General features: G+C 64.9%; 106 protein-coding genes and 3 pseudogenes (1 of these 109 only partly in view). 64 read left to right on the top strand and 45 right to left on the bottom strand.

Annotated elements, in window-relative coordinates; genetic code table 11:
- Positions 1-95: 95 nt before the first annotated feature.
- From tnpC to QX126_RS28780, 5 genes and pseudogenes are all read right to left on the bottom strand, one after another.
- Entirely contained in the window at positions 96-1478 is a 1383-nt protein-coding gene (gene tnpC / locus QX126_RS28765) for an IS66 family transposase (RefSeq protein ID WP_315785417.1), read from the bottom strand.
- Positions 1479-1547: 69 nt separating this feature from the next.
- Positions 1548-1899 (bottom strand): annotated as a pseudogene (gene tnpB / locus QX126_RS28770) (IS66 family insertion sequence element accessory protein TnpB).
- Between the two features lie 97 nt (positions 1900-1996).
- On the bottom strand, positions 1997-2479 hold the full coding sequence (locus QX126_RS28775; RefSeq protein ID WP_315785418.1) for an IS66 family insertion sequence element accessory protein TnpB: 483 nt from the start codon (positions 2477-2479) through the stop codon (positions 1997-1999).
- Entirely contained in the window at positions 2362-2787 is a 426-nt protein-coding gene (gene tnpA, locus QX126_RS33620; RefSeq protein ID WP_409999130.1) for an IS66 family insertion sequence element accessory protein TnpA, read from the bottom strand. Before tnpA ends, QX126_RS28775 begins: the two co-directional genes overlap by 118 nt.
- A 412-nt stretch (positions 2788-3199) precedes the next feature.
- Positions 3200-4108, bottom strand: a complete 909-nt coding sequence (locus tag QX126_RS28780; RefSeq protein ID WP_315785420.1) for a protein-L-isoaspartate O-methyltransferase family protein — start codon at positions 4106-4108, stop codon at positions 3200-3202.
- Between the two features lie 198 nt (positions 4109-4306).
- On the opposite strand from QX126_RS28780, the gene QX126_RS28785 reads away from it, so the two are divergent.
- The 3 genes from QX126_RS28785 to QX126_RS28795 all read left to right on the top strand — a co-directional run bounded on the left by QX126_RS28785 (position 4307) and on the right by QX126_RS28795 (position 6970).
- Positions 4307-4816 (top strand): sigma-70 family RNA polymerase sigma factor, encoded by a 510-nt coding sequence (locus QX126_RS28785; RefSeq protein ID WP_315785422.1) that lies wholly within the window; start codon positions 4307-4309, stop codon positions 4814-4816.
- A gap of 658 nt (positions 4817-5474) precedes the next feature.
- Positions 5475-5789, top strand: coding sequence for a hypothetical protein (locus tag QX126_RS28790; protein WP_315785424.1), 315 nt, complete (start codon positions 5475-5477; stop codon positions 5787-5789).
- A gap of 197 nt (positions 5790-5986) precedes the next feature.
- Positions 5987-6970, top strand: a complete 984-nt coding sequence (locus tag QX126_RS28795; protein ID WP_315785426.1) for a transporter — start codon at positions 5987-5989, stop codon at positions 6968-6970.
- 75 nt (positions 6971-7045) lie between these two features.
- Here QX126_RS28795 and QX126_RS28800 read toward each other — a convergent pair whose 3' ends face one another.
- On the bottom strand, positions 7046-7981 hold the full coding sequence (locus QX126_RS28800) for a LysR family transcriptional regulator (RefSeq protein ID WP_315785427.1): 936 nt from the start codon (positions 7979-7981) through the stop codon (positions 7046-7048).
- A 144-nt stretch (positions 7982-8125) separates the two neighbouring features.
- On the opposite strand from QX126_RS28800, the gene QX126_RS28805 reads away from it, so the two are divergent.
- From QX126_RS28805 to QX126_RS28840, 8 genes are read left to right on the top strand one after another with little or no spacing between them, the layout of a single operon-like run.
- A complete protein-coding gene (locus QX126_RS28805; protein WP_315785432.1) occupies positions 8126-9283 on the top strand; it encodes an alpha/beta hydrolase family protein in 1158 nt (385 codons plus the stop codon).
- Between the two features lie 24 nt (positions 9284-9307).
- Positions 9308-10261, top strand: coding sequence for a VOC family protein (locus QX126_RS28810; protein ID WP_315785434.1), 954 nt, complete (start codon positions 9308-9310; stop codon positions 10259-10261).
- Entirely contained in the window at positions 10245-10604 is a 360-nt protein-coding gene (locus tag QX126_RS28815; protein WP_315785436.1) for a Rieske (2Fe-2S) protein, read from the top strand. Before QX126_RS28810 ends, QX126_RS28815 begins: the two co-directional genes overlap by 17 nt.
- A 39-nt stretch (positions 10605-10643) precedes the next feature.
- Positions 10644-11774 (top strand): FAD-dependent oxidoreductase, encoded by a 1131-nt coding sequence (locus tag QX126_RS28820; RefSeq protein WP_315785438.1) that lies wholly within the window; start codon positions 10644-10646, stop codon positions 11772-11774.
- A 51-nt stretch (positions 11775-11825) separates the two neighbouring features.
- Complete coding sequence (locus QX126_RS28825; protein WP_315785598.1) at positions 11826-12983, top strand: MFS transporter; 1158 nt, start codon at positions 11826-11828, stop codon at positions 12981-12983.
- 15 nt (positions 12984-12998) lie between these two features.
- On the top strand, positions 12999-13574 hold the full coding sequence (locus tag QX126_RS28830; RefSeq protein ID WP_315785439.1) for a cupin domain-containing protein: 576 nt from the start codon (positions 12999-13001) through the stop codon (positions 13572-13574).
- Positions 13574-14575 (top strand): fumarylacetoacetate hydrolase family protein, encoded by a 1002-nt coding sequence (locus QX126_RS28835; protein WP_315785441.1) that lies wholly within the window; start codon positions 13574-13576, stop codon positions 14573-14575. The genes QX126_RS28830 and QX126_RS28835 overlap by 1 nt, the downstream gene beginning before the upstream one ends.
- Before the next feature lie 3 nt (positions 14576-14578).
- Positions 14579-15532, top strand: coding sequence for an NAD-dependent epimerase/dehydratase family protein (locus tag QX126_RS28840; RefSeq protein WP_315785443.1), 954 nt, complete (start codon positions 14579-14581; stop codon positions 15530-15532).
- 135 nt (positions 15533-15667) lie between these two features.
- Here QX126_RS28840 and QX126_RS28845 read toward each other — a convergent pair whose 3' ends face one another.
- On the bottom strand, positions 15668-16699 hold the full coding sequence (locus QX126_RS28845; RefSeq protein WP_315785445.1) for an AraC family transcriptional regulator: 1032 nt from the start codon (positions 16697-16699) through the stop codon (positions 15668-15670).
- A gap of 116 nt (positions 16700-16815) precedes the next feature.
- On the opposite strand from QX126_RS28845, the gene QX126_RS28850 reads away from it, so the two are divergent.
- The 9 genes from QX126_RS28850 (at position 16816) to QX126_RS28890 (ending at position 25994) form a co-directional block, all read left to right on the top strand.
- Complete coding sequence (locus tag QX126_RS28850) at positions 16816-18417, top strand: NAD(P)/FAD-dependent oxidoreductase (protein ID WP_315785447.1); 1602 nt, start codon at positions 16816-16818, stop codon at positions 18415-18417.
- Between the two features lie 3 nt (positions 18418-18420).
- Complete coding sequence (locus tag QX126_RS28855; protein WP_315785449.1) at positions 18421-20124, top strand: AMP-binding protein; 1704 nt, start codon at positions 18421-18423, stop codon at positions 20122-20124.
- Positions 20121-20432, top strand: a complete 312-nt coding sequence (locus QX126_RS28860) for an EthD family reductase (protein ID WP_315785451.1) — start codon at positions 20121-20123, stop codon at positions 20430-20432. Before QX126_RS28855 ends, QX126_RS28860 begins: the two co-directional genes overlap by 4 nt.
- Complete coding sequence (locus QX126_RS28865; protein ID WP_315785453.1) at positions 20429-22138, top strand: FAD-binding oxidoreductase; 1710 nt, start codon at positions 20429-20431, stop codon at positions 22136-22138. Before QX126_RS28860 ends, QX126_RS28865 begins: the two co-directional genes overlap by 4 nt.
- A 1030-nt stretch (positions 22139-23168) precedes the next feature.
- Positions 23169-23387, top strand: a complete 219-nt coding sequence (locus QX126_RS28870; protein ID WP_315785456.1) for a helix-turn-helix transcriptional regulator — start codon at positions 23169-23171, stop codon at positions 23385-23387.
- A gap of 312 nt (positions 23388-23699) precedes the next feature.
- Positions 23700-24284 (top strand): hypothetical protein, encoded by a 585-nt coding sequence (locus tag QX126_RS28875; protein ID WP_315785459.1) that lies wholly within the window; start codon positions 23700-23702, stop codon positions 24282-24284.
- Between the two features lie 569 nt (positions 24285-24853).
- The gene (locus QX126_RS28880) at positions 24854-25216 is read left to right on the top strand and encodes a hypothetical protein (protein ID WP_315785461.1); all 363 of its coding nucleotides are present in this window, start codon (positions 24854-24856) and stop codon (positions 25214-25216) included.
- Between the two features lie 42 nt (positions 25217-25258).
- Complete coding sequence (locus tag QX126_RS28885) at positions 25259-25558, top strand: hypothetical protein (RefSeq protein ID WP_315785462.1); 300 nt, start codon at positions 25259-25261, stop codon at positions 25556-25558.
- 79 nt (positions 25559-25637) lie between these two features.
- Positions 25638-25994 (top strand): hypothetical protein, encoded by a 357-nt coding sequence (locus QX126_RS28890; protein ID WP_315785464.1) that lies wholly within the window; start codon positions 25638-25640, stop codon positions 25992-25994.
- 21 nt (positions 25995-26015) lie between these two features.
- Here QX126_RS28890 and QX126_RS28895 read toward each other — a convergent pair whose 3' ends face one another.
- From QX126_RS28895 to QX126_RS28905, 3 genes are read right to left on the bottom strand one after another with little or no spacing between them, the layout of a single operon-like run.
- Positions 26016-26465: a YbhB/YbcL family Raf kinase inhibitor-like protein gene (locus QX126_RS28895; RefSeq protein ID WP_315785466.1), complete on the bottom strand. Its 450-nt coding sequence runs from the start codon at positions 26463-26465 to the stop codon at positions 26016-26018.
- 9 nt (positions 26466-26474) lie between these two features.
- Positions 26475-27140 carry a dienelactone hydrolase family protein gene (locus QX126_RS28900; RefSeq protein WP_315778082.1) on the bottom strand — a complete coding sequence of 222 codons (666 nt, stop codon included), beginning with the start codon at positions 27138-27140 and terminating at the stop codon, positions 26475-26477.
- Positions 27141-27172: 32 nt separating this feature from the next.
- Complete coding sequence (locus QX126_RS28905; protein ID WP_315733835.1) at positions 27173-27601, bottom strand: DUF2267 domain-containing protein; 429 nt, start codon at positions 27599-27601, stop codon at positions 27173-27175.
- 228 nt (positions 27602-27829) lie between these two features.
- Here QX126_RS28905 and QX126_RS28910 point away from each other — a divergent pair, with 228 nt between their 5' ends.
- Both QX126_RS28910 and QX126_RS28915 read left to right on the top strand, forming a co-directional pair.
- On the top strand, positions 27830-28396 hold the full coding sequence (locus QX126_RS28910; protein ID WP_315778083.1) for an HPF/RaiA family ribosome-associated protein: 567 nt from the start codon (positions 27830-27832) through the stop codon (positions 28394-28396).
- 82 nt (positions 28397-28478) lie between these two features.
- The gene (locus QX126_RS28915; RefSeq protein ID WP_315778084.1) at positions 28479-29456 is read left to right on the top strand and encodes a ribose-phosphate diphosphokinase; all 978 of its coding nucleotides are present in this window, start codon (positions 28479-28481) and stop codon (positions 29454-29456) included.
- 16 nt (positions 29457-29472) lie between these two features.
- Here the strand turns inward: QX126_RS28915 and QX126_RS28920 are convergent, their stop codons facing one another.
- Positions 29473-30540: a hypothetical protein gene (locus QX126_RS28920; protein WP_315785467.1), complete on the bottom strand. Its 1068-nt coding sequence runs from the start codon at positions 30538-30540 to the stop codon at positions 29473-29475.
- A gap of 101 nt (positions 30541-30641) precedes the next feature.
- Between QX126_RS28920 and QX126_RS28925 the strand changes: the two genes are divergently transcribed.
- From QX126_RS28925 to QX126_RS28935, 3 genes are all read left to right on the top strand, one after another.
- Entirely contained in the window at positions 30642-31307 is a 666-nt protein-coding gene (locus tag QX126_RS28925; protein ID WP_315733827.1) for a phosphoribosyltransferase, read from the top strand.
- Between the two features lie 14 nt (positions 31308-31321).
- The gene (locus tag QX126_RS28930) at positions 31322-32653 is read left to right on the top strand and encodes a nicotinate phosphoribosyltransferase (protein ID WP_315785469.1); all 1332 of its coding nucleotides are present in this window, start codon (positions 31322-31324) and stop codon (positions 32651-32653) included.
- Positions 32654-32730: 77 nt separating this feature from the next.
- Positions 32731-33126, top strand: coding sequence for a helix-hairpin-helix domain-containing protein (locus QX126_RS28935; RefSeq protein WP_315785470.1), 396 nt, complete (start codon positions 32731-32733; stop codon positions 33124-33126).
- A gap of 165 nt (positions 33127-33291) precedes the next feature.
- On the opposite strand, the gene QX126_RS28940 is transcribed toward QX126_RS28935, so the two are convergent.
- Entirely contained in the window at positions 33292-34629 is a 1338-nt protein-coding gene (locus tag QX126_RS28940) for an MFS transporter (RefSeq protein WP_315785472.1), read from the bottom strand.
- 444 nt (positions 34630-35073) lie between these two features.
- On the opposite strand from QX126_RS28940, the gene QX126_RS28945 reads away from it, so the two are divergent.
- Complete coding sequence (locus QX126_RS28945; protein WP_315785474.1) at positions 35074-36099, top strand: histone deacetylase family protein; 1026 nt, start codon at positions 35074-35076, stop codon at positions 36097-36099.
- 224 nt (positions 36100-36323) lie between these two features.
- Positions 36324-37757, top strand: a complete 1434-nt coding sequence (locus QX126_RS28950; protein ID WP_315785475.1) for a lysophospholipase — start codon at positions 36324-36326, stop codon at positions 37755-37757.
- A gap of 13 nt (positions 37758-37770) precedes the next feature.
- On the opposite strand, the gene ppsA is transcribed toward QX126_RS28950, so the two are convergent.
- On the bottom strand, positions 37771-40224 hold the full coding sequence (ppsA, locus tag QX126_RS28955; RefSeq protein ID WP_315785477.1) for a phosphoenolpyruvate synthase: 2454 nt from the start codon (positions 40222-40224) through the stop codon (positions 37771-37773).
- 174 nt (positions 40225-40398) lie between these two features.
- Here ppsA and QX126_RS28960 point away from each other — a divergent pair, with 174 nt between their 5' ends.
- The gene (locus tag QX126_RS28960) at positions 40399-41526 is read left to right on the top strand and encodes an SbmA/BacA-like family transporter (RefSeq protein WP_315785478.1); all 1128 of its coding nucleotides are present in this window, start codon (positions 40399-40401) and stop codon (positions 41524-41526) included.
- Here QX126_RS28960 and QX126_RS28965 read toward each other — a convergent pair.
- From QX126_RS28965 to QX126_RS28975, 3 genes are read right to left on the bottom strand one after another with little or no spacing between them, the layout of a single operon-like run.
- On the bottom strand, positions 41486-42424 hold the full coding sequence (locus tag QX126_RS28965; protein ID WP_315785479.1) for a 1-phosphofructokinase family hexose kinase: 939 nt from the start codon (positions 42422-42424) through the stop codon (positions 41486-41488). The genes QX126_RS28960 and QX126_RS28965 overlap by 41 nt on opposite strands.
- 6 nt (positions 42425-42430) lie before the next feature.
- Positions 42431-43411 (bottom strand): glucokinase, encoded by a 981-nt coding sequence (gene glk / locus QX126_RS28970; RefSeq protein WP_315778096.1) that lies wholly within the window; start codon positions 43409-43411, stop codon positions 42431-42433.
- A 3-nt stretch (positions 43412-43414) separates the two neighbouring features.
- Complete coding sequence (locus tag QX126_RS28975) at positions 43415-44758, bottom strand: GH1 family beta-glucosidase (RefSeq protein WP_315785601.1); 1344 nt, start codon at positions 44756-44758, stop codon at positions 43415-43417.
- A gap of 213 nt (positions 44759-44971) precedes the next feature.
- On the opposite strand from QX126_RS28975, the gene QX126_RS28980 reads away from it, so the two are divergent.
- Genes QX126_RS28980 through QX126_RS29000 form a run of 5 tightly spaced genes read left to right on the top strand, consistent with a single transcriptional unit; the run spans position 44972 to position 50384 of the window.
- Complete coding sequence (locus QX126_RS28980) at positions 44972-45922, top strand: ABC transporter permease (protein ID WP_315755175.1); 951 nt, start codon at positions 44972-44974, stop codon at positions 45920-45922.
- Positions 45923-45930: 8 nt separating this feature from the next.
- Positions 45931-46803, top strand: coding sequence for an ABC transporter permease (locus QX126_RS28985; protein WP_409998139.1), 873 nt, complete (start codon positions 45931-45933; stop codon positions 46801-46803).
- Positions 46800-47810 carry an ABC transporter ATP-binding protein gene (locus QX126_RS28990; RefSeq protein WP_315785481.1) on the top strand — a complete coding sequence of 337 codons (1011 nt, stop codon included), beginning with the start codon at positions 46800-46802 and terminating at the stop codon, positions 47808-47810. Before QX126_RS28985 ends, QX126_RS28990 begins: the two co-directional genes overlap by 4 nt.
- 17 nt (positions 47811-47827) lie before the next feature.
- On the top strand, positions 47828-48859 hold the full coding sequence (locus tag QX126_RS28995) for an oligopeptide/dipeptide ABC transporter ATP-binding protein (protein WP_315785603.1): 1032 nt from the start codon (positions 47828-47830) through the stop codon (positions 48857-48859).
- Between the two features lie 34 nt (positions 48860-48893).
- Positions 48894-50384 (top strand): ABC transporter substrate-binding protein, encoded by a 1491-nt coding sequence (locus QX126_RS29000; RefSeq protein ID WP_315785484.1) that lies wholly within the window; start codon positions 48894-48896, stop codon positions 50382-50384.
- Positions 50385-50530: 146 nt separating this feature from the next.
- Here the strand turns inward: QX126_RS29000 and QX126_RS29005 are convergent, their stop codons facing one another.
- The gene (locus QX126_RS29005; protein ID WP_315755179.1) at positions 50531-50725 is read right to left on the bottom strand and encodes a hypothetical protein; all 195 of its coding nucleotides are present in this window, start codon (positions 50723-50725) and stop codon (positions 50531-50533) included.
- 303 nt (positions 50726-51028) lie between these two features.
- On the opposite strand from QX126_RS29005, the gene QX126_RS29010 reads away from it, so the two are divergent.
- Both QX126_RS29010 and QX126_RS29015 read left to right on the top strand, forming a co-directional pair.
- Positions 51029-51916, top strand: a complete 888-nt coding sequence (locus tag QX126_RS29010) for an NAD(P)/FAD-dependent oxidoreductase (RefSeq protein ID WP_315785605.1) — start codon at positions 51029-51031, stop codon at positions 51914-51916.
- A 95-nt stretch (positions 51917-52011) separates the two neighbouring features.
- Positions 52012-52200, top strand: a complete 189-nt coding sequence (locus QX126_RS29015) for a hypothetical protein (protein ID WP_315785487.1) — start codon at positions 52012-52014, stop codon at positions 52198-52200.
- Between the two features lie 6 nt (positions 52201-52206).
- On the opposite strand, the gene QX126_RS29020 is transcribed toward QX126_RS29015, so the two are convergent.
- From QX126_RS29020 to QX126_RS29045, 6 genes are read right to left on the bottom strand one after another with little or no spacing between them, the layout of a single operon-like run.
- Positions 52207-53064 (bottom strand): ABC transporter permease, encoded by an 858-nt coding sequence (locus tag QX126_RS29020; protein WP_315785490.1) that lies wholly within the window; start codon positions 53062-53064, stop codon positions 52207-52209.
- Entirely contained in the window at positions 53061-53990 is a 930-nt protein-coding gene (locus QX126_RS29025) for an ABC transporter permease (RefSeq protein WP_315785493.1), read from the bottom strand. The genes QX126_RS29020 and QX126_RS29025 overlap by 4 nt, the downstream gene beginning before the upstream one ends.
- On the bottom strand, positions 53990-54982 hold the full coding sequence (locus tag QX126_RS29030) for an ABC transporter ATP-binding protein (protein WP_315785496.1): 993 nt from the start codon (positions 54980-54982) through the stop codon (positions 53990-53992). The genes QX126_RS29025 and QX126_RS29030 overlap by 1 nt, the downstream gene beginning before the upstream one ends.
- Positions 54979-55953 (bottom strand): ABC transporter ATP-binding protein, encoded by a 975-nt coding sequence (locus QX126_RS29035; RefSeq protein WP_315785499.1) that lies wholly within the window; start codon positions 55951-55953, stop codon positions 54979-54981. Before QX126_RS29035 ends, QX126_RS29030 begins: the two co-directional genes overlap by 4 nt.
- A gap of 4 nt (positions 55954-55957) precedes the next feature.
- Entirely contained in the window at positions 55958-57595 is a 1638-nt protein-coding gene (locus QX126_RS29040; RefSeq protein ID WP_315785502.1) for an ABC transporter substrate-binding protein, read from the bottom strand.
- A gap of 46 nt (positions 57596-57641) precedes the next feature.
- Positions 57642-58463 carry a sugar phosphate isomerase/epimerase family protein gene (locus QX126_RS29045; RefSeq protein WP_315785505.1) on the bottom strand — a complete coding sequence of 274 codons (822 nt, stop codon included), beginning with the start codon at positions 58461-58463 and terminating at the stop codon, positions 57642-57644.
- Between the two features lie 229 nt (positions 58464-58692).
- On the opposite strand from QX126_RS29045, the gene QX126_RS29050 reads away from it, so the two are divergent.
- Entirely contained in the window at positions 58693-59823 is a 1131-nt protein-coding gene (locus tag QX126_RS29050) for a hypothetical protein (RefSeq protein ID WP_315785508.1), read from the top strand.
- Between the two features lie 45 nt (positions 59824-59868).
- Here QX126_RS29050 and QX126_RS29055 read toward each other — a convergent pair whose 3' ends face one another.
- Positions 59869-60513, bottom strand: coding sequence for a PQQ-binding-like beta-propeller repeat protein (locus QX126_RS29055; RefSeq protein WP_315733775.1), 645 nt, complete (start codon positions 60511-60513; stop codon positions 59869-59871).
- A gap of 33 nt (positions 60514-60546) precedes the next feature.
- On the bottom strand, positions 60547-61767 hold the full coding sequence (locus QX126_RS29060) for a helix-turn-helix domain-containing protein (RefSeq protein ID WP_315785510.1): 1221 nt from the start codon (positions 61765-61767) through the stop codon (positions 60547-60549).
- Between the two features lie 86 nt (positions 61768-61853).
- Between QX126_RS29060 and QX126_RS29065 the strand changes: the two genes are divergently transcribed.
- Together QX126_RS29065 and QX126_RS29070 are read left to right on the top strand one after the other, a co-directional pair.
- Positions 61854-62615, top strand: coding sequence for a DUF899 domain-containing protein (locus QX126_RS29065; RefSeq protein WP_315785512.1), 762 nt, complete (start codon positions 61854-61856; stop codon positions 62613-62615).
- Positions 62616-62632: 17 nt separating this feature from the next.
- Entirely contained in the window at positions 62633-62935 is a 303-nt protein-coding gene (locus QX126_RS29070) for a hypothetical protein (protein WP_315785515.1), read from the top strand.
- On the opposite strand, the gene QX126_RS29075 is transcribed toward QX126_RS29070, so the two are convergent.
- Positions 62874-63731: a LysR substrate-binding domain-containing protein gene (locus QX126_RS29075; RefSeq protein WP_315785518.1), complete on the bottom strand. Its 858-nt coding sequence runs from the start codon at positions 63729-63731 to the stop codon at positions 62874-62876. The genes QX126_RS29070 and QX126_RS29075 overlap by 62 nt on opposite strands.
- 158 nt (positions 63732-63889) lie before the next feature.
- Between QX126_RS29075 and QX126_RS29080 the strand changes: the two genes are divergently transcribed.
- Both QX126_RS29080 and QX126_RS29085 read left to right on the top strand, forming a co-directional pair.
- Entirely contained in the window at positions 63890-64873 is a 984-nt protein-coding gene (locus tag QX126_RS29080) for a sodium-dependent bicarbonate transport family permease (RefSeq protein WP_315785519.1), read from the top strand.
- An 11-nt stretch (positions 64874-64884) separates the two neighbouring features.
- Positions 64885-65196: a DUF190 domain-containing protein gene (locus QX126_RS29085; protein WP_315733763.1), complete on the top strand. Its 312-nt coding sequence runs from the start codon at positions 64885-64887 to the stop codon at positions 65194-65196.
- 16 nt (positions 65197-65212) lie between these two features.
- Here the strand turns inward: QX126_RS29085 and QX126_RS29090 are convergent, their stop codons facing one another.
- From QX126_RS29090 to QX126_RS29110, 5 genes are all read right to left on the bottom strand, one after another.
- A complete protein-coding gene (locus QX126_RS29090; RefSeq protein ID WP_315785520.1) occupies positions 65213-65998 on the bottom strand; it encodes an ABC transporter ATP-binding protein in 786 nt (261 codons plus the stop codon).
- Entirely contained in the window at positions 65995-66768 is a 774-nt protein-coding gene (locus QX126_RS29095; protein ID WP_315785606.1) for an ABC transporter permease, read from the bottom strand. The genes QX126_RS29090 and QX126_RS29095 overlap by 4 nt, the downstream gene beginning before the upstream one ends.
- A 221-nt stretch (positions 66769-66989) precedes the next feature.
- Complete coding sequence (locus QX126_RS29100) at positions 66990-67934, bottom strand: ABC transporter substrate-binding protein (protein ID WP_315785522.1); 945 nt, start codon at positions 67932-67934, stop codon at positions 66990-66992.
- A gap of 127 nt (positions 67935-68061) precedes the next feature.
- On the bottom strand, positions 68062-68799 hold the full coding sequence (gene hutC / locus QX126_RS29105; RefSeq protein WP_315785525.1) for a histidine utilization repressor: 738 nt from the start codon (positions 68797-68799) through the stop codon (positions 68062-68064).
- A complete protein-coding gene (locus QX126_RS29110; RefSeq protein ID WP_315785527.1) occupies positions 68796-70154 on the bottom strand; it encodes a formimidoylglutamate deiminase in 1359 nt (452 codons plus the stop codon). The genes hutC and QX126_RS29110 overlap by 4 nt, the downstream gene beginning before the upstream one ends.
- Before the next feature lie 89 nt (positions 70155-70243).
- On the opposite strand from QX126_RS29110, the gene hutI reads away from it, so the two are divergent.
- From hutI to QX126_RS33625, 4 genes and pseudogenes are all read left to right on the top strand, one after another.
- Positions 70244-71455 carry an imidazolonepropionase gene (hutI, locus tag QX126_RS29115; protein WP_315785530.1) on the top strand — a complete coding sequence of 404 codons (1212 nt, stop codon included), beginning with the start codon at positions 70244-70246 and terminating at the stop codon, positions 71453-71455.
- Entirely contained in the window at positions 71452-72999 is a 1548-nt protein-coding gene (hutH, locus tag QX126_RS29120) for a histidine ammonia-lyase (protein WP_315785532.1), read from the top strand. Before hutI ends, hutH begins: the two co-directional genes overlap by 4 nt.
- A 9-nt stretch (positions 73000-73008) precedes the next feature.
- The gene (hutU, locus tag QX126_RS29125) at positions 73009-74679 is read left to right on the top strand and encodes a urocanate hydratase (protein ID WP_315785534.1); all 1671 of its coding nucleotides are present in this window, start codon (positions 73009-73011) and stop codon (positions 74677-74679) included.
- Between the two features lie 38 nt (positions 74680-74717).
- Positions 74718-74924, top strand: a pseudogene (locus QX126_RS33625) (magnesium chelatase ATPase subunit I); the annotation flags it as partial.
- Between the two features lie 5 nt (positions 74925-74929).
- Here QX126_RS33625 and ppsR read toward each other — a convergent pair.
- Together ppsR and QX126_RS29140 are read right to left on the bottom strand one after the other, a co-directional pair.
- On the bottom strand, positions 74930-76303 hold the full coding sequence (ppsR, locus tag QX126_RS29135) for a transcriptional regulator PpsR (RefSeq protein WP_315785537.1): 1374 nt from the start codon (positions 76301-76303) through the stop codon (positions 74930-74932).
- Positions 76304-76778: 475 nt separating this feature from the next.
- Positions 76779-77699 carry a LysR family transcriptional regulator gene (locus tag QX126_RS29140; RefSeq protein ID WP_315755203.1) on the bottom strand — a complete coding sequence of 307 codons (921 nt, stop codon included), beginning with the start codon at positions 77697-77699 and terminating at the stop codon, positions 76779-76781.
- A 136-nt stretch (positions 77700-77835) separates the two neighbouring features.
- Between QX126_RS29140 and QX126_RS29145 the strand changes: the two genes are divergently transcribed.
- The 9 genes from QX126_RS29145 to QX126_RS29185 all read left to right on the top strand — a co-directional run bounded on the left by QX126_RS29145 (position 77836) and on the right by QX126_RS29185 (position 87621).
- The gene (locus QX126_RS29145; protein WP_315785540.1) at positions 77836-78879 is read left to right on the top strand and encodes a class 1 fructose-bisphosphatase; all 1044 of its coding nucleotides are present in this window, start codon (positions 77836-77838) and stop codon (positions 78877-78879) included.
- Between the two features lie 35 nt (positions 78880-78914).
- On the top strand, positions 78915-79790 hold the full coding sequence (locus QX126_RS29150) for a phosphoribulokinase (protein ID WP_315733741.1): 876 nt from the start codon (positions 78915-78917) through the stop codon (positions 79788-79790).
- Positions 79787-81838: a transketolase gene (gene tkt / locus QX126_RS29155; protein WP_315785542.1), complete on the top strand. Its 2052-nt coding sequence runs from the start codon at positions 79787-79789 to the stop codon at positions 81836-81838. Before QX126_RS29150 ends, tkt begins: the two co-directional genes overlap by 4 nt.
- A gap of 44 nt (positions 81839-81882) precedes the next feature.
- Positions 81883-82965: a class II fructose-bisphosphate aldolase gene (gene fba / locus QX126_RS29160; protein ID WP_315733737.1), complete on the top strand. Its 1083-nt coding sequence runs from the start codon at positions 81883-81885 to the stop codon at positions 82963-82965.
- A gap of 35 nt (positions 82966-83000) precedes the next feature.
- A complete protein-coding gene (locus tag QX126_RS29165) occupies positions 83001-84461 on the top strand; it encodes a form I ribulose bisphosphate carboxylase large subunit (protein ID WP_315778468.1) in 1461 nt (486 codons plus the stop codon).
- Between the two features lie 74 nt (positions 84462-84535).
- Positions 84536-84952 (top strand): ribulose bisphosphate carboxylase small subunit, encoded by a 417-nt coding sequence (locus tag QX126_RS29170; protein ID WP_315733734.1) that lies wholly within the window; start codon positions 84536-84538, stop codon positions 84950-84952.
- A gap of 164 nt (positions 84953-85116) precedes the next feature.
- Positions 85117-86061 carry a CbbX protein gene (gene cbbX, locus QX126_RS29175; protein WP_315735640.1) on the top strand — a complete coding sequence of 315 codons (945 nt, stop codon included), beginning with the start codon at positions 85117-85119 and terminating at the stop codon, positions 86059-86061.
- Entirely contained in the window at positions 86058-86780 is a 723-nt protein-coding gene (locus QX126_RS29180) for an HAD-IA family hydrolase (RefSeq protein WP_315785545.1), read from the top strand. The genes cbbX and QX126_RS29180 overlap by 4 nt, the downstream gene beginning before the upstream one ends.
- A 148-nt stretch (positions 86781-86928) precedes the next feature.
- A complete protein-coding gene (locus QX126_RS29185) occupies positions 86929-87621 on the top strand; it encodes a TetR/AcrR family transcriptional regulator (RefSeq protein WP_315735638.1) in 693 nt (230 codons plus the stop codon).
- Positions 87622-87630: 9 nt separating this feature from the next.
- Here QX126_RS29185 and QX126_RS29190 read toward each other — a convergent pair whose 3' ends face one another.
- A complete protein-coding gene (locus QX126_RS29190) occupies positions 87631-88218 on the bottom strand; it encodes a PepSY domain-containing protein (protein ID WP_315778465.1) in 588 nt (195 codons plus the stop codon).
- Positions 88219-88326: 108 nt separating this feature from the next.
- Positions 88327-89496 (bottom strand): patatin-like phospholipase family protein, encoded by a 1170-nt coding sequence (locus QX126_RS29195; protein WP_315785548.1) that lies wholly within the window; start codon positions 89494-89496, stop codon positions 88327-88329.
- Positions 89497-89834: 338 nt separating this feature from the next.
- Here QX126_RS29195 and QX126_RS29200 point away from each other — a divergent pair, with 338 nt between their 5' ends.
- Positions 89835-90650 (top strand): lytic transglycosylase domain-containing protein, encoded by an 816-nt coding sequence (locus QX126_RS29200; RefSeq protein WP_409998861.1) that lies wholly within the window; start codon positions 89835-89837, stop codon positions 90648-90650.
- Positions 90651-90746: 96 nt separating this feature from the next.
- Here the strand turns inward: QX126_RS29200 and katG are convergent, their stop codons facing one another.
- Positions 90747-92927, bottom strand: a complete 2181-nt coding sequence (katG, locus tag QX126_RS29205; RefSeq protein WP_315785551.1) for a catalase/peroxidase HPI — start codon at positions 92925-92927, stop codon at positions 90747-90749.
- A gap of 227 nt (positions 92928-93154) precedes the next feature.
- On the opposite strand from katG, the gene QX126_RS29210 reads away from it, so the two are divergent.
- The 5 genes from QX126_RS29210 to QX126_RS29230 all read left to right on the top strand — a co-directional run bounded on the left by QX126_RS29210 (position 93155) and on the right by QX126_RS29230 (position 96210).
- Complete coding sequence (locus QX126_RS29210) at positions 93155-94084, top strand: hydrogen peroxide-inducible genes activator (RefSeq protein WP_315785554.1); 930 nt, start codon at positions 93155-93157, stop codon at positions 94082-94084.
- A 507-nt stretch (positions 94085-94591) separates the two neighbouring features.
- Positions 94592-95206 carry a hypothetical protein gene (locus QX126_RS29215; protein WP_315785557.1) on the top strand — a complete coding sequence of 205 codons (615 nt, stop codon included), beginning with the start codon at positions 94592-94594 and terminating at the stop codon, positions 95204-95206.
- Positions 95203-95436 (top strand): type II toxin-antitoxin system HicB family antitoxin, encoded by a 234-nt coding sequence (locus QX126_RS29220; protein WP_315733720.1) that lies wholly within the window; start codon positions 95203-95205, stop codon positions 95434-95436. The genes QX126_RS29215 and QX126_RS29220 overlap by 4 nt, the downstream gene beginning before the upstream one ends.
- A 43-nt stretch (positions 95437-95479) precedes the next feature.
- Positions 95480-95674: a hypothetical protein gene (locus tag QX126_RS29225; protein ID WP_315733718.1), complete on the top strand. Its 195-nt coding sequence runs from the start codon at positions 95480-95482 to the stop codon at positions 95672-95674.
- Between the two features lie 215 nt (positions 95675-95889).
- The gene (locus tag QX126_RS29230; protein ID WP_315785559.1) at positions 95890-96210 is read left to right on the top strand and encodes a hypothetical protein; all 321 of its coding nucleotides are present in this window, start codon (positions 95890-95892) and stop codon (positions 96208-96210) included.
- Between the two features lie 844 nt (positions 96211-97054).
- Here QX126_RS29230 and QX126_RS29235 read toward each other — a convergent pair.
- Complete coding sequence (locus tag QX126_RS29235) at positions 97055-97426, bottom strand: c-type cytochrome (RefSeq protein ID WP_315785562.1); 372 nt, start codon at positions 97424-97426, stop codon at positions 97055-97057.
- A 213-nt stretch (positions 97427-97639) separates the two neighbouring features.
- Between QX126_RS29235 and QX126_RS29240 the strand changes: the two genes are divergently transcribed.
- Both QX126_RS29240 and QX126_RS29245 read left to right on the top strand, forming a co-directional pair.
- On the top strand, positions 97640-98812 hold the full coding sequence (locus QX126_RS29240; RefSeq protein WP_315785564.1) for an FIST N-terminal domain-containing protein: 1173 nt from the start codon (positions 97640-97642) through the stop codon (positions 98810-98812).
- A complete protein-coding gene (locus QX126_RS29245; protein ID WP_315778457.1) occupies positions 98809-100161 on the top strand; it encodes a hybrid sensor histidine kinase/response regulator in 1353 nt (450 codons plus the stop codon). The genes QX126_RS29240 and QX126_RS29245 overlap by 4 nt, the downstream gene beginning before the upstream one ends.
- Here QX126_RS29245 and QX126_RS29250 read toward each other — a convergent pair.
- The 6 genes from QX126_RS29250 to QX126_RS29275 all read right to left on the bottom strand — a co-directional run bounded on the left by QX126_RS29250 (position 100115) and on the right by QX126_RS29275 (position 107190).
- Positions 100115-100849: a response regulator transcription factor gene (locus tag QX126_RS29250; RefSeq protein WP_315785566.1), complete on the bottom strand. Its 735-nt coding sequence runs from the start codon at positions 100847-100849 to the stop codon at positions 100115-100117. The genes QX126_RS29245 and QX126_RS29250 overlap by 47 nt on opposite strands.
- A gap of 210 nt (positions 100850-101059) precedes the next feature.
- Positions 101060-101749, bottom strand: a complete 690-nt coding sequence (locus tag QX126_RS29255) for a response regulator transcription factor (RefSeq protein WP_315785568.1) — start codon at positions 101747-101749, stop codon at positions 101060-101062.
- Positions 101750-101822: 73 nt separating this feature from the next.
- Positions 101823-103037, bottom strand: a complete 1215-nt coding sequence (locus QX126_RS29260; protein ID WP_315785571.1) for a c-type cytochrome — start codon at positions 103035-103037, stop codon at positions 101823-101825.
- Positions 103038-103184: 147 nt separating this feature from the next.
- A complete protein-coding gene (locus tag QX126_RS29265; protein WP_409999131.1) occupies positions 103185-104876 on the bottom strand; it encodes a PQQ-dependent methanol/ethanol family dehydrogenase in 1692 nt (563 codons plus the stop codon).
- Positions 104877-105245: 369 nt separating this feature from the next.
- Positions 105246-105800, bottom strand: a complete 555-nt coding sequence (locus tag QX126_RS29270) for a hypothetical protein (RefSeq protein WP_315785576.1) — start codon at positions 105798-105800, stop codon at positions 105246-105248.
- Between the two features lie 169 nt (positions 105801-105969).
- Positions 105970-107190, bottom strand: a complete 1221-nt coding sequence (locus QX126_RS29275) for a glycosyltransferase (protein ID WP_315785579.1) — start codon at positions 107188-107190, stop codon at positions 105970-105972.
- A gap of 101 nt (positions 107191-107291) precedes the next feature.
- Here QX126_RS29275 and QX126_RS29280 point away from each other — a divergent pair, with 101 nt between their 5' ends.
- The 3 genes and pseudogenes from QX126_RS29280 to QX126_RS33630 form a co-directional block, all read left to right on the top strand.
- Entirely contained in the window at positions 107292-108167 is an 876-nt protein-coding gene (locus QX126_RS29280; protein ID WP_315714183.1) for a DUF6502 family protein, read from the top strand.
- Positions 108164-109366 (top strand): hypothetical protein, encoded by a 1203-nt coding sequence (locus QX126_RS29285; RefSeq protein ID WP_315785582.1) that lies wholly within the window; start codon positions 108164-108166, stop codon positions 109364-109366. The genes QX126_RS29280 and QX126_RS29285 overlap by 4 nt, the downstream gene beginning before the upstream one ends.
- Before the next feature lie 1137 nt (positions 109367-110503).
- A pseudogene (locus QX126_RS33630) lies at positions 110504-110776 on the top strand (ATP-binding protein); the annotation flags it as partial.
- Positions 110777-112330: 1554 nt separating this feature from the next.
- Here QX126_RS33630 and rfbA read toward each other — a convergent pair.
- Together rfbA and rfbD are read right to left on the bottom strand one after the other, a co-directional pair.
- Positions 112331-113206, bottom strand: a complete 876-nt coding sequence (rfbA, locus tag QX126_RS29295) for a glucose-1-phosphate thymidylyltransferase RfbA (RefSeq protein ID WP_315778449.1) — start codon at positions 113204-113206, stop codon at positions 112331-112333.
- Positions 113207-113209: 3 nt separating this feature from the next.
- A protein-coding gene (gene rfbD, locus QX126_RS29300) for a dTDP-4-dehydrorhamnose reductase (protein ID WP_315785584.1) crosses the window boundary here: on the bottom strand, positions 113210-113883 show its 3' portion. 232 nt of this gene lie beyond the right edge of the window; 674 of the gene's 906 nt are visible here — the last part of the coding sequence; the start codon falls outside the window, past its right edge — the gene reads right to left on this strand; the stop codon is at positions 113210-113212.

The raw sequence follows: 113883 nt of genomic DNA on the forward strand, positions 1-113883 counted from the left end.
CACCGGCGCCCCCGCCGGCACGAGCCTAACCCCGGAAAATTCCAGCATCGGCTGGCCTAGTTTCGGGGAGCACTTCACCAACCGCCCGAACGAACTCAGATCTGGATAAAACTTGGGGGCAAGGTCAGACCTTCTCGACGAGAAGCAGGGCGAACGTTTCGCTGTCCATAGTCCGCTCTGATCTTGGCCTTGCCATGTTGATACTCGGAAGCGTGGCAGCTTGAGGGATGGTCTCGGCTGCAGGGGCCCCTTCCTGTTTGGAACATCCGCACGACTCCGGCTGGTAAGATCGTGCGAATATGCCGGCGCCGAGTACTGGCAGGGGGTGTCCAGCGCGCAAATCGAGGGCGCGTCGGAAGCATTGAGCGGAGTCTGTGCCTGCCGCGGGTATCCAATTCTCTCACCCGGCTATCGATGGCATAGAGCTCGCCGATCTGGCGCAGGGCTTCTGGTGTCGCGGGAGATGCGGTGGCTTCGGCGACATCGTAGAACTTGCGTCGCGAGTGGCTCCAACAAGCTGCGAGCGTGATGCCCTCTTTGTCGGCCAGCTGCTCGAAGCCAGCATATCCGTCGACATGCAGGATGCCCTTGAAGGCAGCAAGATGTGCGACCGGTCGTTCGGCTTTGCGGTCCGGCGCGAACAGATAGATGGCCGCCGGAGGCTCGGGTCCGCTCCACGGCCGTTGTTCGCGCGCGTTCACCCAGAGCCGTCCCGTCTTGGTTCGTCCGCGGCCTGGATCAAGCACCGGAATCGGCGTGTCATCGGCAAAGAGATGGTTGGAGGCGAACACATTCTTGCACAGCCGCTTGTGCAAGGCCTCGAGCCACCAGCACGCGCCGCCAATCCACTCCGCGAGCGTCGAGCGGCAGAGATCGGCGCCCTGACGGTCGAAGATCTGCGACTGCCAATAGAGTGGAAGATGGTCGCAGTATTTACTGATCAGCACGTGCGCGAGCAGCCCAGGGGTCGCCAAGCCACCGGCAATCGATCGTTCCGGTGCGCCAGCTTGCACCACGGTGTTGCAGGAGGCTTGGCAGGCGTATCTACGACAGGTCGTGCGCACCACGCGAAGCTGCGGGGTATCCAATCCAGCATCTCTGACGCTCTCGTCAATCAGATGAAGAGCACCGCCGCAGCAGCCGCAGACCCGGTCTTGTACGTCAAGCAGAACGTCTTCGCGTGGCAGATGATCGGGCAGCGGACGGCGTCGCGGCGAAGAGTTGGCTTCCGGTGTGATCTTCTGTTGCGCTTCCTCGACGCGCCCGATGTCGCTGTCGAGATCCTCCAAACCGAGTGCAAGCTGGTCGGGATCGATGCGCTCGGAGCTGCGGCCGAACTGCATTCGCTGCAGCTGTTTGATGATGGACTTGAGCCGCCGGATCTCAGTATCGCGGTGATCGACGGCGGCCGCGATGCCGCGCACCAGGCGCTGCAGAAGCTCAGGATCGGAGGGGAGATTGGTGAGATCGAGCTGCATGTCCAATGGTACTCGAACACACTGATTCGTAGAAGAATCGCAACTCAGTTCAGCACGACATTTTGCAGATCATCCCGCAATTGCAGGCTTCCACACACGCTCTGGCGCGCGCCAGTCGATGCCTTCGATCAGCATCGCGAGCTGCGCCGGCGTGAGCGTGATCGAGCCATCATAGCCCGCCGTCACCGGCCATACGAAGCCACCCTGGTCGATGTGCTTGGTGAACAGACAAAGGCCGTTTCCGTCCCAGAACAGGACCTTCAGGATCGATGCCTTCTTCGCGGAAGGCAAACAGATGACCGGAGAACGGATCCTTCTTCAGTGTGTCCTGGACCAGCATTGCGAGCCCATCCATACCTTTGCGCATGTCGGTGTAGCCGAGCGCCAGGTGCATCTTCACGCCTGCAGGGACGAACATCATGATGCTGTGTCTCCGCTTTCGATCTGCGCTCGCACCGCATCCGGATCGCTGCCGGCGGGAGCGAAGACACGCCGTCCATCATGGAGATCGACGGCCATCATTCCGGTGGACGCACGAGATCGCGCAGGGCGCGTGCTGCGGGCAGGTCGTTGGGCAGCACGACACGGGCGAGCTTGGGGCGCTTCTTTTGCGCGATGCCGAACTGCGCGCGCCAGCAGAACAGCAGCCCGGTGACGATGCCGTGCTTGCGTGCGAGGGCAGAGACCTTGCGCCTGGTAGCTCGGTTTCCCTGGCGATCCCGAGCTTTTCCTCGCCGCTGAAGAAAGCGCCGAACCGGTGCCGGCGGCGCCGCCGGATCGCCGATTTCGGCGGCTGTCAAGCGGCGTTCGGGCTGTGAGTTCCTAGCACTAGTGCTAACGGCGGGACGGGCGGAGGGATGAAGACGGGCGCGCCAGTCGATCGTCACCTCGCCCGCGGCCAGTCGGTCGCGCCATTTGCGCAGCGCATGCGGCGAAAGCTGCATCGCCGAGGCATAGGCGCGGAGCTCCATTCCGCTCCAGTTCGGCGCCTCGACATGCATCGCCCAGAACGCCTGGGACGCTCGATCGCGTACATCCGAGGTGATCGTGAACCTGCGCTGCTTCTCCTTCGGAGCGCCTTTTCCCGCTCTTCCCGGGCGCGCTGGCGGCGCAATTCCGTCTGATATTTCTCGAGCTTAAGCGCAGTCTCGTTGCCGGCCAGCCGCTTCAGCCAACGCCGCAGAGTGTTCTCGGTCAGACGTTGTTGTTGGCAGTATTTGCGGATCCCGAGACCGCTGCGACGCCACGCTTCGATGTGCAGCGACCACCATTCGCGGCGCGCTCTGTTCTCGAAATGTTTGGATCCCACCGGAGATTCTCCACAGCAGCAGAGAACTCGAAATGGAACGACAACACACGAGGGGGAAGGCGTGCAGAGACCGGACGGTTACACCCGGCCGATTAAAGCGGCAAGATAAAAGCGGCTCGCCGGTCGAACAGCAAGTCATTGACATGGCTTGCGTTCAACCGTGCCGGTCGGTCGTCGTGCGTGCCGCGATTGAGACTTTTCGCAGCGAAGTCAAAGATCATTTCGGCACTGATCGTGCTATAGCGAACTCTGGCGAAAGACTCTAATCATTCCGCGCCAAGGGCAGAATTCGCTACGCTGTTTGCGCCGGCAGATGAAGTCCTATCGCGGCCGTCGTACCTAAGAGGCTAGGCTGACGCATTCCGTCCCGGGCTGGCGCGAGATCAGCCTTAGCCGATGCCTCGACCGCGCGTTAGGCGGTGGCGTTGTCGCCGTCTTCGGCCTGCTGTGTGGTTGCATCGACTGCCGATCCTTGTCGCTCCAGCCAGAAGCCAGGTGCCTGATACCAGACCCGCTCAGCCTCCGCGAATGGTGGAATGCCACGGTGGAGTACTTGGATCGGAACATCCATCATCAGCGAGTTCTCGAGGGCGCTCTTCAGCCGGCGGCTGGCGTCCTCATCGCGGCCGTTTGCGCAAGGATAAATGCTGACCCCGCCGATCGACGAGGCCTCGAAGGAGGCGCCCCGGCGGACCACGCGCAGCAGGAAGCCGGACCAATCTTCGCTGGTCAGCGGGAGCAGCAGCCGACCGTTGTCGGCGAGGCCATCCAGCCATTGCGGAGCGGGGTGCGTGCAGCCTGCGAACACGATCACGACGTCATGTTCGTTCGCGGTGGCATGGACATTTCGGCCGTCACCCGACATCACCTGGACCTGCGGCCAGCCCTTGAGGTTCGTGTGGGCTCGAACGGCGAGAGCCGGGTCGACTTCGACCGCCGTCACCCGCCCGGAGGGCCCGACGATTTCGGCGAGCACGGCCGAATAGTAGCCGCTGCCCGCTCCGATCTGCAGCACCCGTTCACCTCGGGTGATATCGAGGTACTCAAAATTGCGCGCCCAAAAGCTCGGCATCCCATTGTTGAGCTTCCGCCTCGGGTCGATCGAGACCAGGACGTCGTGATAGAGCCAACGCGGATCGTCGTCCGGGGTGATGAACGGCTCCCGGTAGGGGTGGGGTATGATCCACCAGGGACCTTTACCGACGAACGCCTCTCGCGGGACGGCGCCGAAGGCTTCGACGATGTGTGGGTTGCGCAGAATTGGTGTCTTGCAGCGTAGGTCCTCGGCATACCAGCGGCGGGCTTTCGCGATCTGATCCACGGTTCTCTCCCTTTCAGCATGGAGAGGATGCGGATCTCGGATCGGTAGCGCGGACAACGCCGAAAATTTTTCCCGAGGCTGTCCGCAACGGATCTGCTCGGCCGCATAATAGGGGTCATGGAACGATCGATTAGCACCCCTGGAGTTGGCTCGAACGCCGGTCGCACCGTCGCCGATGCAGCGGCGGCGATCGAGGCTTTGTCTGCGACCGATCTGGTGCGGCTGAAGTCTCTGGCGCAATTATGGAGCCGCGGCCTGCCCGCAGGGATCGGCTGGACCGACGTTCTGCATGAGGCCATCCTCCGCGTTCTCGACGGATCGCGGGTCTGGCCGCTGGGCGTGCCGATCCTGGCTTTCTTGTCCGGCGTCATGCGCAGCATCTGTGACGACTATTGGCGGCGAGTGCGGAGCGAGCAACGGTTACTGGTCAGTCGCGATGATCCCGGCCAATACGGCGTTCCGAACGATCCCGTTGACGAATTGGCCGATCCCGAACGCGTGGCTGTCGCGGTCGCAGGGCTCGCCGAGGTGTTTCGTCTGTTTGCAGGAGATCCGGCCGTGTTGCAGATCATCGACGGGCTGGCCAATGGCCTCACGGCCAGGGACATCTGCCGGGCGTATGGCATTTCGGATGTCGATTACGATACCGCGCGGCGGCGAATGCGGCGCGCGCTGCTCCGCCACCAACGGAATTGGAGCACGCCATGACACGCTGGCACCCCCACCTTGAACTCGCGCGCCTGCTCGAGGCGCTCAGTGATGATATCATTGCAACGACTGACGAAGAGCTGCGGGAGATCCAGGGACGTGCCCTCGCTGGCACGGCGCGGCAGGTCAGGCGTCTCGTCAAGGCGGCGCAAGCCGCCGATGGAGCGGGAACCGCAATTGGGAGCTCCAGCGACCTAGGGCTTGGTCCAAAGGCTGTTCCGTCACATCACAACCGGCACTGATCGGGTAGGAGAAGGCCTGGAAGGGTAGGGACGGCCGGTCCCCTGAGGCTCAATCGGCCAGATGCGGAGGCTGGTTTGAGGCCGGCTCGCCGTCTATGGCCAGCCTCATACGGGCAATCTTCAACACGGTGATGCTGTTCGTGTCCCTCGGCCCCACGCGGACTTGTCCGATCGTATAGCGGCGTAGCACGGCGATATGCGAGCCCGGAGTTGCGGTGGCACAATCGACCTATGTCGCCGCACGCCCATTTCCAGAGTGAGTTGCTCACGCCGACGAATGCGACGTCCGACAAGCTCCTGAACGAGGCGAGTACTCGTGCGAGCCTCGTATGCCATCCCTCAGGGCAGGTGGGGTGCCGTCGGGCGGTTGAAGTTTGCAACGATCTCTACGGGCACACCTGCACGGTTAGCCGCCGGTGACCATCGTCCGTTGCGAGCACAAGGCGCGGTTCACCATCGTCCCGAACGCGGTCTTCGCGGATTCCCGCCTTTCCGTCGAGGCGAAGGGTGTCCTCGGCTATCTCTTGTCGAGTCCCCACGAATGCCACGTCCGCCTCGATCACGTTGGGCGGCCCCTTCAGGTCGGCCGCAAGAAGCTTCAGCGCATTTTTCGAGAGTTGATCGCCTCTGGATACGTCACTCGCGAAGCGCAACGAATGGTGGACGGGCATCGGTTGGGTGAGATCGATTATATCGTCGGTGACGTGCCCGTGGTTGCTCACTCTGCTTGAACCAAGGAGCGCGACATCAATCGACGCACGTGAGGCCGGCACATCGAATCTGTGAATATCTCGGATCAAAACGATCAATTTTACGAATGGTCGGGGATCGCTCATCAATGACGCGATCGGTCGGGCGCGGGCGCGTCGCCATGAGGTCGGTCGGGGCAAGCTCGTTTCGTAGAAAACGCGCCGCCAAGGGGGGATTTATGACGAGAGGACTGCAGCGGTCCGCTTCCGTAGCGTTGATGTTGGCGGGGATGATCCAGGGCGCGTGGGCTGCCGAGAACGGCGCCACGAATTATCCGGCGGGCTCGCCCGGCGTGTTCATCGCCACGTTCCCGCCGATCCCGGGCCTGTTTGCGATCAGCCAGACCAGCTACACCAGCGCCAACGGCCTGTATGATGGGCAGGGCAACAAGCTGCCGATCAACTTCAAGCTCTCGGCCGTATCAGAGACGATGCGGTTTCTCGCCAGCTATCCCGGCGATTTTTTCGGCGCCCATGTCTATTCGCAGCTGGTCGTTCCGTTCGTGCACCTCGAAAGCACCAATCCCGGCGGATCGTTCCAGGCCAACGGCTTTGGAAACATCACGTTCTCGCCGATCATCCTGAGCTGGGCGCTGTCGCCCGCGCAGACCTTCACGATCGGGCTCGACCTCATGCCGAACACCGGCACCTATTCGGCACGCCAGCCGCTCAATGTCGGCACGAACTACACCACGATCTCGCCAGTCCTCGCATATCGCTATGCCGATCCCAAAGGCTTCGAGTTCGCCGTCTCGCCGCGTCTGCTGCTGAACAACGCCAATACCGACTCGGTCAACGCCTTCACGCAGCAGACCCAGCAGTACCGCAGCGGCGACGCGCTGGTGGTCGACTTCAACGCGGGCTACAATTTCGGCGCCTGGAAGCTCGGCGTCGTCGGCGGCTATACGCATCAGTACCAGGACGACAAGGTCAACGGCGTCAAGGCCTTCAACATGGCCGGCATACAGGACGGCAACCGGCTGCGGTCGATCAATGCCGGACCGTCGCTGACCTATAATGCGGGCGCCTTTCAGCTCAACCTCAACTACCAGCACACGTTCTACGTCGAGAACGGCAGCCGCGGCGATACGGTCTGGGCCAATCTGGCATTCCCGATCTGGGTGCCCGCGCCGCCGGCCGGAGCCGGGCCGGCCAAGCACTGACCAGGTACTGACTTGGCGCAGCACGAACCGTTGAGCGTCAGCGAAAAACGGCCGGCGCCCTGCGCCGGCCGTTCGTCATGAGCCCTTGGCCGGAGACGGCGGCCAAGGCAGCTCGGCAACGGCCTCGCGCATCAGGTTGCGCAGCCACAGCAGGCCGGTATCGTTGGAGCGATAGCGATGCCATTGCACGCGCTGTCTTAGGAACGGCAGCGCGATCGGCAGCTCGATAATGCGGATGGGAAGGCTGCGCTGGGCGGCGACGGCGAGCCGCCGGTGCACGGTGGCAAGCCGGTTGGTCCCGGCGACGAGATGCGGGATGGCGGTGAACGCGTAGACCGACACGTCCTCACGGCGGCTGCTGTTGCGCTGCTCCAGATAATAGGTTTCGAGCGATTGCGCCGCGATCGCCGGCCGCATCACCACGTGGGAGGCCTTCGCAAAATCCTGCCGCGACAGCTTGCCCTTGCCATACTTTCCCTTGCTCCACGCGATGACGCAGAAATCGTCCTCGAAGATCACCTCGGAAGGATGCAGCTTGGAGCTGAATTCCTCCGGAATGATCAGCAGGTCGACATCGCCGCGCTCCAGCGCGCGCTCCGGCCGCTGCACCTGCTGTATGAAGTCGAAGCGAATTCCGGGGGCAAGCGCCTCGCTGCGGGCCAGCAGCCGAGGGATCAGCGTCGCCAGCGTGTAGTCCGACGCCAGGATCTTGAAGCAGCGGTCGGACCGCGCCGGATCGAACTCGGCAGACGAGGCGATGGCCCAGTCGACGCGCACCAGAAGATCCCTGATCGAGTCCTTCAGCACTTCCGCCCGCGGGGTGAGCTCCATCTTGCGGCCGATCTTCACCAGCAGCTCGTCATCGAAATAGGTTCGCAGCCGCAGCAAGGCATTGCTCATCGCTGACTGCGTCATGTTCATGCGCGCCGCCGCGCCGCTGACACTGCGCAGGTGCAACAGATGGTCGAGCGCGACCAGCAGATTGAGGTCGAACTTGTTGTTGAAACGCATCGGCGGCCCCGCTCGAGGTATTCAAGAGATCAATGTGGTTGATGTTGATAATCAATTTTTCGAAATGGTCAAACCGGGCTATGCCAGACCTCGGGACGAAACGTCGAGGGGACGCGTGGCACGATCGCGCGTCGCGAGTGCATCATGTTCAAGTATTTTCCGACCAACTATGTCTGGAATCTCTCGGTCGATCTGGCGATCGAGATGGGCGCGCGGATCGGCGAGATCGAGGAGATGTGCGCGCCGCTGCAGGACGCGGCGCGGCAGCCCGATGCCAGCGGTACCCAGGCCTTCCGCGAGACCTGGGCGCGCATGGCCGACAAGCTCTGTGCGCTTGCGGCCGAGGACGAGGCGAAAGGGCGGCTGCTGTCGGCCGGCGAGAAATATGGCCGCGCAGCAAGTTATCTGATCACCTGCGAGCGTCTGCAGGCGCATGAGGCGCCGGGACGGCTGGCGCTGTACCGCAGATGTCTCGACGCCTTCGCCAAGGGCATTGCACTGGCGCGGGAGAACTGCGAGCGCGTCGAGATCCCCTATGAAGGCACCCACATCGCCGGCCTCCTGGTCCGCGCGGAAGGGCGCGAGGGGCCGGCGCCGCTGCTGGTGCAGGTCAACGGCCTGGATTCGACCAAGGAGATGAAATACCGCGTCGGCCTGCCGGCCTGGCTCGCCCGGCGGGGCGTGTCGTCGCTGGTGATCGACCAGCCCGGATCTGGCGAGGCGCTGCGGCTGCAGGGACTCACCGCGCGCTATGACAGCGAGCACTGGGCGTCCCGTGTGGTGGACTGGCTGGAGACCCGCAGCGACGTCGATCCCAGGCGCATCGGTCTCGAGGGCGTGTCGCTCGGTGGCTACTACTGCCCGCGCGCGGTGGCGTTCGAGCCGCGCTTCGCCTGCGGCGTCGCCTGGGGCGCCAATCACGATTGGCGCGACGTACAGAAGAAGCGTCTGCAGAAGGAAGGCGATTTCCCGGTCCCGCATTACTGGGCGCATGTGCGCTGGGTCTGGGGCGCCAAGGACCAGGACGATTTCATGAGGATCGCCGAGCAGGTTCACCTCGACGGCTTTCTCGACCGCATCAAGGTGCCGTTCCTGGTCACGCATGGCGAGAAGGACTCGCAGATCCCGTTGCATTGGGCGGAGCGCACCTATGAGCAGCTGGTCAATTCGCCCAAGCGCGAGCTGAAGATCTTCACCGCGCGTGAAGGCGGCGCCCAGCATGCGAGCTTCGACAACAGCATCAATGCTGGCCACTACATCGCGGACTGGGTCGCAGAGACGTTGAACGGACATGTCGCCTGAAGCAGCAGGTGGAGAGGAAAAATCATGAAGATTGTCGGTCTGGAGAGCCTGGTATTCGCGGTCGACGATGTACGCGGCGCGGCGCGCTTCCTCATCGATTACGGGCTTGCGCCCGTCGACGTCTCCGATCGCGGCGGCCGCTTCGAGGCGATCGACGGCACCGCCGTGGTGATCGCGCGGCAGGACGATCCGACGCTGCCGCCGGGGCCCGTGCCGGGCTGCCGTCTGCGCAGGACTGTGATGGGCGTCGCCGACGAGGCGACGTTGGGGGCGATCACCGCCGAGCTGCGACGCGACCGCGAGGTGCGCCGTCTCGCCGACGGCTCGATCGAGACGATCGACGATTCCGGCTTCGTGATCGGTTTTCAGCTGACGGCGCGGCGGCCGTTCGTGCTGGCCGGCGAGATCTCGAATGCGCCGGGCGGCGTTCTGTTCCGGCCGATCAACAGCCTCGGCGTGCCGTCGCCGGGCAGCGTGATCCGACCGCGCTCGCTGTCGCACGTGGTCTATTTCGTGCCCGACGTGGTGAAGGCCGAGGCGTTCTACGTCAACCGGCTCGGTTTCCGCTGCACCGACCGCTTCACCGGGACCGGGCCGTTCCTGCAGCCAGGTGGCTCGCTCGACCATCACACCCACTTTCTGATCGGCGCGCCGCCGCACATGCACGGCGTGGAGCACTTCACGTTCCACTTCGGCGGTCCCTCGGAAATGATCACCAACGGCTATCGCTTCGTCGAGAAGGGCTATCAGGCGTTCTGGGGACCCGGCCGTCACATCCTAGGCTCGAACTGGTTCTGGTACTTCAACAGCCCGTTCGGCTGCCACATCGAGATGGATGCCGACATGGACCAGCACGATGCGAGCTGGCAGCCGCGCGAGGCCACGGCCTCCGCCGACAATTCGCAGGCCTTCCTGCTGAAGATGCGCAAGAAATGGTACCCCGGCCCCGGAATTCCCGAAAATGGCGACTACGCGTGAGGCCGGGCCGCACTGGCTCCGGCTGTGCCGCGCCGACGAGATCGGCGAGGCGCAGTCGCGCGGCTTCGACCCCGACGATGACGGGCAGGACAGCCTGTTCGTCGTGCGATGGCAGGGGCAGCTGCATGGCTGGCGCAACGCCTGTCCGCATGTCGACGGCGCGCCAATGGCTTGGCGGCGGGATGCGTATCTCAACGCCGAGGGCACGCGGATCGTCTGTCACGCGCACGGCGCCGAGTTCATGCCCGACACCGGCCTGTGCGTACAGGGGCCGTGCCGTGGCGAGCAGCTGAGCCGGATCGAGCTCGTCGTCGCCGACGACGAGCTGTTCGTCAAATCATAACACGCCCGCAAGGGCGGATTGCAGAGGGAGGAGGGCACCATGGCAGTGGTGAGCAGGGTGCTGACGGTCGGTGGCGGGTTTTCCGGCATGGCCGCGTCGATCCAGATGCGCAAGGCGGGCATCGACGTCGATCTCGTCGAGGTCGATGCCAATTGGCGGCCGGAGGGCGCCGGCATCACGGTCAGCGGGCCGACCTTGCGCGCGCTCGAAACCATCGGCGTTTTCGCGGAGTTCGCGCGGCGCGGCTACACGGCCGATGGCGTCGATCTGGTGACGCCATCGGGGCATCGGATCGGCGAGATTCCGACACCGAAGGCCGTAGGATCGGATGTGCCCGGCGGCGGCGGAATCATGCGGCCCGAACTCGGGCGCATCCTCGCCGATGCGACGCGCGCCGCCGGCGTTCACGTGCGGGTCGGATGCACCTACACGCAGATCACGCAGCACGACAGCGAGGTCGAGGTCGAGTTCGCTGACGGGACGACGGGCCGCTACGATCTCGTGGTGGCCGCCGACGGCGTGCATTCGAAGACGCGGGCGCTACTGTTTCCCGAGGTCAAGCCGCCGCAATATATCGGCCAGGTGGTCTGGCGCGCCGTGCTGCCGCGACCGGCCGACATTGTGCGTCCGCGGATGTGGCTGGGCGGCGCGGTCAAGGCCGGCGTCAACCCGGTGTCGCCGAGCCACATGTACATGTTCGTAACGGAGGCGCGCCCCGAAAAGCTCCAGGCCGAGCGCGCGTCCTGGCCGCAGCTGGTCGCGGACCTGCTGGCGCCGTTCAGCGATCCCGTGCTGGTGGCGCTGCGGGCGCATCTGTTCGCGCCCGACGCCGCGATCGACTACCGGCCGCTCTCCAACCTCTTGGTGCCGGCGCCGTGGTATCGCGGCCGCGTCATCCTGATCGGCGACACCGTGGCCGCGACCACGCCGCATCTCGCCTCCGGTGCGGGCATCGGCATCGAGAGCGCCATCGTGCTGGCCGAGGAACTTGCACGGGCGGCGACCCTGCAGGAGGCGTTCGACCGCTTCCATGCGCGCCGCTGGGAGCGCTGCCGCATGGTGATCGAGAACTCCGCGCAGCTCTGCCGCATCGAGATGGAGAATGGCGACAAAGCCGAGCACGCCAGGATCATGCGCGAGTCGATCATCGGACTGACGCAGCCGATCTGAGCCGACAACAACATCAACGACAAACATCATCAAGCGGAGGAAGCAATGACGGTGACGACGGAGACGTGGCGCGGACGCATCGCGCTGATGGTCGCGCATTGCGCCGGGATGGTTGATCTCGTCGCACTGCCGGTCTGGGTGGGCGCGCTGATCGAGCGCTACAGGTTCAGCCCGCAGCAGGCAGGACTGCTGGCCACGTTGTTCCTGCTGGGCGCCGTGCTCAGCAGCCTGTTCTTTGCACCTCGCTTCAACCGGATGAACGCCCGCCTGGCGGCGGCTGCGGGATACGCCGCGGCCGCGCTGATGTTCCTGGCCGCGAGCCGGACCTCGGAGTTCTTGCTGCTTGCGATGCTGCACGCGCTGGCCGGCGCAACGGCCGCCTGCGGGCTGAGTTTCACCCACGGTACCATTGCACGCAGCGCCAACCCGCACCGGCTGTTCGCCATCGTCGGAATGGCGCTCGGTGTGTCTGCAATTCTGTTCCTCGGGGGGACGCCCAATCTCGTGGCGAGCTTCGGCGGATCCGCGCTGTTCGTGGTGTTCGCCGGCGTGATGGCGGTCGCGGCGCTGGCGGCGGCGCTGTCCTTTCCCAAGGGCGTCGTGCGCAGCGACGAGGACCTCATCGCCGAGGTCAGCCACCTGCCGCGCGCCGTTTGGTTCGGCATTGCCGGCGTCAGCTGCATGGCGCTGACCCAGGCGATGCTGTTCAGCTTCATCGAGCGCATCGGGGCTGATCGCGGCTTCGGCGCGGAGGCGGTCACGGGCGTGCTGATCGCGCTCGGCTTCGTCAACCTGCTGCCGGCGCCGCTCGCCGCCGTTCTGGAGCGGCGGCTGCCGGCGCGCCACGTGCTGCTGGCGGGCCCGGTCTGCCAGGCGCTGATCGCCGTGATGGTCACCTTCGGCTCCGGCTTCATCGCCTATGCCGTTCCGACCGCGATGTTTGCCGCAGTGATGATCTTCACCCACACCTTTGCGTTCGGTCTGCTGTCGCGCCTCGACCCCACCGCGCGGGCGCTCGCCGGCACGCCGGCGATGCTGATGATCGGCGCCGCGATCGGCCCCATTCTCGGCGGCACCTTGGTGCAGCTGTTCGGCTATCCCGCGCTCGGGCTCGGCGCCGTCATCATCTCCTCCATCGCCGTCCTGTTGTTCTCGCGCGTGTTCGCCGCGCGCGGCGCAGCGCCGGCCGCCTCGCTCGAAATCGCCTGACCAGGAGACCGCCACATGACTCTTCCGCAGATCCGCCGCGTCGTCACCGGACATGATCAGCAGGGCGCCGCCATCATCTCGTCCGACGGGCCCTTGCCGACCGTCTCCGAGCTGGCGGCCATCCCCGGCACCTTCTTTCACGAGATCTGGAGCACGCAGGCGACGCCGGCGCTCATCGACAATAGTCCCGATCCGACGACCGGACCGCTGCGGCTGCCGCCACCGCCCAATGGCAGCCGTATCCGGTTCGTCGACATCCCGCCGGACACCGAGGATTTTCTCCGCAACGGCGCGACGCGGATGAAAGCGGCGTTCAGCCAGATCGGCGACCCGCATGCCTCGACGGTGACGACGGAATCGCCGCATCCGCTGATGCATCGCACCGAGACCATCGACTACGGCATCGTCATCTCCGGCGAGGTCACGCTGGTGCTCGACAAGGGCACCGCCGATCTCAAGGCCGGCGATGTCGTGATCCAGCGCGGCACCAATCACGCCTGGGCCAATCGCAGTGACAGACCGTGCCGGATGCTGTTCATCCTGGTCGACGGCAAATTCGGTCCCGAAGCCAATCCGACCAGGGACAGCTGATGAAGCTCGCAACCTATCAGAACGGCAGCCCCGATGGCGGCCTCGTCATCGTCTCCAGGGATCAGGCGCGTGCGGTCGACGCGAGCACCGTCGCGCCCGATCTTCTGACGGCACTGCGGAACTGGCCGCAGGCCGAGCCGGCGCTGCGGCGGCTCGCTGAGAGCCTCGACGACGGATCCGCCGCCGGCGCGGTCGAGTTCGATCCCGCGCGATGCCTCGCACCGCTGCCGCGCGCGCCGCAATGGTTGGACGGCTCGGCCTTCCTCAATCACGGACGGCTGATGGACGTTGCCTTCAACAAGCCGCCGATCCCCGATTTCGACACCATCCCGGTGATGTACCAGGGCGCCAGCGATGACTTCCTCGGGCCGCACGCAGACGTCCCATTCGTGACGGAAGCGGATGGCATCGACTTCGAGGGCGAGTTCGGCGTCGTCGTCGATGACGTCCCGATGGCCGTCTCGGCCGATGCAGCCGCACAGCGCATCCGGCTGCTGGTCCAGATCAACGATTGGAGCCTGCGCGCGGTCGGCGCGCGCGAGGTTCGTACCGGCTTCGGCTTCCTACAGGCCAAGCCCTCGACGAGCTTCGCGCCGATCGCGGTGACGCCTGACGAGGTCGGCGAGGCCTGGCGCAACGGCCGGCTCGACTTGGCCCTCCATGTCCACCGCAATGGCGAGCGGATCGGCGCGGCGTCGGGCCGCGAGATGGCGTTCTCGTTTCCCCAACTGATCGCCCACGCCGCGCGGACGCGCCGATTGACCGCCGGCACGATCATCGGCTCGGGCACGGTTTCAAACACCGATCGCGCTGCCGGATCGAGCTGCCTTGCCGAGGCCAGGGCGATTGAGATGATCGCGCACGGCGAGGCGTGGACGCCGTTCCTGCGCTTCGGTGACGAGGTGACGATGCAGGCCTGCTTCGCCGATGGCCGGCCGGGTCCGTTCGGGCGCATCGCGCAGCGCGTGGTTCGTGCGGCTGGCACCGATCGGCCGGATTGAACGATGCGTATTCTGGTCACGGGCGCCGAGGGCTTCATTGGCCGTGCGCTGCTGTGTCGGTTGCTGACCGACATGGACGGCACTGACGTCACCGGGCTCGATCTCGCCGTCGCGCCGCCTTGGGCGTCCGGTGATCGCCTCCGCTGGATCAGAGGCGGCCTCGACGATCGCGCCGTGCTGGAGCAACTCGGCGCCGCGCCGTTCGACCTCGTGTTCCATCTCGCCAGCATTCCCGGCGGCCGCGCCGAGGCCGAGCCGGCGCTCGGCCGCCGCGTCAATCTCGATGCGTCGCTGGATCTGTTGCAACTGCTGGCACAGAGCCGACATCGGCCGCGCGTGGTCTATGCCAGCAGCATCGCCGTCTACGGCGCGCTCTCCCAGGCGCCGGTCAGCGCGCAGACGGAGGCACGGCCGGCGATCACCTATGGCGCGCACAAGCGGATGGTGGAGATCGCGCTCGCCGATCATACGCGGCGCGGAGACCTGTCGGGGATCGCACTGCGGCTGCCCGGCATCGTCGCACGGCCCAGACCCGTGAGCGGCTTCGGCTCCGCCTTCATGAGCGAGCTGCTGCATGCGCTGTCCGCAGGCGAAAGCTATGTCTGCCCGGTGTCGCCGGACGCGACCGCCTGGTGGCTGTCGGCGAAGGCCGCCGTCGACAATCTCGTCCTCGCCGGGAAGCTCGATGTCTGCGGGACGTTGCAGCCTCCGGCGCTTCGCCTCTCGATCGCCGAGGTGGTGGCTAGCTCGGTACAGCTGTTCGGAACTGCGCGCTCCGCGGGCGTATCGTTCGCGCCCGACGCGCGCATCGAGGCGGTGTTCGGCCGCTATCCTGAGTTGGATGCCAGCGCCGAGTTGGCGCTGGGCTTCGCCCACGACGCATCGGTGGCGGATATGATTTCGAATGCGGTTGGCGCCAGGATTTGGCGGGATAAGAAGGCGAACTCGCCGCAATGACCGCGCGAGCCTTGTGATCAGGACGATGCTTTGGGGCGCATTTCGTTGTGCCGGAAGACGCCGCCGAACGTGCTGTGGTGACGATTGCTGACTCGCGCGCGACCGGCACATTCCGGAGATACTGTAGTTCCGTCCTTACTTGGTGATGCGACCGGAGACTGTGTTCATGCCTCTCTTACCGGCGATCTGGTCGCGCAAGGCGCGCGGTGTGGTCCCGAAGTGGGTCCGTATCGCAAACGAGAATGAGCTTGGCTCGGAATAGCCGAGGCGCCTCGAGATGTCGGAGAGCGACAAATCGCGGTCGTTCATCAGCCGCAGCGCCTCGTCCATGCGGGCTGCCTCGACCAGCTTGCGAAAGCTCGTGCTGAGTTCGGTGAGCCGGCGCTGCAGCGTCCGCGTGCTCAAGCCCATCGATCGCGCGACGTCTGCGCAACTGGCCCGGTCGAATCCCATGGCGGTGACGTCGGCGACGACATGGTCGACGAGCGTGTCGGCGCGCCCCCTTGTCTGCAGCGCAAGGTCGGCCCGGCTGACGAGCGTTCGCAGCAAGTCCTGATCCGCGCCGATCCAGGGGGCGTCCAGATCCTGCGTCCGGAAGCAGATGCAGGGCTGTCTCGCCCCCAGAATCACGCGACACTCGAAATGCTGCTCGTAGCTGTTGTGTACGCGCCCCTGCGCGCCGGGAAGCGCGATACTCTCCGGGCGCAGGTGGGGCGCCGATCGGTAGAGCAGACCGAGATAACCCGCGAACACGGAATCCATCTGCGCAGGGTGCATGGCGACCGGGCCGTCATTGATCGTGTAGCTCAGTTGCGTCGTGTGTGCTGAAACGGACAGCGAGAAGCGGCCGGAATTGCTGATCAAGCTCTGATACCTGACCGTCGCCGCGAGCGCCTTCCGCAACGAGGCGCTGTGGATGATGATCAGGCCGAGGATGTTCATCGCCTGAAGCGGCAGGGCGGCACCGACCTTGAGCCCGAGCAGCGGATCGTTGCTCACCATCATGGCGTGGCGCCAGATGCGGCGCACCATCACCTGCTGCAGCTGCCTGGTCGGCGCAGCGCGATCGACCTGGGCAAGCCATGGCGCCAGCTCCCTTGGGCTCAGCCCCTGATGCCGGAGCTCCTGCAGCATCACCGAGATCCAAGACGAAATGACGGTCTGCATGCGGCGATCCGGCGCGGGAGTTGGCGTGTCATCGATAGTGATTGGCGCGCCGTCTCATGTCCAGGTCCGGCCGCATGCGGCATCGTTCTCGACCATAAAAAATCCGGGAGGCGAACATGACGGCCGACGCGAGCTACAAGCGTCAACGCGCCAGCGGCGCGCTCGATGGCGCCTTTGATGCGATCGTGATCGGCTCGGGAGCCGGCGGCCTCACCACCGCCGCCCTTCTGGCGACCGAGGGCAAGCGGACGCTGGTGCTCGAACGGCATGCGGTAGCCGGCGGATGCACGCAGGTGTTCAAGCGCAATGGCTTCGAATGGGATGCGGGCCTCCATTACATGGGAGAGGTGCATCGGGCCTCCAGTGGTCTGGCGCGGCTGTTCGATCGTGTCACGGGAGGGCGGCTGGCCTGGGCGCCGATGCCCGATGTCTACAACCGCATCGTCATCGGCGACCGCTCCTATGACTACGTGTCCGGAACGGGGCGCTTCAGGGAGCGCATGAAGGACTATTTCCCCCGCGAGGCGGGCGCCATCGATGCCTATGTCGACCTGATCGTCGGCGCCAACCGTGCCGCCCGGACGCATTTCGCCAATCGCGCTCTGCCGGCGGACCTGATCAGTGCCGAGCGCGCGAGCGCAGGTGCCGCATTCCTCGATTATTCGAGCCGGACGGTGCTCGAGGTCTTGAAGGACCTGACCTCGGACCAGGAGCTCACCGCCGTTCTCTGCGGGCACTACGGCGATTATGCGCTGCTGCCCAGCAAGGCGTCGTTTGCGGTGCATGCTATGGTCATCAAGCACTACATCGAGGGCGCGAGCTATCCGGTCGGCGGATCCGGACGAATTGCGGAGACGATGTCGGAGACGATCCGCGACGGCGGCGGGTGCGTTCTCGTCGCGGCCGAGGTACGCAGGATCGTCGTGCGCAACGGCGGGGCGATCGGGGTGGAGATGGCTGACGGCGAGATCATCGAGGCGCCCGCCATCATCAGCGCCGCAGGCATCGACCAGACGCTCGGCATGCTCGCGGACGACGATGCACCGGGTCTCGCGGGGCTGAAGGCCAAGTCGCAGCTGCTGCGGCCGTCGCAATGCTACGTGATGCTGAACATCGGCCTTTCGGCGTCGAACGACGAGCTCGGCATGGACCCGGCGAATGTATGGGCGCATCCCGGTGCCGACCTCGTCGCGAACTGGGAGCGCTTTGCGGAAGCGCCGGCGAGCCGGCCCATGCCGCTGCACTTCATCTCGCAGCCCTCGGCAAAGGATCCGAGCTGGCCGGCGCGCTATCCGGGGCGTTCGACCATCGACATCTGCAGCCTCACCCATTGGGACCTGTTCGCGCCGTTTGCGCAGAGTGACTGGAAGCGGCGCAGCGCGGACTACGAAGAGTTGAAGGCACGGCTCAGCGCGGAGATGCTGGCCGAGATCGACCGCTTCTATCCGCAGACGCGCGGCAAGGTCGTTCATGCGGAGCTGGCGACGCCGCTGAGCTTCAACCATTTCCTCGGCCGCCGCCAGGGCGACTTCATGTCCTACGCGCAAACGCCCGAGCGGTTTGCGCAAGGCTGGATGCGCGGGCCAGGTCCGGTTCGCGGGCTCTTTTTCAGCGGACAGGATGTGGCCGGTGCCGGCGTCAGTGGCGCCATGGTCGGCGGGCTCATCGCCGCGTCAGCGGTGCTCGGCAAGGACATGTTCCAGGCGTTGCGGGGTTGAACCATGTCCGCGCCGGGTGTCAGCGATCTCGCAGGGATCGAGGCGATCGAGCAGGAGGCGCCACTCGCCGTGCGCCTGCCGCATGCCAGCATCTGGCAGGCGTTTAAGACTGCGGCACGGCGGCATGCCGACAAGGTCGCGGTCAGCTTCCTGGCGGAGGGGCGGCATGACGGCAGGGTCGATGCGTGGACCTATGACGAGCTATGGCGGCGCTCGGAAGCCGTCGCACACTGGCTGACGTCGGTCGCCAGCGGCGAACGCTCGATCGGGCTACTGTTGGCGAACGTCCCTGAATTCTACTGCGCCTATCTCGGCGGTCAGATCGCCGGGATCCCGTGCCCGATCAATCCCGCGCTGCCGCCGCATGTCGCGGCTGCGATCGTCCAGGGAGCGGGTTGTCAGGCGCTGGTCGTCGAAGGCCCCACCCGCAATCCTGCTGTGTGGCAGAACGCGTGCGGGGTGGCGGCCGAAAGCCCCGGCCTAAGGCATGTCCTGGTCATCGGCGACGGCGGCGAGGGAATGCCCGACGGGGTCACCGTGACGACCCTGGAGGATGTCGTGGCCGCGGCTGCATCGGCGGCATCCGCGCCCGGCGCGCAGCTGACACACGAAAGTCCGGCGGCGCGCTTCCACACCGGAGGCACGACCGGGGCGCCCAAGATCGCCACCCACAGCCACGGCAACCAGCTGTACGAGGCGTGGGCCGTTGCGCATCTCGTCGGCTTCAATTCCTCCGATGTCGTCCTGGTCGGCCTGCCGCTGTTTCACGTTCATGCGGTGATTCCGCTGAGTCTGGCGCCGCTGCTGCAAGGCGCGCAGCTCGTGCTCTTGGGTGCGCAAGGCTTTCGCCATCCGGACGTCATCGGCGGCTTCTGGCGTATCGTCGAGCGCTTCCGCGCCACCGCCTTCAGCGCCGTGCCCACGGTCTACGCAGCGCTGCTGGCGGTCGATCCTGCGGGCGCGGACACCAGTTCGCTCCGTTTCGCACTCTGCGGCTCGGCGCCGCTGCCGCAGCGTCTCCTGCGCGATTTCGAAACGCGGACAGGCCTGACCATCCTCGAAGGCTATGGCCTGACGGAGGGCACCTGCGTGAGCAGCCTCAACCCGGTGCGCGGTCCGCGCCGCATCGGCTCGATCGGTCTCCGCTTGCCTTACCAGCAGATGCAGGTCGCGCGGCTCGACGACGAGGGCCGACGGCTGCGCGATTGCGCCTGCGGAGAAACAGGCGAAATCCTGATCAGCGGGCCGAACGTCTTCAGGGGCTACACCGATCCTGATCTGACGCAAAAAGCGTTTGCGGCTCCGGGCTGGCTCGCCACCGGCGATCTCGGCCATGTCGACGCCGAGGGCTTCTTCTGGATTTCCGGCCGCAGCAAGGATCTCATCAAGCGCAGCGGTCACAGCGTCGATCCCAGGGCCGTCGAAGAGAGCCTGCTCGGGCATCCCGCCGTCGCCGCCGCGGCCGTGGTCGCGCGGCCCGACCCGCGCGCGGGCGAAGTGCCGTTCGCGTTCGTCACGCTGCGGGACAACGCCGCGCGCGATCAGGCGACGCTGCTGGCCCAATGCCGCCTCATCGTCAACGATCCGATTTCCGCGCCGGTCGATCTGCGGATCGTCGGCGCGCTTCCGCTGACCGCCGTAGGCAAGATCGACAAGGTGAAACTCCGAGACATGGCGGCAGCAACCCAAGAGGAGACGTCCAGATGATCCGCATCACGGTCAGCTATCCCAGCGCAGCGAATGCCCGCTTCGACCATGAGTACTACCGCGACAGGCATCGGGCGCTGCTGCTCGAGCGGCTCGCGGCGCATGGGCTGGCGTCCGTCGAGATCGACAGATGCCTGTCGGACGGCGCCGGCAAGCCGCCGCCGGTGGTGGCCGCGGCCCACATGATGTTCGAGAGCCTCGACGGCTTCCAGGCCGGAATGGCGGCGCATGGCCGGGAGATCATGGCCGACGTCGCACGCTATACCGACATTACTCCCACTGTTCTGATCAGCGAGGTCGTGCGATGACGCGGCCCGCCACTTTGTCGTCCTTGCCCGAGAAGCGCTTCTGGGGCTGGGGCTATCTCGATGACGGTCTGACCGCCGCCGAAACCGCCGCCGCGCGGCGGCTGGTCCAGGCGCTCGGCCGGCCGGGTCCCGATCTCGCGGCCCCGCGGCTCGATGAATTCGCTCTGCGGGCGCCGCGCAAGCCTGCGCCGGATGCCTTGCAGGACATCCTCTCGGCGACGCCTTACGACCGCCTGACGCATGCATATGGCAAGAGCTTTGCGGACGTTGCGCGGATGTGGATGCGGCACGTTCCGCACGCGCCCGATTGGGTCGCCTATCCCCGCAACGAAGCGGACATCGCGCGCATTCTCGATTGGGCCGCGGGCGCCAACGTCGCCGTCGTTCCGTTCGGCGGCGGAACCAGCGTCGTCGGCGGCGTGGAGCCGGATGTCGGCGCCAGCTACGACGCCACCGTGTCGCTCGACATGGAGCGCTTCGACGGCATCCTCGAGATCGACCGCACGAGCCGCGCCGCGCGCATCGGCGCAGGCATGCTCGGCCCGGCGCTGGAGGCAGCGCTGCGCCCGCACGGGCTGACGCTCAGGCATTTTCCGCAGAGCTTCCAGTTCAGCACGCTAGGCGGCTGGATTGCGACCCGGGCAGGGGGCCATTTCGCGACCCAGTACACCCATATCGATGATTTCGTGGAGAGCACCCGGGTCATCTCGCCCGCCGGTGTGTTCGAGACGCGGCGCCTGCCAGCCTCTGGCGCTGGGCCGGCGCCCGACCGGCTGGTGATCGGATCGGAAGGGATCTTCGGCGTGATCATCGAGGCCTGGATGCGCCTGCAGGACCGGCCGCGCTTCCGAGCGTCGGCGTCGGTGCGGTTCGCGACTGTCGCCAAGGCGGTGTCCTGCATCCGCGCGCTGTCGCAATCCGGATTGCAGCCGACCAACTGCCGGCTGCTCGATGCTGCGGAAGTGGCGTTTGCCAGGGTGGGAGACGGAAAGACGCCGACTCTCATTATTGGTTTTGAATCGCCCGATCATCCGCTCGACGCCTGGATCGCCAGGGCGCTTGAGCTTGCCGCCGATCATGGCGGGGCATGGGATGCGGACGAGCTCGAACGATCAGTGCGCGGCGATGACCTCGGCTCCGCGCAGCGCAAGGGCTCCGCTGGTGAATGGCGCAACGCGTTCCTGCGCATGCCGTATTGGCGTGACGAGACCACCAGGCTCGGCGCAATCCTGGACACGTTCGAGAGCGCCGTGACCTGGAGCGGTTTCGACGCGTTCTACGACGGCGTGCGCACCGACGTCGCCGATGCCATCGAACGGGTGACGGGTGTGAAGACCAGTCTGTCCTGCCGTTTCACCCATGTCTATCCCGACGGCCCAGCTCCCTATTTCACATTCATGGCGCAGGGAGATAGCGATGGAAACATCGGTAATGCGCTCGCGCGTTGGCGCGACATCAAGGCGGCCTGCAACGATGCGGTCATTCGCCATGGCGGCACCAGCACGCACCATCATGCCGTCGGCCGAGACCACCGGAGCGGCTACGAAAAGGAGGTGCCGGACCTGATGCGGCAGGCCTTCGCTGGAGCCAAGAGCGTCCTCGATCCAAGCGGCATCATGAACCCCGGCGTGCTCATCGATCCGCACGGGCGGACCGTCGGCTTCACTGGTGCGACCGGCGCCGGAATCGGCTCGTCATCCGTATGAGCGGATCGAGATCTTGCTGCTGAGTGAAACGGAACGGCTCGCTTGCATTTTGCTGACGAACGAATGCGGGCGGGGGAACCGCGTCCCGTCAAGTGGTGCAGCAAGGAGCGTTCGTTGGGCGAGCGGTGCTCCGGTTAGCCCGGCAGACCGAATTCCTGTCGCACGATCTTTACCGAACATCCGGGTTAGGCATGCTGTCGAGGCTCGACGCTCCGAGCTAGGCTGTTCTCCGGTAATATAATAGGTCTTCTGGGATCGTGGTCTTCCGACGGAGCGGGCGAGGGACTTGGACCTGCGACCAAATGAGGGGCCCTGGAAGCGTCAAATTCATCCATTCGTACCTGTACTGCCCTCTTGTGTAGGGCCGAGTTTGTTCAGTCATTTGGGGCGAGCTGCTAAAAAGCCGTGCAGAACAATGATGCCGTTTCTCCCCAAAAAGTGTTTCAGTTCTTTGATTTTGTTGGATTTTCTTGCTTCCCTAGGGAGTGGCAGCCTAGGCGTCGTTCAAACGCCGCGCTATTTTCCGACTTGTGGCTCTCGGATGCGTAAGGGCGTGCTTGCGACGTTGCATATCGCTTCGACGAGAAGACGCACCGCTCGTCCTTCCCAACCTATTTGATCGATTGGGGCTTCCCAGTACTCCGACAGAACGTAGGCCAAGTGACGGGCCTTCACACTCAAGCCCGTCATCGTATAGGCGGGGGTCCCCATTATGGCTCGTTCAACGGGATCGAGGCGGGCTAGCAGGGCCTCATCCCTTACCGTTAGGTACTCGTCGGACTGTATAAGGTTTTCACCGTCACGATCGAGTTCAGCTACCAACGCCAAGAACTGGTTTTCGAAGGCGACCAAAGGAGCGTCTGGGTCTCCGGTAGCTTGCTCGGGGCTGGTGCCTTCGGCGTGATCATGCATTTTGTTAACTCGGTAAACGGAAACCGACTATCATACACGATTAGCGTTTATATTCGCGGATGTCAACGCTTTTCGTGGCTGTTAGACGGAAACCGTGTTCCCATGAAATGGCGGTTGAATGACTCCCGATCAATCTCGGGCGGCTCGTGGTCTGCTCGACTGGTCTCAGGCTGAATTGGCTGCTCGCTCCAATTTGAGCGAGAGTACAATTCGCGACTTCGAAAAAGGCCGCCGGATCCCGTCGATCAACAATTTGGCGGCCGTCAGGCGCGCTCTGGAGGGTGCGGGCGTTCAATTCATAGACGGCGATCAGCCCGGAGTTCGCTTGGTGCGCTGACAGACAGCTCCACGCGCTACCACTCATATGCGATTTCTGGCGATGGCTTCGCCACAAACGGCAGCGTTTCCAAATAGCGCTACCGTCTAACAATAATGGTTTAGCGCTCAGGGGCAGCGACCTCAGGCGGATTTTCTTTTCCTCCGGATGATCATTGAGAGATCTGTCGGGGGAGGGGGGGACGCGTGAATCGCCCCCCGCTACCACGCGTGACCCACTATTGTAGTGGGCCTCTGGAAACACATCTGCCCCGAGCAATGCGGCCAGCTTTCCCTTGACTTCAATCTCAAAGCCCTCCCGGGGTCCCTTCGGGTGAACCGCGACGCCATGCACGAGGGCCCGGAAATCGTCGATCAGGGTGCCTTGGTCGTCGTCGGCACTGGCGTGGCCCGCCATCCTTTCCGCCAGCGCGTCGACGGTCGCGACATGGCGATCCAAGGTTGCCGGATGCAGGGCCACAGGGATGGGGGCTTCCGCAAGCGCGGCCCGTTCCGCCTCGACACGCTGTCGTCCCCCGTTCAGCTCTGCAATGCGTTGTCGGGCATCTTCCTCCGAACTGACATAGCTGATCACAAGATCGATGTTGCGCTGCCGCTCGCCCTCGATCCGATCGCGCTTCGCCTCCAGTCGCGTGCGCGTTGCGGCCGCGTCTCCGGCAAGCCGCTCTCTTTCACGATTGTAGTTGCGCACGTAGATTTCGATCAGCCGAGGATCCTTCAATCCTCGGCCATGCCGCTTAGGACCAGATTCTCGACGTCCCGAATGTACAAGATCCTGCGGTTCGAACAGCTGCCGCTTTCGCGCACGGCCGAACAACGGACCCGGGTCTTAGCAATCGCGCGATTTCCGGGTACGAACCTCCTCCGTGCGCAACAGCGCACGGACGCAACGGCGTAGCGCTCCATGCGCGGCGTCCACACGCATTGCGTTGCGTCGCGCCCAATCCTCAAGCCCAAGGATCACGCACAATGTTGCTGCGCTGATTGTGGTTCTTGATGTGCAACTCATGCATTGCGACGGTGTACGAGATAAGTGACCTGTTACTTGGAGCGCGAACAAATTCAAACTTGCCACTCACCGCAGTGCCTTCGATGGACGTTAGCACCAATCGATGTCGATCTATTCGGTAGAGCACAGGCGTAGGAGATATCGTTCGCGATCGGCGATAGTGGGCATCGTTCTCAAATTGTAAGGCTTGGCCGCGTATCTTAAATTTAGAATGAGGCATATTCGACTTGATGAAACTGATTGAGGTCAAGTCAAGCATTCAAGACCGGTAAGCGGGCGCTGTGCCATTTCGAAAGAATGCGATCAGGCACCTCGGAGGCCGTTCCTGATCGGTCGACGGGGAGGCGCTTCGCGTCGATTGGGACGAACCCGATCGAAATGAAAGCCAGTAGCACCGTTGATCCAGATCAATAGCAGTCGGCTGTAACGGCGCGATCTTTTTACAAAAGAGGTGCACCATGTCCGTGCAGTCGCCTTTGACTGACTCACCGGGACCTTCGAGCCGAGACGAACGCACTCGCCAGATCGATTCAGCAGCCTGGGCGGTGTTCTTCATCTGGGTCGGTGTCGTCATGCTCGCCGACCTGCCCTGGGCTTGGTTCCTTGTAGGAGTCGGCGTCCTCATTGTAGGCGCGCAGATCGTGCGACAGCAACGGGGCCTGAAGGTCGAGATGTTTGGTGTAATCGTGGGGCTCATCATGCTCGCGGCCGGCATCTGGGATCTTGTTGCTCTGCCCTTGCCGCTTATGCCCATTATCTTGATCGTGCTCGGCGGCTATCTGCTTTGGAAGACGCTTTCGCGAAGGGCTGAATCTTCGTAGGCGCGTGGTAGTGCGCGGCGCAGGGAGGCCGGGATGACTTGGATGACCAAATTGGTCGTGCTGGGGTTGGCCGCAGTTGGCGGCGTGGTCGCGCTCCGGTGTCTTCCGGTCGAGCCGCGGCATCGCTTGACGCGCACAGCAGGTGATTGGGTGAACAAGAAGATGCTCGCCCACATGGGGTGGATAATGGCGAGCCTTCCGGAAGGCGCCCCACCCAAGCTGGTTATGTCTGTCCTGCCCAAGCTCCAGGCGCAGAATGAAGAGATACTCGAGCTGCTACGCGTGCAGAACGAGCTTCTTCGGCGAGGGCAGAACATCAGCGAGTTAAGTTTGGACGCCTGACGCACCCTAAGCACCCGGAATGACAATAGCCGCCGGTCCCACCATTCGCGCTAACGTTTGTCGCGCAGGATTTTGGACCATGCTGGTCGTGGCCGCTGCCTTCGCCAGTGCGGCGGATGCGCGGCAGGCGCACCGGATGGCGATCTCCGGCCGGGGTGACGGCTACGACGGATATTGGAATGGTCTCATCATCACTGACGCCGGCACGTGCGATCGCACCTACAGCCTTCCCGTCCATATCGCAGGTGGACATGTGCTGTCCGGAGGAATGGCCGAGGTTGCTGGCAGTGTCCCTCGCAGCGGTGATCCCAGTCTCGCTGGTCCATCATTCGGTTCAGACGATGAGTGTCCTTTCGCCTACTTCATCTTTGGGTTCAGTCGAGAGTCCGCTAAACCCTTGTGGGCGCAAGTTCCAGGCACATTGGGCCGGTCGTGACGATCGGCGTCTCGCACGCGACTATCTATGATACAGGCCGACCAGAGTGGCCTCGGCGAGGGTGAACTTGCGCGCCTCGCGTTCGACGTCGCGGCACGAAGCATTCGCCCGTATATTCAGATGATCCGCCGAGAGCGCAAGGAGCCGGAAATGATAGTGGTGGACGCCATGTCCCGGCGGAGGACACGGTCCTCCATAGCCAATCTTCCGGAAATCGTTGGCGGCCTGCTTCAGCCCGGGCTTCTGTGCTGCGCCATCCACAAGGCCGGTTTGCGTGGGTGGGATGTCGTAGACCGCCCAATGATGCCAGGTGCCGCTTGGGGCATCGGGATCGTCACAGAGCAGGACATAACTGCGGGTTCCCTCGGGTGCGTTGGCCCACTGCAGGTGCGGGGACAGGTTTTCGCCGTCGCAGGTGAAGCGTCGCGGAATAGTCGATCGGTCGACAAAAGCGCCGGACAGGAGTTCCATGGTTCTCTCCTAGCTTGAGGTGGGGACAGGCGCTGGTGTGCGCAGATATCGCTCGAACCACTGGCTGGCATGGTCGATGACGGTGTTCATTGCGCCCGGCTCTGGAAACAGGTGCGTCGCCCCAGGAACGATTTCCAGTTCCGTTGGCCCGCCAAGCCGGGCGAGCGCCTCCTCGTTCAGCTCGATCACGCCGGAGTCGGCGCCGCCCACGATCAGCAGGGTTGGCGCATGGACATGGGACAAGGCCTCGCCAGCCAAATCCGGACGGCCGCCGCGGGAGACTACGGCGGCAATTCGATGAGGCAATTGAGCCGCGGCGACAAGGGCGGCCGCGGCGCCGGTGCTCGCGCCGAACAATCCAACCGGGAGGCCGGCAATCGCCGGTTTAAGGCCTTGAAGCCAGTCGATGGCTGCGACCAGCCGCTTTCCAAGCATTCCGGTATTGAAAACGTTCGAGCGGTCATGCTCTTCTTGCTGTGTGAGAAGATCGAATAGCAGCGTCGCAAAGCCGCGCTCATTCAGCCCCTGCGCGACCGCAATGTTCCGGATACTGAATCGGCTTGAGCCGCTGCCGTGTGCAAAGACGACCAAGCCGCGTGCATTTTCCGGCAGGGTCAGCGTTCCCGCCAGCCCGAATGGCGGAATGCGAACGTCGAACGCTTGATCGATCTTCATGACGCATCCGCTCTGGGGGCAGCCCTTCTGGGTCAGCCCTGGAGGTTTCTGAGTTGGGCCGGAAGATGGGCCATCAATTTCTCGAATTCGCCGGGATCCAGCTTTTCCCATAGCACTTCGTAGATTCCACGCGCGGCCGTGAGGGGATCGATGGGAAATTGCGGCGGAAGCTCTCGGCCAACATGCGCTACAAATTCGTCGATGTGCCGCTCCTTGGTCGGAGTCGCCGCCATATGCCAGCCCTCGTAGTAGATGCCGCGCACGATGATCGGTAGCTGCGCGCCGAGCTTGGCTGCGACCTCCGGCGGCAGACGGTCGCGCAGCGCGTGCAGGACGGCTCGCAACGCATTGTAGGCATGGTGGCGGCTTTCCAGGGCCAACTGCTCATCGATCGCTTTGAGCCAAACATTGGTTTCCTGAACCGAATGATCCAATGCAGTCACACCCGTTGTTGTGCTCATGGTCTCACTCCCAGGACAGAGACAGATAGTGAATTAGTCGCAGCCTGTCCTCGGCCTGCTTTGACCTGCCGCAAAGTTCCCCGAAGGAGGGCAACAAAATGAGCGCCGCCGGGCGTTCTGGACCGGCGGCTAGTTACCTGGTTGAGGGCGTCGGGCCGGGTTGATTTCGCGCAAGGCCGTGCGCGGGCGGCGTGCTCAGATCGGTCGCCTTTTCTGAGGAGCAAGATCATGCAAACCCCGGCTCAAATCGAATTCGAGAATCTGACGCCGTCTCCTGAGCTGCAAGCTGCGATCAGCCAGCACATTTCCGAGCTGGAAAAGCGCTTCGGTCGAGCGACCGCAGGGCGCGTCATCGTGCGAGGCCCTGGCGAGCGTCACAAGACGGGCGGTCAGTACCAGGTAAACATCCGGCTCGTTCTTCCCGACGGGCGCGAAGTCAACGTGGGCCGGACGCCCAAGGAGGATGAAAGGTATGCCGACCCGACCTTTGCAGTGGACGACGCTTTCAAGCGGGCGCGGCGGCAACTGCAGGATCAGGTGCTTGTGATGCACCGCGAGACGAAGCACCACCAAGGAGAGCCGGTTGGCACCGTGCTACGGATCGATCCTAGCGGCGAATTCGGGTTCCTCGAGGCGGACGACGGCCACGAGGTTTATTTCAATTGCAACAGTGTTCTGGAAGGCCGCGCGAACATCGCCGTCGGCGCGCGTGTCGGCTATGTCGAGGAGCTCGGAGAAAAGGGGCCTCAGGCCAGCACGGTCAGGCTCCTGAGCAAACACGGCATGCGGACGTAGGTGGTTCCTCATCTCAATTGGTGGTGTGCTCACAATGGACAGTAGCTGGACGCCTCGTACCGCACGGACGCGGAGCGATCGGTTGCGCCTTTTTGCCTTGAATGGCAGCACGGAGCTGGGCGAGCAGATTGCGTCCTCATTGGGCTGCAAGCTGGCGGCCCACGAAGAGCGCAGCTTTGAAGACGGCGAGCACAAGGTCCGGCCACTCGATACGGTTGCCGGGTGCGATGTCTTTGTCGTTCACAGTCTTCATGGAGGTCCGATTGAGAGTCCGAACGACAAGCTTTGTCGTCTGTTGTTCATGATCGGCGCACTGAAAGACGCAGGTGCCACGAGCGTGACCGCAGTCACGCCATATCTTTGCTACGCGCGAAAGGATCGCAGAACGAAAGAGAATGACCCCGTGACGATCCGTTACCTGGCGTCGTTGTTCGAGGCGGTCGGCACGGCCAGGATGGTGACGCTCGATGTGCATAACGAGGCTGCCTTCGAGAATGCATTCCGCTGTCCTTCGATTGCACTCACCACGGCGCCGCTGCTGATCGGAAGGATAAAATCAATCGCCGGCGACAGGCCGATCAGCGTCGTCTCTCCCGATCTCGGTGGTGGCAAGCGGGCCGATCTGTTGCGGGAGGCATTGCAAAAGGCCTTGCAGAGACCCATAGGCAAGGCCTTCGTCGAGAAACATCGCAGCTCCGGCCGGGTGTCCGGCGACCTCTTTGCCGGCGACGTGGCTGATGCGTTCTGCGTCGTCGTCGACGATCTCATCAGCAGTGGCGGAACCCTGGTGCGTGCGGCGAAAGCGGCGCGCGCGCACGGCGCAGGAAGTGTCATTGCGTGCGTCGCTCACGGCCTGTTCATGCCGGGGGCGGAAACGGCACTTGCGGACGCGTCTATCGATCACATTATCGCGACGGACACCGTTCCGCCGTTTCGGCTGCGCCCGGGTCCGGTTCTTGCCAAGCTTGAGGTGATCTCGGCGGCTCCGCTGCTGGCAGAAGCCATCAGACGGCTGCATCAGAACGAGTCGCTGGCTGATTTGATGATGTATCAGGCCTGACGAAGCCTTGCTCGAATCATCGGGCGAGCAGCCGTTCAAGCCGCTTTGCATCGGCTTCGGCAAGGGCGAGATAGTGGCGCGCGACGCGGGGCCATTTTTCCGGCGTGCGCGGCCGGGCATCGAGCAAATGCGCGATGGACAAGCGCGCCCGTAGCATCGCGCGACCAACTCGATAAAACAGGAATACGCCGCTGGCCGGATCATCGTGCAGCGTGCGTGCCAGCCCTTGTCGGATCGTGTCGCCGAACCATCGGCTGCCAAGCCGTTCGCATTCCAGGTGCAGAAACGCGATCTCGTCCAGTGCATCGCTGGCCCGCAAACGCGAATTGAACTCGAGACAGTCGATGATCGGATGGGCAGGCGTGAGCCAGATGTGCTCTGGTCTCAGGTCGCCGTGACCATCGACGATAAGCCTTTGCGAGACCCGATCGATGAGGATCCGGGCGTTCTGCTTGAGAAATCGTCGTTGAACGGATGCAACACGCAAGATCGTGCCGTGCGGCAGGGCGAAGCGTCGATTCAGCAGGACTTGCAAATCGAGGACGGCGGCTTCGTGCAACGAAGCCAAATAGGTCTCTGGGTCGATCAGGACCCGCGAAGCATGCGAATAGAACCCGGCGAGAACCGCTGCGAGCTGGTCGGCATCGGTCTGGCGAGCCGTGCCGTTGCGCAGCACGGCCTCGAGCGTTTCGTCCTCGTTCAGCCGGCGCATGACGACGAGCCAGTCAGCCACCGGACCGGAGCCGCCGATCGCGTACCCCGAAGCAGTCTCGGTCAGCGGAACGACGCCGAGATAGACGTCGGGCGCCAGCCGGTGGTTGAGGCTGGCTTCTGCCAGGCAGGCCGTCCTGCGGCGAGCCAGAGTCGAAAAATCGAGATAGGCAAAACGGACCGGCTTCTTGAGCTTGTAGACCCGCCCGCCATTCATGAAGACCCAGGACATGTGGGTCTCGCGCGTCTGAAGGCGGTCGGGAACGGGAGTGTAGCCCTCGGGGCGGCTCAGGAATGCGACCTTGCCGGAAAGGGCAGAAACGCTGACGTTCTCGGCACCGTCCGTCGTGAGTTCGTTCTGGCGGTCCAGCATGACAATCACTTGCCAAACGAAGACCGAGACAGTTTGACACCGATCAACGATCCCGGGCGCCGGAGCAATAATCTGGCAAAAATTCAAGCGGATCTGCCGACATGTTGTTTCAGGACCGGGAAGACGCCGGCCGTCAGCTGGCAAAAACCTTGCTGAAGTACAAGAGCCGCCATCCCGTGATTCTGGCGTTGCCTCGCGGCGGCGTTCCCGTGGCCGCTGAGGTGGCCGAACGGTTGGAAGCGCCGCTCGATCTGGTTCTGGTGCGCAAGATCGGCGCGCCCATGCAGCCGGAGCTCGCGATCGGGGCGGTGGTGGACGGAGACGATCCGATTATCGTTCGCAATCAGGACGTCATCGATCTGACCGGCGTGAGCGAGAAGACGTTCGACGCCATCTGCGCCGGTGAGCTTGCCGAGATCGACAGGCGGCGCGAACTTTATCTTGGCGGTCGCCTGCGGTCCGACGTCAAAGGGCAGGTCGCGATCATCGTCGACGACGGCATTGCGACGGGGGCGACGACGCTCGCAGCGATCCGCGCGCTGCGAAGGCGAGAGCCGAAGGAGTTGGTCCTAGCCGTCCCGGTCGCGCCGCTCGAGACCTTGCAGCGGTTGCACACGGAGGTCGATGCAGTCGTTTGCCTGGACACGCCGCGAGACTTTGGCGCGATCGGCTACTATTATCGTGACTTCGGCCAAGTCAGCGATGACGAGGTCATCGCAACCTTAAAGCGGTTCCCGGCGAAGACGACGACGACACCGGCCTCCTGATCTCGGGGTTGCTCATGAATACGTCGTCAAGCGCGCTCCTGACGGACCTGTACCAACTGAACATGGTGCAGGCGTATCTGGAAGCGGGCCAGACGCAGACCGCCGTCTTCGAATTCTTCGTCCGGAAGCTGCCGCCCCAGCGCAACTTCCTGGTGGCGGCCGGTCTGGAGCAGGCGCTCGAGTTCCTGCGAGGTCTGCGCTTTTCCGACGACGAACTGAGCTGGCTGGTACGAAGCGGCCGGTTCAGCGCGAGCCTGATCCGTTATATCGCGGATTTCCGCTTCAGCGGTGACGTCCACGCCATGCCGGAGGGCACGGTATTTTTCGCCAACGAACCTATCCTCCGCGTCACGGCGCCTCTCCCCGAGGCTCAGCTCGTCGAGACCCGCTTGATCAATCTGTTGCATTTCCAGTCGCTGATCGCGTCCAAGGCCGCCCGCATGGCGCTGCTCGCGCCGAACAAGCTGTTGGTCGATTTCGGGCTGCGCCGGGCTCATGGCGCGGAAGCCGGTCTTTTGGCAGCCCGCGCCAGCTATATCGGGGGCTTTGCCGGGACTGCGACCGTTCTCGCCGAGAAATGCTTTGGAATCCCTTCCTATGGCACGATGGCGCATTCGTTCGTCCAATCGTTCGATGACGAGACGGCAGCGTTTGAAGCTTTTGCGCGGGCAAGACCGAAGGATCTCGTGCTGTTGATCGACACCTACGACACGGAGATGGCGGCCAGAAAGGTGGTGGCCTTGGCTCCCCGGCTGCGGGCCCTTGGCATTTCCATCCGTGGAGTACGGATCGACAGCGGTGACCTGGTGGCGCTCTCGAGAAGCGTCCGGCGGATCCTTGATGAGGGCGATCTCGAGGACGTGACCATTTTCGTCAGCGGCGGCATCGACGAAGAAGCACTGTCTTCCTTTGAAGCCGCCCCCATCGACGGTGTCGGGATCGGCACCAGCCTGGCGACATCCTCCGATGCCCCCGCCCTCGACTGCGCCTATAAGCTACAAGAGTATGCAGGCACGCCGCGACGAAAGCGTTCGACCGGAAAGGCGACTTGGCCGGGCCGCAAGCAGGTGTGGCGTCGTTATGATCCCGACGGCCGCATGGTATCCGACGTGCTCTCGACGGATGATGATGTCCGAGAGGGAGAGGCCCTGATCGTCTCTGTCCTGCAACAAGGGCGTCCGGTCACGCATCAGCCCTCGCTCCAGGATATCCGCGCCTACGCCCGGACTCAATTGGGGCGACTGCCGAGAGCTCTTGAGGGACTCCAGGTCGGCTCGTCCTATCCGGTCCATGTGGCGGCACGGCTCCGAGAATTGGCCGCTGCTGTCGACTTGAAGACGAAGTAGGTTGCTGCGGCTAATTCTCGTCATCTGTATCAAGAGCGGAACGCCCGGTGTGCGCCTAGAAGGCGTGGAGAGCGCCTATGCCGGTTCAGAATGCCGAAATTGCCAAGATGTTCGACCAGGCCGCGGAGCTCCTGGAGATCAAGGGCCGTTCTCGCGCGTATCGTAACGCAGCCCGCCTGATCGAGTGCCTGCCCAAGAGCATCACCGGCCTGCTGAAGGCAGGCGAGGATCTCTCCGAGCTACCTGGGATCGGCAAGGACCTCGCGGGCAAGATCGAGACCATCGTAGCGGCTTTGCCGTGTTTCCTTTGGTGCTGCTCTGGTTCGGAGGTCCGATCGTCTGGACCGCCCTGCGAACTGGGCGGCTGCTTGGTCGTGGCGCCGTCTACGATCGTGACGTGCAACCCAAGATGTACTTTTTTGGCTTGGCGTTCTGGCTTTGCATATTTCTCGTTGTGGCAGGGAATAGCGTAATAGTGCTCATGCATGTCGACGATTGGCTGTTCAATTGAACGCCACCTGCGCCATTCCACCGCGCTATCGCGCGTCGCCCTGGAATGGCAGCGAGGCGCCGACAAAGAAAACGGCGGCCGGGGGGCCGCCGTTGGAGTCGAGACCACGCGAAGCGCGGCGTGGTGCTCAGGAGGTTCGGAGCTGGACGCGCTGGATCTTGCCGACGATCAGCAAGTAGGCACACGCCGCGACCAGGGCGTTGAGGCCGACGAACACCAGCGCGCCGTTGAACGAGCCGGTGGCCGACAGGATGTAGCCGATCACGATCGGGGTGGTGATGCTGGAGAGGTTGCCGAAGGTGTTGAACAGGCCGCCGGAGACGCCGCCGGCTTCCTTCGGCGAGGTGTCGGAGACGACCGCCCAGCCGAGCGCGCCGATGCCCTTGCCGAAGAAGGCCAGCGCCATCAGGCCGACCACCAGCGCCTGGCCGTCGACATAGTTGCAGCCGATGATCGCCATCGACAGCAGCATGCCGCCGACGATCGGGATCTTGCGGGCGAGCGTCAGCGATCCCGTCTTGCGCAGGATGGCGTCGGAGATGAAACCGCCGAGCACGCCGCCGATGAAGCCGCACAGCGCCGGCAGGGTGGCGACGAAGCCGGCCTGCAGGATCGACAGGCCGCGCTCCTTGACCAGATAGACCGGGAACCAGGTCAGGAAGAAATAGGTCAGCGTGTTGATGCAGTACTGGCCGATATAGACGCCGAGCATCATGCGGTTCGACAGCAACTGTCCGATGTGCGACCAGGTCGGACCACCGGAGGCGGCCTTGGCGTCTTTCGCGCCCTCCATGTCGACCAGCGCGCCGCCGTCTTTGATGTAGTCGAGCTCGGCCTGGTTGACGCTCGCGTGCTCCTTCGGTCCGTACACGGTCCTGATCCAGATCAGGCCCATGAGGATGCCGAGCGCGCCCATCACGGTGAAGACGTGGCGCCAGCCGAACGCGTGCGCGATCCAGCCCATCAGCGGCGCGAAGATCACGGTCGCGAAGTACTGCCCCGAATTGAAGAAGGCCGACGCCGTGCCGCGTTCGCTGCTCGGAAACCAGGCGGCGACGATGCGGGCATTGGCCGGGAAGCTCGGTGCCTCGGCGAGACCGACCATGAAGCGCAGCGTGAACAGCGCGGTGACGGCGGCGGCGCCGGAGAAGAAGCCGATCCAGCCCTGCATCATGGTGAAGATCGACCAGATCACGATGCTGCAGGCATAGACCCAGCGCGAACCGAAGCGGTCGAGCAGCCAGCCGCCCGGCACCTGCGCGAGCACATAGGACCAGCCGAAGGCGGAGAACACATAGCCCATCGCCACGGGATCGAGATGCAGCTCCTTGGACAGCGAAGGTCCTGCGATCGACAAGGTCGCGCGGTCGGCATAGTTCACGGTCGTGACCAGGAACAGCATGGTCACGATAAGCAGCCGCACGCGCGATCGGCGCAGTTCGGCCGTGGTTACGATTGCGCTCATGCGCGCCACCTCTCTTGTCACGTTCCTCGAGAACTGTCCTAGAGGAGAGGGAGGGCCGCGGTCCAAACCGAAGCCTGTATCGATCGATCCAAATTTTGGATCAATCCCGGGGTCTCCATGCCGGGCAAAGGCTTCTCTCCTGACCATACGCGCAGGAGCCGATCAGGATTGCCCGTCGAGTTTTTCAGATTTCGTGGCGCATTCCGACGGCCGTCGCGGCAACCGCCAGCATGGCGGAGCGGATCTCTCCTCACATCCACCGCGCCTCACGCGCCGGATCGCCTGGATCCCGGCAAATTCGCTGCCGACAAGATGCGAAGCGCAGCGGTCCGTTCCGCCGGTTGGAAGCCGCCCACGGACCAATGGACGTGCGAACCATCTGTGCTTGTATCGGCTGCTACTGCGTGCACAATCGTCGGTGCAAGCGAACAGGAGCCATTGCGCGTGAAGGCCGTCTACACCGAGCTGCATCGCAGCCATGATCCGCAATTCTATCTGGTGCGCGGCGTCGTCAAGCGCACCACCGAGCAGCCCGAGCGGGCGGATCGTCTGCTTGCGGGATTGAAGGCCGGCCATCACGAGTTGGTCGCGCCGATTCATTTCGGCCAGGAAGCTCGCGCGCGCGTGCACAGTCCGGAATACCTCAGTTTCCTGGAAGAGGCGTGGGACGCGTGGGCCGCGCTCGGCGATGCCGGTGCGGAGATGATTCCGAACATCCATCCCGTTCGCAATGCTGCCACCTATCCGACGCACATCGTCGGGCGGCTGGGCTGGCACACGACCGACACCTCGGCGCCGATCGGGCCGGGGACGTGGGAAGGCGCCTGCGCCGCGACCGACGTGGCTGCGACTGCGGCGCAACTGCTGCTCGATGGCGAGGATGCGGCGTATGCGCTGTGCCGGCCGCCGGGCCACCATGCCTATCGGGACATGGCCTCGGGCTTCTGCTTCATGAACAACTCCGCCATTGCAGCCGCGCATCTGCGTCAGCGCCACGAGCGGGTCGCCATCCTCGACGTCGACGTCCACCACGGCAACGGCACGCAGGGCATCTTCTACGAGCGGCCCGACGTGCTCACCATCTCGATCCACGCCGACCCCACGCATTACTACCCGTTCGTCTGGGGCTATGCGCATGAGCGCGGCGCAGGCGCGGGCCTTGGCGCCAACCTCAACATTCCGCTGCCGCTGAAGAGCGGCGACGACACCTATCTCAAGGCGTTCGAGACCGCGGCCAAGACGATCCATGCGTTCGCGCCCGGCGCGCTCGTGGTCGCGCTCGGTCTCGATGCCTCCGAGCACGATCCGCTCAAGGGGCTCTCCGTGACGACGCCGGGTTTCCGCCGCATCGGCGGCGCGATCGCGCGGCTCGGCCTGCCCACGGTGTTCGTGCAGGAGGGGGGCTACCTCTCGGACATTCTCGGCCAGAACCTGACCGCAGTGCTCGGAGGTTTCGAAGCGGCGCGGTAAGCCTTCATCTCCTCCTCGTGATCTCTTCCTGGTGTGCGCCGAGAACGGCATCGCAAATCATTCACATGGCTACGCTTGACGTGCGGAGGCGGGCCGCGACGCGGCCGCTTCAGGCTCGACAGTGCGGGCGACTGTTCGAAACATTCAGGTCCGATTGCTGCACCATTTAACAAGTGCTAGGCTTTGCGAACTACCCTCGGCTGTAGTCGGCTCGGAGGGACGTGATGAAGCGGCGAATGATCGGCCTGGATACCCTGGTCGCGGGATCCGAAGAGGCGTTGGCCCAGCCGATGGCCAAACTGACCGGGCCGGAGCTCGGCTCTGCAGCCTTGGCCGGCCGGCCATCCCGCCGAAGGCTGCTGGCCTCAGCCGGCCTCGGCCTCGGCGCTGCGGCCGTATCGTTCTCAGCCGGCCCGGTTATCGCGCAACCACGTGACGGCGCAAGCCTCGGCCGGCCGGTGCGCGTCAGCAAGGACCGGCTCGATGCGCTCGCAGCGAAGCTCCACGCCGTCTTCAATGAGCACAATATCTTGCCGCCATTCTCGGCCGAGAAGCACGGGGCGCGGGTCGACGTCGAACTGCGCCGGCTGACGACCTACACGCGCGTCCCCGAGACCGGTGAGCGCGTCAAGGTCAGCGGCCTGCTCGCGCTGCCCGCCGATCACAAGGGCGCACTGCCGGTCGTGTCGTGGCAGCACGGCACCATCCTGTCGTTCGATCAGGTCCCGTCCAATCTCGTCAGACTGGCCGATCCGAACTACGAACCGCGCGACAATGTCGATTCGATCGAGACGTTGTTCAACGTCCAGCGCCTGGTCGGCAACGGCTTTGCATTGATCGCGGCCGACTATCTCGGCAAGGGACCGTATCGCCAGGGGCGAGGCGAGGCCTATGCGGTGAAGGACGCGACCGTGCAGTGCTGCCTGGACATGCTGAACGCGGGCCTGCTCGCGCTCGATCATCTCGGCCTGCGAAAGACCGGGCTGTTCCTGAACGGCTGGTCGCAGGGTGCCTTGAACACGCAATGGCTGGGCCAGGAGCTGCAGCGGCGGCGCGTCGCGGTGGCGGCGAGCGCAACGCAAAGTCCGTTCAATAATCTTGCGGATTCGATGCGCTATTGGGTGTCGGCCGAACCGGGCAGCGCGTCGACCGACAGCACCTATCCGAAGCAGCCGATTTGGATCACGCCGTGCGTCATCGTCCTCCTGGGCAGCTATCGCCAGTATTACCGGCTCGGCGACCTGTTCAAGACCGCGATCAAGCCGCAACACCTCGCGCTGGCCGAGAAATACTGGGCCGACTACAGCATGGACGAGATGTTCAGCAAGTCGGTGCCGCAGCCCTCGGACCTGCTGGTCGACGGCTTCTTCGAGCGCTTCACCCACGAGACCAACAGCCGCTTCCTCCGCCGCCTGGCCGGCAACAGCTCGACCTATTGGGATTATGACGCCCCGATGCGGTTCTACTACGGCCTTCTCGACGAGGCGCTGCCGCCGAGCCTGGTCAAGATGCCGCTGGCGGCCGACGGCCGCTTTGAGCAAGGCACAGCGGTCACCGGCGCCAGCCATCGCGGCACGTTCCTGGCAAGCCTCTATGGCGGCGGCGACGTCATGGGCGGCGCTTCGACCGTGCTGGACTTCTTCAAGACCAGCTCTTGAGCTTCGGCCATGATCAGCTCGCCAGCGCCTGCGGCGTGCGCGAGGCAACCTCCCGCTCCGCGGTGCGGACGATCTCCATGGTGCGCACGACGCTCGCCGGATTGACGCTGATCGAATCGATGCCGAGTTCGGCCAGATAGCGCGCCACTTCGGGATAGTTGGCCGGCGCCTCGCCGCAGATGCCGACATGGCGACGGTTGCGATGCGCGCCTTCGACCGCCATCCTCAGCATCGCCAGCATGCCGGGATCGCGCTCGTCGAAATCGAACGCGACGATGTCGGAATCGCGGTCGACGCCGAGCGTGAGCTGGGTGAGATCATTGGAGCCGATCGAGAAGCCGTCGAAATGTTTGGCGAACTCGTCGATCAGGATCACGTTGTTCGGGATCTCGCACATCATGTAGATCTCGAGCCCGTTCTCGCCACGCACCAAGTCGTGCCCGGCCATCGCCGCGATCACCTTGCGCGCCTCCTCGACGCGGCGGCAGAACGGGATCATGATCTTCAGATTGGCGAGCCCCATCGTGTCGCGCACGCGCTTCAACGCCGCGCATTCCAGCGCGAAGCCGGCGGCGTAGGCGGGATGCGCATAGCGCGAGGCGCCGCGGAAGCCGAGCATGGGGTTCTCTTCCTTCGGCTCGAAATCGGAGCCACCGATCAGGCTGGCATATTCGTTGGTCTTGAAGTCTGAGAGGCGTACGATCACCGGTCGTGGGTAGAACGCCGCGGCGATGGTGCCGACGCCTTCCGACAGCCGCTCGACGAAGAAGTCGGCGGGCTTCTTGTAGCGCGCAGTCAGGCGCTTGATCGTCGCGCGGTCCTTTGCCGCGGTCACCTTTGCGGGCGTCGCCAGCGCCATCGGGTGGATGCCGATCGCCTGGTTGATGATGAACTCCATGCGGGCGAGGCCGACGCCATCGTTCGGCAGCAGCGCGGTCTTGAAGGCCAGTTCGGGATTGCCGAGATTGACCATGATCTCCGTGCGCGGCTTCTCCAGGCTGTCGATCGCCAGGCGCTCGACATCGAACGGCAGTGCGCCGTCGTAGACATGGCCGGCATCGCCCTCCGCACAGCAGACGGTGACGGTCGTTCCGGTCTTCGCGTGCTTGCTGAAATCCTCCGTGCCGACCACGGCCGGCACGCCGAGCTCGCGGGCGATGATCGCGGCATGGCAGGTGCGGCCGCCATGATCGGTGACGATCGCCGCCGCGGTCTTCATCACCGGCTCCCAGTCCGGACTGGTCGATGCGGCGACCAGCACCTCGCCGGGGCGGAACGCGTTCAGATCCTTGGGAGTGCGGATCAGGCGGATCTTGCCGGTGGCGATCCTTTCGCCCACGGCGCGGCCGGTTGCCAGCGCCTTGCCGGTCTTCTTCAGAACGTAGGTCTCGATCGCCTCGGGCCGCCGCTGCGAGGCCACCGTCTCCGGCCGCGCCTGGATGATGTAGAGCGCGCCGTCGCGGCCGTCCTTGGCCCATTCGACGTCCATCGGTGTCGGCCTGCCGGCCTTCTGCGAGTAGTGCTCCTCGACGACGATGGTGGCCTGCGCGAGCTCCAGCACGTCGGCATCGCTGATGCAGAATTTCGCCCTGTCAGCCGGCGGCGTCGCCTCGGTGCGCGTCGTGGGGCCACGACTGCGCGCGCCGGGCTTTGCGCCGGCTTTGGCATAGACCATCCGTTTGTCCTTGGCGCCGAGCCGGCGCGACAGCACGCTGCGGAAGCCGGCCGCGAAGGTCGGCTTGTGGACGTAGAATTCGTCCGGATCGACCGTGCCCTGCACGATGGTCTCGCCGAGGCCGTAGACCCCGGTGATGAAGGCGACATCGCGAAAGCCGCTTTCGGTGTCGAGTGAGAACATCACGCCGCTCGCGGCGCGGTCCGAGCGCACCATCTTCATCACGGCGACCGACAACGCGACCTTGTCGTGGTCGAAGCCGTTGTCGATGCGGTAGGAGATCGCGCGGTCCGTATAGAGCGAGGCGAAACAGCGGCGGCACGCCTCGAACAGATCCTTCGCGCCGCGAATGTTGAGAAAGCTCTCGTGCTGGCCTGCGAAGCTCGCATTCGGCAGGTCCTCGGCGGTGGCCGAGCTGCGCACGGCAACCGCGACGCCGCGGCCATACTCCTGCTCCAACTGCTTGTAGGCCTCTGCGACCTCGTGGCGCAGGTCGTCACGGTCGGTCGCCGCGAACACGATCGCGCGGGCCTTCGCCGCGCGCTTGGCGAGATCGGCAATGCGGCGCTTGTCGAGGCCGGCGAGCAGCTTCCGTAGCTCGTCGTCGGCTCCGGCCGCGCTCAGCGCATCGCGATAGGCGGCCGCCGTCAGTGCGAAGCCGTTGGGCACGCGCACGCCGTGCGACGCCAGCGCCGAATACAGCTCGCCGAGCGACGCCGTCTTGCCGCCGACGCCGGGCACGTCCTCGATGCGGAGATCCTTGAACCAGCGGATGTAGCTAGGTGCCGTCATCGGTCATCTCCCGCATCGCAGCGCGAACCTCAGTTTGTCGCGGCGGGCGGCGGCTGCCTTGCGCAAGATCAAGCAGGGCGCTCCGCGAGCTCCTTAAATCGCGGGATGACAACGGTTCCACCATAGGCGAGGATGTTTGCTAAAACCCATCGATCACCTCCATCCGGATCACCGATGATCTCCGACGACCAGAACGAGGACGGTAATCGCGAATGGTCGCGATTCTGGCTCACGGCGCGGCAATTCTGGCTCGGATCGACGGCATGGCGGGTCTGGCTGCTTTGCGTCGCCCTGGTCGTCCTCGTGGTGCTCCAGCTCTACGTGCAGTTCCGATTCAATTACTGGAACAGGGATTTCTTCGACGCGCTGGAGGGCCGCGATCCGACGCGGCTGCGGCAGCAGGCCGCTCTGCTCATTCCGCTTTGTCTGGCGAGCGTCGTGCTGGCGATCGTCTCGGTGTGGGGCCGCATGGTGATGCAACGCAGCTGGCGGCAATGGTTGAGCGCCAAGGTGATCAATTACTGGGTCGAGAACGACCGCTATGCGCGGCTCGCGACGGTGCAGGGCGATCTGAAGATTCCGGAGTATCGCATTGCCGAGGACGTCCGCATCGCCACCGATGCGCCGATCGACTTCGTGGTCAGTGTGATCTCCTCGCTGCTGACGGCGGTCGTGTTCGTCCAGGTGCTGTGGCAGGTCGGCGGATCCATCGGCTTCGTCGTGGCCGGGCAGCAGTTGTGGATTCCAGGCTACCTGGTGGTCAGCGTCGTCATCTATTCCGGGCTGGTGACCGGGGCCATGCTGTGGGTCGGTTCGCCGCTCACGCGCGTCATCCAGACCAAGAACCAGGCCGAGTCGGAGCTGATCACCGCGGCCCATCACTTGCGCGACATCGGCGAAGGCATCGCGCCCAAGCAGGAGGAACGCAGCGTCATTGCCGGGCTGTGGATGGCGCTCGACCGCACGATCCAGCAATGGAAGCGGCTGTGCTGGCAGCTGATGCGCAACACCCTGGTGTCTCATCTGAATACGCTGCTCGCGCCGATCATCGGCCTCGTGCTGTGCGCGCCGAAATTCCTCGGCGATCAGATGACCCTGGGCGAACTCACCCAGGCTGCCGCTGCGTTCACGCTGGTGCAGGGGTCGTTCAATTGGATGGTGGACAATTTCAACCGCCTCGCCGAGTGGATGTCGTCGCTGGAGCGCGTCGGCGGGTTGCTGCTCTCGCTCGATCGGCTCAACGGTGATGCGGCGAGCGATGTCACGCCGTCTCAAGCCGCACGTCAGCCTGCAGACGGCTGACGTCGGCGGGATCGCACAGCGCGGTGCCGGTGCGCAGCAGCGCCGCGGCACCTGCGGCGACTGCAAAGCGAAACGCGTCGTCCAGCAACTCGCCAGCGGCGAGCTTCGCGACCAGCGCGCCGAGAAAGCTGTCACCGGCGCCGACCGCGTTGACCGGCACCATCGTCAGCGGCTGAGCGCGCAGCACGCGGTCGCGGGTGACCAGCAGGGCGCCGAGATGACCCATGGTCAGCGCGACGGTGCCGGCCTTGCCGCTCGCGACCAGCGCGTGGGCGGCTTTCTCCCACGCCGCTGCATCGGGCAGCGTGCCGCCGGCCAGTTCTTGCATCTCGTGCAGCGACGGCTTCATCAGGTCGATGCCGCCGGCAACCGCCGCGGCCAAAGCTGGACCCGAGGTGTCGAGCACGAATTGCGCGCCGCGTGATCGTGCAAGCGTCGCAGCGCGCGCGTAGAAGTCGGTCGGGACGCCGCGCGGCAGGCTGCCGCTGCCGATGACGAACCGGGGGAACGGATCCTGGGCTGCGAGCAAGGCAAGGCCGGCCTGCCATTCGGCCTCGGTCAGCGTCGGGCCCGGCAGGATGAAGCGATAGGGCTGGCCGCTGACGCGCTCCTGGACGAAGAAGTCCTCACGCGTGTCCTCGGCCGTCGCCCAGGTGCGGCTGGCGACGCCTTCCTTCTCGACGAGCTGCTTCAGCAGCAGGCCGGTCGGACCGCCGACCGGATAGAGCGCGGTGACGTCGCCGCCGAGGCGGGCGATGACACGGGCGACGTTGATGCCGCCACCACCGGGATCTCGCTGTTGCGTCGTGCCGCGCAGCTTGGCCACCGGCACGATTTTCTCGACGGTCGTCGAGACGTCGACGGCCGGGTTCGGCGTGATCGTGACGATGTCGCTCATTCGATCTCAGTGCGTCGGGGAGCCGCCGCTCGCGGTGATGCCGGCCTCGAAGAACGATTTGAGACCGAGGAAGCTGATGTCGGGCTTGGTGACGATGTGCACCGGGATCGGCCGCAGATAGCTGTCATAGCGTCCCTTGCTCTCGAACTGCCGGCGAAAATCGGATCGTGCAAAGTAGTCGGGAAACCGCGGCGGGATGCCGCCGGCGATGTAGACGCCGCCGCGGGCACAGAAGGTGAGCGTCAGGTTGCCGGCGACGGCGCCGAGCCAGGCGCAGAACATGTCGAGCGTGGCGCGGCTGGTGGCGCAGCCGCCGTCGAGCGCGGCGCTGGTGATGGCGGCGGCGTCGCGCTTCGGCACCGAGGCTCCGTCGACGGCCGCGATGGCATGATAGACGTTTTCGAGACCCCTGCCGGACAGCGCGCGCTCGATCGAGACATGGCCGAAGTGCTCGCGCATCTTGGCCAGCACTGCGGCCTCGCGCGCGGTGGTGGCCGGCAAGGTGGCGTGACCCGCCTCGGTGACGGCAACCGTGGGACGGCCGCCGCCCGGCAGATAGCAGGCCGCGCCAAACCCGGTGCCCGGGCCGATCACCAGCATCGGCGCGCCGGCGACCGCCGCGCTGCCGCCGAGCGGATACAGATCATCCGGCCGGAGCGCCGGCAGCGACCAGCCGACGGCCTCGAAATCGTTCAGCAGCTTCGCCGAGCGGAGATTGAATTGCGCGGCCAGCTCGGCGCCGTCGATGGCCCAGGTGCTGTTGGTCAGCATGCCGCGATTGCGCTCGATCGGCCCGGCGATATCGAGCACGGCCGCGGAGGGCGCTCCGCCTTCTGCGTGCCGCGACAGGAACGCGGTGATCGCATCGGCAATGGTGGCGAAGTCCGCGACCTTCAGGTGTTCGACCTCGCCGACCACGCCATCGTCGAGCAGCGCGAAGCGCGCATTTGTGCCGCCGATATCGCCCAGAAGAACGCGATCGCTCATGCCTCAGTCTTCCGCCCGGTTGTACGGCCCGTCGGAGGTCCGGTGGGCCGCGATCATGTCCGCATACCATCGCGCAGACGCCTTGGGAATGCGACGCTGCGTGGTGTGGTCGACATAGACAATGCCGAAACGCTGCGAATAGCCCGCCCCCCATTCAAAATTATCCAGCAGCGACCACACGAAATAGCCGCGGACGTCGGCGCCTTCTTTCATCGCCTGTTCCATGGCGGCAGTGTAGGCCTTGAGATAGGCGATCCGGTCCACGTCATGAACCTGGCCATCATTGCCGAGGACGTCGGCAGCTGCGGTGCCGTTTTCAAGCACGTAGATCGGAAGCTGGAACCGCTGGTGGATATCCAGGAGCGTGTCGTGGAACGCACCGGGCACGACCGGCCAGCCGATCGCGCTGCGCGGCACGGTGTCGGGCGCCGGCCCGAAGCTCGCCCCGATCAGGTTGGTGTCAGCCCTCACGTAATGCGGCGAGTAGTGGTTGAGCCCGAACCAGTCGACGGGCCGTGCGATCTGCGCCATGTCGCCGGGCGCGACATATGGCGCGACGGCCTCCGCCAGCTCCGGCGGGTAGCTGGCAAACGCTTGCGGGAACGGGAAAGCGTCGTTCCAATAGGCTGCGAGCCGCAGCGCCGCTGCAGCGTCCGCCGGCTTGCTGGTGCAGGGATAGCAGGGCTGGCGGTTGTGGATCGCGCCGATCGAGGCGCCGGCAACGTCTTTGCGCAGCACGTCGACGGCGCGGCCATGGCTGAGATTGACGTGATGGATCGCCTTGTGCAGCGCCGTCTTGTCGGCCAAGCCAGGGGCATGCCAGCCGAGGCCGTAGCCGAACAGCGTGAACACGCAGGGCTCGTTGAAGGTGGCGAAGCGCTTGACCCGGTCGCCATAGCGCCGCGCGACCAGCGCGGTATAGTCGGCGAACCAGCCGGCGATGTCGCGGTTCTGCCAGCCGCCGAGCGCCTCCAGCGCCTGCGGCAGGTCCCAGTGGTAGAGACAGAGCCACGGCTCTATCTCTGCGGCAAGCAGGGCGTCGATCAGGCGGTCGTAGAAGGCGAGGCCGGCTTCGTTGGCCGCGCCGCGGCCTTGCGGCAGCACCCGCGGCCAGGAGATCGAGAAGCGATAGGCGTTGAGGCCGAGCTCTTGCATCAACGCCACGTCGCCGGCGTAGCGATGATAATGGTCGCATGCGGTCTCGGCCGTGTCGTTGGTCTTGGTGCGGCCCGGCGCGCGCAGAAAGACATCCCAGATGCTGTCGGCGCGGCCGTCGAGATGGGCTGCGCCCTCGATCTGGAAGGCCGAGGTCGAGGCACCCCAGAGAAAGCTCGGACGGATGGTCATGATCGAGAGGGGCCCTTGCGTTGTTGCGATCAGCCGCATGATGGCGGTCGCCGGCGCTCCGCCGTTGACCGGGATCAAGCCGACGATACCGTGGCCGGTGTGGCCTGCGAAGATGTCCTGCGCCGGGCAATGGCAATCATGCAGGCAACAGGCTTGCATCGGAGCCGAAAGCTGTGGAACGTGCGGCCGCCGAAAACTGGAGTCCCGGCGCGAATGAGCGTTTTTCTGCTGCGGCGCTGCCTGACCTTGCTGGCGACCCTCGTCGGCGCGTCGCTGATCATATTCCTGGTGCTCGACGCGCTCCCGGGCAACGCCGCCCAGATGCTGATGGGCGCGGATGCCTCGCCCGACGCGGTCAGGGCGCTGACGGTCAAGCTCGGGCTGGATCAGCCGCTGGCCTGGCGCTACCTGCACTGGATCGGCGGCATGCTGAGCGGCAATCTCGGCAACAGCTATGCCTATGGCACGCCGGTGGCCGAACTGATCCGCGAGCGGCTGGCGATGACGATTCCGCTCGCGATCCTGGCCATGGGACTCACGACCGTGCTGGCGCTCGCGGCCGGCATCTACACGGCCGCCAATCACAACCGCCTCGGCGATGTCGGCGTGATGTCCCTGACCCAGATCGGCATCGCCTTGCCGAACTTCTGGTTCGCGATCCTCCTGATCCTCCTGTTTGCGGTGAAGCTGCAATGGCTGTCGGCCGGCGGCTTCCCCGGCTGGGAGGACGGCATCTGGCCGGGGCTGCGCGCGCTGCTGTTGCCGGCTGTGGCGCTGGCGGTGGTGCAGGCCGCGATCCTGGCGCGGGTGACGCGCTCTGCGGTGCTCGACGTTCTGCGCGAGGATTTCGTCCGGACCGCGCGCGCCAAGGGTCTGACGAAGCGCGAGGTGCTGTGGCAGCACGTCTTGCGCAACGCGATGATCCCGGTGCTCACCGTGATGGGCCTGCAATTCGCAAACCTGCTGGCCGGCACCATCGTGATCGAGAACGTGTTCTATCTGCCGGGCCTGGGGCGTCTCATCTTCCAGTCGATCGCCAATCGCGATCTCATCGTCGTGCGCAATTGCGTCATGCTGCTGGCGGCGATGGTGATCGTCGTCAACTTCGTGGTCGACGTGCTGTATGCGGTGATCGATCCGCGCATCAAGGTGCACGAGCTGTGAGTTCGTCCGTGATCGTTCAAGCCGCAGCCGGCACGGCCCCCGCGCCGAGCGCGTTCTGGCGCCGCGCGCTGCGCCATCGCAGCTTCATCGTCGGCGCGCTGCTGTGTCTGCTGGTGCTCGGCGCTGCGCTGCTGTCGCTGGTGTGGACGCCGTGGTCGGCCTATGAGATCGACGTCGCCTCGAAGCTGCGGCCGCCGTCATCAGCGCATTGGCTCGGCACCGACGTGCTCGGCCGCGATATCGTCTCGCTGCTCTTGGTCGGCGCGCGAGCGACCATTCTGGTCGGCATCATCGCCGTCGGCATCGGTCTCACCTGCGGCGTCTGCCTCGGCCTGATCGCAGCCGCGCAGCGCGGCTGGACCGAGGAGCTGATCATGCGCTTCAGCGATTTCACCTTCGCCTTTCCGGCGGTGTTGTCGGCGATCATGCTGGCGGCTGTGATCGGCCCGGGCATGGTGACCTCGATCACCGCGATCGGCATCTTCCAGATCCCGGTGTTCGTGCGCGTCACCCGCGGCCAGGCCGGTGCTGTCTGGGCGCGCGAGTTCATCCTGGCGGCACGCGCTGCCGGCAAGGGCCGCTTCCGCATCACCATCGAGCACGTGCTGCCGAACATCCTGTCGATCCTGATCGTGCAGGCGACGATCCAGTTTGCGCTGGCGATCCTGGCGGAGGCGGCGCTGTCTTATCTCGGCTTGGGCACCCAGCCGCCGCAGCCGTCCTGGGGGCGCATGCTGAACGATGCGCAGACCTTGCTGTTCCAGTCGCCGAGCCTCGCCGTGTACCCCGGCGCCGCCATCGCGCTCGCGGTGCTCGGCCTCAACCTGCTCGGCGACGGCCTGCGTGATCTGCTCGACCCTCGGCTGGCGAGGCAGCGATGATGGCGAGCGATCAACCTCTGCTCGATGTCAGCGGTCTCGGCATCCGGCTCAACACCAGCCGCGGCCCGGCGCAAGCGGTGCGCGAGGTGTCGTTCGCGCTCCGGCGCGGCGAGACCTTGGGCATCGTCGGCGAGTCCGGCTGCGGCAAGTCGATCACGGCGCTCGCTCTGCTCGGGCTTCTGCCCGACAGCGCTGTCGTCAGCGGCAGCATCAAGCTCGATGGCCGCGAGCTGGTCGGATTGCCCGATGCCGATTACTGCAAGCTGCGCGGCAACCGCATCAGCATGATCTTTCAGGAGCCGATGACCGCGCTCAACCCGATGCATACGATCGGCCACCAAGTGGCCGAGCCGCTGCTGCGACATACCGGCTGCTCGGCGGCTGAAGCGAAACGCCAGGCGATCGCGCTGCTCGACCGCGTCGGTCTGCCGGACCCCGCGCGACGCTACGACGCCTATCCGCACCAGTTTTCCGGCGGCCAGCGCCAGCGCGTCACCATCGCGATGGCGCTGGCCTGCAAGCCCGACGTGCTCATCGCCGACGAGCCGACCACCGCGCTCGACGTCACCATCCAGCGCCAGATCCTCGACCTCATCGCCGATCTCGTGGCCGAGCAGGGCATGGCGATGATCCTGATCTCGCATGACCTTGGCGTCATCGCCGAGAACGTCCAGCGCATGATCGTGATGTATGGCGGCACGGTGGTCGAGAGCGGCACGACGGATGCGGTGTTCTCGCGCATGGGCCATCCCTACACGCAGGGCCTGTTCCGGGCGCGGCCGCGGCTCGGGGCCCGCAAGGGCACGCGGCTCGCGACCATCGCCGGCACCGTGCCGGAGCTCGCCGATCTGCCGGCCGGCTGTCCGTTCGCAGATCGCTGCGGGCTGGTGATCGACGCCTGTCGCACGGCGCTGCCGCCGTCGATCGAGATCGGCGCCGGGCACGGCGTCCGGTGCATCCGGACCGGCGTCGCGCTCGCATGTGATCCGGCGGGAGTGGTCGCTTGAGCACCGCCGCGCAAGGAATTGCAGAGACGCCGCTGCTCGAGGTCAGGGAGCTCGTGCAGCGCTACGCGCTGCCGCGCGAGAGCCTGCTGCGGCCGCCGGGCCAGGTGCTCGCGCTCAACGGCGTGTCGCTGACGTTGATGCCGGGTAAGAGCCTCGGCATCGTCGGCGAGTCCGGCTCCGGCAAGTCGACCTTGGCGCGGCTGATCATGGCATTGGAGCGGCCGTCATCGGGATCGGTGCTGATGTCCGGGCGCGATCTCAACCGCCTCTCGGTGGATGAGCTGCGGCGGGCCCGTCGCGATTTCCAGATGGTGTTTCAGGACCCATATGGATCGCTCGATCCGCGCCAGATCATCGCGCGCATCGTCGCCGAGCCGCTGACCGCCTTGGAAAGCCCGGATCGCAACAGCCTGCGCACGCGCGTGGCAACGGTGCTGCGGCAGGTCGGATTGCGCGACGCCGACATGGACAAGTATCCGCACGAGTTCTCCGGCGGCCAGCGTCAGCGCATCGCGATCGCGCGGGCGCTGATCACGCAGCCGAAGCTGATCGTCGCCGACGAGCCTGTCAGCGCGCTCGACGTCTCGGTGCAGGCGCAGGTGCTCAATTTGATGCAGGACCTGCAGGAGCAATTCGGCCTCAGCTATGTGCTGATCAGTCATGATCTGGCAGTCGTCGACTATCTCTGCGACGAGGTCGCGGTGATGTATCTCGGGCGCATCGTCGAGCGCGGACGGCCCGAGAATCTGTTCGGCCAGTGCGCGCACCCGTACACCCGGGCGCTGCTCGACGCCGTGCCGCGGGCGCAGGCCGGCGCGATCCGGCGCCGGCGCGAGAGCGTCGCGATCGCGTCGCAATCCCTCGGCGCGGCCGGATGCGCCTACGCGCCGCGCTGTCCACTCGCTGATGCCCAGTGCCGGGCGACGGCACCCTCCCTGCGGGCGCTCACGGGGCTGCATTCCGCTGCCTGCCACAAGGCGGAAAGCGTGATGGCGCTGCCGGCGCTCGTCGCCGCAGAACACCAGCCTCTTGTCTCGAAGCCGCTTTGACGCGTAACTTGGTTCCGTCCGGGAGAAACGAACAATGTTGAAAAGACTATCCATCGTCGCATTGGCCGCGCTCGTCGCGGCCACCGCTGTGCCGGCCTCGGCACAAAGCAAGAAGGACAGCGTCGTCGTCGGCATGACCTTGGAGCCGCCGGGGCTCGATCCGACCAGCGCGGCCGCCGCGGCCATCGCCGAGGTCACGCTCTACAACGTCTATGAGACGCTGACCAAGATCAACGAGGACGGCTCGGTGTCGCCGCTGCTGGCCTCGAGCTGGCAGGCCTCGTCGGATCTGAAGAGCTACACTTTCAAGCTCGTCAAGGGCGTGAAATTCCAGAACGGCGAGGCATTCGATTCCGCCGCCGTGAAGTTCTCGTTCGAGCGCGCCGGCGCCGCGAACAGCACCAACAAGGACAAGGCGCTGTTCCAGGCGATGGAGGCGGTCAACGCGCCCGATGCCGAGACGATCCAGGTCAAGCTCAAATATTCCGAGCCCAACCTGCCGTTCCTGCTCGGACAGGCCACAGCCGCGATCGTCGAGCCGAAGAGCGCGCCGACCAACGCGACGCAGCCGGTCGGTACTGGGCCGTACACGCTGGGTAGCTGGGCCAAGGGCTCGTCCCTGAGCTTGAACAAATGGCCGGACTATCGCAACGCCGCAGCCGTGAAGCTGTCCAAGGTGACGATCCGCTTCATCTCCGATCCGGCGGCGCAGGTCGCGGCGCTGCTGTCGGGCGACGTTGACGCCTTTCCGCGCGGCACCACGGCGCGCACCATCGCGCAGTTCAAGTCCGACCCGCGCTTCACCGTGCTGATCGGCGGCTCAAAGGCGAAGACCATCGTCACCATCAACAACAAGAAGAAGCCGCTCGACGACGTCCGCGTCCGCCGCGCGATCCTTGCCGCGATCGATCGCAAGGCGATGATCGAAGGCGCCGTCGACGGCCTGGGTACGCCGATCGGAAGCTTCTACGTGCCGGGCTCGCTCGGCTATGTCGACACCACCGACATCAATCCCTACGACCCGGAGAAGGCCAAGAAGCTGCTGGCGGAAGCCGGCATCGCCACGCCGCTGCAACTGTCGCTGCGGCTGCCGCCGCCGGCCTATGCGCGCCAGGGCGGCGAGGTGCTCGCGGCTCAATTGGCCAAGGTCGGCATCGTCGCCAAGATCGAGAATCTCGAATGGGCGGCGTGGCTGTCACAGGTGTTCAACGGACCGCATGATTTCGACCTGACCATCGTCTCGCATGTCGAGCCGTTCGATCTCGTGAAGTTCACCGATAAGAACTACTACTTCGGCTATCAGTCCGAGGCCTTCGACAAGCTGTATCAGAAGATCGTCGACACGCCGAACGAGGCGGAGCGCACCAAGCTGCTCGGCGACGCCCAGCGCATGCTGGCAACGGATGCGGCCGCCGGCTTCCTGTTCCAGCCGCAGTGGATCACGGTGATCAACAAGAAGCTGAAGGGCGTCTGGAAGGACGTGCCTCAGTTCGAGAACGATTTCGCGAGCTGGTCGTGGGAATGATCGTGAGCCCGTTTTGCTTGGCTGCGAAATAATTCCTGCGCAATGCGGTGCCCTCTCCCCTTGTGGAAGAGGGCATCGCCGGTCCATCCATATGTGCGGTCGCGTGACGGGTATCTCTCCACGAACGACACCATTGATTCTACAGATCAGTTCGGCCATTCGATGGGCGTAAAGCGCATCTGCCGTCGTCGCATTTCAGCCTGAAGCTCCTGGGCGTATTGCTTGGCCCGGTCTCCGATGAGCCGATAGGGTCCCCCGATCCGACTATCAGCGGCAACTTGCTTTCGGACACTCTCATAATAGGCCAACAGACTTTCGTCGGTTGAATTCTCAAATCGCATCGATGCTCCCCGAAACGCAACCTTAGGTATCAAATTTTGCCACTATCGCCGCGGCATGGCAGTGACATAGGTTAAGTTCCGTTGCCCAAAAAAGTTCCTTGTGTGTTCCGGATTATGGCCGAGCGAATTTCGCTCCGGAGCCCGGGGGGGGGGGAACTTAGGACCGCTGGCTGCGTAGAATTTGGGGTGTCGGCGTCGACCGAGCGCTCAGGAACCTGCGGTTCGGCAGCGGTCGCGCGCATGGGACGAACAACGGTTTCGCGGCAGACGCGGCCGAGCTGTCAAGAAGGGCGAGGGGCTGCGATGCGCACCGAAGTTCTCGTCGTCGGCGGCGGGCCGGCCGGCCTGATGGCCGCGATCTATCTGGCGCGGTTCCGACGGGACGTCGTGATCATCGACAGCGGCGCATCTCGGGCAGCCCTGATTCCCCGCAGTCATAATCTACCTGGCTTTCCTGACGGCATTTCGGGACATGAGCTGCTCGCGCGGATGGAGCATCAGGTGGAGGACCTCCGCGTCCCGATCATCCGCGGCACGGTGACATCGCTCGACAGGACCGGCGCGGACGTCGTCGCGACATATGCTGACGGTGCAATCGCCGCGCAGCGGGTGATTCTGGCGACGGGGATCGTCGACAGGCAGTTTCCTCTTCCCGACTGGATCGAGGCGGTTCGCCAGGGTGAGCTGCGCTACTGCCCTGTCTGCGATGGCTACGAGGCAGCCGACCGCAAGATCGCGATCGTCGGTGCACTCGGTCATGCTGCAGGCAAGGCGCTGTTCATGCGTGTCTACAGCGCCGACATCACGTTGATCCCGAGCGATGACGCGCAGAACGACGCAGCGCGGGAGGAGCTGGCCGCGGCCGGGGTTCGCGTGATGCCGCCTCTCCGGTCGCTTCAGCGCCGGAGCGGTGCCATCGAGGCGGTGTTCGCAGATGGCGCCAGCGAACGCTTCGAGGTCATCTATCCCGCGCTGGGGGCTGAGGTCCGCTCGGAGCTCGCCATCCGGATGGGCGCGCGACACACGGCCGAGGATTTTCTGGAGGTGGACGCCAAGCAGCGCTGCGGCGTCGACGGGCTTTATGGTATCGGCGACGTCGTCACCGACCTACACCAGATCTCGGTCGCGTTCGGCCATGCCGCGGTGGCCGCCTGCCACGCACATCATTCGCTGCCGATGCGCTATGTGTAACCTTCCGGCAGGACAATCATGCGAAGTCGATCACAACCTCAGATCGCGCTATCCTGTGTTAACGCGTTTGGTGTTGATCTGTCGGACCTTGGCGCATGGACAGGAAATCGGCATGTTTGGCGGCGGCGTCAAGCTGCCATGAGGAAGCCGCACGCGATCCGGCACGCCGCGACCTTTGGCTGCAGGAAGCATCGAAATGGACGGCGCTGGCGGGCGAGCCGGCTGGCAACGCGGTGATCGTCTGCGAACAGGGCGCCTCTGCGACCAAGGAAGCCCGCGGCTGAGTGCAGCTATTGCAGCGTCGGGTCGAGCCGGTCGCGCAGCCAGTCGCCGATCACGGACACCGCAAGCGTGGTCACGACGATGATGATCGCCGGCGCCAGCATGATCCACGGCGCGCGCGTGAGATATTCGCGGCCATAGCCGACCATGTTGCCGAGGCTCGTCATCGGCGGCTGCACGCCGAGCCCGAGGAACGAGAGGCCGGACTCCAGCAGGATGACTTCCGGAAACACCAGCGTCATCGACACGATCAGGGTCGAGGCGATGTTCGGCAGGATGTGCTTGAGATACACGCGCTGCGGCGTCGCGCCGAGCTGGCGCACGGCGGCGGCGTAGCCTTGCGCATTGGCGGAGATCGCGAGCCCGCGCGCGATGCGCGCATAGCGCTCCCAGCCGAACAGGCCCATCAGCCCGATCAGGAGCGGCAGCGAGTTGCCGAAGAAGGCGAGCACGGCGAGCGCGAGGATGAGGAACGGCATGCTGGCTTGGAAGTCCGCCAGCATCAGCACGAACTGCTCGACCAGTCCGCGAAAATGCGCGGCGAGAAAGCCGAGCGTGGTGCCGGCGATGGCGGAGATCGCGGTTGCGCCGAACGCGATCAGGAGCGAGATCCGGATCGAGACGATCAGGCGCGACAGCACGTCGCGGCCGAGTTCGTCGGTGCCGAGCCAATGCGCGGCGTTGCCGGGCAGTGCCAGGCGATTGCGCAGGTCGAACTTGGTGAAGCCATAAGGTGCGAACTGGTCGGCGAAGACGGCGAGCAGCAGCATTGCCGCGATCCAGCACGCGGCGATCGTGACGGAGACGGGAACGTCGGGCCAGCGCAGCCGCCGCGCGGCAGGTGCCTTCATCGCAACGTCGGTCATGCCTCCGCTCCCTTGCTGCGCAGCCGCGGATCGAGCAGGCCGTAGAGGAAATCGACGATCAGGTTCGACGTGACCATCGTCATCGCCACCAGCAGCAGGATGCATTGCACGACGGCGAGGTCACGATTGGCGACGGCGACGACGAGCAGGCGGCCGACGCCCGGCCACGAGAACACGCTTTCCACCACGACCGCGCCGGCGATCAGGCTGCCGACCATGAAGCCGAGGATGGTGACGGTCGGGATCGCGGCGTTCGGCAGCGCATGGTCGGTGATGACCCGGCGCCAGGGCACGCCCTTGGCTGATGCGGTCCGTATATAGGGCTGGCCGAGGATCTCGAGCATCGCGCTACGCGTGAACCGCGCCAGCACCGCAGCGCCGCCGAAGCCGAGCGTCACGATCGGCAGGATGGCATGACGCCAGGAGTCCTGCCCGCCCGACGGCAGCCAGCCGAGCTGGACGGCGAAGATCAGCACCAGAATCAGCGCCAGCACGAAGCTCGGCACCGTGAAGCCGGCCACCGCCGTGATCATCACGGCGCGGTCGATGGCCGAACCGCGGTGAAGCGCTGCATAGATGCCGGCGGGAATGCCGAGCAACACCTTCACCAGGAACGCCGGGATGGTCAGCGCCAGGGTCGCCGGGATGCGCTCGATGACGAGCTGGATCGCCGGCCGGCCGTCGCGCATCGAGCGTCCGAGCTCGCCCTGGCCGATTGCCTTGAAGTAGTCGAGATATTGCATCCAGATCGGATGATCGAGGCCCCACGCCTTGCGAAACGCGGCGATGACCTCGGGCGGCGCTTCCGGCCCCATGATCATCAGCGCGGGATCGCCCGACAGCCTGAGCACGATGAAGGCGAAGGTGACGACGAGTGCGATCGTCAGCAGCGCGCGCGATAGGCGGATCGCGAAATAGCGCAGCATCACGCGGCATCCTGGGTCTGTGACTGTGGCCCCGTCACGAGATGGCAGGCCACCTGGCGCTGCTGATCCAGCGCGGTGAGCGCGGGCACCTCGTTGGCGCAGCGGGCGGTCGCGCGGCTGCAGCGCGGATGGAAGGCGCAACCGGAAGGACGCGCGGCCGGATTCGGCGGGTCGCCCGTCAGCACGATGCGATTCGAGCTGCGGCGGCCGGGGGCAGGGGAGGCCGAGACCAGCGCCTGCGTATAGGGATGCTGGGGCCGCGCGAACAGATCGTCGGCATCGCCATATTCGACGATGCGGCCAAGATACATCACCGCCACCTTGCTGCTGATCTGCCGGACGACGCGCAGATCATGGCTGATGAACAGCATGGTCAGCCCTAGCCGCGCCTGGAGTTCGATGAGCAGGTTGACCACCTGGGCCTGGATCGAGACGTCGAGCGCGCTGACCGGCTCGTCGCACACCAGGAAGTCGGGCTTGGTCGCGAGCGCGCGCGCGAGCACGATACGCTGGCGCTGGCCGCCAGACAGAGCGCCCGGATAGCGGCGGCCATGGCTGTCGTTGAGATCGACGGATTGCAGCAGCTCGTGCACGCGAGCGTCGCGCTCGGATGTCGTTCCGATACCGTGGATCTCGAGCGGCTCGCGAATCTGCGCGGCAACAGGGAGCCTGCGATCGAGCGCGCCGAGCGGATCCTGGAAGATCATCTGCATGCGCGCGCGCTGCGCGCGCCAGGCCGCCGAGCCTGGTGCTGCGATCGGCGCACCGCCGAAGCGCACGCTGCCCTGGTCGGGCGGCTCGAGCCCGAGCACCATGCGCCCGGTGGTGGATTTGCCGGAGCCGGATTCGCCGACGATGCCGAGCGTCTCGCCCTTCGCAATCGCAAAGCTCAAGCAGTCAACGGCGTGGACCGATGCAGGACGCCCGAACAGGCCGGACCTCATCCGGTAGGTGCGCGAGATCCCGTGGACCTCGACCAGCGGCGCGGTCATTCGGCGGCGAGCTCCACCGGCAGACGCTGCGGCCGCAGGCAGGCCACCGCGCGGTCCGGCTCGATCGGCGCCAGCGGCGGCACGCCGGCATGGCAGCCGTCGCCGGCAAAGGTACAGCGCGGTGCGAAGGCGCAGCCGCTCGGCAGCGCGCGCGGATCGGGCACCGTGCCGGGAATGGCCTGCAGCCGCCGCCTGATGCCATCGAGCGGCGGCAGCGCGCCGATCAGGCCCTGCGCGTAGGGGTGCCAGGGATCATCGAACAGCCTCGTCGCCGGGGCGCGCTCGACGATGCGGCCCGCATACATCACGCAGACGCGGTCGCAATTCTCGGCGACGACGCCGAGGTCGTGGCTGATCAGGACCATCGCCATGTTGAACTCGCGCCGGATGGCCGACAACAGATCGAGGATCTGCGCCTGGATCGTGGCGTCGAGCGCGGTGGTCGGCTCGTCGGCGATCAGGAGGTCGGGCTGGCCGGCGAGCGCCATCGCGATCATGATGCGCTGGACTTGGCCGCCGGAGAACTCGTGCGGATAAGCCGACAGCCGCCGCGCCGCATCGGGAATGCCGACGAGACTGAGCAGCCTGAGCGCCTCGGCCCGCGCGGCCTCGCCGCGCAGCCCGCGATGCAGCGCGAGGCTTTCGCACAACTGGCGGCGGATCGTGAGCACCGGATTGAGCGCGCTCGCCGGATCCTGGAAGATCATCGCGATGCGCCGGCCACGCACCTGGTCGAGCACCCCGCCATCAGCACCCAGCAGCTCGCGGCCTTCGAGCTTGGCTGATCCGGACACTTTCGCCTTGACCGGCAACAGGCCGAGCGCCGCGAGCCACGTCACCGACTTGCCGGATCCGGACTCGCCGACGAGGCCGACGGCCTCGCCCTTGCGGATGTCGAGATCGATGCCATGCAGCACGGGCGTGCCGTCGAAGGCGACCCTGAGGCCGGAGATGCTGACCAGCGGCGCCACGGCATCACGCTCCGTAGTTGCCGGTGCGGAAGTCCATCGCGAAGGCCGGCGAGGCCTTCCACTTGATCGACTTCGGCTTGGCGGTGAAGGTCGCGTTCTGGTGCAGCACCGTGTAGGCCGGGTCCTCGCGCTCGGCGATCTCCAGCATCCGGCGGAACGCCTTCTTGCGGGCCTCGCGATCGGTCGAGGTTTCCAGGAACTCCGACAGCCGGTTGAGCTCGTCGTTGCTCCATTCGCCGACCTGCTGCTGCTGGCCGTTCGGACCGTGCTGGGCGACGAGCGACGACACCGGATCGTTGAACGCGGCCGAGTTCGACCAGTCGCGCACGGCGCGGGTGGGCGCGCGCTCCAGGATCTGCGACCAGTTCTCCTTGGTCTCGATCTGCACGTTCAGGCCGACCGCCTGCCACATCTCGACCAGCACCTGCGCGGTCGCGACCTGGTTGGTGTAGTAGTTGTTCAGCAGGCGATAGGGGATCGGGTCGCCCTTGTAGCCGGCCTGCTTCAGCAGGTCCTGCGCCAGCTTGGGATCGAATGCTGGCACGCTCCAATCGGCGACGAACATGTCGCCGTAGAACTCCCACTGCAGGCCCTTCGGCACGCGGGTGCGGCCGGCCCACAGGCTGTCGACGATGGCCTGGCGGTCGATCGCGTGGGTGAAGGCGCGCCGCACCAGCGGATTGGCGAGCTGCGGATGATTCTTGTCGAACACGGTGAGGCGGTGGTTAAGGATGGTGCCGCCCTGGACCTCGAACGCCGCGTTCTTCTCGATGCCGGCGATCTGGTCCGGCGGGATGTCGCAGGCGAACTGATATTCGCCGGAGAGAAGCCCATTGATGCGGCTCGCGACCTCCGGCACTTCGAGGAAGCGGATGCGCTTCAGCGGCGGGCGGCCGCCCCAATATTCGTCGTGGGCCTCGAGCGTCAGCGACACGTCGGGCTTGAACTCGACGATCTTGTAGGGACCCGTCGTGATCGGCTTGCGCGCCCAGTCGAGGTAGCTCGCCGCCTCCTCCCAGCCGCGCCGGCTCATGATATCGGAGCCGTAGCGCATCAGGCGGCCTTCGATGGTCACGTCAGGCGTCGCGTTGACGAAGCGCACGGTGTATTTGTCGACCGCATCGACGCGGACCAGATCCGGCCACATCCGGCGGGCGACGCCAATCACGTCCGGCGGCAGCTCCTTGCCCGGGCGCGGCGCCGGGATCTTCTCGAACGCCTTGATCGTGCTGCGGCTCTTGGCCTCGCTGTCGCCGAACATGCGCTCGCGGCTGAACGAGAATACGACGTCCTCGGACGTCATCTCGTCGCCATTGTGGAACTTGACGCCCTGGCGCAGCTTGAGCTCGACGGTCTGGTCGTCGATGCGCTTCCACTCGGTGGCAAGGCCGGGAACGGCTTCGAGATTGCCGCGGAAGTTCTTCGAGATCAGGCTTTCCCACAGCGACGAGTAGAACACGCGCTCGCCGACATTGGACTGCTCGCGCAGCACGTCGAGCACGTTCGAGTTGGTCACCTTCTGCACGGCGATGGTGACCGAGGGACGGTTGTCGGCTTGCGCGATCGAGACGCGTGGCAGGATGAAGCTGCCGCCGATCGCGGCGCCGGCGCCGAGCAGGCCGCGGCGGGTGAGCTTGGTCATGGCAATCTCTCGTTTGTCAGCGTGTCTGGATTGGAAACGGATCGGCCTAGACGGCCAGGCCGAGCGAAGCGAGATGCGCAGCGCCGTCCCTGACCTGATCGTGGTTGCGCAGTTCGAGGATCAGGCGCGGGTTGGAATTGAGTCGGGCGAGCGCGCGGAACACGGCGACCCAGCGGATATTGCCTTCGCCCGGCGCCCAGTGGCGGTCGGCGTAGCCATCGGTGTCCTGCAGATGGACATGGGTCAGCATGTCGCCGGCAGAATCGACGTAGTAGTCGACGGGTGGCGCGCCGGTCGAATGGTGCGCGTAGTTGGCATGGCCGGTGTCGAGCGAGACCCGCACCTTGCTGCTGCCCAGCGCCTTCGCCAGTCCAACGCGATCCTGCGGGTTCTTGTCCTCGATGTTCTCGATCACGATCTCGCAGTTGGCCTGCTCGGCAGAGGCAATGACGTCGGTCAAGGTCGCCCGCACGCGCTCGATCAGCGCCTCGCGATTGTCCGGCAGCATGTCGATGTTGTTGGCATCCCAGGTCGTGTACGGCGAGTGGATCACCATCTGGGTGGCGCCGAGAAATTCGGCGAACTCGAGCCCCTGCAGCAGGCGTTTGGTCACGGCGCGGCGGATCATCGGGTCGTGACTGTCGATCTTGAAGCCCCAGAACGGGCCGTGGATGCCCAGCCGACCCGAGTGACCCGACAGCATCGACTTGATCTCCTTGGCGGTGCTGCGCCAGTCGCTGTCGAGAAGGTCCGCTCGGAAGAAGTCCTGGATCTCGAGATCGCGTTGACGTTCGAGCAGCCAGTCGCGATGAGCCGGAATGGACTTGACGGAGAGGGCGGCGCCGAGCACCGGCAGCGTGGTGGTCATGTCGAGGAAACCCTTTCGAGGAAGCCCTTGGCCTGCGTGAGACCCGGCAAGCGCTAGCGGAGTTCGATGACGCTCCCATGAAGGGCTGTGGAGGACGTCCGCGACATGTTGTGCCTTCGTGGGCACGAGGCCGGTCGGCCTCGCAATCCCTGGGGTAGTCGCACGTTCTTCGCTGCTACTTGACGTAGCCGCGGGAATTGCAACAATGCGGCGAAAACGGGGAATTGGGATGACGGTGCGGCGTACGATCGTTGGAACGATGCTTTCGCTCCTGGCGCTGGCGACAGCTGCGTTGAATGAGCCTGCGCATGCGAAGGGGCCTTACGGCTCCATCTCCGTCGCGGGCTGGTCGGGCGGCGCCTACACCGACGACAACACCGGAAAATTCTCGAGCTGCATCGCTTCCGCCAGCTACAAGAGCGGCATCAATTTCGGTGTTCTGGCGCTGCCGACCTTCAACTGGGCTCTCGCCTTCATCCATCCCGGCTGGTCGCTCTCGCAGGGGCAGAAGTTTCCCATCGTGCTCAGCTTCGACGGGCGCAATTCCTACAATGTCGAGGGCTCGGTATGGTCGGCCAACATGGTCGTCGTGCCGATGCCGAACGACTCCAGCCTGATCAAGGCGTTCAGGGCGGCACGGACGATGTCGGCCTTCGCGCAGGGCAATCTGTTCCAGTTCGATCTGAACGGCACGTCCGTGCTGCTGCCGTCGCTGGCGAATTGCGTGCGCATGATCAATGCCGGCGGAATGGCGGCCGCGACGAATTTCACCGTGCAGCACGGCGCTCCCTCGGCGCAGCGTCAGGGAGCGCCGCCCGCCGCCACCGCGACGGCGAGCACGCAGCCGGCGCGGGCGTCGGAGGACTCTCCCGAGTTGCAATTGGAAGCGATGCAGATCGCCTCCAACTTCATTCTCAAAGCCGCGCTGTCGCATCCGGCCATTCTGGGCGGGGGCGAACGGCCAGTGTGGTTGACATCGGGCGGGGTCGCCTGGAAGGCCGACAACGCCACCGGGTTCGTTCGGATCGTGCCGCCGCAGCGGAATGTCGACGGCCTCGAAGTCGCCGCCACGATCATCGGCAACGACGCGCGCGACTGCAAGGGCAAGTTCATCTCGGCGCGCAACAGCGAACTGGTCGACAGCGCCGTCGTGTTCCGCGGCATGTCCTCCTGCGAGGACAGCGAGAAGTCGGACATCGCCGAATACTTCATCTTCCCGCGCAAGGCCGGCGGCTTCGTCCTGTTCTCGGTGGTCACGCCGACCAAGCCGGCCGGTGGCGGCGGTGGCCAGCAGCTGCAGACCCGCGAGGAAGCCAACGCCAACTTCCGCAAGGCGGCCTATACGTCGATCGGGAAATAGGGCTGCCTTCCCTTCGCTACGCCGTCCGCGGGTCGATTTGCCGGCTCACCCTCGCGACCGCTTCGGCCGCCTGACGGCGCGGACCTTGCCGCTGCCGCCGCCGCCGCAATACAGCGTCTCGCCGCCGTCGGATTCCATGCCGGAGACGCCGGTGCCAGCAGGCATGTCGAGCTGGTCGAGCACCTCGCCGGTCGCGGGATCGATGCGCCTGATGTCGCTGACGTCGTCTTCCCAGGTGCCATGCCAAAGCTCGCCATCGACCCAGGTGACGCCGGTGACGAAACGCGTGCACGGGATGCTGCGCAGGATTTGCCCGGTCGCGGGATCGATCTGGTGGATCTTGCGATCGCGATAGGCGCCGACCCAGAGCGATCCCTCGGCCCAGGCGAGCCCCGAGTCCCCGCCTCCCGACGGCGCCGGGATCGTCGCGAGCACGCGGCCATTATCGGGATCGACCTTGTGAATGCGATCTTCGGCAATCTGATAGAGGTGCCGGCCATCGAACGCCGTGCCGGCATGCGAGGGGATATCCAATGACTTCCGTACCGCGCCGTCGGCCGGATCGAACGCCTTGATGCTGTTGCCGGTCGCGATCCACACCTGCCGGCCGTCATAGCTGACGCCGTTGACGCGCTCGGCGTCGTCGAACGGGCCGTACTCGCGAATGATCTCTGCGGTTGCTCGTGTCATGTCTGCCATCCCACTTTTTCCGATGGACCCACGCTAGTCGAGCGACGACCACGCCGGGAGTAACAACGCGGTCGCGAATTCCGGCACGACGGGGCAGGTCCAGCGTTGCGCGCGGCCCCGACCGAACGACTGGACCCTGCCGGACGATGCCAGTCCATCGAGGGCACGCTGCACCGTCCGCTGGCTCGCGCCCAGCGCCAGCGCAAGGCCGGAGCTCGACCATGCCTCACCGTCGGCGAGGCAAGCAAGCACGGTGGCATTGTCGTCCTCGATCGGCTGTGCGAGGACGACGACGTCGTGATCGCGACACGGCACCAGGGCAAAGCCGTCGCGCGTGGCATTGATATCGGCCAGGCCATGGAGGAGCTGGCGCAACCGTCCGATCTCGACGCGCAGGCGGGCGCGGTGCGACTCGTCGGCTTCCTTGCCGCGGAATGCATGCGCGATCAGTGCGGCCCGCGGCACATCATCGGGGACCCCCTCGGCCAGCCGCCGGGCGAGTGCAAACAGCACCGGGCGCCGCGCCAGCGACACGATCTGGCTCGCCCGGCGTACCGCCAATCGGCAGGCATCGATGATCAGCACATCCGACCGGAATAGCGATTCGACGTCGTCGAGCTGCAGCAGGCGTTCCTCGCCGCGCAGGATCATCCGCGCGGCCGGCGCCGACAGCGCCGACGAGGCCCGCTCGATCTCCGCCTGGAGCTCCGGAATGCGGGCCTGCCGCGCCGACCGCGTCGCGCGCTCGAGCGCCGATCGCGCGGTCTTCGTCTGTAGACGGCGCAAGGCCAGTCCGGCGACGATGAGCTCGTAGATCGTGCGCGCGGCCGGCAGAAGCGGCGAGGGATCGAGCTCGGCGAGGCTGCGCTCGGCGTCATCGAGGTGCCCGATCAGAATCATGCGCCTGATCTCTAGGCTGCGCGCATAGGCGGCATTGGCGCGGTCGCCCTGCTGCTCCAGGGTCTCACGCGCCGCTGCGAGCGACTTGGTCGGCCAGCCGAGATCGCGCGCTGCGAGTGCGATCTCGGCCTCTGCGACGGTGCAGCGGGCGCGGGCCAGAACTGCCTTGGGGCCAAAGCTTCGCGCGGCCTGCCGCAGCAGCGCCTTCGCGCGCCCGAAATCGCCAAGCCGCGCCATCGCGATGCCGCGCAGCGCCAGCGCCGGGGGATCATCGCGCAACGCAACCCGGTTCAATGCGCCGAGCGGATCGCCCGCAGCGAGTGCCTGCGCCGCCGCTGAGATCAGCGAGTCCATGCAAATCCCGCCATACTTGTCACTCCCGGCCCCTCCCGTACCGATCCTAGTCTGAGCTGCGGTCAACACGCAAAAGGATGACGATCATGACCATGCATATCACCGGGACGCGCGAAGATTGGTTGAAGGCCCGGCTCGACCTGCTGCAAGCCGAGAAGGAACTCACCCGCCGCAGCGACGAGTTGGCGGAGCGCCGCCAGGCCCTGCCATGGGTGCGCGTCGACAAGGCCTATCGCTTCGACACCGAGGACGGACCCGCCGCGCTGCCCGACCTGTTCAGGGGGCGCTCGCAGCTGCTCGTCTATCACTTCATGTTCGGACCCGACTTCCAGGCCGGCTGCCCGTCCTGCTCGATGATTGCCGACGGCTTCAACGGCTTCCAGGTCCATCTCGCCAATCACGACGTGATGCTGTGGGCGGTGTCACGCGCGCCGCTGGCGAAGCTGAAGGCGTACAAGGCGCGGATGGGCTGGACCTTCCCGTGGGCGTCATCGGCGAGCAGCGACTTCAACTTCGACTTCAACGTCGCGATCACCGAGGAGCAGCAGCGCCGGGGCGGCACCGACTACAACTACCGCACCAGTCCTCCGCTCGGGGCTGGCGACGTGCCGGCGATGGTGGCGGAGATCGCCGCCGGCACCGGCACGGATGGCGCGACCTTCATGCGTGATCGCCCGGGCATGAGCGCCTTCATCATCGAGGATGGTGCCGTCTATCACACCTATTCGGCCTATGCGCGCGGCCTCGATGGGCTGTGGGGCGCCTATCAATGGCTCGATCGCGCACCGAAGGGCCGCAACGAGCAGGGCGTGTGGTGGCGCCGCCGCGACGAATACGGCAAGCGCTGACACGCAGGAGCAAAGCCATGGCGTTCTTCCACTCCAGGATGCGCGCGATGCCCGACATCGCCAATGGTCTCCGCTTCGCTGCGGCGCCGACCTTCGCGCTGATGGCCGTGCTGAACGCCATGGCGCGTGACGGCCGGTCGGACGTGATCTGCACGGCCATGCCGGCGGGCGCGCCGCTCGGCGACATGACGGTGATGTATTTGCTGATGAGCGCGTTCCACCTCGTGCCATGGTTGAAGCGCATCGGCCGCTACGTTGCTATTCGAGCGAGCGGACGATGTGCTGCTTCAGCCGTTGCGCCGGCAGCGACAGACCCTTGACCTCGAGCAGCGCGATCTCGGTGTCCTTGAGATCCGGCAGGTCATGGCCGTCGAGCACGTGCAGGCCTGCCGGCACCATGTCCTTCGGCAGCACCGCGAGCCCGAGCCCGGCCTTGACCGCGGCATGCGCGCCGGACAAGGCGGCGCAGGTGTAGGAGATGCGCCACGGCTTCCCCGCTCTGTCGAGGGCCGTGGTGGCGCGCTTGCGGTAGACGCAGGGCGGCGGCGACACCACCAGCGGCACCTTCGCGCCGTGATGCAGGAAGTCGCGGCTGCCGGACACCCACACCAGCGGCTCGCGCCAGACGCGCAGGCCCTTGGCGCGCACCGACGGCTCCTGCTTGACCAGCACCAGATCGAAATCGCCGGCGCGGAAGCGGTCGACCAGGTTGAGCGTCAGGTCGCAGGTGACTTCGAGCGCGACAGACGGATAGGCCTGCGCGAATCGCGCGAGCACCTCGGGCAGATGGCGGGTCGCGAAATCCTCCGGCGTCCCCAGCCGCACCACGCCGGTCATCATCGGCTCGCCGAACCGCGCCACCGCCTCGTCGTTCAGGTCGAGCAGCTTCTGCGCGTAGTCCAGGAACAGCTTGCCCTCGGTGGTCAGTGCCACCGCGCGCGGCGAGCGCTCCAGCAGCTTGGCGTTGACCGCGCTTTCGAGCCGCCCGATCTGCAGCGAGATCGTCGATTGCTGGCGTCCGAGCCGCTCGGCGGCCTGGGTGAAGCTGCCGAGCCGCGCGATGGTCGCGAAGGTGCGCACGAGGTCGATGTCGAGATTGGTCAACGTCTTCGGCATGGGCGGTCATGATTGAGAAACACAATGGTAAAGGTTTCAATAATCAATTTTACAAATTATCGCCATTTGCTGCAAGTGCGGCCGGCGCCCATTGGTGGCGCCCTTGGAGGGCGGAGGCCGGCACCAGAGGCCGTCCGCCCGATGCGGAGTAGGGCTTCATGGGGCTGACCGAACTTGCGTTTCAGAATCTGCTGTCGCCGATGGTGTTGTTCTTCGTGGTCGGCCTCGCCGCCGCGCTGGCGAAGTCCGATCTCACCGTGCCTGAGGCGGTGGCGAAGCTGCTGTCGCTCTATCTCCTGATGTCGATCGGCTTCCGCGGCGGTGTCGAGGTCGCGCATCACGGCATGAGCTGGGATCTGGTCGCCGCGATCTGCGCCGGCGTCCTGCTGTCATATTTCACGCCGATTCTGGCCTATCTGCTGCTGACGCGAATGAGCCGGCTGTCGCCGGTCGACGCCGCGGCCGTGGCCGGACACTACGGCTCGATCTCGGCGGTGACATTTGCCGCCGTCACCGGCGCGCTCAATCTCGTGTCGTTGCCGTTCGCGGGCTACATGGTCGCGGTCGCGGCTGCGATGGAGACGCCCGCGATCGTGTCAGCACTGCAGCTCGCGCGTCCGCATCGCAAGACTGAAACGGGGGACGGGCATTCGATGTGGCGCGAGGTGATGCTGAACGGCTCGGTGGTCACTCTGCTCGGCGCCTTCCTGGTCGGCATGATCACCGGCCCCAGGGGGCTCGCGACGGTGAAGCCGTTCCTGGTCGATCTGTTCCCAGGCTTCCTCTGCGTGTTCCTGCTCGACATGGGCTTGATCGCAGGCCGCGGCCTGCAGCACGGCCGCAAATATCTCAGCGTGCCGCTGTGCAGCTTCGCCGTGCTGATGCCGCTGATCGGCGCGACGCTGGGCGCTCTGCTCGCGAGCGCCATCGGGCTATCGGCCGGCTCGGCCGCCGTGCTGATGACGCTCGCGGCCTCCGCGTCCTACATCGCCGTGCCCGCGGCGCTGCGGCTGGCGCTGCCGGAGGCCAATGCGGCGATCCCGCTCACGCTCTCGCTCGGGATCACCTTTCCGTTCAACCTGCTGGTCGGCATTCCGCTCTATATCGGCGCTGCGACGATGCTCGCCGGCGCCGTGAAATGAGGGAGGGGACGATGAAGACATTCGCCAAGAAGCGTATCGACCTGATCATCGAGATGCCGCTGCTGCGCCGGGTCACCGAGCGCTTCGACCAGGCCGGCGTGACCGGCTACTCCGTGCTGCCGGTGATCGCCGGGCGCGGCCAGTCCGGCCCCTGGTCGGCCGGCGGTCAGGTCTCGGAGGTCGGCCAGATGGCGGCCATCATGTGCATCGTCGATGGCGGCCGCGTCGATGCCGTCCTCGACGCCGTCTTTGCCGTGGTCCAGCATCAGATCGGCCTCGTCACCGTGTCCGATGTCGAGGTGGTCAGGCCCGAGCGGTTCTGATCGGGCGCGGCGGGGATTACGCCTCCGCCGCTACCTTCAGCGCCTCGGCGCGGATCTCCTCGACCAGCCGCTCCTTGAGCGCCACGAACTCCGGCGAGGTCTTGACCTTGTAGGAGCGCGGATGCGGCAGCTCGATCTTGATGTCGGCCTTGATGCGGCCGGGCCGCGCGCTCATCACCAGCACCCGGCTGCCGAGGAAGATCGCCTCCTCGATGTCGTGGGTGACGAACAGCACCGTCTTCTGGTCGCGCTCCCAGATGCCGAGCAGCATCTCCTGCATCAGCACGCGGGTCTGGTTGTCGAGCGCGCCGAACGGCTCGTCGAGCAGGAGAATCTTCGGATCGTTGGCGAGCGCGCGGGCGATCGCGCAGCGCTGCTGCATACCGCCGGACAGCTGCTTGGGCCAGTGGTTCTCGAAGCCCTTGAGGCCGATCTGCTGGATGAAGCGGTCGGCGATGGCATTGCGCGCGGCCTCCGCCACGCCGCGCTCACGCAGGCCGAAGGCGATGTTCTCGCGCACGCTGAGCCAGGGGAACAGCGTGTAGGACTGGAACACCATGCCGCGATCGGCGCCGGGGCCGGTCACCTCGTTGCCGTCGAGCAGTACCTTGCCGCTGGTCGGATGGTCGAGGCCGGCGACGATGCGCAGCAAGGTCGACTTGCCGCAGCCGGAGGGGCCGAGAATGGTGACGAAGTCGTTGGTGCCGATCGTGAGATCGACCGGCTCCAACGCGCGTGTCGGCGCATGGCCCTGGCGGGCCGGAAAGGTGCGCGTGACGTTGTCGATGACGAGCGTGGTCATGCGAGCTTCCACGGAAACAGCCAGGCGTTGAACGCCTTGAACAGGAAGTCCGAGATCAGCCCGATCAGGCCGATGACGATGATGCCGAAGATGATCTGTCCGGTGTTGAGCAACGCCTGGCTGTCGGTGATCATGTGGCCGATGCCGGAGGACGAGCCGATCAGCTCGGCGACGATGACGTAGGTCCAGGCCCAGCCGAGCGCGAGGCGCAGGACCTCGGCGATATCAGGCGCAGCGGACGGCAGCAGCACCCGGCCGATGATGCCGCGGTCGCTGGCGCCCAGCGTATACGCAGCCTCGACGAGATCGCGCCTGGTATTGCCGACAGTCACGGTGATCATCAGGATGATCTGGAACACCGAGCCGATGAAGATGATCAGAAGCTTCTGGAGCTCGCCGATGCCGGCCCACAGGATCAACAGCGGAATGAAAGCGGAGGCGGGCAGATAGCGCGCGAAGGACACGAACGGCTCGAGGAACGCCTCGATCGGCTTGTAGGCGCCCATCAACAGGCCGAGCGGAACGGCGATGACGGAAGCGAGCACGAAGCCGCCGACGACGCGCCAGACGGTCATGCCGATATCATAGAGGAAGCCGAACTTGGTCAGCAGATCCCAGCCCTCGTGCAGCATGGTCAGGGGATCGGCGAGGAACGTCTTCGGCACATAGCCGCCGAACGTCGCCAGCGACCACGCGGCGACGAACACGACGAAGAAGCCGAGGCCGAGCGCGGTTCTCGATCTGGCGCTGACGGGGTCGAGGGGACGGATCACGGATCAGGCTTTCGCGTTGGATGCAGCCCGCGAAGGATTGCGGGCTGCGGATGGTGAGTCTGAAAGAGCTCGGAGTACCCTGCTCATTGTTGGGCAAGATGCATCAACGCCGTCACTGCGAGGAGCGAAGCGACGAAGCAATCCAGAGGTCGCACTCTGGGCCCTGGATTGCTTCGCTTCGCTCGCAATGACGGATTGTGCGGGGCGGGCTTTAACGCCTACTTGATGAAGCTCGCATCATACAGATCCTCGATTTTCGGGATCTGCTTGATGATGCCAACCTCGAGCAGGAGCTCGGCGGCCTCCTTGTTGAAGGTCTTGAACTCCGTCTCGAAGAACTTCTGGCTCGCCGCCTTGTCCTGCCAGCGCAGATACTTTGCCGAGTTGCCGAACTGCTCGCCACTCTGCTTCACATCCGCGCCCATGATCTCGTACGCCTTGGCCTGGTCCTTGGCGATCATGTCGAGCGCCTCGTAGTAGCTGTCGGCGAGCGCCTTGGCGGCCTTTGGGTTCTCAGTCAGGAACTTCGGCGTGCAGCCGAACGTATCCATCACCATTGGATAGTCCAGCGTGGTCGCGATGATCTTGCCCTTGTCGGGAGCGGCGCGCACCGTCGACAGATACGGCTCGTAGGTCATCGCCGCGTCGTTCTGACCGGCGACGAAGGCCTGCGCTGCGGCGGCCGGCTCCAAGTTCACGATGGTGACGTCCTTCACCGTGAGGCCGTTCTTCTTGAGCATCCAGGCCAACCCGAAATAGGGCGAGGTGCCGGGTGCGGACGCGGCGACGGTCTTGCCCTTCAGATCCTTGATGGAAGCGATGTCGTTGCGCACGGCCATGCCGTCGGCGCCGTAGCTCTTGTCGAGCTGGAAGATCTGCTTGGTGGCGACGCCGTTGGCGTTCCAGGAGATCCAGGTCTCGACCGTAGTTGCCGCGCACTGCACGTCGCCGGCGGCGATCGCGAGGTGGCGATCCTTCTGCGGGATCTTCTTGATGGTGACGTCGAGGCCGTTCTTCTTGAAGATGCCGGCTTCCTTCGCCAGCGTCAGCGGCGCGAAGCCGGTCCAGCCGGAAATGCCGATGCCGACCTTGACGTCATCGGCGTAGGCGGTCGTCGAAGTCAGGAGCGCGGCCGTTACTGCAAGTAGCCCGAATCTGCGCATCGTCATCGTCCTTTGCGGTGGGAGGAAACTGGTCGCGCGGCTCGCGCGCCGTCAAGGCTGCGCGGTCCGCCTGCGTCTGCAAGCGTGCTTGCAAATCTCGTGCTCAGGCCGGGCGCGCTTGATCGTTTCATTCGCTGCCCCTGAACCGCGCCACAAGCCGATGCTGCTCGCCGGGATAGACCAGCCGCACCGCTGTGAGCGGCTGGTTCTGGCGCCAGGTGTGCCGCTCGATCACGAGGCAGGGTGCGCCGATCGCGATGTCGAGCCCATCGGCGATCGCCTCGTCGGCGACGATGGCGCTGATCGCATGCTCCGCTTCGGTCCATGGCACGTGATGTAGCAGCCAGGAGCCGGGCGGATCGACCTTGAAATTGGCCTTGGCCGCGTCGGGGACGGCATCGAGGTCGATCAGGCGATCCTCGATCGCGAATGGCAAATTGTCGGCGCTGTGCCGGCAGCGGATCGCGATCACCTTGCATGGCGTCTTGACGCCGAGGCGCTCGCGATCGGCCGCGTTGGCGGTGCGGCGCGTCGATGAGATCAGCTCGTAGCCATAGGCGCGGCCGAGCGCGCCGATCTCGGCGCGGATGTCGGGGATCTTCAGCACGGCCGACAGGAATTGCGGTCGCCGCACGAAAGTGCCAGCGCGCCGCCGCCGCTCGATCAGGTCGGCCTGGGCAAGCTCCGACAGCGCCTTGTTCACGGTCATGCGCGAGCAACCATAGTGCTCCATGATCTCGTGCTCGAACGGGATGCGATGGCCCGGCGGCCATTCGCCGGTGAGGATGCGGCGCTCGATGTCCTGCCGGATCGTCTTGTAGAGCGTGCCGGTTGCCTGCTTGGCGCTGTCATCGGCGAGGCTCATGCGAGCAGCCTCCGCACGGCCCTGTTGAAGCCGCGCCGGGCCGTGTCGCGCGAACGATGGTGGCCGCCCTGGACGACCTTGGCGCCGCCGGCCCAGACGCAGTCGATCGCGTCGTTCGACGTCGCGAAGATCCAGCCGTCGAGCAGCGCATCTTGCGTCCGCCCCGCGAGCGAAGGATGCGTCAGATCGAACGTGACGATGTCGGCACGGCCGCCCACCTGCAGCCCGGCGAGAGATTGCGCCAGCGCCTGCGCGCCGCCGGCGAGCGCGGCATCGAGAAGCGTGCGGCCCGTCGACGCATCCGGACTTGACGTCAGCACGTTGCGCTCGCGATGCGTCAGCCGCTGGCCGTATTCGAGCTGGCGCAACTCATCGCTAACGCCGACCAGCACGTTCGAGTCGGTGCCTACGCCGATGCGTCCACGCGCGCGCAAGAAGTCGCGCGCCGGGAAGATGCCGTCGCCGAGGCTGGCTTCGGTGATGGGGCAAAGGCCGGCCGTCGCGCCGCTGCTCGCGAGTGCCGCCGTTTCATCCGGCGTCATGTGCGTCGCGTGGATCAGGCACCAGCGAGCATCGACGGCATGATGATCGAGCAGCCATTGCACGGGACGCTGCGCCGACCAGGCCAAGCAGTCCTCGACCTCCTTGACCTGCTCGGCGGCGTGAATGTGGACCGGGCCGCCGTCCGCAAGCGGCAACAGCGCGCTCAGCTCATCCGGCGCCACCGCGCGGAGGCTGTGCGGCGCGATGCCGAGATTGGCGCCGGGAAGAGTGCTGATAGCCCTGCGCGACGCCGCGAGCAGCTTCTCGAAGCGATCGACATCGCAGATGAAGCGCCGCTGTCCCTCATGCGGCGCGGCGCCGCCGAACCCGCCATGCGCATAGAAGCTCGGCAGCAGCGTCAGGCCGATGCCGGATGATTGCGCTGCACCGGCGATGCGCACCGCCATCTCGGCGATGTCGGCGTAAGGCGTGCCATCGCGATCATGATGCAGATAATGGAATTCGCCGACCCGCGTGAAGCCGCGCTCCAGCATCTCGACATAGAGCAGGGTCGCGACCGCCTCGACATCGTCGGGGCTCATCGCCAGCGCGAAGCGGTACATCGTCTCGCGCCAGGTCCAGAACGTATCGGTGGAAGGTCCGCTGATCTCGGCGAGCCCGGCCATGCCACGCTGGAACGCGTGGCTATGCAGGCTGGCGATGCCGGGAACCGCGAGCGCGTGGCGCTCGTCGCCGGGTGCGAATGGAACGCCTGTGGTCACGGCCGCGATCGCGCCGTTGCTGATCACGACCTGCACGTCCTCAGCCCATCCCGTGGGCAGAAGCGCGGATGCGAAGTGCAGTGACGCCATGATCGAAAGCCCGCTGGACAGAACGGCGGAAGCGAGTTTATGTATAGACATATCGCCCGTCAAGCTTTCGTGAAGGTGGAGGCAGCAGCATGGCCGAGCGCTTCGATCGGATCTGGCACAATGCGCGGCTGGCAACGCTACGCGAGAGCGAGCCCGGACTTGGTGTGATCGAGCAGGGCGTGGTGGCTGCGCGCGACGGCCGCATCGCCTTTGCCGGCCCGCAGTCCGATTTTCCAGCCAATGCGGATGCGCCCGAGCGCATCGACTGCGAGGGCCGCTGGATCACGCCGGGCCTCGTCGATTGTCACACCCATCTCGTCTACGGCGGCGACCGCGCCCATGAGTTCGAGCTGCGCCTGGCGGGCGCGAGCTATGAGGAGATCGCCCGCGCTGGCGGCGGCATCGTCTCGACCGTCGCTGCAACGCGCGCCGCCAGCGAGGAGGCGCTGGCTGCAAGCGCTCTGCCGCGGCTCGATGCACTGCTCGCCGAGGGCGTCACCACGATCGAGATCAAGTCCGGCTATGGCCTGGAGACCGCGACCGAGCTGCGGCAATTGTCCGCAGCACGCGCGCTCGGCCGGCGGCCGGTCGGCGTGCGCACCAGCTTTCTCGGCGCCCACGCGCTGCCGGTGGAGGCTGGCGGCGACAAGGACCGCTACATCGATCTCGTCTGCAATGAGATGCTGCCGGCGGTCGCAAGGTCGGGCCTCGCCGATGCCGTCGATGCGTTCATGGAAAACATCGCCTTCTCTCACGCGCAAACGTCGCGGGTATTTGCCGCGGCGAAAGCGCTCGGCCTGCCGGTCAAGCTGCATGCCGACCAGCTGTCCAATCTCGGTGGCGCTGCGCTCGCCGCCGAATTCGGCGCGCTCTCGGCCGATCATCTCGAGCACACCGACGATGCCGGCGCCGCCGCGATGGCGCGCGCCGGCACGGTCGCAGTGCTGCTGCCCGGTGCCTACTACTTCATCCGCGAGACGCAGAAGCCGTCGGTCGAGCTGTTCCGCAAACATGGCGTGAAGCTCGCGCTCGCCACCGACTGCAATCCAGGCTCGTCGCCTTTGACCTCGCTGCTGCTCACGATGAACATGGCCGCGACCTTGTTTCGCATGACCGTCGACGAGTGTCTTGCCGCAGTGACGCGCGAAGGCGCCCGCGCACTTGGTCTGTCGGCTGAGACCGGCACGCTCGACGCCGGCAAATGGTGCGATCTCGCGATCTGGGACATCAGCCGCCCGGCGGAGCTGGTTTACCGCATGGGCTTCAATCCGCTGCATCAGCGTGTCTGGAGGGGCCAATGAGCACGATCATTGCGGCGCCCGGCCGCGTCGGCCTCGACGATCTCGCGCAGATCTATGCGGGAGCTGCGGTCGTGCTCGAGCCTTCCTATTGGCCTGACGTCGAGGCGGCGGCCGCGATCGTCGCCAAGGCGGCGCAAGGCGCCGAGCCGGTCTATGGCATCAATACCGGTTTCGGCAAGCTGGCCTCGAAGCGCATCCCGCCCGATCAGACCGCGCAGCTCCAGCGCAATCTGATCCTCTCGCATTGCTGCGGCGTCGGCCCGGCGACGCCCGAGCCGGTCGTGCGGCTGATGATGGCGCTGAAGATCATTTCGCTCGGCCGCGGCGCCTCGGGCGTGCGGCGTGAGATCATCGAGCAGCTCCAGGCGATGCTGGCGCACGGCGTGTCTCCGTTCGTGCCGCAGCAGGGCTCTGTCGGCGCCTCCGGCGATCTGGCGCCGCTCGCGCACATGACGGCGGTCATGATCGGCGAGGGCCAGGCCTTCCACGATGGCCGGCTGGTGCCCGGGCGCGAGGCGCTGGCGCACGCCGGCCTGACGCCGGTCACGCTCGGGCCGAAAGAAGGCCTCGCGCTGATCAACGGCACGCAGTTCTCGACGGCCTATGCGCTCGCTGGCCTGTTGCGCGCGCATGATCTGCTCAACGCCGCGCTGGCGGCCGGCGCGCTGTCGGTCGATGCCGCGATGGCCTCGACCGCGCCGTTCCGCCCCGAGATCCAGGCGCTGCGCGGTCATCCCGGTCAGATCGAAGCTGGCCGCGTGCTGACGGAGCTGCTCGACGGCAGCGCCATCCGCCTGTCGCATCTGGAAGGTGACGAGCGCGTGCAGGATCCGTATTGCCTGCGCTGCCAGCCGCAGGTCGCAGGCGCCGCGCTCGATCTGTTGACGCAGGCGGCGCGCACACTGGTGACCGAAGCCAATGCCGTCACCGACAATCCGCTTGTGCTGGTCGGGACCGGCGAGATCATCTCCGGCGGCAACTTCCATGCCGAGCCGGTGGCGTTCGCTGCGGACCAGATCGCGCTGGCGCTGTCCGAGCTCGGCGCCATCAGCGAGCGGCGCATCGCCACGCTGGTCGATCCCGCGCTGAACTTCGGCCTTCCGCCGTTCCTCACGCCGGAGCCTGGCCTGAACTCCGGCTTCATGATCGCCGAGGTGACGGCGGCGGCTTTGTTCGCCGAGAACAAGCAGCGCGCGCTGCCATGCTCGATCGACTCCACGCCGACCAGCGCCAACCAGGAAGACCACGTCTCGATGGCCGCGCATGCGGCGCGGCGGCTGCACGACATGGCTGACAATCTCGCTGCTATCATCGGCATCGAGCTGCTCGTCGCCGCCCAAGGCATCGAGCTGCGAGCGCCGCACGGCACCAGCGCGGCGCTGTCTGCTGTCATTGCCGCGCTGCGCGCGCATGTGCCGGCGCTGGTGCACGACCGCTACATGGCCGACGATCTTGCCAAGGCGGCCGCGCTCGTCGGTGGCGGTGTGCTGGCCACGGTTGCAACGCATGCACTCGGACGCGATCCGTTTCCCAAGCTTGGATAAGAGGGACCCATGAACCGACGCCTGGACAATGAACGGGTGATCCGCGCGCCCCATGGCAGCGAGATCAGCGCCAAGAGCTGGCTCACCGAAGCGCCGTTGCGGATGCTGATGAACAATCTCGATCCCGATGTCGCGGAGAAGCCGAGCGAGCTGATCGTCTATGGCGGCATCGGCCGCGCCGCGCGCGATTGGGACAGCTTCGACCGCATCGTCGCCTCCCTGCGCAAGCTCGAAGCCGATCAGACGCTGGTCGTGCAGTCCGGCAAGCCGGTCGGTATCTTCCGCACCCATCCCGACGCGCCGCGCGTGCTGATCGCCAACTCCAACATCGTGCCGCATTGGGCGACGCTCGATCACTTCAACGCGCTCGATAAAATGGGCTTGATGATGTATGGCCAGATGACGGCCGGCTCCTGGATCTACATCGGCAGCCAGGGCATCGTGCAGGGCACCTACGAGACCTTCGTCGAGGTCGGCCGCCGTCACTACAATGGCGATCTCGCCGGCAAGTGGATCCTGACCGCGGGCCTCGGCGGCATGGGCGGCGCGCAGCCGTTGGCCGCCACGATGGCGGGCGCGTCGATGCTCGCCGTCGAATGCCAGCCGAGCCGCATCGAGATGCGGCTGCGCACCGGCTATCTCGATCGCCAGGCGGCCACGCTCGACGAGGCGCTGGCACTGATGGCCGAGGCCGCCAACACCAAGAAGGCGGTGTCCGTCGGCCTGCTTGGCAACGCCGCCGAGATCTTCCCGGAGCTCGTGCGCCGCGGCGTGCGCCCCGACATCGTCACCGACCAGACCAGCGCGCATGATCCGATCAACGGCTATCTGCCGAAGGGCTGGACGCTGGCCGAGTGGGAGGCCAAGCGCGCGTCGGAGCCGAAGGCCGTCGAGCAGGCGGCGAAGACCTCTATGGTCGGCCACGTCCAGGCGATGCTGGATTTCCACGCCATGGGCATCCCGACGCTCGACTACGGCAACAACATCCGCCAGATGGCGAAGGACATGGGCCTCGCCAACGCGTTCGATTTTCCGGGCTTCGTGCCGGCGTATATTCGCCCGTTGTTCTGCCGCGGCATCGGCCCGTTCCGCTGGGCTGCGCTGTCGGGTGATCCGCAAGACATCTACAAGACCGATGCCAAGGTGAAGGAGCTGCTGCCGGACAACAAGCACCTGCACAATTGGCTCGACATGGCGAGGCAGCGCATCAAGTTCCAGGGGCTGCCGGCGCGGATCTGCTGGGTGGGGCTCGGCGATCGTCATCGCCTCGGGCTTGCGTTCAACGAGATGGTCGCCCGTGGCGAATTGAAGGCGCCGATCGTGATCGGGCGCGACCATCTCGACTCCGGCTCGGTCGCGAGCCCGAACCGCGAGACTGAGGCGATGAAGGACGGCTCGGATGCCGTTTCGGACTGGCCGCTGCTCAACGCGCTCCTGAATTGCGCGAGCGGTGCGACCTGGGTGTCGCTGCATCATGGCGGCGGGGTTGGCATCGGCTATTCGCAGCATGCCGGCATGGTGATCGTGGCGGACGGCACACCGGACGCGGCGCGGCGGCTGGAGCGCGTGTTGTGGAACGATCCGGCCACCGGCGTGATGCGCCATGCCGATGCCGGCTACGAGGACGCGATCGCGTGCGCCGAGGCCTACGGCCTCGACCTGCCGAGCCTGGCACGCTGAGGGCGTGCATTCCTCACGGGTTGAAGTGCGGCCCCTGATTGCGATCTCATGCTGACAACGCGAAGGGAACTCGTCGCGGTGCAGGGGAAGCTCATGGGGATCGCCTTCCGTTCTCGGCCATCGTCGGCCAGGACGAGATGAAGCTGGCGCTGATGATCGCTGTCGACGATCCGAAGGTCGGCGGCGTGCTGGCCTTTGGCGATCGCGGCGCCGGCAAGTCGACCGCGGTCCGCGCGCTCGCAGCGGGCAACTAGCTCCCCTTTTCGGTTTCCTCGTCGTCGCTTTCTTCTGGTTGGCTGAGGTCATACCGATCGAGCTTGGCGTAAAGGCTTTGGCGGCTGAGACCAAGAATTTCGGCGGCCGACGTCCGATTCCCATTGGCGAGCTCGAGCGCGGCACGGACGTAATGCTGTTCAACGACCTCGACCGTGCTCTTCACCAGCTTGCGCAGCGGAGTCTTGCCGACGGATTCGTTCAGGGCGGCCAGCGCGACCCTGAGGTTGTCATGCTCCGCAGTCGGCAACAGCCGCCTGGCGACGTTGCGCAGCACCAGCGCAATCCGGGGATGGCCGTCCAGACCATAGGCCGCAGCCGAGATCTCGACCTCCGTTTCGGTGCCGAGCTCGCCTTGGATGGTCGTGGATAGCAGCCGAACGGTGCCGTGGCGCTCGACGTTGGAGATCAGGACCGAAAGGTCGGCGCCTGGGCGCGTCAACCAGCGGCTCAGCTTCTCGCCGATGACCGCCTCCGTCGACCCGATCTCGACCAGTTCCAGAAACGCGCGATTCGCGCGCTTGATGGCACCGCCGCCGTCGATGCTGATGACGGCGTCGGGGAGGCTGTCGATCAGCGCTTCGGGATTGTCCGGAACGAGGCCAGGCTGCGCAGCCTTGCCGATCGGCGCCATCTGCAGCAGGAACATCGGCCCGGTATTGCTGGTCATCAGGGATCCCCTGAGCATCCAGGGGACGGCCTCTGCGCCGAGATGGACCACGATGCCGGGCGCCTTGCCCTGGTCGCGCACGCGTCTCAGCATCTGTTCAACCAGCTCGCGGTCAGTGGCTGGAATCTCCTGCAGAAACTCGCGGCCGACCAGATTGTCCCTGCGGCGGCCGGATGCCCCCAGCGCGGAGGCCGCGGTCCGGTTGGCTTCGACGATGCGCAGATCCCGGACCTTCGTCAGCAGTACGGCCTCGTTGGAATCCTCGATCACGAGCCGGTAGCGCGTTTCGATCTCGCGCAGCTTCCAATAGTCGCGCTCGATGGTCTGCTGGGCCGAGATCAGCCGGGCCTGCAGCTCGGCCACGGCCTGCAGGTTCTTGCCGATCGCGAGCATGCCAGCCCGACCGCCGAGCAGTACAGTCGTGAATTCCATCGGAAGTTCGAGGCCGCTGGGGAAGCGCTGCGTGATCTGGCGGAATGCGGAAATGCCGGTCCGCTTGGTGTCCTGCATGATGCGTTCGATCTTCTCGCTCGCACCGTCGACGATCTCGGACCAGGGACGGCCAAGCCACACGTCGACATTTTCGGATGACATGTTGGGAGACAGCGTCGCCTCACGGATCACGCCGTCCATGTCGAGCAGTAATGTCACGTCGGCGCGTGGACCGTGAAATTCGGCCATGGTCTAGGCACCCGTTGGAGACGCTCAAGGACCACGGCCGACGCCGTCGGTGTGCATCTTGAGGCGCTAGGTCGCATCCCGCTAACGTCTTGAGAGACTCGACAGTCCATGCTGCGCCCTCAGTGTCAAGGCTTATTTACAAGCACATACTTCCAACTGTATCCCTGCGCCCGCCGCATGCTCAAACTGCGGCTTGATCGCTCGTTTTCAGCGATCATTTCATCGACACATGGCATGACAAGTATTCATTGCACTAATCACTGTAAGGAATAGCTGCGCGAGGACTCGGAAAATCGGAACAACGCAGGATGCTGAGAGCGGGTGTGGTTGCGACGGTCGTGTTGGCAATTTCGGCCGACGGCACTCTCGGCGATCTGGGCCGAGATAGGGCTGGCGCAGGCCGCGTGAGGTCTGGTGCGCGCGCACATCGACGTGCGCGCGCACGGTGCCACCACGCCGGTCCCTCACCGCGCCGTCAACGGGGCAGGAACCGTGCGCCCTCCTTGCCGAGGAAATCCAGCATGGCCTGCGCCGGCGGCAGCAGCAGCTTGTCGGCGCGCCGTACCGCATGCCATTGCCGGATCACGGGCAGTCCGGGCACCTTCAAGGTGACCAGGCGGCCCTCGGAGAGCTCGTGCGACACCGTGTGCTGCGAGATGAAGGCGATGCCGAGGCCGGCGATGACGGCCTGCTTGATGGTCTCGTTGCTGTCCATCTCCATGCTGGTCTTGAGATGCAGACCGTGCTTCTCCAGGAAGGTCTCCATCAGCATGCGGGTTCCCGAGCCGCTCTCGCGCGTGATGAACACCTCGCCCGCGAGCTCTGCGGCCGCGATCCGTTTTCGGCGCGCGAGCCGGTGCCCCGCCGGCGCGACGATGACATGCGGATGCTTGCCCATCGGCCGCATGTCGACGGGAATGTCCGCCGGCGGCCGTCCCATGATGGCGATGTCGAGATCGTATCCTCTGAGCGCTTCGCGGATGGTGTCGCGATTGCCGATCCGCAGGGTGACGTCGATCTTGGGGAACCGTCGCGAGAATTCCGCTATGGCGAAGGGAACGAAATATTTCGCCGTGCTGACCGCGCCGATCGCGACCCTGCCGCCGCTGCGCCCCGCCAAAATGTCGAGCGCCTGCTCGCAATCCTGCAGCGCCGCCTCGACGCGTTCGGCCAGCGCCAGCACGCTGCGTCCGGCTTCGGTGAGAATCATGCCGTCGGTGGTGCGCTGGATCAGCGGCAGGCCGGCGAGCTCCTGAAGGTTGCGAATTTGCAGCGTGACCGCAGGCTGCGTCAGGTGAAGACGGCCGGCCGCGGAGGTGACCGATCCGGACTCCTGCACGGCTGCGAGCGCGCGCAGCTGGCGAATGGTGAGGTCGCGTGAGAAGCGCCGGCTCATGGAACCCTCGATATAAGGAAAACTTTTGTCGATCCAAAGATAATGAAATTTCCCTAATCACGCAAACCGGGCCTTGATGGGGGTGCGGCACGACCCCTTCGTGCCGCACGCATCAAGCTCTCCAAAGAATGGGCTGATGGCAAGGGAGTGGCCCATGGATCATCATCAGACATTGCAGGCACATCTGGCGGCGCAGGGTGCCGACGCCGATTGTGCCGCGGTCATCGAGGCTCTGGCCGAGGCGGCGCGCGAGCTCGCGCGGCAGATCGCTATCGCGCCGCTGTCCGGCGTCGACGAAGGCGCCGCCACCGTGAACGCCGACGGCGACGTCCAGAAGGCGCTCGACATCGTCGCCGACAATCTGATGCGGGATGCGCTGCGCCGGGCTCCTGTCGCCGGCATCCTGTCCGAAGAGGTCGATCGGCCGGAAACGGTCAACGCTGCTGCCCCACTTTGCGTGGCGATCGACCCGCTCGACGGCTCCTCGAACCTGCAGAACAACATCTCGGTCGGCACCATCTTCTCGATCCGGCTGCGCGGCCGCGACGTGCTCTCCAGCTTCTTCGAGCCCGGCACCGCGCAGCGTGCCGCCGGCTTTTTCGTCTACGGACCGCAGACCTGCCTGGTGCTCGCGATCGACCGCCGCGTCGATCTCTACGTCCTGCATCCGACCTTGCACGAGTTCATGCTCGCCAAGTCCGGAATCCGCATCCCGCAGGATACGCCGGAGTTCGCCATCAACGCCTCGAACCGCCGGCACTGGAGCGGGACGGTGCGCAACTATGTCGACGAATGCCTGGCGGGCGCCGCGGGCCCGCGCGGCCGCGACTTCAACATGCGTTGGATCGCCTCGCTGGTCGCCGAGGCCTATCGCATCCTGATGCGCGGCGGCGTGTTCCTCTATCCGGCCGACTCCCGCCCCGGCTATCGTGAGGGCCGGCTGCGGCTGGTCTACGAGGCGCATCCGATGGCGCTGATCATGGAATGGGCCGGCGGCTCGGCCTCGAGCGGCCGTTCGCGCATTCTCGAACTGTCGGCGCGCTCGCCGCATCAGCGCGCGCCGCTGATCATGGGCGACGTTCGCCTTGTTCGTGACGTCGACCAGCTGCACGAGGGTGTCGAGCCGCTGTTCGAAACCAGCGATGCGCCCCTGTTCGCGCGGCGCGGCCTGTTCCGCTGAGCCTGCCTGCCGAACGCGCCTTCCGGAGAAAAGTCATGTCACGTCGTCATCCCATCATCTCGATCACGGGCTCGTCGGGCGCCGGCACCACGTCCGTCAAGAAGACCTTCGAGAACATCTTCCGCCGCGAGAACGTCAAGGCGGCCTACATCGAGGGCGATGCCTTCCATCGCTACAATCGCGAGGAGATGCGCCGCAAGATGGTCGAGGAGGCCGAACTCGGCAACAAGCACTTCAGCCATTTCAGCCCCGACACCAACCTGTTCGAGGAGCTCGAGAAGACCTTCCGCGATTACTCCGAGACCGGCACGGGCATGACGCGCCACTACGTCCATGACGAGGAGGAGGCGCGGCTCTACGACACAAGGCCCGGCAACTTCACCGACTGGACGCGGCTGCCGGAAGAGTCCGATCTTCTGTTCTACGAAGGCCTGCATGGCGCTGTCGTCACCGAGACGGTCAACATTGCCCAGCATGCGGACCTCAAGATCGGTGTCGTTCCGGTCATCAATCTCGAATGGATCCAGAAGCTGCACCGCGACCGTGCCTCGCGCGGCTATACCACCGAGGCGGTCACCGACACAATCCTGCGGCGCATGCCGGACTATGTGAACTACATCATTCCGCAGTTTTCCGAGACCGACATCAACTTCCAGCGTGTACCGACGGTCGACACGTCGAATCCCTTCATCGCGCGCTGGATTCCCACGCCCGACGAGTCGATGGTCGTCATCCGCCTGAAGAATCCGCGCGGCATCGACTTTCCCTATCTGCTCTCGATGATCCAGGGCAGCTTCATGTCGCGCGCGAATTCGATCGTGATCCATGGTTCCAGGCTCGATCTCGCCATGCAGCTCATTCTCACCCCCATGATCATGCAACTGATGGACCGAAAGAGGCGCACGCTATGACCGCCACCGCCGTGCAGACGCTGGCCCCCAAGACTGATAGCAAGACCGATATTAAGGCCGATCCCAGCCATGCGGAGATGGCGAATGCCATCCGCTTCCTCGCGATCGACGCCGTCGAAAAGGCGAAGTCGGGCCACCCCGGCATGCCGATGGGCATGGCCGATGTCGCCACTGTGCTGTATCAGCGCTTCCTGAAGTTCGATCCCGCCGATCCGGCCTGGCCCGATCGCGACCGTTTCGTGCTGTCGGCCGGACACGGCTCGATGCTGCTCTATGCGCTGCTGCATCTGACCGGCTATGAGACGGTCACGATCGATGAGCTGAAGAAGTTCCGGCAATGGGGCGCCAAGACGCCCGGGCATCCGGAATATGGCCACACGCCGGGCGTCGAGACCACGACCGGTCCGCTGGGGCAGGGCATCGCGACGGCGGTCGGCATGGCGCTCGCCGAGCGCCTGATGAACGCGCGCTATGGCGACGATCTGGTCGATCACTACACCTATGTGATCGCCGGCGACGGCTGCCTGATGGAGGGCATCAGTCACGAGGCGATCTCGCTCGCGGGTCATCTCAAGCTGAATCGTTTGATCGTGCTGTTCGACGACAACGGCATTTCGATTGACGGCTCGACCGGACTGGCATGCTCCGACGATCAGCTGGCGCGCTTTGCCGCCTCTGGTTGGACGACCTGCCGCATCGACGGCCATGATCCGGAAGCGATTGCTGCGGCGATCGCAGCGGCGCGGCAGAGCGATCGTCCCAGCATGATCGCGTGCCGGACGACGATCGGCTTCGGTTCACCCGGACGGCAGGGCTCGGAGAAGGCGCATGGCGCGCCGCTTGGGCCGGAGGAGGTCGAGAAGACCCGCGCGGCACTGCACTGGCCCCACCGTCCGTTCGAGGTGCCGGCCGACGTGCTGGTGAGCTGGCGCGAGATCGGCGCGCGAGGCCGCAGCGTGCGCCAGGCCTGGAAGGAGCGTGCGCGCAAGCTGTGCACCGCGGACCGGTCGCCCTGCCACGACGCGCTGAACAAGAAGCTTCCAGCCGCCTATACCGAGCGCATGGCGCAGTTCATCGCGCAGCTCACGGCCGAGCGGCCGAAGATCGCCACCCGCCAGGCCTCGCAGAACGTCATCGATGTCATCGCGACGGTGCTGCCCAATCTGCTCGGCGGCTCGGCGGATCTCACTCACTCCAACCTCACCAAGGCCAAGACGCACAAGTCGGTCACATCAGCGACCATGGACGGCAACTACATCCACTATGGCGTGCGCGAGCATGCGATGGCCGCGGCCATGAACGGCATCGCGCTGCATGGCGGCTTCATTCCCTACGGCGGCACCTTCCTCGCGTTCGCCGACTACAGCCGGCCGGCGATTCGCCTGGCCGCACTGATGGGCATCCGCGTCATCCACGTGATGACCCACGATTCCATCGGCCTCGGCGAGGACGGCCCGACGCATCAGCCGGTCGAGCATGTCGCGAGCTTGCGGGCCATTCCGAACCTTCTGGTATTCCGCCCGGCCGACGCGGTCGAGACGGCGGAAGCCTGGGATTGCGCGCTGCGTGCGGAGACCTCGCCGTCAGTGCTGTGCCTGTCGCGGCAGGCGCTGCCGGCGTTCCGCACCGAGGCATCGGATCACAACAAGGTAGCGCTCGGCGCTTACGTGGTCATCGAGCCCGAGGCCGGTCGCGACGTGACTTTGATTGCGACCGGCTCGGAGGTGGCCATCGCGCTGGAGGCGGCCAAGCTGCTGGCGGCCGAAGGCGTCCAGGCGGCGGTGGTGTCGGCGCCGTGCTTCGAATTGTTCCGCAAGCAGTCGGCAGAGTATCGCGCCGAAGTGCTCGGCCATGCGCCACGCATCGGGGTCGAAGCTGCGATCGAGGGCGACTGGGCGCGCTGGCTCGGTGATGCCGGCGAGTTCGTCGGCATGCAGGGCTTTGGCGCCTCGGCGCCGGCCGAGGTGCTGTATCGCGAATTCGGCATCACGCCTGCGGCGGTCGCCGATGCGGCCATGCGCAACATCATCCGGGCGCGGGCTTCCTGAGCCGCGTCACAGAACAGAACATCGAAACAGGAACGGAGATCAACATGGCGCGGATCACGCTCAGACAATTGCTGGACCATGCTGCCGAGCGCAGCTATGGCGTGCCGGCTTTCAACATCAACAACATGGAGCAGGGGCTCGCGATCATGGAGGCGGCCGCGGCGGTCGACGCCCCCGTGATCATCCAGGCCTCGCGCGGCGCGCGCTCCTATGCCGGCGACATCATGCTGTCGAAGATGATCGACGCGCTGGAGGAGATGTATCCGCAGATTCCGCTCTGCCTGCACCAGGACCACGGCAACGACGAGGCGACCTGCGCCACCGCGATCAAGTACGGCTTCACCTCTGTCATGATGGACGGGTCGCTCAAGGCCGACGCCAAGACCGCGGCGGATTATGACTACAATGTCGACATTACCCGCCGTGTCACTGACATGGCGCATTGGGTCGGCGCCTCGGTCGAGGGCGAACTCGGCGTGCTCGGCTCGCTCGAGCATGGCGGCGGCGAGCAGGAGGATGGTCATGGCCTCGAGGGCAAAGTCAGCCGCGAGCAGCTGCTGACCGATCCGGACCAGGCCGTGGATTTCGTCCGCGCCACCAAGGTCGATGCGCTGGCGATCGCGATGGGCACCTCGCACGGCGCCTACAAGTTCTCGCGCAAGCCGGACGGCGAGATCCTCGCCATGAACGTGATCGAGGAGATCCATCGCCGGCTGCCGAACACGCATCTGGTGATGCACGGCTCGTCCTCGGTGCCCCAGGCGCTGCAGGACATGTTCAATCAGTTCGGCGGCGAGATGCCGCAGACCTGGGGCGTCCCGGTCGAGGAGATCGTGCGCGGCATCCGCCATGGCGTCCGCAAGGTCAATATCGACACCGACTGCCGGCTGGCGATGACCGCGATCTTCCGCAAGGTCGGCGCGTCGTCGAAGGTCGAGTTCGATCCGCGCAAGTTCCTGAAGCCGGCGATGGATTCGATGCGCGAGTTGTGCCGCGAGCGGTTCGAGCAGTTCGGCGCTGCCGGCAATGCATCCAGGATCAAGGTCATTCCGCTCGCCGAAATGGCCAAGCGCTACCGCTCCGGCGCACTCGATCCGCGAGTTGGGGGAATGACTGAAGCTGCCTGACATCCACGGCCATAACGAACATTCAGGAGGAACACATGAACGACCCATCGATCACGGTGCGCGGCAAGGATCGCTACAAGTCCGGCGTCATGGAATACAAGCGCATGGGCTACTGGGAGCCGTCCTATCAGCCAAAGGACACCGACGTGATCGCGCTGTTCCGCGTCACGCCGCAGGACGGTGTCGACCCGACCGAGGCTTGCGCCGCGGTCGCCGGCGAATCCTCGACCGCGACCTGGACCGTGGTGTGGACCGACCGCCTGACGGCGGCCGAGAAGTACCGCGCCAAATGCTACCGCGTCGAGCCGGTGCCGGGCTCGCCCGGCAGCTACTTCGCCTATATCGCCTATGACCTCGACCTGTTCGAGCCGGGCTCGATCTCCAACCTGACGGCCTCGATCATCGGCAACGTGTTCGGCTTCAAGCCGCTGAAGGCGCTGCGGCTGGAGGACATGCGGCTGCCGGTTGCCTATGTGAAGACGTTCCAGGGGCCGGCGACCGGCATCGTCGTCGAGCGCGAGCGGCTCGACAAGTTCGGCCGGCCGCTGCTGGGCGCTACCGTCAAGCCGAAGCTCGGCCTGTCCGGCCGCAACTACGGCCGCGTCGTCTACGAGGCGCTGAAGGGCGGGCTCGACTTCACCAAGGACGACGAGAACATCAACTCGCAGCCGTTCATGCATTGGCGCGAGCGCTTCCTGTACTGCATGGAGGCGGTCAACAAGGCGCAGGCGGCCACCGGTGAGATGAAGGGGACTTATCTCAACATTACCGCAGCGACCATGGAAGACATGTATGAGCGCGCCGAGTTCGCCAAGGAGCTCGGGTCATGCGTTGTCATGATCGACCTCGTGATCGGCTACACCGCGATCCAGTCGATGGCGAAGTGGGCTCGCAAGAACGACATGATCCTGCATCTGCATCGTGCAGGACACTCGACCTATACGCGGCAGCGCGCGCACGGCGTGTCGTTCCGCGTCATCGCCAAATGGATGAGGCTCGCCGGCGTCGACCACATCCATGCCGGCACCGTGGTCGGCAAGCTCGAGGGCGACCCGAACACCACACGCGGCTACTACGACATCTGCCGCGAGGACTTTAATCCGATGCGGCTCGAGCACGGCGTGTTCTTCGACCAGAACTGGGCCAGCCTGAACAAGCTGATGCCGGTGGCGTCCGGCGGCATCCATGCCGGCCAGATGCACCAGTTGCTCGACCTGCTCGGCGAGGACGTCGTGCTGCAGTTCGGTGGCGGCACCATCGGCCATCCGCGCGGCATCGCCGCCGGTGCGACCGCCAACCGCGTCGCGCTGGAGGCGATGATCCTCGCCCGCAACGAGGGCCGCGACTACGTGCATGAGGGCCCGGAGATCCTGGCCAAGGCGGCGCAGACCTGCACGCCGCTGCGCGAGGCGCTGGAGATCTGGAAGGACGTCACCTTCAACTACGAATCGACCGACTCGCCGGACTTCGTGCCGACCGTCACGCCCGCCGCCTAGTCATTATTCGATGCGCCGCCGCGACGCGGGCCGGAGCCCGCTCGCCCGCATCAGCCACATCAGGAGACATCAACATGCGCGTGACCCAAGGCTGCTTTTCTTTCCTACCCGATCTGACCGACGAGCAGATCACGGCCCAGATCCAGTATTGCCTCGAGAAGAATTGGGCCGTGAACATCGAGTTCACCGACGATCCGCATCCCCGCAACACCTATTGGGAGATGTGGGGCCTGCCGATGTTCGACCTGCGTGACGCCGCCGGCATCATGCGCGAGCTGGCCGAATGCCGGAAGATCTATGGCGACCGCTACATCCGCATCTCGGCCTTCGACTCCACCCACGGCTGGGAGTCGACCCGGCTGTCCTTCATCGTCAACCGGCCGCAGAACGAGCCGGGCTTCCGGCTCGACCGGCAGGAAACCGTCGGGCGCAATCAGCGTTATTCGACGCGGTCCTACGCGGCCGAGCGCCCCGAAGGCCAGCGTTACTGATCCCTGGCGGGCGGAGGTCGCTGCTGCGCCTGCAGGTCTGCGGCGTGGCAGGGATCTCCGCCCGGAGCGGCCATATCACCTTCTATTTGCCGTTGCTTCGTTGCTGCCAGGTTCGAAGGCACGGCGATCTGATGCGAGCGTCCCGAACGGAGCACGAGCGGATGATGCAGGCCACGCAGGCGGACACCACCCAGGCGACGCCGGTCGATACCGTCGACCTGCGCCGCGAGTTCGAGAGCGTCGATATTGCGCCCGTGCTGGAGCAGCTCGACCGTGAGCTGGTCGGGCTCGCGCCGGTCAAGACGCGGATCCGCGAGATCGCCTCGCTGCTGATGATGGAGCGGATCCGCCGCAAGATGGGGCTGGCGACGACGTTTCCGACCCTGCACATGTCGTTCACCGGCAATCCCGGCACCGGCAAGACCACGGTCGCGCTGCGCATGGCGGGCATCCTGCACCGGCTCGGCTTCGTCCGTCGCGGCCACGTCATCAGTGTCACCCGCGACGATCTCGTCGGCCAATATATCGGCCACACCGCGCCAAAGACCAAGGAAGTGCTGAAGAAGGCGATGGGGGGCGTCCTGTTCATTGACGAGGCCTATTATCTCTACCGTCCCGAGAACGAGCGCGACTACGGCCAGGAGTCGATCGAGATCCTGCTGCAGATCATGGAGTCGCAGCGCGAGGACCTCGTGGTCATTCTTGCCGGCTATGCCGACCGGATGGAGAAGTTCTTCCAGAGCAATCCCGGCTTCCGCTCGCGCATCGCCCACCACATCGACTTCCCCGACTATTCGGAAGCCGAGCTACTGACGATCTCCGAGATGATGCTGGAGGGACAGAATTATCGCTTCACCCCGGAGGCCCGCGCTGCTTTCGAAAAGTACATCGCCGTCCGGCGCACCCAACCGTTGTTCTCGAACGCGCGCTCGATCCGCAACGCGCTGGATCGGATCCGCCTGCGCCAAGCCAACCGGCTGGTGTCGCGGCTCGACCGCGTGCTGACGTCCGATGACGTGATGTCGATCGAAGCCAGCGACGTGCTGGCGAGTCGCGTGTTCGCCAAGGGCGCCGACGCAGGCGACGGCAGGGCGGAGGCGCAATCATGAGTCTCGCTTTGGTGATGAACGCGCCGCTCGACGATCTCAGGCGCCGCATCGCCGACGCCGGCGCGCTGATCTTCGATGTCGACGGCACCATGGCCGAGACCGAGGAGATCCATCGCGAGGCCTTCAACGAGGCGTTCGTCGCGGTCGGCATCGACTGGCACTGGGGCCGCCGCATCTACAAGGAGCTGCTGCGCGTCGCCGGCGGCAAGGAGCGCATTCGCGCCTTCGACCAGAGGCGGCGCACGGGGCCGCCGCTGAGCGACGCAGTCATTGCCCGGCTTCATCGCATCAAGACGGAGCGGTTTGCCGCGCTGATGGCCGACAAGGGATGCCCATTGCGCCCGGGCGTTCAAGCATTGCTGGGGGCTGCCTCGGCACGCGGGCAGCGGCTCGCGATCGCGACGACGACCACGCGCGCCAATATCGATGCCCTGCTGGCGCCCGTGTTGGGCGTGGATTGGGAGGCAGGATTTGCCGCCGTCGTGGCGGCCGACGATGTCGCGCGCAAGAAGCCTGCGCCCGATGTCTACCTGGAGGTCTTGTCGCAGCTCGATCTACCCGCGGCCAGTTGCATCGCGATCGAGGACTCCGGTAACGGGTTGATGGCTGCGACCCGCGCCGGCGTTCCCGTGCTGATCACGCGCAGCCTCTACTTTCATGACGACACGTTCGACGGTGCGCTCGCTGTGCTCGACGATCTCGTGGAGTTTGTTGCCTGAGGTATTTTGAGGTGCCTGTGCTGATGCATTGCCGATTATGTACGCCACCATGCGCATAGCCGCGTGGCGTAGTTGTTCTATTGCCGTCTCGACAAGAACGTGTAATCCCTTAACGATATGTCTTCATGTCGAGTCGAGGTCGTTGAGTATGGCCCGCACGCAGGCCAAATTGAAACGTACGGACGTTGCACGCACGGAAGCGTTTCGCGGGCGGGTGGGACGGCCGCCGAAGGCGCTGGCTGGAAACATCGAGGAACGTATTCTGGACGCTGCGCGCGCGGTGTTTCTCGAGCGCGGCTTTGACGGCGCCAGCATCGACGAGATCGCCGAACGCGCCCCCGCCAGCAAGCCGACGATTTATGCCCGATACACCGGCAAGGCCGCCTTGTTTGCCGCCGTCGTCGAGCGCTCCATCAACGACGTGATGAATCTCGGGGCCTACACGCCGGTCGCCGGCACTGCACAGGAAAAGCTGGTTGGACTTGCCATCGCCATCGTCGATCGCGCGCTGAAGGAATCGCTCGGATTGTTACGGGTCACAATCGGGGAGGCCTACCGGTTTCCCGATCTCAGTTGTCAGTTTCATGACGTCTCGCGCAAGCGCGCCACACATGCCGTGGCGGCGCTGCTCGCCGAGACGATCGGCGTCTCGGCCATGACCGCCCGCCGGACGCCGTCGAAGGCGTCGGCGGCCTCCGCCGAGATCTTCATCGACCTGATCGTCATGCCGGTGATCATGCGCTCGCTGATGGGCGAGAGCGAACGGACGATCCGCAGGGAGCTGCCCGGCTTCGTCCGTGACCGGGTCAAGATTTTCCTGGCGCTGCAGCCGAAGGCCTGAGCAGCGCGATCAGCGCCGCCGCAGCAATGACGGTTCGAGCGTCACCTGCTTGAGATCGTTGCCGCTGACGACGACCACGATGAAGGCGAGCTTGCCGTCCTTGTTCATCAGGCCGCCACTGATCGCCCGGCCGGCCGCCGAGCGCTCGGCGATCCGAATCGCATCCGACATCTTGAGCCGGACCGTGGTGAGGGCGGCCAGGCTGTTACGGTCGCTTTCGCTCAGTCCGTCCACGGTCGAGAACAGCACGCTGTTGCGCACCTTTGCCGTGGTGCCGTCGATGTCGGATTCCCAGATCCGTCCGCGCTGCAGGGTTCGGACCTTGTAGATGGGGGCGTCGAGCCCACCCTCGAAGCTGATGTCCGCGGTCTTGGAGCCAGGATGAATCCTTTCGGCGATCCGCAGCGCCTGGTGCAGTGACACCTCCGTCCGCCTGAACTTGTCGAGCTCGCGATCAATCGTCTCCTGGCTCAGCGCCGGATCGGTGGAGGCTTGCGGATCACCCTCCGTCTGCATGCCGGTGCCGGTTCCGGCGACGGCGTGCGCCAGGGGAGTCCATGACAGCAGGATCAAGGTCAACAGAATGATTCGTTTCATGACGGCCTGCTGTCTCCGATCTCGGTCGGTGCTTGTAGAGCATTCCCTTGGGAAACGGTTGCGATAAAACGAAACTGTATCGTTTTATAATTGTCGATGGCGCGGTTGTCAAGGTAACGGCGCCGGCGGCGTCTGGGTCCAGAAGCGACCCGAGCGCGCGCCGTCATAGCCAAGGGTGTAGAGCGAGCGCATGTAGTCGGTGTCGAAGCCGACGCCTTGGCCCTCGGGGACGGACGGGTCGATCGCCGTCATGTTGAAGGCTAGGCCATTGTGCCGGGCGAACTGATAGGTGGCCGAGAGGTAGCTCCGGATCTCGCGTTTGCTCTTCATGGCCAGCGAGCGGATCGCGATCGCCTTGGCGCTGTTTTCGACCGGCTGGAAATCGGTGGACGTCCGGCCGTTCATGATGATGTAGATGGCGGGCCTCGCTGAGGCCATGCGCCGCGATGATTCGGGCTGCATCAGCAGACGGTCCGGAAAGGTGAACACCTGGGTCGAGACACCGCCGTCGACATGCATCTCCTCGATCGGCTTGCCGTCGGAGGAGGCCGCGATCAGCGACGGCGGAAACGCCACGGGAACGCTGGCGGACGCGGTCAGGACCTGCCGGAACAGGTCGAGCGCGCGTGGCGTCCGCGCCGAGGCGATCTCACCCATGTTCCACAACACCGGGCGCCCCGCGTCCAGGTCGGTGGTCACGACGAACAGTCTCCGGCCCTTGGCGTGTTCTCTGGCGATCGCCGCGAGCAGGTCCGGCGTCGTGTAGTGGCTGATCGCGTCGCGGAGCGGCTGCCCATCGAACAGGGATGAGCCGAACACGGCGTTGAGCGCGTTGGGGGAGGCCGCGAACGAGCTGGCGAGCCCGCTCGTATACATCTCCTTCAGCGTCGCATCGTAGGCTGGCCCGAGGAAGGCGAACGGAGCGATCAGCGCGCCGGTGCTGACGCCCGAGACGATCGTGAATTCGGGACGAGCGCCGCTTTCGCTCCAGCCGTTGAGAACGCCGGCGCCGAATGCGCCGTCGCCGCCGCCGCCGGACAGCGCAAGATAGGCGAAGGGCTTGCCCGGTTGCGGCTGCGGCTTGAACGCGGCGTTGTCGAAGCTCGCGGCCGGCGCATCGGCCCACATCCGGATCGCGCGAAAGCCGTCGATCGTGGCGCGTTTGGCATCGTCGGCCGAATAGGCCGCGCGCTGAACGGCGGCACAGCCGCCGAGCAGGAGAGCCAGGCTGCAGAACGCGGCCAGACTCCCTGCCGCTCGGATCCAACGCGATCGCACGTCCCACCTATCCGTTCACTAAACGAAACCGTATAGTATTGTTATTGCGATTTGATCAAGCCCGAAGGCGATCGACGCGTATCCGCGGATCACGATTGCGGGAGCTGGATCTTGGAACCTGCACGGCAGCCTGGGCCGATCGTCCTGCTGCTCGATCACAGGCGGCGCTCGGCGCGTTCATCTGCGGCTCACGCGCCGCCGGCTATGATTTTCTTCCATTTCCGATAGGTTGTCGCCGTTTCAACCAGGGGCGGCCGATATTGCCGCGCAGCGGCGCCTGATGTTCCGACAGGGGCACGATGCAGGCCGCATCGGCGGACGCGACCAGAGGAGTCTGAATGATCAACCGGCGGGCCATGATCACCTTCACGTTCACTGCCGCGACGCTGCTCGCAGCCTGCGGCGGCGTTGCGCAGGCGGCGCAGTGCGGCTCGTCGCCGGCGGGGTTCGAGGCGTGGAAGCGCGAATTCAGCGAGGAGGCGAGGGCGAAGGGCGTCGGCGGCACCGCGATCGCCGCGCTGATGCAGACCAACTACGCCTCGGCGACGGTCGCCGCCGATCGCGGCCAGCGCAGCTTCCAGCTCTCGCTCGATCAGTTCCTCGCCAAGCGCGGGGCTGCGGCGATCGTCGCGCGCGGCCGCCAGCTCAAGCAGTCGCAGGCGGCGATGTTCGCCTCGATCGAGCAGCGCTACGGCGTGCCGCCCGGACCCCTGATCGCGATCTGGGGCATGGAAAGCGCGTTCGGCAGCCAGCGCGGCAATCAGCACATGCTGTCGTCGATCGCGACGCTCGCCTATGATTGCCGCCGTCCGGAGTTCTTCACCGACCAGCTCTATGCCGCGCTCAAGCTGATCGACCGCGGCGTGCTCTCGGGCAACACCCGCGGCTCGATGCATGGCGAGGTCGGGCAGACGCAATTCATGCCGAAGAACATCCTCGCTTACGGAGTCGGCAATCTCGACGTCGCCGCCAACGCGCTGGCCTCGACCGCGAACTTCCTGCGCGCCAACGGCTGGAAGGCAGGCGCCGGCTATCAGCCGGGCGAGCCGAACTTCGCCGCCATCGAGGCCTGGAACGCCGCCGGCGTCTATCAGAAGGCGATCGCGCTGATGGGCCGCCAGATCGATGGCGGCGGCTCGGCCGCGGCGCGCTGACAGGCTTGCGACTGGCAAGCATGTCGAAATGAAAGAAGCGGCGCTTCATCACTGAAGCGCCGCCTCGCATTATTCTCGGTCAGTCAGCTTCTCGACTTAGGCCTTCAGCTCGAACCGATCCAGGTTCATCACCTTGGTCCAGGCGGCGACGAAGTCCCTGACGAACTTCTGCTTGGCATCCGAGCTCGCATAGACCTCGGCGAGCGCCCGCAACTGCGAGTGTGAGCCGAAGATCAGGTCGGCGCGGGTGGCCGTCCACTTGATCGCGCCGGACTTGCGGTCGCGGCCCTCGAAGGTGTGCTCGCCCTGATCGACCGGCCGCCACACCACGCCCATGTCGAGCAGGTTGGCGAAGAAGTCGTTCGTGAGTGTCTCGGTCTGCGCCGTGAACACGCCATGCTTGGAGCCGTTGGCGTTGGCGCCGAGCACGCGCAGGCCGCCGACCAGCACGGTCATCTCCGGCGCGGTCAAAGTGAGCAGTTGCGCCTTGTCGACCAGCAGCTCCTCGCCCGACAGCCACTGCTGGCCGCTGAGATAGTTGCGGAAGCCGTCATATTTCGGCTCGAGCACCGCGAACGACTCGACTTCGGTCTGCTCCTGCGAGGCATCGGTGCGGCCGGGCACGAACGGCACGGTCACCTCGACGCCGGCCTTCTTGGCCGCCGCTTCGACGCCGGCATTGCCGGCCAGCACGATCAGGTCGGCGAGCGAGATCTTCTTGCCGCCGGTGGCCGATGCGTTGAACTCCTTCTGGATGCCCTCGAGCGTCGAGAGCACCTTGGCGAGCTCAGCCGGGTTGTTGACCGCCCAGTCCTTCTGCGGAGCGAGACGAATGCGCGCGCCATTGGCGCCGCCGCGCTTGTCCGAGCCGCGGAAGGTCGAGGCCGAGGCCCAGGCCGTCGACACCAGTTGCGACACCGACAGGCCAGAGGCGAGGATCTTCGCCTTGAGCGACGCGATGTCGTTGTCGTCCACGAGCGGATGGTCGACCGGCGGCACCGGATCCTGCCAGATCAGATCTTCCTTCGGCACCAGCGGGCCGAGGTAGCGCACCTTCGGACCCATGTCGCGATGGGTCAGCTTGAACCAGGCGCGGGCGAAGGCATCGGCGAACTGATCCGGGTTCTCCATGAACCGGCGCGAGATCTTCTCGTAGGCCGGATCGAACCGCAGCGCGAGGTCGGTGGTCAGCATCGACGGCGCGTGGCGCTTGGACTTGTCATGCGCATCCGGCACGGTGTTGGCGCCGGCGCCATGCTTCGGCTTCCACTGGTGCGCGCCGGCCGGGCTCTTGGTCAGCTCCCATTCATAGCCGAACAGATTCCAGAAGAAGTTGTTGCTCCACTTGGTCGGCGTCGTCGTCCAGATCACTTCGATGCCGGAGGTGATGGTATCGCCGCCCTTGCCGGAGCCGTACTTGCTGGCCCAGCCGAGACCCTGCTGCGCGATGTCGGCGCCTTCCGGCTCGGCCCCGACCAGCGACGCATCACCCGCGCCGTGGGTCTTGCCGAAGGTGTGACCGCCGGCGATCAGCGCCACCGTCTCTTCGTCGTTCATCGCCATGCGGGCGAAGGTCTCGCGGATGTCGTGCGCGGCAGCCAGCGGATCGGGATTGCCGTTCGGGCCTTCCGGGTTGACGTAGATGAGGCCCATCTGCACGGCAGCGAGCGAGCCTGCGAGCTCGCGGTCGCCGCTGTAGCGCTCGTCGGCAAGCCACTTGCCCTCGGGGCCCCAATAGATGTCCTGCTCGGGCTCCCAGGTATCGGCGCGACCACCGCCGAAGCCGAAGGTCTTGAAGCCCATCGATTCCAGCGCGACGTTGCCGGTCAGCACGAACAGGTCGGCCCAGGAGATCTTCTGGCCGTACTTCTGCTTGATCGGCCACAGCAGGCGGCGGGCCTTGTCGAGGTTGGCGTTGTCCGGCCAGCTGTTCAGCGGCGCAAAACGCTGCTGACCAGTGCCGGCGCCGCCACGGCCATCGCCGATGCGATAGGTGCCGGCGGCGTGCCAGGCCATGCGGATGAACAGCGGACCGTAATGGCCGAAATCGGCCGGCCACCATTCCTGCGAATCCGTCATCAGCGCGTGCAGATCCTTGACCAGCGCGTCGAGATCGAGGCTCTTGAATTCCTTGGAGTAATCGAACGCCTCGCCGAGCGGATCGGAGAGGTTCGAGTGCTGATGCAGGACCGACAGATTGAGCTGGTTCGGCCACCAATCCTTGTTCGAAAATCCCTTCAAGCCGCCCGAGAACGGGCACTTGCTGACGTCATCCATGTTTGCCTCCTGACGTGATCGTCATGGTTCCCCCCTGGGGTGGGAGCCGGGACCCTACGCGGCTACTTCGATCAGGGGAAATTGAGATTGATGATCATAACGATAAGATTATCTGATGATGTGGTGTGACGCTGTCCAAACGCATATGGACGCGGTGCGTTACCTCCGCATCTCAAGATTGTGGTCAGGAAAATTGACTTCGCGACGCTGATCGATAAGATAATCTGATGATACATTTGACGATGCGGCAGCTTCGCTATTTCGACGCGCTGGCGCGTCTGGGGCATTTCGGCCGCGCCGCCGAGGCCTGCGCGATCTCGCAGCCGGCGCTGTCGATGCAGATCAAGGAGATGGAGGAGGCGCTCGGCGGCGTGCTGCTGGAGCGCAACGCCCGCCAGGTCGTGCTGACCCGGTTCGGCGAGCAGCTCGCCGAGCGCGTGCGCGAGATCCTGCGCTCGGTCGATGAGCTCGGCGACTTCGCCCGCGCCTCGCGCGACAAGCTCACCGGCCGGCTCCGGCTCGGCATGATCCCGACGATTGCGCCTTATCTGCTGCCCAAGGTGATCGGGAACCTGACGCGCAAACATCCCGAGATCGACATCCACGTCCGCGAGTCCAAGACGCCGACCTTGATCGAGGAGCTGATCGAGGGCCGCCTCGATGCCGCCATCGTCGCGCTGCCGGTCTCGGAGCCGTCGCTGACTGAGGTCGCGCTGTTCGCGGAGAACTTCCTGCTGGTGCGGCCGCCGGAATATGAAGGGGCGGCGGTGCCGAGCAGCGAGATGCTGCGCGAGATGCGGCTGCTGTTGCTGGAGGAGGGGCACTGCTTTCGCGACCAGGCGCTGTCGTTCTGCAACATGCAGGCGCCGCGCGAGATGCTCGATGCCTCCTCGCTGTCGACCCTGGTGCAGATGGTGGGCGCCGGCATGGGCGTGACGTTGATTCCGGAGATGGCGGTCGGCGTCGAGACGCGCTCGGCGTCGGTGTCGCTGGCGCGCTTCGCCGATCCGCAGCCGCAGCGTACGGTCGGCATGGTCTGGCGCAAGACCAGCCCGCTCGCCAAGCAACTGATGCAGATTTCCGAGATCGTCGGCAGCGCGGCCCAGGGTCTGCGCAAGCAGGCCGCGGCCGGGCAGGGCCGCAAGCGGCGAGGGTGAGCGCAGACGTCGTGCGTTTCTCCCGGAACGTTCCGCGATGCGGAGATTTGTCCGTCTCCTGCCGGAGAAGGAGAACGGGCGGCAGCAGCTCTCTACGGCTATGTCGGCGTCGGCTACGGGCCGTACTACGGTCGTCCATACGATGCCCGTCCATATTGGCGGCACCGCTATCATGGTTGGGTGCTCCTTGGCGCGGCCCGTGGTGGTGAGATCGGCCGATTGATCCTCTGACACGAGATCGTCTGCGCGCCAGATCGCGCAGGCGATCTGGCGTGACGGCTAGCCGGCTGACGAGACCTCCGCTGCGCCCCGCTGGGTCGGAACGCGCCGTCGTGATGGCCCCTGATGTCCTGCTTTCCCATGGCATAAGTCTTGTATCGATCTCCGCGAGCGGTTGAACGTCCGACGCGCATGCGGTGTGGCGATGCCGTCGGATTGTGATCTCGGTCGGTCGGTTCGCCGCTCGCGCGGCTTGCTGGTCGAGACCGCGTGCCTGGAGAACGGTCCATGTCTGAGTCGCGCAATGCCCGGGAGCTCTGGGCTGCCACGATTATCGATTGGCTCATCGAGAACGCGAGCCTCAGGCGGGAGCGCGTCGACCTCGCGCGGAAGTTCACCCAGGAGCCCTACAATCTAAGCGTCGTCAGGGTCCTGACCATGATGGACGAACTCGTTGCGCGCCACAATGCAGCGAGCGGCGCCAGCCTCGTGCTGTCGCAGAACTGGCGCCTGGCGCATCGCAGCCACACGGTCGGTGACTTCATCGCGGCTTTCCTGCAACTGGTGCTTCCCGAGGGGCGCGGCGCCACAACGGACGACGCCGCGAGGGACAACGGCGTAGCGACGCCCGGCGACGCGTCGGAAAGCCGACAGGGCCGGACGCAGTCGCGCCGCATCGATGCGCTGCGGGCTAGTCCGGGCGGCGACTGGAAGCCGGTCGATTTCGAGATCATCGCCTCGCAATACGCGATCAAGTTTCGCAAGATCACCGGCACCCACGAGGTGTTCCTGCATCCCGCGGTCCCGAATTGCGTGACGATCCCGCTGAAGGCGAGGATCAGGCCGCCGCATGTCCGGGCCTTCGTGGCGATGATCGACGGAATGGACGAGGCGGCGCGATGAGCGATTCCCGCGTCTATGCCTATGAGGTCACGGCGCTCGGCGCCGAGGATGGCGGCGGCTTTCTCGTCACCTTCCCTGACATTCCCGGGGTCATCGGCATCGGCGCCCACGCTGAGGAGGCGGTTGCCGACGGTCAGCAGGCGCTGTTGGCATGTCTCGACGCGCTCAAGGCCGTCGATCGCGGGCCGCCGGTCCCGGCCGCGGCGCGAGCTACCGTGCCGCTGGCGTGATTCTTGATGTGAGGTCCGGGACGCCAATGCGACGGGAGACAGCATGCCATTGACAGAGGACGCCATCCAGGTCGGCAAGTGCTACAAGACGAAGATCGCCGAGAGCTACAAGGTGCTGTCGATCACGCGCGGCATCGTCACCTATCAGACGCTGACCTCGCCCTTGCGCATCAACACCGGCATCAAGGCGTTCGCCGACGCCGTCTACAAGGAGATCAACTGTCCGCGGCAGGGCTAGCGATCCGGCGGCGGCCGTATCGTGCGGCACGCGGACCGGGGGCAGGCGGCAGGCTCGGGGCGGACAGAGAGCGCACCACCTCTCCTCCGTCATTGCGAGGAGTGTCAGCGACGAAGCAATTCAGACTGCTTCTACGGAAAGACTCTGGATTGCGTCGCTGCGCTCACAATGACGTGGAGAAGGCTCGCCTTTGTTCACGCGCTGCGGAGGTAGGAATGAAAGTCGAACAGCGCGATGACGGCGTGCTGGCCGTCGTCGACGAGGAAGGCCGCGTCTGGGCGCAATGCGCGCGGTCCTCGCAACATGCCGATGAGACGGATTACGTGATCGAGGGGCCCCTCAGTGGATTCGTCTATGAGGACGGCACGTTCACGGCGGACAGCGAGCAGGCCTTCCGCGCCTGGCTCGCCGACCGCCTGATCAGCGACGAGATCTTCCATGTGAAGGACAGGGAGACCGCGTTGGCTCTGTGCCGGCGTATCGCGATCGTGGCCCGCGAGATCCTGAAGGACAAGGCAGGCCCGGCTCATTGTTGAGTGTCCCTGCGTTCCGCGGCGCCATCGCAGATCCCGATCCGGGCCTCAGCCGAGGTCCGGCCTTCCTCGCGCGCTCTCCTCATTCAGAGGGACATGATCGATGCACGACCTGGGCGCAGTGCGCCGCGTGGGATGAGCGGCAAGGTATCGATCGGCCTCGTTGATTTTGCTGCGTTCTCGTTCGATTTCGATTGAGTTCGTTGCGGTTTGTTCGGATCGTTTCTGGTGCGGCCCGTCGGGGGCAACATCCTCTCTAGGCTGAAACAGGGGTTCGATTCCCTAGAGAACCTTAAGATCACTTGGCAATCAGGGGGCCACCTCGTGTTGTCCGGAAGCCATCATTGGTACACAATGCATTTTCCGAGAGCTGGCAAACCCTGAGTCCTCAAGAAAAGACCGGCTGGAGGCTTGCCTGGGCCGTAGAGCCATCCTGCACACAAGCGGCTGAGCTTCGCTATTGCGAAGTCCCGCCCAGTCTAACTGAGGGAGTGTCAGTCAAACTCCCCCGTCAGATAACGACCTTCCGCCACTTGCAGCGCATGATCGTCTCGGTGTTGCCGGATGGATTGATGTCGGTGCCGACAATGACCGTGCCATCGGCGGCGACGCCGTTGTGCCGGCCTGAGATATTAATCCGGAAGCAGTCGGCGGACAGGGATCGATCGCATACCAGTGGCCGCAGTCTGGCGAACCGCGTTCTGACGCGGGAAGCAGGACAACGTGAGAGTGTTGCCCCCGCAACAGCCGCCTTTTGCGGGTCGACGTGGAGAGCAGAGTACAGATTCTGTGACGAGTGCAGTTAACGCAAGGAGGCCTTGCGGTAGCGTAAGCTTCCCCGGCTGCGCTATTTCAGCGTCGACAGATAGGCGACGACGTCGGCCCGCTCCTTCGCGTCCGCCAATCCCTTGAAATACATCTTGACGCCGTGAACGTCCCCGCGCGGATCGGCGATATAGGCATCCAGCGCGGTCGTGGTCCAAGGCGCGTTGTTTTTTTTCATGCCCTCGGAGTAGGCGTAGTCCGGTACAGCCGCCGGTTGCCGTCCGACGATGTTCCAGAGGCTCGGGCCGACCTTGTTGATGCCTATCTCGGCAGAGTGGCAATTCTGGCAGATGCGCTGGAAGATGCCCTTCCCAGCGACGGGATCTCCATCCAGCGCCTGGGCGCTCGACGCCAGACTTGCGAGAACAACGACAAGAGCGATGCGGCGGAGCATGCGAATCCTTCCCTTTTGATCCGGAGCGGGCGCGGGCCAGCCCCGCGGCCAGGCCGGTGAGCAGATCGGTGCAGATGATCTGACGACAGCCCGGCCCAAGTCCTTGTTCTGGATCAAGCCGCGCAGTTGCCGTTGCTGCTCAATTGGCTTAATCTTCTAAAAAAACGAACGATCACCAACACGAAACCCAAGTGTCGTTCTGGGAGGTGCCCGGTGGGAGACGCCGATCCTCGGCCCGCGCGTCCGTCTGGCGTGATTGCGGCGAAGTCGAAGGCTGCGACGGAGGCCGCCGCGGCGGCCGACATCTGCGGCCAGTTGCCGGCTGACGGCTTGGCCATGGTGCTGATCTTCCTGTCGCCCCACTACGACCCAAACGCGTTCATGGCGGAAGTGACGACCCGTCTCGCAGACATCCCCGTGTATGGTTGTACGACGGCTGGAGAGCTGTCGCCCGATGGCTGGGACGACAACAGCGTCGTCGCTCTCGGCTTTGCCGCCGATGATTTCACGGTATTCGCACAGCCCATCTTCGGGCTGTCGGGCTTCCGCGTCGACGAGGGCCGCCGCCTTGGCGTCCAGTTGAGGCAGGATCTGTCGCGGCACGGCGGTCGCGACGATGACGGCGTGTTCGGGCTCGTCCTGATCGACGGCATGTGCCAGCGCGAAGAGGCGATCATGTCGGCGATCTATGCGTCGCTCGACAATATCCCCTTGGTCGGCGGGTCGGCCGGCGATGGTCTGCGCTTCGAGCGCACCTGGGTCTTTCACGACGGCAAAGCGCATACGGACATGGCGGTGCTGATCCTGATCAGGACGTCATTGCCGTTCCGGCTGTTCAAATGTGACAATTTCGAGCCGACCTCGACCAAGATGGTGGTGACGGAGGCCGATCTCGAACAGCGTATCGTCAAGCAGCTCAATGCCGAGCCGGCGGCGGAGGAATATTGCCGCGCGGTGGGCATCGCGGATTCCGAGCTCGACCCGTTCCTGTTTGCAGCCCATCCGGTGCTGGTGCGCGTCGGCGGCTCCTATTTCGCGCGCTCGATTCAGCGCGTCAGCCCTGACGGCTCGCTGCGGTTCTTCTGCGCGATCGACGAAGGAATGGTGCTGACGGCGGCAAGGTCGCGCAACTCCGTGGCCGCCGCCCGCGAGATGCTGGCCGAGGTTCGAGACGACATCGGCGAGGTCTCGATCTTCATCGGTTTCGAGTGCATCCTCCGTCGTCTCGACGCTGAGCAGCATCAGTTCGCGCGGGAAATGTCCGAGCTCTATCGCGATAACCGGATCGTCGGGTTCCATACCTATGGCGAGCAGTACGGTTCGATGCACGTCAATCAGACGCTGACCGGCGTCGCGATCGGCAAGCGTCCAGGGGCGCAGCAATGACTGTTGCCGGGTCTCCGGAAGACCTGCAGCGCGAGGCGGCCAAGCTCAGGAAGATCAATGCCGCACTGATGTCCCGGGTCGAGCGCTCGATGGACCAGCAGTTCAATGCGTTCTCACTGTTCGAAACGGCGATCGCACTCGATCAGCAGGTGCGCGAGCGGACGCGGCAGCTGCGCGATGCGCTGCGTTCGATCGAAACGGCCAACAAGGACCTGTTTCGCGCCAAGCAGCAGGCCGAAGCGGCCAGCTCCCTGAAATCCTCGGTTCTCATCTCCGTCACGCATGATCTGCTTCAGCCACTCAACGCGGCGCGGCTGACGCTGTCGACCTTGGCGGACGAAGTCTCGTCCGATCGTGGCACAGCCATGGTCGGCCAGGTCGACCATTCGCTGGCCATGCTGGAAGATCTGCTGCGGTCCCTGCTGGAGATTGCCAAGCTCGATGCCGGAGCCCTGCGGCCCGACGTGAGGCCCGTTCTGATCTCGAGCCTGTTCGAGCCGCTCGAACGCGAATTCGCCCCGATCGCGGCCAAACGCGGGTTGTCCTTGCGCATTTGTCCCTGCTCGGTCGCGGTGGTCTCGGATGCTATGATGCTGCGGCGCATCTTGCAGAATCTCCTCGCGAACGCTCTGCGCTACACGCGGCGAGGCGGCGTCGTCATGGGATGCCGGCGCGGACCGGGGGCAAGCCGGGTTCGGATCGAGGTCTACGATACCGGCCCTGGCATTCCCAAGCCGCAGCAGGAGGCGATCTTCCTCGAATTCCAGCGCGGTCATTCGAGCGCCGAGGACCAGGCCGGCTTTGGGCTCGGCCTGTCGATCGTCCGTCGCTTCGCCAATGCATTGGACCATGAAGTCAGGCTGGCTTCGCGGGTTGGCCATGGATCCACATTCAAGCTCGCGCTCGACCGGGCAGACCCGGCAGCCGTACCGCCGGATCCGCATCCTGCTGAGCACGTCGAGCACGATTATGGCGGGCTCGAAGGCGCCAAGATCCTGTTGATCGAAAACGACCTGGCCACCGCCGATGCCATGGTCGGTCTGCTGGAAAAATGGGGCTGCGACGTCGTGGCCACGGTCTCGTCGAAGGACGCGCTGCGGCGCCTGAGTGCGCTCGGGGCGGCCCCCGAGGCGATCATCGCCGATCTTCACCTGGATGGCGACGAGAGCGGGCTTGCCGCCATCCGGGACATCCGGCAATTCCTCAGCCGAGATGTTGCGGCCATGATCGTCACCGCTGACTATTCCGAAGATGCAGCCAGGGAAGCGAGCCAATACGGGCTCGAGATCCTGACCAAGCCGGTCAGGCCTGCGGAGCTTCGCGCGCTGTTGTCGTTCCTGCTGTCATGAGCGCGTCAACGCCGCTCGCCCGCGCCGGCATGCGTGGCCCGCTGATGAGGTTCACGAAGTCGATCTTTTCCATCTCGATGATGGCCTTGGTCCGGCTCATCACGCGGAGCTTTCGCAGGATCTCAGAGACGTGGACCTTCACTGTCGTCTCGCAGATCCCGAGCTCGAAGGCGATCTGCTTGTTCTGCAGTCCGCGGCGGATCAGGTCGAGCACGCGCAGCTGCTGCGGCGTCAGCTCGTGAAGACGCTTCAGGAGATCTTGAGCGGGAAGTCGGCCACGGCGCACGCCGGCGCAGAGGGAGCCACCTTCAACGTGGACCTCGCCGCGCAGCACCGCCTTGATCGCGTCGGCCAGTTGCTGCTTCGAGGTTGATTTCGAGATGTAACCGGAAACACCCAGCGCGAGAACATGGGCGACGAGGCGCGGGTCCTGATGCGCGGAAACCACCAGGATCGGTGTGCGCGGCGCGGTCTTGCGAATGCGGATCACGCCGGAGAGCCCGGTCGTTCCGGGTGTTGAGAGGTCGAGCAGGATCAGGTCGAATCTCGGAGGCGATGACAGAAGATCGACGGCCATGTCGATGGATGTTGCCTCGCGCATCTCGGCATCAGCCAGAGCGGCGCGGATCGCACTCTCCAGCGCCTCGCGAAACAGCGGATGGTCCTCGACGATGAGCAATCGAGCCACGTGCCTGTCACCCCCCGGCCGGATCGGAGATCCGGTTTGTTCATTGTCGCGGATCCGACATTCAAACCAGTGCGCGCGCTGCGTCTTCGAAAGAACGTCAGGGCCGGAGCACCAGCGATAGCGCGTCGGTCGGCCTCAATCAACGACCAAGACGCCATCAACGGTGCGACGCCTGCGGCGGCCGTCACCTCCTGCAGCGCAGCAATAGCGCTACGGGTGCTTTCTGCGCGAGGCGTTGCGCGATCCCTGGCGGTCGGTCGGAACGGGCGGCGCGATCTTGCCGATCTCGATAACGGCCTTGTTGCGGCTGAACAGGCGGAGTTTTCTCAGGATCTCCGTGATGTGCGCCTTGACGGTCGACTCCGCGAGTTGAAGCTCGCCCGCGATTTCCCGGTTCTGGTAGCCACGCCTGATCAGGTCGAGGACGCGAAGCTGTTGCGGGGTCAGCTCCTCGAGGCGCGCCTGCAGCGCGCGGGCGGAGCCGTGGCCGTGGCGCTCGGCCACGGGCACGAAGTCCTTCGGGACCGAGATCGAGCCGCTGAGCACGCGCTCAATCGCGGACGTCAGCTCACGCTTCGAGGTCGACTTCGGCAGATAGCCGGCGGCGCCGAGCGAAAGCGCCTCGCGCACGACGTTGAGGTCTTCATCACTCGAGACGATCGCGACCGGAAGCCGGGGATGCGTGGCACGAAGCCGCAGGAAGCCCGAGAAGCCCACGGCATCGGGCAGCGTCAGGTCGAGCAGCGCCAGGTCGATGTCGGGTTCTAGCGCGAGGGTGTTGAGCGCATCGGCAATCGACAGCGCCTCGAAGATCTCGGCGTCAGGATGCGCCAGACGCACCGCATTGCCGAGGGCTTCGCGAAACAGCGGATGATCGTCGATGATCAGAAAGCGCGTCATGTCCGCCCCCCCTCACTTGCCCCCTGTACGCGCCGGGTGATCCGGCAGATCGAGCGGCCGGTGTCCGCCTCCTTCAATTGGCCGTTTCGGACGACTGCACGGTCCGCAGGAACGCATAGATGCTCTCGAACTGCTCGTCGGTAAAGACCTCCTTCCAGGCCGGCATGCCCTTGGACGGACGGCCTTCATGCACGGTGGTCCAAAACTTGTCGCGCATATCCTCGCCATAACGGGTCTGCAGCCGCCGCAGGTCGATCTTCCGTTCCGCCTGCACGGCGTCCGGTCCATGACAATGCGCGCAGGTGCCGTTGAAGATCTCCTTGCCGGCGCTGACCGCCTCGGTCTTGGAATCGCTCGCAGCAGCCGCGTCCGAAACCCTGATCACGGCCGCCTCGGCGACCGGCTGGCGGAGAAGCTGAGCAGGGCCGGCCAGCGAGGCCAGCTTGATTGGGCCAGGCAGCGCGCCGAGCCTGATCGGTGGTTCGTTCGGCAGCCCGTATTTGCCAGCCAGCTTGGCTATCAGCGGTGCGAGTTGCGGCAAGGCGGCGTCGATCTGATCGCGCAACTGCGTGGAGCTCTTGGCAAAGCCGATCGCGGCATCCCAGGACAGACCGTCGCCTTCGACCGGCTGGATCCTGAAGCTGCTCTCGTAGGTCGTCTTGTTCAGCCAGCCTGCAACCGGTCCCCAGACGAAGGCGACGTCGGCCTTGCCCTGTGCCAGCGCCGCCAAGCCTTCGTTCGGCGTCAGCACCGTCACCTTCTCGATGTCGTCGCGCTGGGCCAGCAGATTTTGCGGCGTGGTCTGGTATTGCACGGCGACGCGCTTGCCTCGGAGGTCGTCGATGCTGTGGACGACGAGCGTTCCGCGGCTGACAAGCGCGTAGGTCTCGGTCGCGATCTTCTTCGAGAAGATCACCGTCGGTCCCATGAAATCCGAGGACAGCGGCAGGCCGATCATCGCGTCGCACTGCTTGCCGAGCAGCGTCACGCGCACGGTTCGCTTGCCGAAATAGGATTTGTACCAGTCATACGTCACGGGCCGTCCGAGCTGCTGTGACAGCGCCTGGCCGACCTCGAGGTAGAATCCCGGCTGCGTTGGATTGTCGCTCGAGAATGGAAGATTGGTCGGATCCGCACAGAGCCGCAGCGGCTCTGCCTCGTTGGCCAGGCCCGCCGCCGACGATGCCAACAGGGTAGAGGCCATCAAGGCGGCGAGAGTCGTCGCACGTGCCGACAGTTCGGCGGCGGCCCGCCACTTCGAGCCAGTCTGACGGCGATTCAGGCGCATCCTCGATCCCTCGATCTTGTTATCTTGTTGGTATGGAGCGGCTCGGTCCCTCGCGGCCGAGCCATCTTCCTCCGCTTGATGCGGGTTGGCTGAGCGGCGCGCGTGTCCCGCGTCCGGGGACACGCGCAGCCGTCGCGAGCGTTGCGGCTATTGAACCGCGAACACGAACAGGGCGCCGCCTTCGGGAGCCGCGTTCGTCATCTTCTTGCCGATCTCGCCCAGGAAGGCCGGGATCGAGGCGGTGCGGCCGACGACGACGGCAACGTACTGCTTGCCGTCCACCGAATAGGTCACCGGACCGGCGCCGATGCCGGAGCCGAGATTCTTCTTCCACAGGATCTTGCCGGTCTTGGCGTCGATGGCGCGGAAGTCGCCGTGCAGATTGCCGGAGAACACCAGGCCGCCGGCGGTGCTGAGCGTGCCTCCGTTGAACGGAAGGTCTTCCTGGATCGACCACACCTTCTTGTTGTTCACGGGATCCCAGGCAATGAGCTCACCGAGGAACCCGCCGGGGCCTTCCTTGGTCGGGAATTCCGCACCGAGATAGAACACACCGCGCTTGTAGGAGACGTCGCTGACCGACCAGTCCATGCAGACATTGTTCGCCGGGATGTAGACCAGCCCGGTGTCCGGATTGTACGACATCGGCTGCCAGTTCTTGCCGCCGATCAGGTTCGGGCAGACGTCCTTGACGGGATGTCCAGGGCCCGGCCGTTTGTTCGGATCCTCGACCGCGCGCAACGTCGAGATGTCCCATTTCTGCGCCCAGTTGGCGAAGACGTACTTCTCGGCCGAGATCACCTTGCCGGTCTCGCGGTTGGCCACGAAGAAGAAGCCGTTGCGATCGGCCTTCATCAGCGTCGGGACAGCCGCACCGCCAACCTTGAGATCGGCGAGAATAGCCTCGTTGACGCCGTCATAGTCCCAGGCATCGGCAGGCGTCGTCTGGATGTGCCACTTGATCTTGCCGGTGTTCGGATCGAGCGCCAGCGTGGACGCCGTATACAGATTGGTCAGCTTGCCGAAATCGCCATTGCCGGTCGAGCGCACAGCGGTGTTCCAAGGACCGGGGTTGCTGGTGCCCCAATAGACCGTGTCGCTCTTCGGATCGTAGGAGCCGACCAGCCAGGCCGCGCCGCCGCCATGCAGGCCGGTGTCGCCCTTCCAGGTCTCGCTGCCGGGCTCGCCGGGCGCAGGCACGGTATAGGTCTGCCAGACCATTTTGCCGGAGTTGATGTCGTAGGCCTGCAGCGAGCCGCGCACGCCGTACTCGCCGCCGCCGAAGCCGGTGATGACCTTGTCGCGCACGACCAGCGGCGGCGAGGTGATCACCGAGCCCTGCTTGTAGTCGACCACCTTGGACGTCCAGAGCTCCTTGCCGGTGGCGGCATCGAGCGCGGTCAGCTTGCCGTCGAGCCGGCCGACGAACAGCTTGCCGTCGGCATAGGAGATGCCGCGGCTGTTCACGTCGCAGCAGGCATATTGCAGCGTATCGTCCGGAATGTCCGGCTCATAGGTCCATTTGCGCGCGCCGGTCGCGGCATCAAGCGCATAGACGTATTTCGGCCCCCACGACGTCGAGACGTAGAGCGTGTTGCCGATCACGATCGGCGAGGCCTCGTTCGAGCGTAGCGAGGCCAGCGAGAACGAATAGACCAGCGACAGCTTGCCGGCGTTCTCGGTGTTGATCTCCTTGAGCGGGCTGAACCGGGTGTTGCCGTAATCATGGCCCGCCATCGCCCAGGCCCCGGGCTCGCCGGCGGCCTTCAGCGCCGAGTCGTTGGCGCGGACGCCAAGCGTGCCGGCGACGAGGAAGGCAACCGTCGAGATGCCAGCCAAGAATCTCCTGCTCGTGAAATTCATCAGTTCCCTCCGCATATTTCTTTGTTGTGGCACGTGCGCGCCAAGCCCCAGATGTGCAGTCGCGCTGCAAGCATCGGGAGCGATTACAGCATCAGCTCTGCCAGGCTCTCATAGGCGGAAGGTAGTAGGCCGTGGGGCCGCCGTTGAACGTCGATTCTCCAGCAATTTCGCAGGCTTATGATGTCCGGACGCCAAATGTCCGACTTCAACACGATGGTCAATCGCGTGACCAAGGAAGCGGGTATCGACAAATTCACGATACGTGACTTGAGGCGCAGCTTACGCACCGTCGTGCCACGCGCGTCTACGTCCCATCGATAAAAAGCTCGCCGGCAATCTGGGCCATCAGCGCGGGAGCAGGGGTGGTCCGGCAGAGGGCAGCGGACGAGGCACTGACGACTGCACAGCCGATGACTGCGCCCTGGGTTGCGAGGGTTTATGCTGCGAGATCGGGGCCGCTAGCTGCTGGGACGGCGACGAAGGCGGGGTTGTCGACATTCTCTGCCTGATGTCGTCTGCGACAGCTTGCAGCGTCGCAATGCTCTGGGCCATCTGCTCTTGCTTGCCGGTGAGTTGCTCGACGCTGCGCCGCACGACATCGAGATTGAACGCCAGAGGCTCAAGCTGCTGCATCGGGTCCGGGACAGTTGCAGCAATGGCTGGCGACTTCGTCGTCGAGACGGATAACAACCAGCCCAGCGATGGAGCCCGGGCCACCACCTTGTCCCTTGCTGCGTTACCGTAGGACTGCCAGGCAAGGGTGGCGCCGATACCGATGAGAACTGCAATAACGAGCCGGGCAAGGGTGTGGAGTGTTCGCCTGCCAATCGACGGCCGGTCGCTCGCGATATTGTCGTCCTTGAGGCCGGAGGGGCGAGGAGAACGGCCAGGCGGTTTCATGGGCTTTCCAATCCGCGGATCGAATCGGGCGTTTGGATCGCGCGCAGGCCCGTCCCACGCATTCTCTACGAGAGGTATGCTTTGCGAGTACATAAGTAGCTCCTTCCTGACTATTCACGGATCGTGATCGCGAGCTGAGCCTGCGCGACGAGTTTCAGCACAATCAGTCTCAGCAATGTCGATTTTCCGGACCCGTTCCGATTGTTCCGGGGCGTGAAGCCAGGGTCGACTGGCTTGATGCCTTGGTCATCACGGCATGGCGATAGACGGTTTCGATTCCTTTCCCGAAGGCGTCGACGGAATACTGCGTCGTTGCGCGAATCCGGGCGGCATGGCCCATGCGCCAGCGCCGCTCCGGATCGCGGAGCAATGTCTCGATTGCTTCCGCCAACCGAACATGATTGCCAGGTGGAACGGTGATGGCCTCGATGCCGTGGCGCGCCACGCGTGGAACGGCCGTGTCAAGCCATGTATTGATGATCGGCCGTCCCGCCGCCATCGCTTCCAGTTGAGCGATGCCAAACGTTTCCGCATTGGTCACGGACGGCAGGACAAAGACGTCCGCTGTACACATGAGACTGGCGAGTTTGGCCTTCGGCGCGGAGCCGAGCAGGCGGACGCGATCTGCGACGCCGAGGCTATGAATCATTCGTTCAAGCCGCGCCCGTTCTGGACCCTCGCCGATGATCCAGACCTCAAAGCGGTGGCCGACCGCCGCTCGCACCAGCACATCGAAGCCCTTGTAGGGAACGAGTTGCCCGCAAGCCAGCACGAGCCGTCCACGATCGCGTTCGGCAGCGTCATTGTCGCGCGGCTCCGGCCAATCGTACTTCGAGGCATCGACGCCGAACGGAACGACGTGACATTTCTCAGCGAATTCCTGCAGCAGCGGGCTGCTGTACAGCAGAATGGCATTGGACACGATGATTGCGTCTGCCTGCCGCAGCGTCCGGCGCAACAGCGGCTTCATAAACCACCTCAGTCCGGCATGCGAAACGATGTCCGCATGGTAGTGCACGACCAAAGGTCGATCGCGGCCCAACCCCAGGGCGAGCATGAGATCGGCGAGCGAAAACGGCGCATGAAGCGCGAGCAGATCGTGATCGGCGACCTGGCGCCACAACCGCAGCGGATAAGTCGGCGCGGCCGGAAGCGAACCTACATCGCCGAACGAGCGCACGCGCTCGATCGTTACGCCGTTCACGACGATGCGCCGTTGCCCGTTCGACTTGGAGCAGACCAGCACGCAGGCGGTGAACGCGTCTTTCAGTCCTGCGCATATGTCGCGGATCACCGACGGGGCTCCGCCGAACAGGTCGGGATAGCAGTCATTGAAGATGTGAAGCACCGAGAGGCGCCGAGAGGGAGCGAGCATGGCCGAACTCTCCATGACTGAGCGCCTCTTTTATATGTGGGAAAATTTCACACGTCAATTGATCTCGACGGAAAAGTGGGATTGTATCCCACGGGACTCGCCGCTACAATTTCGCCATGAACGCCAAATCCCGGAGATCGAAGTCGGCTTCGCATCAGCCGATTGCGGCGGCGAGCCTGCGCGCGCCCTTGGCGCGCCTGCTGCGCCCGCTGGTGCGGCTATGCATCCGCGGCGGAATGACATTTCCTGAGCTGGCTCAGCTGTTGCGAGAACTCTTCGTCAATGTTGCCGAGCACGACTTTGCCCTGGAGGGAAAGGAGCAGACCGACAGCCGCGTGAGTCTGCTCACCGGAATTCACCGCAAGGAGGTTGCGCGGCTGCGCGGCGCCGGTGCGCCGGTCAATGAAACGCCTGCCACTCTGTCGCTGACCAGCGCGATCATGGCACGCTGGCTCGCCGCTCCGGAGTTCACGGACGCGAACGGCGATCCGCTGCCCTTGCCGCGCATGGCCAGTGGCGATGCGCCCTCGTTCGAGCAGCTCGTTAGTTCGATCACGAAGGATGTCCGCCCGCGCGCAGTGCTGGATGAATGGCTGGACCGCGAACTCGTGACCATCAACGGCGACGAAGAGATCGTGTTGGTGGACACCGGCTTCGTTCCGCGCGGCGACGACGAGCGCAAATGGCACTATCTCGGCCGCAACCTGCATGATCATATCGCGGCAGCCGCCGAAAACGTATCCGGGCCAGCACCCCGTTTCCTCGAACGCGCGGTGCACTATGACGGCCTTTCGGCCAAGCTCGCAAAACGTCTCGAAGGGCGTTCGCGCGAACTGGCCATGGACGCCCTGAAGATCGCCAACCGGGAAGCAAACCGCGCGCTCGCCAGGGACAAGGGCGGCGACCACCGCTGGAATTTCGGCATCTACATTTACAGCGAAGGTCCGGACGACGCGGCGAATGGTGATGCTGACGAAGGCGGCTCGTCATGACCAAGCAGCCCGTCATCTCGCGCCGCTCGTTGCTTATGGGACTCTGGCTTGCCGGATCGTCCTCCGCCTGGGCGCAGGTGCGCCGCGGCAGCGATCAGGGTATCGGCGGCACCGGTATCACGCGTGGCCACGATCAGGGCATCGGCGGCACCGGCATTGTTGGCGTCATTCAGCGTTTCGGCAGCATTTTCGTCAACGGCCAACGCATCAGCTATGCGCCGAACGTCCCGGTGCGGATCGATGGCGAACCGGTATCGGCGAAGGCGCTCAAGATCGGACATCTGGCCCGTGTGCTGGCGCTGCCGCAGGCGAACGGTTCGCTGATCACCCGCGGCGTCAACGTGGTCAGCGAGGTGATGGGGCCGATCGAAAGCGTCAGGGACGGCGAGATGACCGTGCTGGGCCAGCGGATCATAGCGGCCGGCCACGAAAGCTGGCGCCGTCCGGGCGCCAATGTCGCGGTCTTCGGGGTGCGCCGCATCGACGGCGTGATCGTCTCAAGCCTGGTCGAGCAACGCCTTAACGCGACAACGCGGGTTTCCGGACCACTCGAACGCGATCGCGGCGGCCTGCGAATAGGCGGGTTGCGACTCAACGGCGCCGATGCCGCACTCGTCGGGCAACGTGTTCAGGCTGAGGGACGCGTTACGCAAGGCGTGATGCAGATCTCGCGCATAAGGGCTGACAACCTTTCTGATTTCTTCGGCGCGAACCGTCTGTCGATCGAAGGCTATGTCCGCCGCGTCGGCAGCTATCTGCAATTCGGCTCGGGCTATGTCGCGCATGACAATAGTCGCTTCGCATCCTCAGGCAATGCCCGCGTGGTCGTGAACGCCACCTTTGACAGTTCCCGTGGCTTGCGGGTTGAATCCATCCAGTCCGTCAACAAATTTCCGGGTGACTCGATCCAAGGTACGAGATCCGAGCAAACTCCGGGTGCGACGCCCGGCGGCTCGGACGTCCCGGGCAGTGGCACTACTGTGCCAGGCGGCGGTCCTCCCGGGCTGGGCGGTGGCGGTCCTCCCGGCCTTGGCGGTGGCGGTCCTCCCGGCCTTGGCGGCGGCGGTCCTCCCGGCCTTGGCGGCGGCGGTCCTCCCGGCCTTGGCGGTGGCGGTCCTCCCGGACTTGGCGGCGGCGGTCCTCCCGGCCTGGGCGGCGGCAGTCCTCCCGGCCTTGGCGGCGGCCACGGCCGGCGATGAACAACGAAGATTTGGCAGAGCGGGCGAGAGGCGCGCGCTCGCAGCGTCGTCCAGCTTCGCTATGCGATTCATCGCGAGCAACTTGCGCTGCGAACAGCTAGCCCGAGTCGCGGATTCGCCCTCGAAAATTGGGATTTTGCGATTTTTTGGCGAGCTAAGTAATTGATCTGCAAAGGGTGGGGTGTTCGATTTCGGGCGAGAATGGTTGTCGTGAAGACCTCCCCGATTCCCAAGGGCGTGGCGATGCGGGTGGATTCGCCGCGCGATGTTTCTGCGACGCACGGAGCGACGAGCCCGCGGCTGAGCAGAATATGAACAACCGGACGGCGCTCGCAGCTCTGGCGAGCGCCGTCTCGCAGACAGTGCGACGACAGAAGATTGGCCGAGTTTCCGCTGATCGGCGGAGAGACGTTTGGTGAATCGAAGCGGATGCGGAGAGCACGCTATCTTGCCGGCGATGACAACTCGATTGAGACGTCGAGCGCGCTATTGTGTCTGTGTTGCCCCGCGATCCTGACGAGGACATGTGCGCCCGCTTGGCAGGCGGGGCTGAGCACGGACTCTCGGATGGACCACCAGATGTCATCACCGCGAGATCACGACGGAAGCCGGACCAATGCTATGCTGTCGACCGCTCGTGTGCAGCCGTGTAGTATCGAACAGAGGAGACGATCATGTCGAATAAGAAGGCGAAGAGACGCCCGATGTAAGCGTCCGGCCGCTGCACATGGCCTCAGATCTTGGCATGATCGGCCGGCTTCCAGCTCCACGGCAGCACGTCGCCGTTGTGAGCCATCGGACGCCGAACTTGGCAGTGTTTCCGCACGAACGAAAAGTGGACGTATCTGGTGCGCCGAGCCCGCAATGGCAAAATCACACAAGCCGTTCATTGAGATCGCTGGTGGGCCCCGCAGGACTCGAACCTGCAACCAGACCGTTATGAGCGGGCCTGCTTGCTCGAAGGTCTCGGAGAACATTGACGTTTTTCGTGGCGTCGCCTCACGAGCTTCCACGTTCGTTCACCCTGTAGCGGTGGTCAATCGGTGGTCGAATTCTGAGGGGCGGCGCACAACGTCGGTCGACGAGCCAATTAGCAGTAAGTAGGTCTCGGCTTGACGCTGCTCCCTTTCTCGGACGCTCTACGAGCACGCCTCCGTAATTATCACCACCAATCTTGCTTTCGGCGAATGGCTCAGCGTGTTCGGCGACGCCAAGATGATAACCGCGCTGCTTGGCCGGCTGACCCATCACTGCGACATCGTCGAGACCGGCAACGACGGTTGGCGGTTCAAAGGCCGAGACGACGATCACGCCACCATCTCGCCTCCGATATTCCAGTCGGCTCCGACAAGACGAGCGCTATCGCCAAAACCCGCCGCGCAAAGGGCGAAGATAGACACACCAGAGTAGTAAGGCCTAGAGTCGCATGGCGCCGAAATCTCAAAAACCCGCAACCCAATAGCAGGCGGGTCGAGGTTTGCGTCTTCATCGGGCCTGGGGCATCAGCTGCGTCTAGTATTCCAGATATCGGGCTCGGCTTCGGCTTGAGAGCGAAATTGGTCCCGTAACTCAATTGAAGCTAAAGGAATTTTAGTCCATCTCCGGCTTCTCGACCGAGCGCAAAAATGGAACAAAAACCCGAACAATCCGGGACTTCCGGTCCAAAAGTCCCAGAATAAGTCCCAGACTTGGATTCATCGTTCTTGGGAGGTTCTCGGCGCAACGGCCACCGCCCAAAGGGGCGGAGGCCGTGTTTTTCACGTCCTGGCTGGCCCGCAAGGCGGCCGATCGAGCAATGTTTCGTACACGCCGATTTTCCGTCGCAGCTCCCCGACTGCGTCAATGGAGGCGCCCATCGGGTACAGGGAGGGCGCCGATTTCAGGCTTTCGAGCCGGCGTCGTCTATCGGAAATTCGCGCACGCCAATTGTCGCAGAAGCCGCACATAGTGGCCTCGTCTGATTGGGTTTCGGATGTTCGAACTTCCCAAGCGGCGCGCTGGGGTCCCGTCGATCAGGCGATCTGCGGCGCGCAGACCAATTCAGCAGCTTTAAGCGGCCTCGGCGCGAGACCTGAACAGCTAGGGTCCATATATCCCATTTTGGGCGACGAAACAAACAATTCCCTGGGCTGCGCCTCCTCCGAGGACCCTTGTCGGCCCTCGATAGAGCCGCAAGTGCGGCCCCGGAAGCGCCGCTCGCTCTCTGACCGAGAACCGAACTGCGACGAGCTGATTGCGACGTATAGCCCGCGCACCCGCATCAAGCGTCCTCCCGATTGCGGGTCAACTTGCGTCAACCACGACTCGGTTATTCGAACATTTCTTGATCAACCGTGGCCGCGTGGGCGAAAGAGAAGAGCGTCGACCCGGCTAAACTCAAGGTGCGGTCGTAGCGCTCGATCCGAAGATTGTCGTGCCATGATGAGCCATCCATCATGATCTGATATTGGCCTAGAAGTGGGCGTTCTTAGCCTCGAGCCAGGTGCCATCGATGAGATGGAAATACACCCATAGTCCCTCCGAAGAAGGTCTCCGGCCCACGACCAAAAGCAGAAACCCCGAAAGATGGTGGGCGGATCGGTGGACCTTCTTGGCGAGGCTCGTCGGGTTGTTGGAGGAAGGGGTGTCAGTCAAGAGCATTGAATAGTAAGCGGTTTTCGAACCTTGGCTTATAAAACTACGGTCCTAGCTACGGTGCACGCGAGGGACCGTAGCTTCGACAACTGGGCATTTGCGTAATTCAAGCGAGCCGCGGGTCGGGCCGTCGAGAGCATGGATGAGAAGGGACGAGCACAGCAGGGCACCACACCTAGTCTAGTGATTGCAAAACGGCTCTTCCGGGACAAGTTGACACAAGACGTTTGCGGCGAAGCACGTTTCTAGCTCGCCGAGGCCTGTCGAACACACGGCGCGCGCCATCAATCAACGCGAATCGTCGAACGTCAATCTCGGAACGTGCGCGTATCAGAGAGCAGCTGCCTTGGCGAGAGCCTGCACGTATCTGGCGTAGTCGCTCTTGCCGAGCGCTGCCCCCAGCCGCTCCAGCTGCTTCTGCTCGATGAAACCCTGTTTGAACGCGATCTCCTCCGGACAGGCGATGCGAAAGCCTTGCCGTTTCTCCAGGGTCGCGACGAAGTCCGCGGCGGCCATGAGACTGTCGGGTGTTCCAGTATCCAACCAAGCGAAGCCGCGGCCCATTTGCTCAACAGCGAGCAGCCCTCGTTCCAAATAGACCCTGTTGACGTCGGTAATCTCAAGCTCCCCTCGCGCGGAGGGAACAATGCTGGCGGCAATTTCGACCACCTGGGGATCATAAAAATATAGCCCCGTCACGGCAAAGTTCGATTTTGGAGTTGCGGGTTTCTCTTCTATCGAAGTTGCTTGTCCTGTGCTGTCGAAGCCAACCACGCCGTACCGTTCGGGGTCGGCGACATGATAGGCAAAGACCGTCGCACCGAACCGGCGGCCAGCGGCCCTGACAAGCATGTCCGGCAGACCATGGCCAAAATAGATGTTGTCGCCCAAGATTAAGGCTGACGATTCGCCGCGCACAAAATCTGCCCCGATAATGAAGGCTTGAGCCAGGCCTTCAGGTTTGGGTTGCACGGCATAGGATAGCGTCAGTCCCCATTGCCCGCCGTCGCCCAGCAGGGACTGAAATAGCGGAAGATCGCCCGGTGTCGATATAATCAGTATGTCCCTGATACCCGCCAGCATCAATGTCGTTAGCGGGTAGTAGATCATTGGCTTGTCGTAAATCGGCAGGAGCTGTTTGGACACCACCAACGTCATGGGATAGAGGCGGGTGCCGGTTCCGCCAGCCAGAATGATGCCTTTCAAGATCTACTCCAAATTGGCGTGAGCGGGATCGCACAGGCGATCGAGGCAGATTCGCAAGGATTGCGATGAGTGAGGCAGGCGCAGCCCGAAGACAGAGTTCAATCTGTCGCAGTTCAGACGGGAATTCGCCGGCCTAACAGCGGCCGTCGGATAGTCCTTCGTCGAGATCGCCTCAACACGGGCTGGACAATCTCGTCTCGTTGCGAGGTCGAGGACGATGCGTCTGGCGAACTCGAACCAGCTCATTTCGTCAGGACCCGCCAGATGCGTGACGCCGCCATGACCAGACTGCCAGCCCGAACCCGCGATCTGCCGAGCGACGGCAATGATGGCATCGGCGATGTCGGGCGCGTAAGTGGGGCAGCCGATCTGGTCGTTGACGATACCCAATCGATCCCGTTGCCGGGCGAGCCGCATGACCGTCTTTACGAAATTGTTGCCATAGGGCGCGTAGACCCATGAAGTTCGCAAGATCAGGTAACGATCGGCGGCAGACGCCACCGCGACTTCGCCGGCGAGCTTCGATCGACCATATACGCTCTGCGGCGAAGTCGCGTCGGTTTCGACGTAAGGAGCCGGATTCTTGCCGTCGAAAACGTAATCCGTCGACAGATGGATGACGGGAACATCCAGTCGACTTGCTGCTGATGCGACCGCACCAGCTGCCTTGGAATTGA

This window comes from Bradyrhizobium sp. SZCCHNPS1003, from assembly GCF_032381555.1.
Taxonomy (GTDB): Bacteria; Pseudomonadota; Alphaproteobacteria; order Rhizobiales; family Xanthobacteraceae; genus Bradyrhizobium.

Excerpts from the sequence above, each read along its gene's own strand:
- tnpC (WP_315785417.1), bottom strand. The coding sequence starts at position 1,478 with ATGCAGCTCGATCTCACCAATCTCCCCTCCGATCCTGAGCTTCTGCAG.
- QX126_RS28775 (WP_315785418.1), bottom strand. The coding sequence starts at position 2,479 with ATGCATGTCGAGGCGCCGAACTGGAGCGGAATGGAGCTCCGCGCCTAT.
- QX126_RS28795 (WP_315785426.1), top strand. The coding sequence starts at position 5,987 with ATGACGAGAGGACTGCAGCGGTCCGCTTCCGTAGCGTTGATGTTGGCG.
- QX126_RS28800 (WP_315785427.1), bottom strand. The coding sequence starts at position 7,981 with ATGCGTTTCAACAACAAGTTCGACCTCAATCTGCTGGTCGCGCTCGAC.
- QX126_RS28805 (WP_315785432.1), top strand. The coding sequence starts at position 8,126 with ATGTTCAAGTATTTTCCGACCAACTATGTCTGGAATCTCTCGGTCGAT.
- QX126_RS28810 (WP_315785434.1), top strand. The coding sequence starts at position 9,308 with ATGAAGATTGTCGGTCTGGAGAGCCTGGTATTCGCGGTCGACGATGTA.
- QX126_RS28815 (WP_315785436.1), top strand. The coding sequence starts at position 10,245 with ATGGCGACTACGCGTGAGGCCGGGCCGCACTGGCTCCGGCTGTGCCGC.
- QX126_RS28820 (WP_315785438.1), top strand. The coding sequence starts at position 10,644 with ATGGCAGTGGTGAGCAGGGTGCTGACGGTCGGTGGCGGGTTTTCCGGC.
- QX126_RS28830 (WP_315785439.1), top strand. The coding sequence starts at position 12,999 with ATGACTCTTCCGCAGATCCGCCGCGTCGTCACCGGACATGATCAGCAG.
- QX126_RS28835 (WP_315785441.1), top strand. The coding sequence starts at position 13,574 with ATGAAGCTCGCAACCTATCAGAACGGCAGCCCCGATGGCGGCCTCGTC.
- QX126_RS28840 (WP_315785443.1), top strand. The coding sequence starts at position 14,579 with ATGCGTATTCTGGTCACGGGCGCCGAGGGCTTCATTGGCCGTGCGCTG.
- QX126_RS28845 (WP_315785445.1), bottom strand. The coding sequence starts at position 16,699 with ATGCAGACCGTCATTTCGTCTTGGATCTCGGTGATGCTGCAGGAGCTC.
- QX126_RS28850 (WP_315785447.1), top strand. The coding sequence starts at position 16,816 with ATGACGGCCGACGCGAGCTACAAGCGTCAACGCGCCAGCGGCGCGCTC.
- QX126_RS28855 (WP_315785449.1), top strand. The coding sequence starts at position 18,421 with ATGTCCGCGCCGGGTGTCAGCGATCTCGCAGGGATCGAGGCGATCGAG.
- QX126_RS28860 (WP_315785451.1), top strand. The coding sequence starts at position 20,121 with ATGATCCGCATCACGGTCAGCTATCCCAGCGCAGCGAATGCCCGCTTC.
- QX126_RS28865 (WP_315785453.1), top strand. The coding sequence starts at position 20,429 with ATGACGCGGCCCGCCACTTTGTCGTCCTTGCCCGAGAAGCGCTTCTGG.
- QX126_RS28870 (WP_315785456.1), top strand. The coding sequence starts at position 23,169 with ATGACTCCCGATCAATCTCGGGCGGCTCGTGGTCTGCTCGACTGGTCT.
- QX126_RS28880 (WP_315785461.1), top strand. The coding sequence starts at position 24,854 with ATGTCCGTGCAGTCGCCTTTGACTGACTCACCGGGACCTTCGAGCCGA.
- QX126_RS28885 (WP_315785462.1), top strand. The coding sequence starts at position 25,259 with ATGACCAAATTGGTCGTGCTGGGGTTGGCCGCAGTTGGCGGCGTGGTC.
- QX126_RS28890 (WP_315785464.1), top strand. The coding sequence starts at position 25,638 with ATGCTGGTCGTGGCCGCTGCCTTCGCCAGTGCGGCGGATGCGCGGCAG.
- QX126_RS28895 (WP_315785466.1), bottom strand. The coding sequence starts at position 26,465 with ATGGAACTCCTGTCCGGCGCTTTTGTCGACCGATCGACTATTCCGCGA.
- QX126_RS28900 (WP_315778082.1), bottom strand. The coding sequence starts at position 27,140 with ATGAAGATCGATCAAGCGTTCGACGTTCGCATTCCGCCATTCGGGCTG.
- QX126_RS28905 (WP_315733835.1), bottom strand. The coding sequence starts at position 27,601 with ATGAGCACAACAACGGGTGTGACTGCATTGGATCATTCGGTTCAGGAA.
- QX126_RS28910 (WP_315778083.1), top strand. The coding sequence starts at position 27,830 with ATGCAAACCCCGGCTCAAATCGAATTCGAGAATCTGACGCCGTCTCCT.
- QX126_RS28920 (WP_315785467.1), bottom strand. The coding sequence starts at position 30,540 with ATGCTGGACCGCCAGAACGAACTCACGACGGACGGTGCCGAGAACGTC.
- QX126_RS28925 (WP_315733827.1), top strand. The coding sequence starts at position 30,642 with ATGTTGTTTCAGGACCGGGAAGACGCCGGCCGTCAGCTGGCAAAAACC.
- QX126_RS28930 (WP_315785469.1), top strand. The coding sequence starts at position 31,322 with ATGAATACGTCGTCAAGCGCGCTCCTGACGGACCTGTACCAACTGAAC.
- QX126_RS28935 (WP_315785470.1), top strand. The coding sequence starts at position 32,731 with ATGCCGGTTCAGAATGCCGAAATTGCCAAGATGTTCGACCAGGCCGCG.
- QX126_RS28940 (WP_315785472.1), bottom strand. The coding sequence starts at position 34,629 with ATGAGCGCAATCGTAACCACGGCCGAACTGCGCCGATCGCGCGTGCGG.
- QX126_RS28950 (WP_315785475.1), top strand. The coding sequence starts at position 36,324 with ATGAAGCGGCGAATGATCGGCCTGGATACCCTGGTCGCGGGATCCGAA.
- ppsA (WP_315785477.1), bottom strand. The coding sequence starts at position 40,224 with ATGACGGCACCTAGCTACATCCGCTGGTTCAAGGATCTCCGCATCGAG.
- QX126_RS28960 (WP_315785478.1), top strand. The coding sequence starts at position 40,399 with ATGATCTCCGACGACCAGAACGAGGACGGTAATCGCGAATGGTCGCGA.
- QX126_RS28965 (WP_315785479.1), bottom strand. The coding sequence starts at position 42,424 with ATGAGCGACATCGTCACGATCACGCCGAACCCGGCCGTCGACGTCTCG.
- glk (WP_315778096.1), bottom strand. The coding sequence starts at position 43,411 with ATGAGCGATCGCGTTCTTCTGGGCGATATCGGCGGCACAAATGCGCGC.
- QX126_RS28975 (WP_315785601.1), bottom strand. The coding sequence starts at position 44,758 with ATGACCATCCGTCCGAGCTTTCTCTGGGGTGCCTCGACCTCGGCCTTC.
- QX126_RS28980 (WP_315755175.1), top strand. The coding sequence starts at position 44,972 with ATGAGCGTTTTTCTGCTGCGGCGCTGCCTGACCTTGCTGGCGACCCTC.
- QX126_RS28990 (WP_315785481.1), top strand. The coding sequence starts at position 46,800 with ATGATGGCGAGCGATCAACCTCTGCTCGATGTCAGCGGTCTCGGCATC.
- QX126_RS29000 (WP_315785484.1), top strand. The coding sequence starts at position 48,894 with ATGTTGAAAAGACTATCCATCGTCGCATTGGCCGCGCTCGTCGCGGCC.
- QX126_RS29005 (WP_315755179.1), bottom strand. The coding sequence starts at position 50,725 with ATGCGATTTGAGAATTCAACCGACGAAAGTCTGTTGGCCTATTATGAG.
- QX126_RS29010 (WP_315785605.1), top strand. The coding sequence starts at position 51,029 with ATGCGCACCGAAGTTCTCGTCGTCGGCGGCGGGCCGGCCGGCCTGATG.
- QX126_RS29015 (WP_315785487.1), top strand. The coding sequence starts at position 52,012 with ATGGACAGGAAATCGGCATGTTTGGCGGCGGCGTCAAGCTGCCATGAG.
- QX126_RS29020 (WP_315785490.1), bottom strand. The coding sequence starts at position 53,064 with ATGACCGACGTTGCGATGAAGGCACCTGCCGCGCGGCGGCTGCGCTGG.
- QX126_RS29025 (WP_315785493.1), bottom strand. The coding sequence starts at position 53,990 with ATGCTGCGCTATTTCGCGATCCGCCTATCGCGCGCGCTGCTGACGATC.
- QX126_RS29030 (WP_315785496.1), bottom strand. The coding sequence starts at position 54,982 with ATGACCGCGCCGCTGGTCGAGGTCCACGGGATCTCGCGCACCTACCGG.
- QX126_RS29040 (WP_315785502.1), bottom strand. The coding sequence starts at position 57,595 with ATGACCAAGCTCACCCGCCGCGGCCTGCTCGGCGCCGGCGCCGCGATC.
- QX126_RS29045 (WP_315785505.1), bottom strand. The coding sequence starts at position 58,463 with ATGACCACCACGCTGCCGGTGCTCGGCGCCGCCCTCTCCGTCAAGTCC.
- QX126_RS29050 (WP_315785508.1), top strand. The coding sequence starts at position 58,693 with ATGACGGTGCGGCGTACGATCGTTGGAACGATGCTTTCGCTCCTGGCG.
- QX126_RS29055 (WP_315733775.1), bottom strand. The coding sequence starts at position 60,513 with ATGACACGAGCAACCGCAGAGATCATTCGCGAGTACGGCCCGTTCGAC.
- QX126_RS29060 (WP_315785510.1), bottom strand. The coding sequence starts at position 61,767 with ATGGACTCGCTGATCTCAGCGGCGGCGCAGGCACTCGCTGCGGGCGAT.
- QX126_RS29065 (WP_315785512.1), top strand. The coding sequence starts at position 61,854 with ATGACCATGCATATCACCGGGACGCGCGAAGATTGGTTGAAGGCCCGG.
- QX126_RS29070 (WP_315785515.1), top strand. The coding sequence starts at position 62,633 with ATGGCGTTCTTCCACTCCAGGATGCGCGCGATGCCCGACATCGCCAAT.
- QX126_RS29075 (WP_315785518.1), bottom strand. The coding sequence starts at position 63,731 with ATGCCGAAGACGTTGACCAATCTCGACATCGACCTCGTGCGCACCTTC.
- QX126_RS29080 (WP_315785519.1), top strand. The coding sequence starts at position 63,890 with ATGGGGCTGACCGAACTTGCGTTTCAGAATCTGCTGTCGCCGATGGTG.
- QX126_RS29085 (WP_315733763.1), top strand. The coding sequence starts at position 64,885 with ATGAAGACATTCGCCAAGAAGCGTATCGACCTGATCATCGAGATGCCG.
- QX126_RS29090 (WP_315785520.1), bottom strand. The coding sequence starts at position 65,998 with ATGACCACGCTCGTCATCGACAACGTCACGCGCACCTTTCCGGCCCGC.
- QX126_RS29100 (WP_315785522.1), bottom strand. The coding sequence starts at position 67,934 with ATGCGCAGATTCGGGCTACTTGCAGTAACGGCCGCGCTCCTGACTTCG.
- hutC (WP_315785525.1), bottom strand. The coding sequence starts at position 68,799 with ATGAGCCTCGCCGATGACAGCGCCAAGCAGGCAACCGGCACGCTCTAC.
- QX126_RS29110 (WP_315785527.1), bottom strand. The coding sequence starts at position 70,154 with ATGGCGTCACTGCACTTCGCATCCGCGCTTCTGCCCACGGGATGGGCT.
- hutI (WP_315785530.1), top strand. The coding sequence starts at position 70,244 with ATGGCCGAGCGCTTCGATCGGATCTGGCACAATGCGCGGCTGGCAACG.
- hutH (WP_315785532.1), top strand. The coding sequence starts at position 71,452 with ATGAGCACGATCATTGCGGCGCCCGGCCGCGTCGGCCTCGACGATCTC.
- hutU (WP_315785534.1), top strand. The coding sequence starts at position 73,009 with ATGAACCGACGCCTGGACAATGAACGGGTGATCCGCGCGCCCCATGGC.
- ppsR (WP_315785537.1), bottom strand. The coding sequence starts at position 76,303 with ATGGCCGAATTTCACGGTCCACGCGCCGACGTGACATTACTGCTCGAC.
- QX126_RS29140 (WP_315755203.1), bottom strand. The coding sequence starts at position 77,699 with ATGAGCCGGCGCTTCTCACGCGACCTCACCATTCGCCAGCTGCGCGCG.
- QX126_RS29145 (WP_315785540.1), top strand. The coding sequence starts at position 77,836 with ATGGCAAGGGAGTGGCCCATGGATCATCATCAGACATTGCAGGCACAT.
- QX126_RS29150 (WP_315733741.1), top strand. The coding sequence starts at position 78,915 with ATGTCACGTCGTCATCCCATCATCTCGATCACGGGCTCGTCGGGCGCC.
- tkt (WP_315785542.1), top strand. The coding sequence starts at position 79,787 with ATGACCGCCACCGCCGTGCAGACGCTGGCCCCCAAGACTGATAGCAAG.
- fba (WP_315733737.1), top strand. The coding sequence starts at position 81,883 with ATGGCGCGGATCACGCTCAGACAATTGCTGGACCATGCTGCCGAGCGC.
- QX126_RS29165 (WP_315778468.1), top strand. The coding sequence starts at position 83,001 with ATGAACGACCCATCGATCACGGTGCGCGGCAAGGATCGCTACAAGTCC.
- QX126_RS29170 (WP_315733734.1), top strand. The coding sequence starts at position 84,536 with ATGCGCGTGACCCAAGGCTGCTTTTCTTTCCTACCCGATCTGACCGAC.
- cbbX (WP_315735640.1), top strand. The coding sequence starts at position 85,117 with ATGCAGGCCACGCAGGCGGACACCACCCAGGCGACGCCGGTCGATACC.
- QX126_RS29180 (WP_315785545.1), top strand. The coding sequence starts at position 86,058 with ATGAGTCTCGCTTTGGTGATGAACGCGCCGCTCGACGATCTCAGGCGC.
- QX126_RS29185 (WP_315735638.1), top strand. The coding sequence starts at position 86,929 with ATGGCCCGCACGCAGGCCAAATTGAAACGTACGGACGTTGCACGCACG.
- QX126_RS29190 (WP_315778465.1), bottom strand. The coding sequence starts at position 88,218 with ATGAAACGAATCATTCTGTTGACCTTGATCCTGCTGTCATGGACTCCC.
- QX126_RS29200 (WP_409998861.1), top strand. The coding sequence starts at position 89,835 with ATGATCAACCGGCGGGCCATGATCACCTTCACGTTCACTGCCGCGACG.
- katG (WP_315785551.1), bottom strand. The coding sequence starts at position 92,927 with ATGGATGACGTCAGCAAGTGCCCGTTCTCGGGCGGCTTGAAGGGATTT.
- QX126_RS29210 (WP_315785554.1), top strand. The coding sequence starts at position 93,155 with ATGATACATTTGACGATGCGGCAGCTTCGCTATTTCGACGCGCTGGCG.
- QX126_RS29215 (WP_315785557.1), top strand. The coding sequence starts at position 94,592 with ATGTCTGAGTCGCGCAATGCCCGGGAGCTCTGGGCTGCCACGATTATC.
- QX126_RS29220 (WP_315733720.1), top strand. The coding sequence starts at position 95,203 with ATGAGCGATTCCCGCGTCTATGCCTATGAGGTCACGGCGCTCGGCGCC.
- QX126_RS29225 (WP_315733718.1), top strand. The coding sequence starts at position 95,480 with ATGCCATTGACAGAGGACGCCATCCAGGTCGGCAAGTGCTACAAGACG.
- QX126_RS29230 (WP_315785559.1), top strand. The coding sequence starts at position 95,890 with ATGAAAGTCGAACAGCGCGATGACGGCGTGCTGGCCGTCGTCGACGAG.
- QX126_RS29235 (WP_315785562.1), bottom strand. The coding sequence starts at position 97,426 with ATGCTCCGCCGCATCGCTCTTGTCGTTGTTCTCGCAAGTCTGGCGTCG.
- QX126_RS29245 (WP_315778457.1), top strand. The coding sequence starts at position 98,809 with ATGACTGTTGCCGGGTCTCCGGAAGACCTGCAGCGCGAGGCGGCCAAG.
- QX126_RS29255 (WP_315785568.1), bottom strand. The coding sequence starts at position 101,749 with ATGACGCGCTTTCTGATCATCGACGATCATCCGCTGTTTCGCGAAGCC.
- QX126_RS29260 (WP_315785571.1), bottom strand. The coding sequence starts at position 103,037 with ATGCGCCTGAATCGCCGTCAGACTGGCTCGAAGTGGCGGGCCGCCGCC.
- QX126_RS29270 (WP_315785576.1), bottom strand. The coding sequence starts at position 105,800 with ATGAAACCGCCTGGCCGTTCTCCTCGCCCCTCCGGCCTCAAGGACGAC.
- QX126_RS29275 (WP_315785579.1), bottom strand. The coding sequence starts at position 107,190 with ATGGAGAGTTCGGCCATGCTCGCTCCCTCTCGGCGCCTCTCGGTGCTT.
- QX126_RS29280 (WP_315714183.1), top strand. The coding sequence starts at position 107,292 with ATGAACGCCAAATCCCGGAGATCGAAGTCGGCTTCGCATCAGCCGATT.
- QX126_RS29285 (WP_315785582.1), top strand. The coding sequence starts at position 108,164 with ATGACCAAGCAGCCCGTCATCTCGCGCCGCTCGTTGCTTATGGGACTC.